Source organism: Microbacterium sp. ARD31, from assembly GCF_031844425.1.
Genome location: NZ_JAUZVE010000020.1, coordinates 1 through 113,051 on the forward strand (window position 1 = coordinate 1; position 113,051 = coordinate 113,051).

The 113,051-nt window shown below is 73.2% G+C and carries 105 protein-coding genes (1 of these 105 running past the window's edge); 44 read left to right on the forward strand and 61 right to left on the reverse strand.

All coding sequences use genetic code 11. The annotated features are described in order from the left end of the window. The 10 genes from Q9S36_RS31065 to Q9S36_RS31110 form a co-directional block, all read left to right on the forward strand. Window positions 1-130, forward strand: a 130-nt coding sequence (locus tag Q9S36_RS31065; RefSeq protein ID WP_311288830.1) for a fasciclin domain-containing protein, incomplete at its 5' end; no start/stop codon positions are given. 33 nt (window positions 131-163) lie between these two features. Next, window positions 164-787: an ECF RNA polymerase sigma factor SigK gene (gene sigK / locus Q9S36_RS31070; RefSeq protein ID WP_311288694.1), complete on the forward strand. Its 624-nt coding sequence runs from the start codon at window positions 164-166 to the stop codon at window positions 785-787. Then, window positions 784-1,542 (forward strand): anti-sigma factor, encoded by a 759-nt coding sequence (locus Q9S36_RS31075; RefSeq protein WP_311288695.1) that lies wholly within the window; start codon window positions 784-786, stop codon window positions 1,540-1,542. Before sigK ends, Q9S36_RS31075 begins: the two co-directional genes overlap by 4 nt. Further along, entirely contained in the window at window positions 1,539-3,551 is a 2,013-nt protein-coding gene (locus tag Q9S36_RS31080; RefSeq protein WP_311288696.1) for a DUF1365 family protein, read from the forward strand. The genes Q9S36_RS31075 and Q9S36_RS31080 overlap by 4 nt, the downstream gene beginning before the upstream one ends. Further along, window positions 3,548-4,888 (forward strand): cyclopropane-fatty-acyl-phospholipid synthase family protein, encoded by a 1,341-nt coding sequence (locus Q9S36_RS31085; RefSeq protein ID WP_311288697.1) that lies wholly within the window; start codon window positions 3,548-3,550, stop codon window positions 4,886-4,888. The genes Q9S36_RS31080 and Q9S36_RS31085 overlap by 4 nt, the downstream gene beginning before the upstream one ends. Next, entirely contained in the window at window positions 4,885-6,195 is a 1,311-nt protein-coding gene (locus Q9S36_RS31090; RefSeq protein WP_311288698.1) for a cyclopropane-fatty-acyl-phospholipid synthase family protein, read from the forward strand. Before Q9S36_RS31085 ends, Q9S36_RS31090 begins: the two co-directional genes overlap by 4 nt. Further along, complete coding sequence (locus Q9S36_RS31095) at window positions 6,192-6,974, forward strand: DUF1295 domain-containing protein (protein WP_311288699.1); 783 nt, start codon at window positions 6,192-6,194, stop codon at window positions 6,972-6,974. Before Q9S36_RS31090 ends, Q9S36_RS31095 begins: the two co-directional genes overlap by 4 nt. A 76-nt stretch (window positions 6,975-7,050) precedes the next feature. Next, window positions 7,051-7,602 carry an RNA polymerase sigma factor gene (locus tag Q9S36_RS31100; RefSeq protein ID WP_311288700.1) on the forward strand — a complete coding sequence of 184 codons (552 nt, stop codon included), beginning with the start codon at window positions 7,051-7,053 and terminating at the stop codon, window positions 7,600-7,602. A gap of 33 nt (window positions 7,603-7,635) precedes the next feature. Further along, window positions 7,636-8,265 carry a hypothetical protein gene (locus tag Q9S36_RS31105; protein WP_311288701.1) on the forward strand — a complete coding sequence of 210 codons (630 nt, stop codon included), beginning with the start codon at window positions 7,636-7,638 and terminating at the stop codon, window positions 8,263-8,265. 198 nt (window positions 8,266-8,463) lie between these two features. Next, window positions 8,464-9,015: a protein-L-isoaspartate carboxylmethyltransferase gene (locus tag Q9S36_RS31110; protein WP_311288702.1), complete on the forward strand. Its 552-nt coding sequence runs from the start codon at window positions 8,464-8,466 to the stop codon at window positions 9,013-9,015. Between the two features lie 3 nt (window positions 9,016-9,018). Here the strand turns inward: Q9S36_RS31110 and Q9S36_RS31115 are convergent, their stop codons facing one another. Next, window positions 9,019-9,396, reverse strand: coding sequence for an MmcQ/YjbR family DNA-binding protein (locus Q9S36_RS31115; protein WP_311288703.1), 378 nt, complete (start codon window positions 9,394-9,396; stop codon window positions 9,019-9,021). Window positions 9,397-9,442: 46 nt separating this feature from the next. Here Q9S36_RS31115 and Q9S36_RS31120 point away from each other — a divergent pair, with 46 nt between their 5' ends. The 3 genes from Q9S36_RS31120 to Q9S36_RS31130 are packed head-to-tail and all read left to right on the forward strand — an operon-like array spanning window position 9,443 to window position 10,843. After that, window positions 9,443-9,922: a cupin domain-containing protein gene (locus Q9S36_RS31120; protein WP_311288704.1), complete on the forward strand. Its 480-nt coding sequence runs from the start codon at window positions 9,443-9,445 to the stop codon at window positions 9,920-9,922. Then, window positions 9,919-10,371 carry an AraC family transcriptional regulator gene (locus tag Q9S36_RS31125; RefSeq protein WP_311288705.1) on the forward strand — a complete coding sequence of 151 codons (453 nt, stop codon included), beginning with the start codon at window positions 9,919-9,921 and terminating at the stop codon, window positions 10,369-10,371. Before Q9S36_RS31120 ends, Q9S36_RS31125 begins: the two co-directional genes overlap by 4 nt. A 10-nt stretch (window positions 10,372-10,381) precedes the next feature. Then, window positions 10,382-10,843 carry a VOC family protein gene (locus Q9S36_RS31130; protein ID WP_311288706.1) on the forward strand — a complete coding sequence of 154 codons (462 nt, stop codon included), beginning with the start codon at window positions 10,382-10,384 and terminating at the stop codon, window positions 10,841-10,843. A gap of 69 nt (window positions 10,844-10,912) precedes the next feature. Here Q9S36_RS31130 and Q9S36_RS31135 read toward each other — a convergent pair whose 3' ends face one another. From Q9S36_RS31135 to Q9S36_RS31205, 15 genes are all read right to left on the reverse strand, one after another. Next, entirely contained in the window at window positions 10,913-12,073 is a 1,161-nt protein-coding gene (locus tag Q9S36_RS31135) for an acyl-CoA dehydrogenase family protein (RefSeq protein ID WP_311288707.1), read from the reverse strand. 44 nt (window positions 12,074-12,117) lie between these two features. Then, complete coding sequence (locus Q9S36_RS31140; protein ID WP_311288708.1) at window positions 12,118-14,049, reverse strand: biotin carboxylase N-terminal domain-containing protein; 1,932 nt, start codon at window positions 14,047-14,049, stop codon at window positions 12,118-12,120. Further along, on the reverse strand, window positions 14,046-15,701 hold the full coding sequence (locus Q9S36_RS31145; RefSeq protein WP_311288709.1) for an acyl-CoA carboxylase subunit beta: 1,656 nt from the start codon (window positions 15,699-15,701) through the stop codon (window positions 14,046-14,048). Before Q9S36_RS31145 ends, Q9S36_RS31140 begins: the two co-directional genes overlap by 4 nt. Beyond that, window positions 15,698-16,168, reverse strand: coding sequence for an SRPBCC family protein (locus Q9S36_RS31150; RefSeq protein WP_311288710.1), 471 nt, complete (start codon window positions 16,166-16,168; stop codon window positions 15,698-15,700). The genes Q9S36_RS31145 and Q9S36_RS31150 overlap by 4 nt, the downstream gene beginning before the upstream one ends. Before the next feature lie 10 nt (window positions 16,169-16,178). Further along, complete coding sequence (locus tag Q9S36_RS31155; RefSeq protein ID WP_311288711.1) at window positions 16,179-17,321, reverse strand: acyl-CoA dehydrogenase family protein; 1,143 nt, start codon at window positions 17,319-17,321, stop codon at window positions 16,179-16,181. Beyond that, entirely contained in the window at window positions 17,318-19,042 is a 1,725-nt protein-coding gene (locus Q9S36_RS31160; protein WP_311288712.1) for an acyclic terpene utilization AtuA family protein, read from the reverse strand. The genes Q9S36_RS31155 and Q9S36_RS31160 overlap by 4 nt, the downstream gene beginning before the upstream one ends. Then, window positions 19,039-19,818, reverse strand: a complete 780-nt coding sequence (locus Q9S36_RS31165) for a TIGR03084 family metal-binding protein (protein WP_311288713.1) — start codon at window positions 19,816-19,818, stop codon at window positions 19,039-19,041. The genes Q9S36_RS31160 and Q9S36_RS31165 overlap by 4 nt, the downstream gene beginning before the upstream one ends. Next, a complete protein-coding gene (locus tag Q9S36_RS31170) occupies window positions 19,815-20,480 on the reverse strand; it encodes a TetR/AcrR family transcriptional regulator (protein ID WP_311288714.1) in 666 nt (221 codons plus the stop codon). The genes Q9S36_RS31165 and Q9S36_RS31170 overlap by 4 nt, the downstream gene beginning before the upstream one ends. 74 nt (window positions 20,481-20,554) lie before the next feature. Beyond that, complete coding sequence (locus Q9S36_RS31175) at window positions 20,555-23,191, reverse strand: ABC transporter permease (RefSeq protein WP_311288715.1); 2,637 nt, start codon at window positions 23,189-23,191, stop codon at window positions 20,555-20,557. After that, complete coding sequence (locus Q9S36_RS31180) at window positions 23,188-23,910, reverse strand: ABC transporter ATP-binding protein (RefSeq protein ID WP_396653879.1); 723 nt, start codon at window positions 23,908-23,910, stop codon at window positions 23,188-23,190. Before Q9S36_RS31180 ends, Q9S36_RS31175 begins: the two co-directional genes overlap by 4 nt. Then, window positions 23,907-24,524 (reverse strand): PadR family transcriptional regulator, encoded by a 618-nt coding sequence (locus Q9S36_RS31185; protein WP_311288716.1) that lies wholly within the window; start codon window positions 24,522-24,524, stop codon window positions 23,907-23,909. Before Q9S36_RS31185 ends, Q9S36_RS31180 begins: the two co-directional genes overlap by 4 nt. Window positions 24,525-24,707: 183 nt before the next feature. Beyond that, a complete protein-coding gene (locus Q9S36_RS31190) occupies window positions 24,708-26,243 on the reverse strand; it encodes a hypothetical protein (protein ID WP_311288717.1) in 1,536 nt (511 codons plus the stop codon). Next, window positions 26,227-26,925, reverse strand: coding sequence for an ABC transporter ATP-binding protein (locus tag Q9S36_RS31195; RefSeq protein ID WP_311288718.1), 699 nt, complete (start codon window positions 26,923-26,925; stop codon window positions 26,227-26,229). The genes Q9S36_RS31190 and Q9S36_RS31195 overlap by 17 nt, the downstream gene beginning before the upstream one ends. Window positions 26,926-27,107: 182 nt before the next feature. Beyond that, complete coding sequence (locus Q9S36_RS31200) at window positions 27,108-29,330, reverse strand: 3-hydroxyacyl-CoA dehydrogenase NAD-binding domain-containing protein (RefSeq protein ID WP_311288719.1); 2,223 nt, start codon at window positions 29,328-29,330, stop codon at window positions 27,108-27,110. Window positions 29,331-29,481: 151 nt separating this feature from the next. Beyond that, window positions 29,482-30,693 carry an acetyl-CoA C-acetyltransferase gene (locus Q9S36_RS31205; RefSeq protein ID WP_311288720.1) on the reverse strand — a complete coding sequence of 404 codons (1,212 nt, stop codon included), beginning with the start codon at window positions 30,691-30,693 and terminating at the stop codon, window positions 29,482-29,484. A gap of 91 nt (window positions 30,694-30,784) precedes the next feature. Between Q9S36_RS31205 and Q9S36_RS31210 the strand changes: the two genes are divergently transcribed. The 3 genes from Q9S36_RS31210 (at window position 30,785) to Q9S36_RS31220 (ending at window position 33,700) form a co-directional block, all read left to right on the forward strand. After that, complete coding sequence (locus Q9S36_RS31210; RefSeq protein ID WP_311288721.1) at window positions 30,785-31,360, forward strand: helix-turn-helix domain-containing protein; 576 nt, start codon at window positions 30,785-30,787, stop codon at window positions 31,358-31,360. Between the two features lie 76 nt (window positions 31,361-31,436). Then, window positions 31,437-32,759 carry a cation:proton antiporter gene (locus Q9S36_RS31215; protein ID WP_311288722.1) on the forward strand — a complete coding sequence of 441 codons (1,323 nt, stop codon included), beginning with the start codon at window positions 31,437-31,439 and terminating at the stop codon, window positions 32,757-32,759. Between the two features lie 35 nt (window positions 32,760-32,794). Further along, window positions 32,795-33,700: an NAD(P)H-binding protein gene (locus tag Q9S36_RS31220; RefSeq protein ID WP_311288723.1), complete on the forward strand. Its 906-nt coding sequence runs from the start codon at window positions 32,795-32,797 to the stop codon at window positions 33,698-33,700. On the opposite strand, the gene Q9S36_RS31225 is transcribed toward Q9S36_RS31220, so the two are convergent. The 3 genes from Q9S36_RS31225 to Q9S36_RS31235 all read right to left on the reverse strand — a co-directional run bounded on the left by Q9S36_RS31225 (window position 33,680) and on the right by Q9S36_RS31235 (window position 36,612). Continuing rightward, a complete protein-coding gene (locus Q9S36_RS31225) occupies window positions 33,680-34,369 on the reverse strand; it encodes a CPBP family intramembrane glutamic endopeptidase (protein ID WP_311288724.1) in 690 nt (229 codons plus the stop codon). The two genes, Q9S36_RS31220 and Q9S36_RS31225, sit on opposite strands and share 21 nt — an antisense overlap. A gap of 99 nt (window positions 34,370-34,468) precedes the next feature. Continuing rightward, window positions 34,469-35,965 carry a DEAD/DEAH box helicase gene (locus tag Q9S36_RS31230; protein WP_311288725.1) on the reverse strand — a complete coding sequence of 499 codons (1,497 nt, stop codon included), beginning with the start codon at window positions 35,963-35,965 and terminating at the stop codon, window positions 34,469-34,471. Window positions 35,966-36,180: 215 nt separating this feature from the next. After that, window positions 36,181-36,612, reverse strand: a complete 432-nt coding sequence (locus tag Q9S36_RS31235; RefSeq protein ID WP_311288726.1) for an ArsI/CadI family heavy metal resistance metalloenzyme — start codon at window positions 36,610-36,612, stop codon at window positions 36,181-36,183. A gap of 30 nt (window positions 36,613-36,642) precedes the next feature. On the opposite strand from Q9S36_RS31235, the gene Q9S36_RS31240 reads away from it, so the two are divergent. From Q9S36_RS31240 to Q9S36_RS31250, 3 genes are read left to right on the forward strand one after another with little or no spacing between them, the layout of a single operon-like run. Beyond that, window positions 36,643-37,044, forward strand: a complete 402-nt coding sequence (locus Q9S36_RS31240; RefSeq protein WP_311288727.1) for a metalloregulator ArsR/SmtB family transcription factor — start codon at window positions 36,643-36,645, stop codon at window positions 37,042-37,044. Beyond that, a complete protein-coding gene (gene arsB, locus Q9S36_RS31245; protein WP_311288728.1) occupies window positions 37,041-38,132 on the forward strand; it encodes an ACR3 family arsenite efflux transporter in 1,092 nt (363 codons plus the stop codon). The genes Q9S36_RS31240 and arsB overlap by 4 nt, the downstream gene beginning before the upstream one ends. Beyond that, the gene (locus tag Q9S36_RS31250; RefSeq protein ID WP_311288729.1) at window positions 38,129-38,524 is read left to right on the forward strand and encodes an arsenate reductase ArsC; all 396 of its coding nucleotides are present in this window, start codon (window positions 38,129-38,131) and stop codon (window positions 38,522-38,524) included. Before arsB ends, Q9S36_RS31250 begins: the two co-directional genes overlap by 4 nt. 13 nt (window positions 38,525-38,537) lie before the next feature. On the opposite strand, the gene Q9S36_RS31255 is transcribed toward Q9S36_RS31250, so the two are convergent. From Q9S36_RS31255 to Q9S36_RS31300, 10 genes are all read right to left on the reverse strand, one after another. Next, window positions 38,538-39,572 (reverse strand): LacI family DNA-binding transcriptional regulator, encoded by a 1,035-nt coding sequence (locus tag Q9S36_RS31255; protein ID WP_311288730.1) that lies wholly within the window; start codon window positions 39,570-39,572, stop codon window positions 38,538-38,540. A 10-nt stretch (window positions 39,573-39,582) separates the two neighbouring features. Beyond that, window positions 39,583-41,058, reverse strand: coding sequence for a GH1 family beta-glucosidase (locus tag Q9S36_RS31260; protein WP_311288731.1), 1,476 nt, complete (start codon window positions 41,056-41,058; stop codon window positions 39,583-39,585). Continuing rightward, a complete protein-coding gene (locus Q9S36_RS31265) occupies window positions 41,055-41,873 on the reverse strand; it encodes a carbohydrate ABC transporter permease (protein ID WP_311288732.1) in 819 nt (272 codons plus the stop codon). Before Q9S36_RS31265 ends, Q9S36_RS31260 begins: the two co-directional genes overlap by 4 nt. Beyond that, the gene (locus Q9S36_RS31270) at window positions 41,870-42,880 is read right to left on the reverse strand and encodes a sugar ABC transporter permease (RefSeq protein ID WP_311288733.1); all 1,011 of its coding nucleotides are present in this window, start codon (window positions 42,878-42,880) and stop codon (window positions 41,870-41,872) included. Before Q9S36_RS31270 ends, Q9S36_RS31265 begins: the two co-directional genes overlap by 4 nt. A gap of 8 nt (window positions 42,881-42,888) precedes the next feature. Further along, a complete protein-coding gene (locus tag Q9S36_RS31275) occupies window positions 42,889-44,172 on the reverse strand; it encodes an extracellular solute-binding protein (RefSeq protein ID WP_311288734.1) in 1,284 nt (427 codons plus the stop codon). Between the two features lie 199 nt (window positions 44,173-44,371). Continuing rightward, window positions 44,372-45,439: an LLM class flavin-dependent oxidoreductase gene (locus Q9S36_RS31280; protein WP_311288735.1), complete on the reverse strand. Its 1,068-nt coding sequence runs from the start codon at window positions 45,437-45,439 to the stop codon at window positions 44,372-44,374. Between the two features lie 52 nt (window positions 45,440-45,491). After that, window positions 45,492-46,934, reverse strand: a complete 1,443-nt coding sequence (locus Q9S36_RS31285; protein WP_311288736.1) for an NAD(P)/FAD-dependent oxidoreductase — start codon at window positions 46,932-46,934, stop codon at window positions 45,492-45,494. Window positions 46,935-46,981: 47 nt separating this feature from the next. After that, window positions 46,982-47,416, reverse strand: a complete 435-nt coding sequence (locus tag Q9S36_RS31290) for a pyridoxamine 5'-phosphate oxidase family protein (protein WP_311288737.1) — start codon at window positions 47,414-47,416, stop codon at window positions 46,982-46,984. A gap of 100 nt (window positions 47,417-47,516) precedes the next feature. Beyond that, window positions 47,517-48,251 (reverse strand): glutamine amidotransferase, encoded by a 735-nt coding sequence (locus Q9S36_RS31295; protein WP_311288738.1) that lies wholly within the window; start codon window positions 48,249-48,251, stop codon window positions 47,517-47,519. A gap of 4 nt (window positions 48,252-48,255) precedes the next feature. Then, complete coding sequence (locus Q9S36_RS31300) at window positions 48,256-49,404, reverse strand: CaiB/BaiF CoA-transferase family protein (protein WP_311288739.1); 1,149 nt, start codon at window positions 49,402-49,404, stop codon at window positions 48,256-48,258. Between the two features lie 86 nt (window positions 49,405-49,490). Here Q9S36_RS31300 and Q9S36_RS31305 point away from each other — a divergent pair, with 86 nt between their 5' ends. From Q9S36_RS31305 to Q9S36_RS31320, 4 genes are all read left to right on the forward strand, one after another. Continuing rightward, window positions 49,491-49,640: a hypothetical protein gene (locus Q9S36_RS31305; protein ID WP_311288740.1), complete on the forward strand. Its 150-nt coding sequence runs from the start codon at window positions 49,491-49,493 to the stop codon at window positions 49,638-49,640. Beyond that, complete coding sequence (locus tag Q9S36_RS31310) at window positions 49,633-49,893, forward strand: hypothetical protein (protein WP_311288741.1); 261 nt, start codon at window positions 49,633-49,635, stop codon at window positions 49,891-49,893. The genes Q9S36_RS31305 and Q9S36_RS31310 overlap by 8 nt, the downstream gene beginning before the upstream one ends. A gap of 204 nt (window positions 49,894-50,097) precedes the next feature. Beyond that, window positions 50,098-50,676: a PadR family transcriptional regulator gene (locus Q9S36_RS31315; RefSeq protein WP_311288742.1), complete on the forward strand. Its 579-nt coding sequence runs from the start codon at window positions 50,098-50,100 to the stop codon at window positions 50,674-50,676. After that, on the forward strand, window positions 50,673-52,685 hold the full coding sequence (locus Q9S36_RS31320; RefSeq protein ID WP_311288743.1) for an NADPH-dependent 2,4-dienoyl-CoA reductase: 2,013 nt from the start codon (window positions 50,673-50,675) through the stop codon (window positions 52,683-52,685). The genes Q9S36_RS31315 and Q9S36_RS31320 overlap by 4 nt, the downstream gene beginning before the upstream one ends. A 13-nt stretch (window positions 52,686-52,698) precedes the next feature. Here the strand turns inward: Q9S36_RS31320 and Q9S36_RS31325 are convergent, their stop codons facing one another. Then, entirely contained in the window at window positions 52,699-53,169 is a 471-nt protein-coding gene (locus tag Q9S36_RS31325; protein ID WP_311288744.1) for a CBS domain-containing protein, read from the reverse strand. 180 nt (window positions 53,170-53,349) lie between these two features. Here Q9S36_RS31325 and Q9S36_RS31330 point away from each other — a divergent pair, with 180 nt between their 5' ends. The 4 genes from Q9S36_RS31330 to Q9S36_RS31345 all read left to right on the forward strand — a co-directional run bounded on the left by Q9S36_RS31330 (window position 53,350) and on the right by Q9S36_RS31345 (window position 58,313). Beyond that, complete coding sequence (locus Q9S36_RS31330; protein WP_396653880.1) at window positions 53,350-55,035, forward strand: long-chain-fatty-acid--CoA ligase; 1,686 nt, start codon at window positions 53,350-53,352, stop codon at window positions 55,033-55,035. A gap of 39 nt (window positions 55,036-55,074) precedes the next feature. Next, window positions 55,075-55,845, forward strand: coding sequence for an alpha/beta hydrolase (locus Q9S36_RS31335; protein ID WP_311288746.1), 771 nt, complete (start codon window positions 55,075-55,077; stop codon window positions 55,843-55,845). A gap of 255 nt (window positions 55,846-56,100) precedes the next feature. Further along, window positions 56,101-56,541 carry a VOC family protein gene (locus tag Q9S36_RS31340; RefSeq protein WP_311288747.1) on the forward strand — a complete coding sequence of 147 codons (441 nt, stop codon included), beginning with the start codon at window positions 56,101-56,103 and terminating at the stop codon, window positions 56,539-56,541. Window positions 56,542-56,609: 68 nt separating this feature from the next. Then, a complete protein-coding gene (locus Q9S36_RS31345) occupies window positions 56,610-58,313 on the forward strand; it encodes a SulP family inorganic anion transporter (protein ID WP_311288748.1) in 1,704 nt (567 codons plus the stop codon). Between the two features lie 28 nt (window positions 58,314-58,341). Here Q9S36_RS31345 and Q9S36_RS31350 read toward each other — a convergent pair whose 3' ends face one another. After that, a complete protein-coding gene (locus Q9S36_RS31350) occupies window positions 58,342-58,860 on the reverse strand; it encodes a GNAT family N-acetyltransferase (protein WP_311288749.1) in 519 nt (172 codons plus the stop codon). Window positions 58,861-58,865: 5 nt separating this feature from the next. Further along, window positions 58,866-59,867: a beta-ketoacyl-ACP synthase III gene (locus Q9S36_RS31355; RefSeq protein ID WP_311288750.1), complete on the reverse strand. Its 1,002-nt coding sequence runs from the start codon at window positions 59,865-59,867 to the stop codon at window positions 58,866-58,868. 178 nt (window positions 59,868-60,045) lie between these two features. On the opposite strand from Q9S36_RS31355, the gene Q9S36_RS31360 reads away from it, so the two are divergent. Continuing rightward, on the forward strand, window positions 60,046-61,074 hold the full coding sequence (locus Q9S36_RS31360; RefSeq protein WP_311288751.1) for an RDD family protein: 1,029 nt from the start codon (window positions 60,046-60,048) through the stop codon (window positions 61,072-61,074). 209 nt (window positions 61,075-61,283) lie between these two features. On the opposite strand, the gene Q9S36_RS31365 is transcribed toward Q9S36_RS31360, so the two are convergent. After that, window positions 61,284-62,267 (reverse strand): hypothetical protein, encoded by a 984-nt coding sequence (locus tag Q9S36_RS31365; protein ID WP_311288752.1) that lies wholly within the window; start codon window positions 62,265-62,267, stop codon window positions 61,284-61,286. Window positions 62,268-62,354: 87 nt separating this feature from the next. Between Q9S36_RS31365 and Q9S36_RS31370 the strand changes: the two genes are divergently transcribed. Beyond that, a complete protein-coding gene (locus Q9S36_RS31370; RefSeq protein WP_311288753.1) occupies window positions 62,355-63,488 on the forward strand; it encodes a glycosyltransferase 87 family protein in 1,134 nt (377 codons plus the stop codon). On the opposite strand, the gene Q9S36_RS31375 is transcribed toward Q9S36_RS31370, so the two are convergent. From Q9S36_RS31375 to Q9S36_RS31385, 3 genes are all read right to left on the reverse strand, one after another. Further along, entirely contained in the window at window positions 63,482-63,613 is a 132-nt protein-coding gene (locus Q9S36_RS31375; protein ID WP_311288754.1) for a hypothetical protein, read from the reverse strand. The two genes, Q9S36_RS31370 and Q9S36_RS31375, sit on opposite strands and share 7 nt — an antisense overlap. Window positions 63,614-63,716: 103 nt before the next feature. Next, window positions 63,717-63,854 (reverse strand): hypothetical protein, encoded by a 138-nt coding sequence (locus Q9S36_RS31380; protein WP_311288755.1) that lies wholly within the window; start codon window positions 63,852-63,854, stop codon window positions 63,717-63,719. Window positions 63,855-63,901: 47 nt separating this feature from the next. Next, window positions 63,902-64,579 (reverse strand): hypothetical protein, encoded by a 678-nt coding sequence (locus Q9S36_RS31385; RefSeq protein ID WP_311288756.1) that lies wholly within the window; start codon window positions 64,577-64,579, stop codon window positions 63,902-63,904. A gap of 92 nt (window positions 64,580-64,671) precedes the next feature. Here Q9S36_RS31385 and Q9S36_RS31390 point away from each other — a divergent pair, with 92 nt between their 5' ends. After that, window positions 64,672-65,844, forward strand: a complete 1,173-nt coding sequence (locus tag Q9S36_RS31390) for a nucleotide sugar dehydrogenase (protein ID WP_311288757.1) — start codon at window positions 64,672-64,674, stop codon at window positions 65,842-65,844. Between the two features lie 204 nt (window positions 65,845-66,048). On the opposite strand, the gene Q9S36_RS31395 is transcribed toward Q9S36_RS31390, so the two are convergent. Genes Q9S36_RS31395 through Q9S36_RS31415 form a run of 5 tightly spaced genes read right to left on the reverse strand, consistent with a single transcriptional unit; the run spans window position 66,049 to window position 72,761 of the window. Further along, window positions 66,049-67,602, reverse strand: a complete 1,554-nt coding sequence (locus tag Q9S36_RS31395; RefSeq protein WP_311288758.1) for a glycosyltransferase — start codon at window positions 67,600-67,602, stop codon at window positions 66,049-66,051. Then, window positions 67,603-69,387, reverse strand: a complete 1,785-nt coding sequence (locus tag Q9S36_RS31400; RefSeq protein ID WP_311288759.1) for a glycosyltransferase — start codon at window positions 69,385-69,387, stop codon at window positions 67,603-67,605. After that, window positions 69,384-70,322 carry a hypothetical protein gene (locus tag Q9S36_RS31405; protein WP_311288760.1) on the reverse strand — a complete coding sequence of 313 codons (939 nt, stop codon included), beginning with the start codon at window positions 70,320-70,322 and terminating at the stop codon, window positions 69,384-69,386. The genes Q9S36_RS31400 and Q9S36_RS31405 overlap by 4 nt, the downstream gene beginning before the upstream one ends. Then, a complete protein-coding gene (locus Q9S36_RS31410) occupies window positions 70,322-71,377 on the reverse strand; it encodes a hypothetical protein (RefSeq protein WP_311288761.1) in 1,056 nt (351 codons plus the stop codon). Before Q9S36_RS31410 ends, Q9S36_RS31405 begins: the two co-directional genes overlap by 1 nt. 34 nt (window positions 71,378-71,411) lie before the next feature. Further along, window positions 71,412-72,761, reverse strand: coding sequence for a GH1 family beta-glucosidase (locus Q9S36_RS31415; RefSeq protein ID WP_311288762.1), 1,350 nt, complete (start codon window positions 72,759-72,761; stop codon window positions 71,412-71,414). Between the two features lie 18 nt (window positions 72,762-72,779). Here Q9S36_RS31415 and Q9S36_RS31420 point away from each other — a divergent pair, with 18 nt between their 5' ends. Then, window positions 72,780-73,484: a pirin family protein gene (locus Q9S36_RS31420; RefSeq protein WP_311288763.1), complete on the forward strand. Its 705-nt coding sequence runs from the start codon at window positions 72,780-72,782 to the stop codon at window positions 73,482-73,484. A gap of 50 nt (window positions 73,485-73,534) precedes the next feature. Here the strand turns inward: Q9S36_RS31420 and Q9S36_RS31425 are convergent, their stop codons facing one another. Next, window positions 73,535-73,837 (reverse strand): GIY-YIG nuclease family protein, encoded by a 303-nt coding sequence (locus Q9S36_RS31425; protein WP_311288764.1) that lies wholly within the window; start codon window positions 73,835-73,837, stop codon window positions 73,535-73,537. 167 nt (window positions 73,838-74,004) lie between these two features. Further along, window positions 74,005-75,588, reverse strand: coding sequence for an FAD-binding oxidoreductase (locus Q9S36_RS31430; RefSeq protein ID WP_311288765.1), 1,584 nt, complete (start codon window positions 75,586-75,588; stop codon window positions 74,005-74,007). A 17-nt stretch (window positions 75,589-75,605) separates the two neighbouring features. On the opposite strand from Q9S36_RS31430, the gene Q9S36_RS31435 reads away from it, so the two are divergent. Then, the gene (locus Q9S36_RS31435; RefSeq protein WP_311288766.1) at window positions 75,606-76,196 is read left to right on the forward strand and encodes a TetR/AcrR family transcriptional regulator; all 591 of its coding nucleotides are present in this window, start codon (window positions 75,606-75,608) and stop codon (window positions 76,194-76,196) included. Then, window positions 76,196-77,755, forward strand: coding sequence for a glycerol-3-phosphate dehydrogenase/oxidase (locus Q9S36_RS31440; protein WP_311288832.1), 1,560 nt, complete (start codon window positions 76,196-76,198; stop codon window positions 77,753-77,755). Before Q9S36_RS31435 ends, Q9S36_RS31440 begins: the two co-directional genes overlap by 1 nt. Window positions 77,756-78,234: 479 nt before the next feature. On the opposite strand, the gene glmS is transcribed toward Q9S36_RS31440, so the two are convergent. Further along, window positions 78,235-80,058 carry a glutamine--fructose-6-phosphate transaminase (isomerizing) gene (glmS, locus tag Q9S36_RS31445; protein ID WP_311288767.1) on the reverse strand — a complete coding sequence of 608 codons (1,824 nt, stop codon included), beginning with the start codon at window positions 80,056-80,058 and terminating at the stop codon, window positions 78,235-78,237. 28 nt (window positions 80,059-80,086) lie between these two features. Further along, window positions 80,087-80,347, reverse strand: a complete 261-nt coding sequence (locus Q9S36_RS31450; RefSeq protein WP_311288768.1) for a hypothetical protein — start codon at window positions 80,345-80,347, stop codon at window positions 80,087-80,089. Window positions 80,348-80,594: 247 nt separating this feature from the next. Between Q9S36_RS31450 and Q9S36_RS31455 the strand changes: the two genes are divergently transcribed. Continuing rightward, on the forward strand, window positions 80,595-80,720 hold the full coding sequence (locus Q9S36_RS31455; protein ID WP_311288769.1) for a hypothetical protein: 126 nt from the start codon (window positions 80,595-80,597) through the stop codon (window positions 80,718-80,720). Window positions 80,721-80,880: 160 nt separating this feature from the next. Then, window positions 80,881-81,450, forward strand: a complete 570-nt coding sequence (locus Q9S36_RS31460; protein WP_311288770.1) for a YceI family protein — start codon at window positions 80,881-80,883, stop codon at window positions 81,448-81,450. A 136-nt stretch (window positions 81,451-81,586) separates the two neighbouring features. Here the strand turns inward: Q9S36_RS31460 and Q9S36_RS31465 are convergent, their stop codons facing one another. Then, window positions 81,587-83,350, reverse strand: a complete 1,764-nt coding sequence (locus tag Q9S36_RS31465; protein WP_396653882.1) for a DEAD/DEAH box helicase — start codon at window positions 83,348-83,350, stop codon at window positions 81,587-81,589. Window positions 83,351-83,409: 59 nt separating this feature from the next. Between Q9S36_RS31465 and Q9S36_RS31470 the strand changes: the two genes are divergently transcribed. The 3 genes from Q9S36_RS31470 to Q9S36_RS31480 all read left to right on the forward strand — a co-directional run bounded on the left by Q9S36_RS31470 (window position 83,410) and on the right by Q9S36_RS31480 (window position 86,304). Continuing rightward, on the forward strand, window positions 83,410-84,357 hold the full coding sequence (locus Q9S36_RS31470; RefSeq protein ID WP_311288772.1) for a GNAT family N-acetyltransferase: 948 nt from the start codon (window positions 83,410-83,412) through the stop codon (window positions 84,355-84,357). A 164-nt stretch (window positions 84,358-84,521) separates the two neighbouring features. Next, complete coding sequence (locus tag Q9S36_RS31475) at window positions 84,522-85,355, forward strand: response regulator transcription factor (RefSeq protein WP_311288773.1); 834 nt, start codon at window positions 84,522-84,524, stop codon at window positions 85,353-85,355. A 181-nt stretch (window positions 85,356-85,536) separates the two neighbouring features. Then, on the forward strand, window positions 85,537-86,304 hold the full coding sequence (locus tag Q9S36_RS31480) for a response regulator transcription factor (protein WP_311288774.1): 768 nt from the start codon (window positions 85,537-85,539) through the stop codon (window positions 86,302-86,304). A 9-nt stretch (window positions 86,305-86,313) separates the two neighbouring features. On the opposite strand, the gene Q9S36_RS31485 is transcribed toward Q9S36_RS31480, so the two are convergent. The 4 genes from Q9S36_RS31485 to Q9S36_RS31500 all read right to left on the reverse strand — a co-directional run bounded on the left by Q9S36_RS31485 (window position 86,314) and on the right by Q9S36_RS31500 (window position 93,308). Continuing rightward, on the reverse strand, window positions 86,314-89,385 hold the full coding sequence (locus tag Q9S36_RS31485; protein ID WP_311288775.1) for an FtsX-like permease family protein: 3,072 nt from the start codon (window positions 89,383-89,385) through the stop codon (window positions 86,314-86,316). Continuing rightward, window positions 89,382-91,676, reverse strand: a complete 2,295-nt coding sequence (locus Q9S36_RS31490) for an FtsX-like permease family protein (protein ID WP_311288776.1) — start codon at window positions 91,674-91,676, stop codon at window positions 89,382-89,384. The genes Q9S36_RS31485 and Q9S36_RS31490 overlap by 4 nt, the downstream gene beginning before the upstream one ends. A gap of 100 nt (window positions 91,677-91,776) precedes the next feature. Next, window positions 91,777-92,424, reverse strand: a complete 648-nt coding sequence (locus Q9S36_RS31495) for an ABC transporter ATP-binding protein (protein ID WP_311288777.1) — start codon at window positions 92,422-92,424, stop codon at window positions 91,777-91,779. Next, the gene (locus tag Q9S36_RS31500) at window positions 92,421-93,308 is read right to left on the reverse strand and encodes an ABC transporter ATP-binding protein (protein ID WP_311288778.1); all 888 of its coding nucleotides are present in this window, start codon (window positions 93,306-93,308) and stop codon (window positions 92,421-92,423) included. The genes Q9S36_RS31495 and Q9S36_RS31500 overlap by 4 nt, the downstream gene beginning before the upstream one ends. A 61-nt stretch (window positions 93,309-93,369) precedes the next feature. On the opposite strand from Q9S36_RS31500, the gene Q9S36_RS31505 reads away from it, so the two are divergent. The 3 genes from Q9S36_RS31505 (at window position 93,370) to Q9S36_RS31515 (ending at window position 97,981) form a co-directional block, all read left to right on the forward strand. Further along, window positions 93,370-94,020, forward strand: coding sequence for a response regulator transcription factor (locus tag Q9S36_RS31505; RefSeq protein WP_311288779.1), 651 nt, complete (start codon window positions 93,370-93,372; stop codon window positions 94,018-94,020). A gap of 96 nt (window positions 94,021-94,116) precedes the next feature. After that, window positions 94,117-96,420 carry a DUF6351 family protein gene (locus Q9S36_RS31510; RefSeq protein ID WP_311288780.1) on the forward strand — a complete coding sequence of 768 codons (2,304 nt, stop codon included), beginning with the start codon at window positions 94,117-94,119 and terminating at the stop codon, window positions 96,418-96,420. 151 nt (window positions 96,421-96,571) lie between these two features. Then, window positions 96,572-97,981, forward strand: coding sequence for an SDR family NAD(P)-dependent oxidoreductase (locus Q9S36_RS31515; protein ID WP_311288833.1), 1,410 nt, complete (start codon window positions 96,572-96,574; stop codon window positions 97,979-97,981). 10 nt (window positions 97,982-97,991) lie between these two features. Here Q9S36_RS31515 and Q9S36_RS31520 read toward each other — a convergent pair whose 3' ends face one another. Both Q9S36_RS31520 and Q9S36_RS31525 read right to left on the reverse strand, forming a co-directional pair. Next, complete coding sequence (locus tag Q9S36_RS31520; protein WP_311288781.1) at window positions 97,992-98,633, reverse strand: response regulator transcription factor; 642 nt, start codon at window positions 98,631-98,633, stop codon at window positions 97,992-97,994. Beyond that, a complete protein-coding gene (locus tag Q9S36_RS31525; protein WP_311288782.1) occupies window positions 98,585-99,733 on the reverse strand; it encodes a sensor domain-containing protein in 1,149 nt (382 codons plus the stop codon). Before Q9S36_RS31525 ends, Q9S36_RS31520 begins: the two co-directional genes overlap by 49 nt. 142 nt (window positions 99,734-99,875) lie before the next feature. Between Q9S36_RS31525 and Q9S36_RS31530 the strand changes: the two genes are divergently transcribed. From Q9S36_RS31530 to Q9S36_RS31540, 3 genes are all read left to right on the forward strand, one after another. Further along, the gene (locus Q9S36_RS31530; RefSeq protein WP_311288783.1) at window positions 99,876-102,020 is read left to right on the forward strand and encodes an MMPL family transporter; all 2,145 of its coding nucleotides are present in this window, start codon (window positions 99,876-99,878) and stop codon (window positions 102,018-102,020) included. Between the two features lie 169 nt (window positions 102,021-102,189). After that, entirely contained in the window at window positions 102,190-103,062 is an 873-nt protein-coding gene (locus tag Q9S36_RS31535; protein ID WP_311288784.1) for a hypothetical protein, read from the forward strand. A gap of 32 nt (window positions 103,063-103,094) precedes the next feature. Further along, complete coding sequence (locus tag Q9S36_RS31540) at window positions 103,095-103,739, forward strand: hypothetical protein (protein ID WP_311288785.1); 645 nt, start codon at window positions 103,095-103,097, stop codon at window positions 103,737-103,739. A gap of 101 nt (window positions 103,740-103,840) precedes the next feature. On the opposite strand, the gene Q9S36_RS31545 is transcribed toward Q9S36_RS31540, so the two are convergent. From Q9S36_RS31545 to Q9S36_RS31585, 9 genes are all read right to left on the reverse strand, one after another. Next, window positions 103,841-104,155, reverse strand: coding sequence for a hypothetical protein (locus Q9S36_RS31545; RefSeq protein WP_311288786.1), 315 nt, complete (start codon window positions 104,153-104,155; stop codon window positions 103,841-103,843). 54 nt (window positions 104,156-104,209) lie between these two features. Then, window positions 104,210-105,400, reverse strand: coding sequence for a VWA domain-containing protein (locus Q9S36_RS31550; protein ID WP_311288787.1), 1,191 nt, complete (start codon window positions 105,398-105,400; stop codon window positions 104,210-104,212). Then, the gene (locus Q9S36_RS31555) at window positions 105,384-107,690 is read right to left on the reverse strand and encodes a DUF5682 family protein (RefSeq protein WP_311288788.1); all 2,307 of its coding nucleotides are present in this window, start codon (window positions 107,688-107,690) and stop codon (window positions 105,384-105,386) included. Before Q9S36_RS31555 ends, Q9S36_RS31550 begins: the two co-directional genes overlap by 17 nt. 10 nt (window positions 107,691-107,700) lie before the next feature. Beyond that, window positions 107,701-108,798, reverse strand: coding sequence for an AAA family ATPase (locus Q9S36_RS31560; protein ID WP_311288789.1), 1,098 nt, complete (start codon window positions 108,796-108,798; stop codon window positions 107,701-107,703). Beyond that, complete coding sequence (locus Q9S36_RS31565) at window positions 108,795-110,285, reverse strand: DUF5691 domain-containing protein (RefSeq protein WP_311288790.1); 1,491 nt, start codon at window positions 110,283-110,285, stop codon at window positions 108,795-108,797. The genes Q9S36_RS31560 and Q9S36_RS31565 overlap by 4 nt, the downstream gene beginning before the upstream one ends. After that, window positions 110,282-111,577 (reverse strand): SWIM zinc finger family protein, encoded by a 1,296-nt coding sequence (locus Q9S36_RS31570; protein WP_311288791.1) that lies wholly within the window; start codon window positions 111,575-111,577, stop codon window positions 110,282-110,284. The genes Q9S36_RS31565 and Q9S36_RS31570 overlap by 4 nt, the downstream gene beginning before the upstream one ends. A 182-nt stretch (window positions 111,578-111,759) precedes the next feature. Continuing rightward, window positions 111,760-112,116, reverse strand: coding sequence for a PRC-barrel domain-containing protein (locus tag Q9S36_RS31575; RefSeq protein ID WP_311288792.1), 357 nt, complete (start codon window positions 112,114-112,116; stop codon window positions 111,760-111,762). A gap of 81 nt (window positions 112,117-112,197) precedes the next feature. Continuing rightward, the gene (locus Q9S36_RS31580; protein ID WP_311288793.1) at window positions 112,198-112,860 is read right to left on the reverse strand and encodes an FMN reductase; all 663 of its coding nucleotides are present in this window, start codon (window positions 112,858-112,860) and stop codon (window positions 112,198-112,200) included. Next, window positions 112,857-113,051, reverse strand: partial view of an LLM class flavin-dependent oxidoreductase gene (locus Q9S36_RS31585; RefSeq protein ID WP_311288794.1) — the final stretch only. Its footprint extends 975 nt past the window's final position; 195 of the gene's 1,170 nt are visible here — the last part of the coding sequence; its start codon lies off the right edge, out of view; it ends in the stop codon at window positions 112,857-112,859. Before Q9S36_RS31585 ends, Q9S36_RS31580 begins: the two co-directional genes overlap by 4 nt.

Consider the following 113,051-nt stretch of genomic DNA (forward strand, 5'->3'; position numbering starts at 1 on the left):
CGACATGATCACCGTCGAGGGCTCGGGCGAGGACTTCACCGTCGACGGCGCCACGGTCGTGTGCGGCAACGTGCAGACCGCCAACGCCACGGTCTACCTGGTCGACCAGGTCCTGATGCCGCAGATGTGACCCGTCCCGACGACGCACGGCAAGGATGCTGACGTGGACCACGTGAGGCCCGTACCGGACGGGGCGCCCGTGGGCGTCCCGTCCGGGGGCTCGCCCCCCGGCGCCCCCGGCGCCACCGAGCTGGCCGAGCTGCTGCAGCGGTCCGCGCGAGGTGACGAGGCGGCGTTCGCCGCCTTCTACGACGCCACCTCGGCGCGGGCGTACGGCCTCGCGCTGCGGGTGGTGCGCAACCCCGCGCACGCCGAGGAGGTCGCCCAGGAGGCCTACCTGGACGCCTGGCGCTCGAGCGCCCGGTACGACGCCGCGCGCGGCAGCGCGGCCGGCTGGTTCCTCACCATCGTCCACCGCAAGGCCGTCGACCGGGTCCGCTCGGTCGAGGCGGCCACCACCCGAGACGAGACCTGGGACCGCGAGTCCGCACCGGTCGACCACGACCAGACCGCCGAGGCTGCCTACGCGTCGCTCGAAGCGGCCCGGGTGCGCGGCGCGGTCGCCACCCTGACCGACGTCCAGCGCCAGGCCGTCGAGCTGACCTACTTCGGCGGCTACACCCACACGGAGGTCGCCGCCCTGCTGGACGTGCCGCTCGGCACGGCCAAGACTCGGATCCGCGACGGGCTGATCCGACTGAGAGACCTGATGGGAGTGGCATCGTGAGCGACCGACTGAGCGACCTGCACAAGCTCACGGGTGCCTACGCCCTGGACGCGCTCGACGACCTCGAGCGCGCGCGCTTCGAGCGGCACCTGGCTGCGTGCGAGGACTGCCGCGCCGAGGTGGGCGAGCTCCGCGAGACCGCGGCCCTGCTGGCGGAGACCTCCGCCACCGTCCCGCCGCCGTCGCTGCGCGACTCCGTGCTGGCCGGCATCTCGCAGGTCCGCCCGCTTCCTCCCGAGGTGCCACGGCCGGAGGAGTCCGCCGGGGCAGACCGTCCCGCCCGGGCCTCCCGGCGCCGCGCCTGGCTGCCGCTCCTCGTCGCAGCCGCGCTGGCGGTCCTCGTCGGCACCGGCGCGATGATCGTCCAGCCGTGGGCCGACGACACCCCGGGTCGCGGCAGCCTCACCGCGGCCGAGCAAGTGCTCCGGGCCGACGACGCGCAGGAGGTCTTCGTCGACCTCGGCGCGGCCGGCCGGGCGACCGTCGTCCGGTCGAAGTCGGTCGATCGTGCCGTGATCGTCACCGAGGACATGGTGGCGGCTCCGGCGGGCAAGGCCTACGAGCTGTGGTTCCAGACGCCCACTCAGGACATGGTGCCGGCCGGGATGATGCCCGAGGGCCCCGACCAGACCATGGTGCTCGAGGGTCCGGCCGCCGAGGCGATCGCCGTCGGGATCACGGTCGAGCCCGAGGGAGGGTCCCCGGCACCGACCACGAAGCCGATCGCGCTGTTCGACCTCAGCGAGGCCACGTGACCACGGACGGCGACCGGGCGGGACAGCGCCGGGTCGCCGTCGTCGGATCGGGTGTCGCGGGGCTCACCGCCGCGTGGGTCGCCTCGCGCACCGCGCACGTCACGCTCTACGAGGCCGACGCGCGCCTCGGTGGCCACGCCGACACCCACCGCGTGGCGACCCCCGACGGCGAGCTGGCCATCGACACGGGGTTCATCGTGCACAACCGGCGCACCTACCCCACGCTGCTGCGGCTCTTCGCCGAGCTCGGGGTCGCGACGCAGCCCTCGGAGATGTCGCTGTCGGTCAGCGACGCCGGCACCGGGGTCGAGTACGCCGGCGCCCTCGGGCCGCGCGGGCTGTTCGCGCGGCCGTCGTCGCTGGCCTCGCGCGACCACTGGCGGATGCTGGTGGAGATCCCCCGCTTCCACCGCAGGGCGCGCGCGCTGCTCGCGTCGACCCCCGAAGCGGCCGACGACCGCACGTTGCGGGACTTCCTGGCCGAGGGCGGGTTCTCGGCGTTTTTCGTGCGGCACTTCATGGAGCCCCTGGTGGCGGCCGTGTGGTCCTGCGACCCGGACCACGCGCTGGACTACCCCGCGCGCTACCTGTTCACCTTCCTCGAGCACCACGGCATGCTCGGCGTCTTCGGCTCCCCGCAGTGGCGCACGGTGACCGGCGGCTCGGCGACCTACGTGGCCGCGGTGGCGGCCGGCCTCGACGACGTACGCCTCGAGACCAAGGTGACCACGCTGCGCGAGCTCGCGGACGGCGTCGAGGTCACCGACGGCAGCGGTGCCACGACCACCTTCGACGCCGTCGTGGTCGCGACCCACCCGGCGCAGGCGCTGGCCATGCTCGAGCAGCCGACCGGGCTCCAGCGGGAGGTCCTCGCCGCCCTGCCCTACAGCAGCAACCCGGCGCTCCTGCACACCGACACCTCCCTGCTGCCCCGGGCCCGCCACGCCCGCGCGTCGTGGAACTTCCGCCGGCAGCGGGATGACGCGGGCGGCGTCACCGTCACCTACGACCTCACCCGCCTCCAGCGGCTGCCCACCGACACCCACTACCTCGTCACCCTCGGCGGGGAGGACCTCGTCGACCCGGCGACCGTGATCGACCGGATGGAGTACGAGCACCCCCTCTACACCCCGGAGTCGGTCGCGGCTGCGCGCCGCCTGCCGGAGATCCACACCCCGCGGATCGCCTTCGCCGGGGCCTACCACGGCTGGGGGTTCCACGAGGACGGCGCGCGCTCAGGACTCGCCGCGGCCACCCACCTCGGACTGCCGTGGCCACGGCCCGCCCACGTCGTGCCACAGCCGGGACGCTTCGACACCACGATCCGGCACACCCGGCGCACGCCGTTCGCGCGCCGCTTCGAGCACGCCTCGACGTTCTGGCTGGTCGACCTCGACGACCTCCCCGACCACGGGGTGCTGGCGCGCTTCGAGGCCCGCGACCACCTCGGCTCACCGGACCTCACCCTGCGCGAGAACGTCGAGGGGTTCCTCGCCGACAACGGCGTCACGCTGGGCGAGGGCGGCGGAAGGATCCTGATGGCCGCCCACCCGCGGTCGTTGGGCCACTGCTTCAACCCGATCAGCGTGTTCTGGTGCTTCGATGACGCGGGCGCGCAGGCCGGGGTCGTGGTCGAGGTCCACAACACCTACGGCGACCGCCACGCCTACCTCGTCCACCCCGACGAGCAGGGCCGCGCGCAGACCCCCAAGGCGATGTACGTCTCCCCCTTCCACGGCGTCGACGGCACGTACGACGTCGCGGTCCCGGTCCCGACCGACCGCCTGCACGTCGCGGTCACCCTGCGCGACCACTCGCAGCCGGGGACGGCCTCGCCGGCACCCTTCAGCGCCAGCCTCACCGGCACCCGCAGCGACGTCCCGCTGCGCCGGACGCTCGGCGCGACGCTGCGCGGGAGCGCACTGATCCGGGCGCACGGCACCTGGCTCTGGGCGCGCCGGCTCCCCGTCCGCCCCCGTCCCAGCCACCGCCAGGAGGGCGTCCGATGACCCTGGAGAAGACTCCCGGCACGGAGCAGGGGCTGCCCGCGCTCGAGCCCCTCACCCGCACCCCGCGCACCGCCGTGTCCGCCGCGGTGGCGCGACGGCTGTTCCGCAGCGCGGTGTCCCGGCTGGCCGTGACGGTGGTGGAGGAGCCCACCGGTCGACGGCTCGGCCGGGGCGGCCCGACGATGCGCGTGCACCGGCCCGACGAGTTCTACGCACGGGTGGGCCGCGACGGCCTGATCGGCTTCGGCGAGGCCTACCTGACGGGCGCGTGGGACGCCGAGGACCTCGCCGGCTTCCTGACGGTCCCGGCGGCGCGGATGGCCTCGCTCGTCCCCGAGTCGCTGCAGCGCCTGCGCGCCCTCGTCACGCACCGGACGCCCCGGCACCAGCGGAGCACCGAGGCCAACAGCCGGGCCAACATCGCCCACCACTACGACCTCTCCAACGACCTCTTCGCGCTCTTCCTCGACGAGACGCTGAGCTACTCCTCCGCCCTCTTCGACACCTCCACCACCCGCACGGCCAGGGGCCCGGGATCCGTCGGCGACCACCTCGTCGCCACGCCGCCCGAGCCCGTGGACGGCCCGGACGCGCGCGCCCACGCCCCCGACCTCGCCGAGGCCCAGGCGCGCAAGATCGAGCGGCTGCTCGACGCCGCCGGGGTCACCGCCGGCAGCCGTGTCCTGGAGATCGGCACCGGGTGGGGCGAGCTCGCGATCCGCGCCGCGCGCCGCGGGGCGAGCGTGCACACGATCACGCTGTCGGTCGAGCAGCTCGAGCTGGCCGAGCAGCGGATCGCAGCCGCCGGGCTGGCCGGGCGGGTGCGGGTCGAGCTGATGGACTACCGCTCGCTGGCCTCAGGCGGGGCGACGTACGACGCCGTGCTCTCCGTGGAGATGATCGAGGCCGTCGGCCACGAGTTCTGGGGCACCTACTTCGCGACCATCGACGGGGTGCTCGCGCCCGGCGGCCGGGTCGCGATCCAGGCCATCACCATGCCGCACGACCGGATGCTCGCCACCCGCGGCGGCCACACGTGGATCAACAAGTACGTCTTCCCGGGCGGCTTCCTGCCCAGCGTCGAGGTGATCGACGAGATCACGCGCGAGGAGACGAGCCTGCGCCTCGTCGACCAGCTCGAGCTGGGCAGCCACTACGCCGAGACGCTGCGGCGCTGGGACCGCCGCTTCCTCGCGCAGCGCGACGTCGTCCTCGACCTCGGGTTCGACGAGGTGTTCATGCGGATGTGGCACTTCTACCTGGCCTACTCGCAGGCCGGCTTCGCCAGCGGCTACATCAACGTCTCCCAGCTCACCTTCACCCGGGAGGACCGGTGACGAGCACCGCGCAGCGACGGGTCACCGACGCCGGGATCGCGCACCGCCTCGCCGCGGCCGTGCGCCCGTTCATCGGTGGCGACCTGCCCGTGCGCCTCCAGGCGTGGGACGGCTCGGTGGCCGGACCGGACGGTGCGCCGCTGGTGGTGCTGCGGTCGCCCGACGCGCTGCGGCGGCTGCTCTGGCACCCCGGCGAGCTCGGGGCCGCGCAGGCCTACGTCACCGGCGAGCTCGACGTGCCGGAGCAGGACGGCTGGGACCTGCAGTCCGCCCTGGCGCACGTCTTCGCGGTGGGCGCCGAGCGCGGCCTGTCCGGCGTACGGCTCTCGCCGCGCGCGCTGGTCGACGCGGTCCGCACCGCCGCCGGCCTCGGTGCGCTGGGCCGGCCGCCGGCCGCACCCCGGTCGCAGGCGCGGGTCAGGGGGCGGCTGCACAGCCTGGCGCGCGACCGGTCGTCGATCAGCCACCACTACGACCTCTCCAACGAGTTCTACGCAGCTGTCCTCGAGCCGCAGATGGCCTACAGCTGCGGCTACCACGCGACGCCCGACGTGCCGCTCGAGGAGGCGCAGCGCGCCAAGCTCGACCTGGTCTGCACCAAGCTCGGCCTGGAGCCCGGGATGCGGATGCTCGACGTCGGCTGCGGCTGGGGCTCCCTGTCGCTGCACGCGGCCCAGCACTTCGGCGCCCACGTCGTCGGCGTCACCATCTCGCAGGAGCAGAAGGCCTTCGTCGACGCCCGCATCGCCGAGCGCGGACTCCAGGACCGCGTCGAGATCCGGCTCCAGGACTACCGCGAGGTCCCCGAGCGCGACCACTTCGACGCCGTCGGCTCGCTGGAGATGGGCGAGCACGTCGGCGCCCGCAACTACCCGACGTACGTCGAGGTGCTGCGACGCTCGGTGAAGCCCGGCGGCCGCGTGCTGGTCCAGCAGATGTCGCGGCAGGGCGCCGGTGGCGGGAAGCACCCCGGCGGCGGTCCGTTCATCGAGTCCTTCATCGCACCCGACATGACGATGCGCCCGGTCGGCGAGACCGTCGCGCTGATCGAGGCCGGGGGGCTGGAGGTGCGCGACGTGCACGCCCTGCGCGAGCACTACGTGCTGACCGTGGCCGGCTGGATGCAGAACTTCGAGGCGCACCTCCCCCGCCTGCGGGAGCTCGTCGGCGAGGAGGTCGTCCGCGTGTGGCGGCTCTACCTCGTCGGCGGCGCGCTCGCCTTCCGCGACGGCCGGATGGGCGTCGACCAGGTGCTGGCGGTCCGCCCGGGCGCCCCGCACACGCTGCCACCCGTCCGGGACTGGTGAGCGCCGTGGCGCAGGTGCTGGTCGCGCTGCTCACCGCCGCTGTCGTCATGGGGTCGACAGCGGCGGTGAGCCGGCGCCTCGACCGGGTCGCGGTCGTCGACGTCGCGTGGGGGCTGTCGTTCGTCGCGATGTCCGTGGTCCTGGCCCTGGTCTGGCCGGACGCCCACTCGTGGCTCCTCGCCGTGCTCGTCACCGCATGGGGCGGCCGGCTGGCGTGGCACATCGGCCGGCGCTCGCGCGGCCACGGCGAGGACCCGCGCTACGAGGAGATGCTCGGCGGGCCGGGCTGGTCGTCCGGGGCCAGGCGGGTCCTCGGGAAGGTGTTCCTGACCCAGGCGGTCGTCTCGTGGCTGGTCGCCGCGCCGGTCCAGGCGGCGGCGATCGGAGACGTCCGCTGGTGGCCCGTGGTGTGGGTCGGCGTGGCGGTGTGGGCGGTCGGCGTGTTCTTCGAGGTCGTCGGCGACGCCCAGCTCGAGGCCTACAAGGCGCAACCGCGCGAGTCGCGCCCGCGCATCCTCGACACCGGGCTGTGGGGCTGGAGCCGGCACCCGAACTACTTCGGCGACGCCTGCGTGTGGTGGGGCCTGTGGCTCGCCGGGGGGCTCGCGCTCGGCTGGCTGCCCGGCCTGCTCACCGTGTGGGCGCCGGCCGCGATGACGTACTTCGTGCGCAACGTCACCGGCGCCAGGCTGCTGGAGCGGACGATGTCGCAGCGCCCGGGGTGGGAGGAGTACGCCGCCCGGGTGCCGCTGTTCGTCCCCCGCCCGCCCCGCGCCTGACCCACCGTTGGGGGATCCTCGCGCGCCGTGACGTTCGGCCCTGTCAGGGGTCGACCGGCTTCGGCACACTCGGTCCGTGGCGAGGGAGGACGGGCTCGACCCTGCCGTCGCGGCCATGCGGGATGGTGACGAGGCGGCGTTCCGGCGCGTCTACCGTGCGGTGCAGCCGCCGCTGCTGCGCTACCTGACGGTGCTCGTCGGCGCCGCCGACGCCGAGGACGTGGCCAGCGAGGCCTGGGCGCAGGCCTTCCGCGACCTCGACCGGTTCGACGGAGACGCGGACGGGTTCCGGGGCTGGATCACCACGATCGCGCGGCACCGCGCCCTGGACCACCTGCGGCGCGCACGCCGGCGGCCGACGTCGGCGCGGCCCGTCGAGGGGATGGTCGAGCTTCCCGACCCGGCCGACGTGGAGGGCGACACCCTCGGCCGGGTGCAGTCGGAGGCCGCCCTCGCCCTCATCGCCTCGCTGCCGCGTGACCAGGCCGAGGCCGTCATGCTGCGCACGGTGCTCGGCTTCGACGCGCCCACGGCTGCGCGGATCCTGGGCAAGAGCCCGGGGGCGGTCCGGGCCGCCACCCTGCGTGGCCTGCGGCAGCTGGCCAGGCGGATCTCCGAGGAGGAGTAACACTTCCCGGCTCCGCGGCGCTGAAGGTGTGAGATGACCAGCGGGGGCCCACACCTGTCCCGCCGTGACGCCGAGCGGCTGCTCGAGGACCCGGCGGCGCACGGCAGCGCCCTCGGCACCGTCCTGGCCGCGGCCGCCGCACCGCCGCGGCCCGCCGAGCTGCGGCGCGAGCCGGCGGCCGTCGCCGCGTTCCACACCGCCCGCCTCGCCCCTGCCCCGGCCGTGCGGCACCACGTCGTCCCGCCCGAGAGGCTGGGCGGGCGTGGCGCCAGCCGTCTCGTCGTCGCCTCCGCGACCGTGCTCGCGCTCGCCGCGGGAGGGTTGCTGGTCGCCGACACCCAGTGGCTCGGCGACCTGTCCGGCGCGGTGTCCGGCGGGACGTCCCAGTCCGTCGCGGACGCGTCCGACGGCTCCTCGCCCACCGAGCCCTCGCCCGCCGACCCGCGCAGCACCAAGCCCCCGACCGCGGACAACCGCTCGCCCCGGTCGGCGGACCCGGCGCCCGGCTCCGGGCGGCTGCTCGACCGGGCCTGCCGGGACGTCCTGGCCGGGCGTGCGCCCGATCCAGCGGCCGTCCGCACCGTCCGCCGGCTGACCGGCGTCTCCTCCGGTCGGGCCGAGGTCGTCGCGCTCTGCCGCGACCTGCGCGAGGAGGACCGATGACTCCCGGGTGACACCTGGAGGCGGCTGCGTTCCGCGGACGACCCCCTCCCGCTCCCGTACGACCGACCTCCCCCGTCGGGAGTACGGACAACCCCCCGCATGCGGCGGGAGCACGGGCCTCCACAACGCACACCGGCAGCGGCACGGCCCACCCCACCCACCCGGGGCCGTGCCGCTGTTGCGCGTAGCCTCGGCGGTGTGGACGCCGTCGACCGGGCCTTCGCGGCCCACCCGCGTCAGGGCTTCCTGCCGCGGGCGGTCCGTCGCCGCGCGTCCTACGACGGCCCGCTCCCGATCGCGGCCGGCCAGACCAGCTCCCAGCCGCGCACGGTCGCCGACATGCTGCGGCTCCTCGACGTGCGCACCGGCCAGCGGGTGCTCGACGTCGGATCCGGCTCCGGGTGGACCACGGCACTGCTCGCCCACCTGGTGGGTCCGACCGGCGAGGTGCGCGGCGTCGAGCTGGAGCCGGAGCTCGTGCGCTTCGGGGGTGACAACCTCGCCGCGACCGACCAGCCGTGGGCCACGATCACGCGCGCCGCACCGGGCGTGCTCGGCGACCCCGGCGGGGCGCCGTACGACCGGATCCTGGTCTCCGCCGAGCCAGCGGAGCTCCCGCAGGAGCTCGTCGAGCAGCTCGCCGAGGACGGGCGGATGGTGATCCCGGTGGCCGGGACGATGCTGCTGGTCACCAACCCCGGTGCCCACGTGAGCGAGCACGGGTACTACCGGTTCGTGCCCCTGCGATGAGCCTCAGCGCGCCGGGCGCGCCACCTGCTCGGCGAGGGTCGCCGGCGCCTGGATGCAGTAGGAGTCGGTGAGCAGCTCGGCCAGCTCCTCCCAGTCGGTGTCGTCGTCGAGCAGCATGCCGATGGCGTTGCCGCCCCAGCCGGACCGGAAGTAGGGGGCACCCATGTGCTCGAAGGCGGCCACCTCGTCGGGCTCGCCGCGGAAGGTGATGCGGAAGAGCTGGTCCTCACCGCCGAAGACGTGCGCCACCGTGGCGCCGCCGACGCGCCATCGGGTGCCGGTCCACGCCGGCTCCATGCGGCACCGAGGCAGCGCCGAGAGCACGCGGTCGATGCGCTGCACCCACTCCTCCGGGACGAGCGGTCGGTCGGCGAGGGCCACGGCGCACAGCCTGCCACTCGCCGCCGACACCGGTTAGGTTCGTCGCATGAGCTACCCACCGGCGATCTACCACGGGGAGTCGGGCGAGGTGTCGGCCCGCCTGGTGCGGGGCGACGGCGAGCCCGCGCTGGTCTACCCCAACGGCAACAAGGTCTTCCACCTCGCCCTCGGATCAGGGACCGGGGGGACCTACGGCCTCTACCGCTGGGAGTTCGGCGGTCCGTCGAGCGGCCCGGGCGCGCACTTCCACCGCACGATCACCGAGTCGTTCTACGTCCTCGAGGGCACGGTGACCATCTACGACGGCCGCGAGTGGGTGAAGTGCCGCTCGGGCGACTTCGTCCACGTGCCGGCCGGCGGGCTGCACGGCTTCCGCAACGAGGACGGCGCGGCCAAGATGCTGCTGCACTTCGCGCCGGGTGCCCCGCGCGAGCGCTACTTCGAGCAGCTCGCCGAGGGCACGGCCGACATGACGCCCGAGGAGTACGACGCGTTCATGCGCGAGCACGACAACATCTGGGTGTGACGGTGGACCTGTCCGCGCAGGAGGACACCAACCGCCGGATGCTCCGGGCGCGCGACGAGATGGACCGGCGCTACGCCGAGCCGCTCGACGTGCCCCACCTGGCGGCGATCGCGCACCTGTCGCCCTCGCAGTTCGGCCGGGTCTTCCGGTCGGTCTACGGCGAGACCCCGCACCGCTACCTGCAGCGCCGACGCGTCGAGCGCGCGATGACGCTGCTGCGCCAGACCGACCGGGCGGTCACGGACGTCGCCTGGGACGTGGGCTTCGCCAGTCTCGGGACCTTCAGCCGGACCTTCAGCGCGATCGTGGGCTGCTCGCCCACCGAGTTCCGTGCCCAACACGAGCCGGTGCACGTGCCGAGCTGCTTCATCGCCGCGTGGACGCGCCCCCGCACCGGTGCCCCCACGACAGCGGTTTCGGAGAAGCGGCGGGGGTCGGACGCTGACTAGCGTCCTCGTCATGACCACCCACCACATCACCAGCCTCCACATCCGCAGCGTCCCCGTCCTCGACCAGGACGAGGCGCTCGACTTCTACACCTCGAACCTCGGCTTCGAGGTCCGCGACGACATCGACCTCGGCTTCATGCGCTGGCTCACCGTCGGCGTGCCCGGCCAGGACACCTCGCTCCTCCTCGAGCTCGTCGGCGGCCCCCAGCACGACGACGCCACCGCCGCCCAGGTCCGCGAGCTCGTCACCAAGGGCGCGCTCGGCGGGCTGTTCCTGCAGACCAGCGACGTGCACGCGACGTACGCCGCCCTCGTCGAGGCCGGCGTCGAGGTCACCCAGGAGCCGGTGGAGCAGCCCTACGGCACCGACTTCGGCATCCGCGACCCGTTCGGCAACCACATCCGGATCAGCCAGCCCAACGGTGCCTCCCCGCAGGACGTCCAGGAGCGTTACGAGTCCGCGGGCGCCTGAACCTCGCGTCCTCTGATCCGTCATACGTTCCCGAGCCGATGCGTTCGGGAACGTATGACGATGACCGCGTCAGTAGGACTTCGGCAGCCCCAGGCTGTGCATGGCGACGAAGTTGAGGATCATCTCCCGACTGACGGGGGCGATGCGGGTCGTGCGGGACGCCACGATCAGCCCGGCGACGCCGTACTCCTGCGTGATGCCGTTGCCGCCGTGGGTCTGCACGGCCGCGTCGACGGCGTGGACGCAGGCCTCGCCGGCGGCGTACTTCGCCATGTTGGCGGCCTCACCGGCACCCATGTCGTCACCGGCGTCGCACAGCGCGGCCGCCTTCTGCGTCATCAGCCTGGCCAGCTCCACCTCGATGTGGGCCTGAGCCAGCGGGTGGGCGATCGCCTGGTGCGAGCCGATCGGCGCCCGCCACACCGTGCGCTCCTTGGCGTACGCCGTCGCCCGGTCGAGGGCGTGCCGGCCGAGGCCGGTGGCGAACGAGGCGGCCATGATCCGCTCGGGGTTGAGGCCGGCGAAGAGCTGCACCAGCCCGCCGTCCTCGTCGCCGACGAGCGCGTCGCCCGGGAGGCGCACGTCGTCCATGAACACCTGGAACTGCTTCTCCGGGCTGACGATCTCCATCGCGATCGCGGTGTGCTCGAAGCCGACCGCGTCGGTCGGCACGACGAACAGGCAGGGCTTGAGCTTGCCCGTGCGCGCGTCCTCGGCACGGGCGACCACGAGGACGTGGGCGGCCTCGTCGACGCCCGAGATGTAGATCTTCTGGCCCTTGAGCACCCACTCGTCGCCGTCGCGGCGGGCGGTGGTGGTGATGTTGTGCGAGTTGGTGCCGGCGTCGGGCTCGGTGATCGCGAAGGCCATCGTGGCGGTGCCGTCGCAGATGCCCGGCAGCCACCGCTGCTTCTGCTCCTCGGTGCCGTAGCGCGCGATCACCGTGCCGCAGATCGCCGGGCTGACGACCATCATCAGCAGCGGGCACCCCTGCGCGGCGAGCTCCTCGCACACCGCGGCGACGTCGGCGATGCCGCCGCCCCCGCCGCCGTACTCCTCGGGGACGTTGATGCCGAGGTAGCCCGCCTTGGCGATCTCGAGCCACAGCTCGGTGGTCTTCTCGCCGGTGCGCGCCTTCTCGGCGAACCAGTCGCGGCCGTAGCGGCTGGCCAGCCGGGCGACCTGGCGCCGCAGCTCCTGGCGCTCCTCGGGCTCGGTGAAGGTGGTCATCTCATTCCTTTCGACGTGGTTTCGAGGCTCGCTGCGCTCGCACCTCAACCACCGGGTGACTGATCGACGACGGCCAGGACCTCCCCGGACGCGACCTGCGCGCCGGGCTCGACGTTGATCTTCGTGACCGTGCCGTCGTGCGGCGCCGTCACGGTGTGCTGCATCTTCATCGCCTCGAGCACGAGGACGACGTCGCCGGCCGCCACCTCGCGGCCGGCCTCGACCTTGACCGCCACGACCGTGCCGGGCATGGGTGCGAGCAGCGAGCCGCTCGCGACGGCGTCGGCCGGGTCGGTGAACCGCGGGACCTCGCGCAGGCGAACGGACCGAACGGGCCCGTCGACGTACACCTCCCGCGTGCCGGAGGTCCGCGGGGTGTCGATCAGTCCGTCGTACCGCACGGTCACCCCGTCGACCTCGAGCCGGGCGTGGACCGGTGACGCCTCCAGGACGATCGCTCCGTCGACGACGAACCCGTCGCGCGTGCCCCACCACTCGACCGGCTCGTGCCCCTCGAAGGTGGTGCGTTGCGGCTGGCTGGGGACGTTGCGCCAGGCCGCCGGGACGCCCTGCTGGACCGTACGACGTGCCGCGTCGTCCGCAGCCAGCATCAGCGCACCGGCGACGAGCGTCCTGCGGTCGATCGTCGTGGACCCGGGTGACGGACGCGACTCCAGCCACGTCGTGGTCATCTCGCCGCCCACGAAGACCGGGTCGGTGAGGATCTCGACCAGCTGGTCGCGGTTGGTGGTCACGCCGTGGATCCGGGCCCTGCGCAAGGCGGCGACGAGCATCCGGACCGCCTGCTCGCGGGTCGGCGCCCAGGCCATCACCTTGGCCAGCATCGCGTCGTAGAAGGTCGACACCTCGTCGCCGCTCGCGAAGCCGCTGTCCACGCGGACACCCGACGAGGGCAGGAGGCCGAACCGGCCGTCGGCGGGCAGGTCGAAGGTGACCAGCCGTCCGCTCTGCGGGGTGTACGACGCGTCCTCGGCGTAGAGGCGTACCTCGATCGCGTGACCGCCACGCAGCGGCAGGTCGCCGGGCAGCCCGGCACCCTCGGCCACGCCTAGCTGGAGCTCGACCAGGTCGAGGCCGCGGACCAGCTCGGTCACCGGATGCTCGACCTGGAGACGGGTGTTCATCTCCAGGAAGAAGAACCGGTCGGTGGCCGGGTCGTAGAGGAACTCGACCGTGCCCGCACCCCGGTAGCCGATGCCGCGCGCGAGCCGCTCGGCCGCCTCGCACATCGCCCGCTCGGTCTCCGCAGGGAGCCCCGGCGCGGGCGCCTCCTCGACGACCTTCTGGTGGCGGCGCTGCACCGAGCAGTCGCGGGTGCCGAGCGCGACAGCGGTGTCGGCGTCGGCGAAGACCTGCACCTCGACGTGGCGGCCGGCCTCGACGTACGGCTCGACGAAGACGGTTCCGTCACCGAAGGCGGACGCCGCCTCGGCGCGTGCGGCCTCGATCTCGGCGTCCAGCCGGTCGAGCGAGCGGACGACGCGCATGCCCCGGCCGCCGCCGCCGGCCGACGCCTTGACGAGCAGGGGGAAGTCGGCGTCCGTCGGGCTGTCGGGAGCCGAGAGCACGGGCACGCCGGCCGTCTCGGCGACCTCCTTGGCGCGGACCTTGTCGCCCATCGTCTCGATGGCCTCCGGCGGTGGCCCGACCCAGGTCAGGCCCGCGTCGACCACCGCCCGCGCGAAGTCGGCGTTCTCGGACAGGAAGCCGTAGCCGGGATGGATCGCGTCGGCGCCGGCCCTGCGTGCCGCGTCGATCAGGAGGTCGATGCGCAGGTACGTGTCGGCGGGCGCGTTGCCGGCCAGGCGCACGGCGTGGTCGGCCTCGGCGACGAACGGCAGACCTGCGTCCGCGTCCGAGTGGACCGCGACGGTCTCGATGCCGAGACGCCGGCAGGTCGTGAAGACCCGGCGGGCGATCTCGCCCCGGTTGGCGACGAGCAGTCGGCTGATCATGTACGGAACACCCCGAATCCCTGGGCGCCCTCGAAGGGCGCGTTCTCGATGACGCTGAGGCAGATGGCCAGCACGGTGCGGGTGTCGCGGGGGTCGATGACCCCGTCGTCGTAGAGCATCCCGGACAGCGCGTAGGGCAGGGACTGCTCCTCGACCATCGCCTCGACCATGGCGCGCATGCCGGCGTCGCCCTCCTCGTCGTACGCCTGGCCCTTCGCCTCGGCGGCCGCACGGGCCACGATCGACAGCACGCCAGCCAGCTGCGCCGGGCCCATCACGGCGGACTTCGCGCTCGGCCAGGTGAAGAGGAAGCGAGGGTCGTAGGCGCGGCCGTTCATGCCGTAGTTGCCGGCGCCGTAGGAGGCTCCCATGATCACGCTGAGGTGCGGCACCGAGCTGTTGGAGACGGCGTTGATCATCTGGGCGCCGTGCTTGATGATCCCGCCCTGCTCGTACTCCTTGCCGACCATGTAGCCGGTGGTGTTGTGCAGGAAGAGCAGGGGCGTGTCCGACTGATTGGCCAGCTGGATGAACTGCGTCGCCTTCTGCGCCTCCTCCGAGAACAGCACGCCCTGGGCGTTGGCGAGGATGCCGATCGGGCGCCCGTGCAGCTCGGCCCACCCGGTGACGAGCGAGGTGCCGTAGAGGGGCTTGAACTCGTCGAACGGCCTGCCGTTGCGCTCGCTGGTGCCGTCGACGATCCGCACGATCACCTCGCGCGGGTCGAACGGCTCCTTGAGGTCGGTCGGGATGAGGTCCAGCAGGCCCTCGGGGTCCGCGTCGGGCTCGGCGAAGGCCGGACCCGCCGGTTGAGCAGGGCCCCCCGGGCCCGTGTCGAAACCCACGGGTCCTTGGTTTCGACACGCTCGCTGCGCTCGCTGCTCAACCGGCGGCGCGGGCTTGCGGCGGTTCAGCCGCGCCACGATCCGGCGGCCGATGCGGATCGCGTCGTGCTCGTCCTCGGCGAGGTAGTCGGCGAGGCCGGAGACGCGGGCATGCATCTCCGCGCCGCCGAGCGACTCGTCGTCGGACTCCTCGCCGGTCGCCATCTTCACCAGCGGCGGGCCGCCGAGGAACACCTTCGCGCCGCCGCGGACGAAGACGGTGTAGTCGCTCATGCCGGGGACGTACGCGCCGCCGGCGGTGGAGTTGCCGAAGACCAGCGCGATCGTGGGCTGCTTGCGCGCCGAGGACCGGGTGAGGTCGCGGAACAGCCGGCCGCCGGGGATGAAGATCTCCTTCTGCGTGGGCAGGTCCGCGCCACCGGACTCGACGAGCGAGATCGTCGGGAGGTCGTTCTCCTCGGCGATCTGGGAGGCGCGGAAGATCTTCTTCACCGTCCACGGGTTCGACGCGCCGCCCTTGACGGTGGGGTCGTTGGCGCTGATCAGGCACTCCACGCCCTCGACGACGCCGATGCCCGTCACCACGGACGCACCCACGGTGAAGTCCGAGCCCCAGCCGGCCAGCGGCGACAGCTCGAGGAAGGCCGAGCCCGGGTCGAGGAGCAGCTCGATCCGCTCGCGCGCGGTCAGCTTGCCGCGCGCGTGGTGGCGGTCGACGTACTTCTCACCGCCGCCGGCGACCGCGGCCGCGTGCTGGGCGTCGAGGTCGGCGAGCTTCTCGAGCATCGCCTCGCGGTTGGTGGTCATGCCTCGAGCACCGCCTTCATCCGCTCGAGGGTGGTGCGCATCCCGCGCTGGTTCGTCCGACGGCGCAGCGGGCCGAGGACGAGCCAGTACAGCCGGGTCGGCAGGTTCGTGCCGAGCCGGAAGTACTCGGTCACCAGGGTCCCGCCGTCCCGGGGCTCGAGGCGGTAGCCCCAGTTGTTGACGTTGAGCTCGTCGGTGCCGACCGCGAACTCGAAGACCTCCTCGGGCTCGCACCTCGTCACCCGGCACAGGCTCCAGTAGGTCGGGCCGACGCCGTTGCGCTTCACGTGCCCCTTGAAGTACGCCCCCACCTCGGGGCCGGTCGAGCCGCGCGTCCAGCGCGCCTCGAAGGTCTCGGGGCTGAACTCCCCGATCCGGGTGACGTCGCTGACGAGGTCCCAGATCTCGGCGGGGGGCGCGTCCATCCACACCGACACCTCGTCGCCGAGGGAGGGCAGCTTGATCATCGGATCTCCTTCATGAGGCGTAACCCATCAACTTGGCGGTCAGGTCGCGCAGCACCTCGTCGGTCCCGCCCCCGATCGGCAGGAGCCGGGCGTCGCGGTAGTGCCGCTCCACCTCGGTGCCGTGCATGTAGCCGGTGCCGCCGAAGAGCTGGACGGCCCGGTCGCAGACGAAGGCGGCGCAGTCCACCGCGGTCTGCTTGGCCAGGCACGCCTCGGCGACGACCCACTCGCCGGCGGCGTGCCGGGCCGCGACCGCGCGCGTGTAGGTGCGCGCGACCTCGACCTGGCGGCGCATCTCCACCAGCGTGTGCTGGACGGCCTGGTTGTCGATCACCGGTCGGCCGAAGGTCGTGCGCTCGCGACAGTACGCCGCGGCCAGGTCGAGCGAGCGTGCCGCGATGCCGTAGCCGTGCACCGCCAGCGCGATCCGCTCGACGACGAACTGGTCCGCGATCTGGCCGAAGCCGGAGCCCTCCGCGCCGACGAGGTTGGCGGCCGGCACCCGCGCGTCGACGAACGACAGCTCGGCGGTGTCGGAGCAGTGCCAGCCCATCTTCCGCAGGCTCCGGTCGACGGTGAAGCCGGGCGTCCCCTTCTCGACCACCAGCAGCGAGATGCCGCCATGGCCCGGCCCGCCGGTGCGGACCGCGGTCGTGACGAAGTCGGCGCGGACGCCGGAGGTGATGAAGGTCTTGGCACCGTTGACGACGTAGTGGTCGCCCTCGCGCTCGGCGCGGGTGGTGATCCGGGCGACGTCGGAGCCACCGCCGGGCTCGGTGATCGCGAGCGAGCCGATCGTCTCGCCGGCCAGGGTCGGCCGGACGAACCGCTCGACGAGGTCGGCGTCGCCGCTCGCGGCGATGTGCGGCAGCGCGATGCCGGCGGTGAAGAGCCCGGCCATCAGTCCGCTCGACGCACCCGCCTCGAACATCGCCTCCTGCACCACGATCGAGTCGACGATGTCGCCCCCACCGCCGCCGACCTCCTCGGGGAAGGCCACCCCGATCAGGCCGAGGTCCCCGGCCGTGCGGTGGAGCGCCCGCGGGATCTCGCCGGCGTCCTCCCACTCCTGGAGGTGCGGGACGACCTCGCGGCGCACGAACTCCGCCGCGGTCGCGCGCAGCGCCTCGTGCTCCTGTCCGTCGGTGGTCACAGCAGGCTCTCCTCGATCGAGACGGTGCGCGAGCGCAGCCACTCGCCGAGGCCCTTGGCCTGCGGGTCGAAGCGCGTGGAGGCGGCGACACCCTGCCCGAGCAGCCCGTGCACGACGAGGTTGACCGCACCGAGGTGGGGCAGCAGCCAGACCTCGACGTCGAGGTCGGCGGCCTCGGGGAGCAGCGCCCCGATCCCGCGCGGCGACATCATCTTGAACAGCCACTGCACGCGGGCGTCGTACAGGTCGCGGTCGGCGTCGTCGTGGGCGACCCAGAGGCCGATGTTGGCGTCGCCGCCCTTGTCGCCGGAGCGGGCGTGGACGAAGGTGCCGAGCGGCAGCCGGCGGGTGAGCACGTCGGGGCGCCCTGGGTACGGCGACGGGCGCGCGCCCGGCGCCTCGCCGGCCGGCGAGTACTCCCTGGCGTCAGCGACCACCTCGCGGCGCCCGTCGGCGTGGACGACGATGTGTGTCACCCGGGCGCGGTCGACGTGCTCGGCGCGGTAGACGCCGTAGGGGGTCGCCGGCGCGGGCGGCGCGGTCATCGTGAAGCCGGGGTAGGACGCGAGCGCGAGCTCGACGGCCGCGGAGGTGAACGCGCGGCCGACCGGGTCGGGCGAGGGGTCCTTGACCGTGCAGCGCAGCAGGGTCGACGCGGCCTCCTCGGTCGCCGCGTCGGCCGGTGGCGGCGTGACGTCGGACCAGGTGACCTCCGCCGCGGTGAGCCGCGAGCCGAGCTGGTCGCGCACCCACTCCGCCTTGGCCTCGACGTCGAGGCCGGTGAGCACGAACTCGGCGCTGTTGCGCCAGCCGCCGAGCTCGTTGACACCGACCTTGAGCCGCTCGGGCGGTGCCTCGCCGACGACGCCGGAGATCGCGACGCGGTCCGGCCCCTGCTGCTCGAGACGGATCGACTCGAGGTGCACGGTGACGTCGGGGCCGAGGTAGCGCGTGGACTGGATCTCGTAGACCAGCTGGGCGGTGACCGTGTCCACGGTGACGGCGCCGCCGGTGCCGGCGTGCTTGGTCATCACGCTCGACCCGTCGGCCGCCACCTCGGCGACCGGGAAGCCGAGCGGCCGGTCGCGGTGGGGCAGGTCCAGGAAGCCGCTGAAGTTGCCGCCGGTGGCCTGCGCGCCGCACTCGATGACGTGGCCGGCGACGACCGCGCCCGCCAGCTCGTCGTACGACGTCGGGGTCCAGCCGTGGTGCCACACCGCCGGGCCGACGACGAGGGAGGCGTCGGTGACCCGCCCGGTGACGACGACGTCGGCGCCACCGCGCAGCGCGGCGGCGATGCCGAAGCCGCCGAGGTAGGCGTTGGCGGTCAGGGCGTCGGCGAAGGCGAGGTGGCGCACGTCGTCGCCCTCGACGTGGGCGATCGCCGGGTCCAGCCCGAGCCCGGTCGCGACCTCGCGCAGCCTGTCGGCGAGGCCCGCCGGGTTGAGCCCGCCGGCGTTGGCGACGATCTTCACGCCGCGCTCGAGGGCGAGGCCGAGGCAGTCCTCGACCTGGCGGACGAAGGTCCGGGCGTAGCCGAGGGAGGCGTCCTTGAGCTGGTCCTTGCCGAGGATCAGCATGGTGAGCTCGGCGAGGTAGTCGCCGGTGAGGACGTCCAGGCTCTGCCCATCCTCCGTGGCTCCCTCCAGCATCTCCCGCATCGCGCTGAGCCGGTCGCCGTAGAAGCCGGAGCAGTTGCCGATCCGCACGACCCCGCTCATCGCGGCGCCCTCCCGCCACCCGGCTGGCCGGCGAAGGCCTGCGCGATGTCGAGCCACCGGTCCACGTCGGGCCCGGTCGCGACGAGGTCGGTGTCGGCGCGGTGGACGCGCTGCGTGACGAGGCGGCAGAAGTCACCCGCGCTCCCGGTCAGCGTCTGGGCGGCGCCCTCCGGACCCCAGGCCCACACCTCGCCCGACGGCGCGACGAGGTCGATGCGGAACTCCTCGGCCGGCGCATCGAGGCCGTGCACAGCGAAGGCAAAGTTTCGGGTGCGGACGCCGAGGTGGGCGACGTGGCGGATGCGGTCGGTGTCCTCGACCAGGGCGCCGAGCGCCTCGTGCACGTCGAGGCTGTGGGCCCAGGTCTCCATCAGGCGGGCGGTGGCCATCGAGGTCGCCGACATCGGCGGCCCGAACCACGGCATCTTCGCCCCGCTCGGGTACGACGCCAGCGCGGCGTGCAGGTCGCGCCGTGCCGAGCGCCAGCGCGCCAGCAGGTCGGGCTCGGCCGCGACGGCGTGGGCCTGCGCGTCGACGAAGCCCTCGGGGTCGGCGATGGCGCCGAGCACCACCTCGTCCCAGGCCTCCTTGTCGGTCGCGGCCTTGAGGGCCACGCCGTCGGTCCACGCGAGGTGGGCGACCTGGTCGGCGACGTCCCAGCCGGCCGCGGGCGTGGGGGTGTGCCAGCCCGCGTCGTCGAGGTCCGCGACGAGCGCGTCGAGCCGCTCCCCCTCGGCGGCGAGGTCGGCCAGCACCTGGGTCAGTACGTCGCTCACTCCTGCTCCTTCTTCTCGCGGTCCAGCTCCCGGTCCAGCACGTCGGCCCACTCGCGCAGGATCCGACGGCGACGGGCCGAGTCGTCGGAGATCGTGGACGCCAGGCCCAGGCCGCGGACCAGGTCGAGGGTCGCCTGCACCAGCTCGCGCACGCCCGGCTGCGACTCGTCGGCACCGAGGGCGGTGGCGGTGAGGCGGTGGGCCTCGCGCCCGACCCGCTGCTCCAGCGGCGCGACCGCGGCCAGGAGCGCCTCGTCGGTGCGCGCCGCGACCCACAGCTCGAGCGCCGCCGCGAAGACGGGCGAGGCGAAGTGGTCGCCGAGCATCTCGAGCATCGTGCGGAGTCGCGTGCGCCGGTCCGTGGCGGTGGCGACCGGCTGAGCACTCAACCGGTCGAAGGCGTCGGCCAGCTCGGCGCCGCGGCGCTCGGTGAGGTGCTCGACGGCGGCGACGACCAGGTCGTTCTTGGTCGGGAAGTGGTGCAGCTGCGCTCCCCTGCTGACGCCCGCACGCTCGGAGACCAGGGTGGTCGAGGTGCCGGCGAAGCCGCGCTCGACCAGCAGCTCCACCGTGGCCTCGAGGAGACGGGCGCGCATCGCCCGGCTGCGGTCGGCCTGCGGCACGCGGACCGGGGAGCCGAGCGACGACGACGGGGACGACATGCGCACAGCCTGCCGTCGTACAAACAAACAGTCAAGCCTGACTTTTTTGTCGACGACCGACCGCTCGGCGCTGCTCAGTCCAGCCGAGCCACCAGGGGCAGCCGCGAGCGGGCGGTCACCCCGACCACCGCGGCGGTCAGCAGGGGTAGCGCGACGACGATCACCACGATCAGCGGCCACGGGACGGCGAGGTAGGGCCCGGTCTCGCTGAGCGAGGTCAGCGGCCGCGAGATCGCGACACCGGGGATGAACCCGACGGCCGCCCCGAGGACGGCACCGACCGAGCCCACCACGAGGGCGTACGACGCCGCCACCCGCCGCCGGGCACGCGGCGCGGCGCCGACCGCGGACAGCGTGGCCAGGTCGGGCCGCGCGTCGGAGAGCGCGAGGAAGGTGGCGGTCAGCGTGCCGCCGAGCATCAGCACCCCGCCCAGGGCCCCCAGTACCAGCAGCACGATCACGGCCTCCGGAGGTCGCTGGTATCCCCGCTCGACGTAGAGCGAGGCGTCGGCCACGACCCCGTCGACCGTCTCCTGGATCCGCGTCTCGGTCTCCTCGTCGAGGTCGCCGGTGAGCCGCAGACCGGTCGTCACGACCTCCATGCCGGTGTCGCGGGCGACCTGCGGGGGCACGACGGCCATGGCCGGAGCCGGTCCGAGCCGCGCCGAGTCCCACGCGACCAGCAAGGCGGGCACCCGCGCCGACGACCGCGACTCCGGCTGCTGGGCCGACTGGCCGCGCCAGGTCTCGGTGCGGATGGTCGCCTCGTCCACGGCGTCGGTCCGGAGCGTGAAGAGGACGACCTGTCCCGCGGAGAGCCCCGCGTCCACCCGGCGCTCCTGCTCGCCGTCCAGCCCGAGCTCGGCGGCCCGGTCGGCGACGACGGTCGACGACATCCCGTAGAAGTCGAGGCAGCACTCGTCCGGCTCGACGTCACGGGGCCCCTCCACCCAGGTGCTCGTGTAGCCGTTGGGGTCGTAGGCCTGGCTCGGCCCGCGCGTCGTGTCGAGCCGCACCTCGGGAGCCGCCTGATGGACCGCGCGCTCGATGCGGTCCCACGACGCTGCGAGGTCGGGCGACTGCTCACCCTCCAGCACCTCGGGCGCCCAGACCAGGCTGCCGGTGCCCATCGGGGCCTGCGGCTGGTAGGTCTCCTGGTTCTCGAGCTCGTCGCTCGCGTTCGCGATGCCCAGCGCGACCACCCCCGCCACCGTCGCTGCGACGGCGGCGACGGCCGGCACGGTCCGGGTGCGGTGGCGCGCGGCGTCGCGAGCGGCGTACCGCGCGGTGAGGGGCAGGCGGCCGGCGAGCCTCGAGACGGCCGAGACGACGACCGGGACGACGAGGATCATGCCGAGCACGGAGACGATCGCCGCGCCGGCGATCCAGTAGGCGCCGCTGGCGTTGTCGGACGTGAACGCGCCGTAGGTCGAGGCCGCGATGCCCACGCCGAGCAGGACCAGCCCGACGACCGGGGTCGACGCGCGCGGGCGCCGGTCGCCGCGCCGTCCCGCGAGGACGGCCACGACGTCCTGCCGGCTGGCCAGCCAGGCCGGCACGACCGAGGCCAGCACGGCCGAGACCAGGCCGAAGGCGGAGATCGCGGCGAGGTAGGGCAAGGGCAGCTCGAACGGGCCGAACCACTCGCCGTTGAACCTTTGGACCAGCGGCAGCAGCGCCCAACCGGTGGCGACACCGAGGACCAGGCCGAGGACCGCGGCGACCAGTCCGAGGACCAGCCCGCTGCCCAGGATCACCCGGCGCGACTGCCGCGGCGTGCCGCCCGAGGCGGCGATCAGCGCGAGCGTGCGGGCGTGGCGGCGGGCGCCGACCGCGAAGGCCGGACCGGCCAGCAGGACGACCTCGATGAGCGCCATCACCACGATCAGCACGGCCACGGCGACCATCTCGCTGCTGCCGGTGTCGTAGCCCATCTGCTCCGCGGTCGCGGTGAAGTCGGGCGGGTCGGCGAGGACGGCGCGCGAGGTGACCAGCCCGCCGATCTCGTTGAGCTCGCGGACCGTCGACCACGGGACGGGCCCGGCGTCGACCAGCCACTCGCGCACGTTGGTGGAGTCGCCCGGCAGGTCCGCGACCGACCCGAGCATCACCGGCTGGTCGCGTGCGGTCGCGTCGCGTCCGGCGCCGACGATCGTCAGCGTCGCCCCACCGACGCGCACCTCGTCGCCGAGGGCGAAGCCCCTGTCGAGCATCGCGTCGTTGACGACGACCTCGCCGGGGCCGTCGGGGAGGTGACCGGACCCCAGCTCGAAGAGCCCGCGGGTGATCGGGTCGGACAGGTCGACGCCGGTGGTGGTGAAGCTGACCACGCGCTCCCCCAGCCGCGCCCGCTGCCAGCCGGTGGCCATCGGCACGAGCCGGGCGTCGTCGCCCAGGACGCCGAGCACGTCGGCGGCCTCGAGTGGGTCCTCGTAGTCGAAGTCGCCCACCTGCATCCACCCGCCGCCCCGGATCGGGTCGGCCAGCTGGACCACCGGGCCCCGCCCCTCGGTGCGCACGCGCGCGTCGGCGGCGCCGAGGACGCGGTCGGCCGCCTCGGCGCCGGAGACCTCGGAGGTCTTGATGACCACCGCGGCGGCGCTCACCGCGAGGACGGGCAGGGTGATCATCACCAGCACGAGCACGCTGCGGCCACGGTGGCGCAGCGCGTCGCGCCAGGCGATCAGCAGCGCGGGGCGCCAACCGGTCATCGAGCCGTCTCCTCGGCGAGCAGCTGCTCGGGCTCGTCGGAGCCGGTCTCGTCGACGACGACACCGTCGCGCAGGAAGACCACGCGGTCGGCCCACGCGGCGTGCCTGGCCTCGTGGGTCACCATCACGCCGGCAGCACCGGCGTCGCAGCGCGCCCGGAGCAGGCGCAGGATCTCCTCGCCGGTGTCCGTGTCGAGGGCCCCGGTCGGCTCGTCGGCGAGGATCAGGCGCCGGTCGCCGACGATCGCGCGGGCGATCGCCACGCGCTGCTGCTGGCCGCCGGACATCTCGTCGGGGAAGCGGTCGGCGAGGTCGGCGATGCCGACCTCCTCCAGCGCGGTCAGCGCCAGCCGCCGGGCGATGCGCCCCTTCTCCCCGTCGAGCTCGCGCGGCAGGGCGACGTTCTCGGCGGCGGTGAGGGCGGGGATCAGGTTGAAGTCCTGGAAGACGTAGCCCACCGACGTGCGCCTCATCCGGGCGCGCCCCGCGTTGTCGAGCGAGGCGAGGTCGGTGCCCTCGATCCAGACCGAGCCGGAGGTCGGGGCGTCCAGGCCGCCGGCCAGGGTGAGCAGGGTCGACTTGCCGGAGCCCGAGGGCCCCATGACGGCGACCAGCTCGCCGGGGTGCGCGCGGAAGGTGACGCCGCGCAGCGCGTGCACCTCCGTGGCGCCCTCGCCGTGGACCCGGCTGACGGCGGCGAGGTGGAGCACGGCGTTCACCGGGCGACCCCCTCGGTGGACGTCGCGGCGGGTGCGTCGCGTCGTACGTCGGCGCGGTCGAGGGCGGCGCGGCGCAGCCGGGCCTCGCAGTGGTCGAGCCACCGCACCTCCGCCTCGGCGTCGAAGACGAGGGAGTCGAGGACCAGGCTCCAGGCGAGGTCCTCCGGCTCCTCCGGCGCCGCGGCGCGGCCGGTGCGCTTGAGGCGGGTGTAGTCCTGCAGCGCCGCGACGGTCGCGCTCCGCTGGCGCTGGATGATCGTGCCCACGTCGACCCCGGGGAGGGTGACCGCGATGGCGAGCTTGATGGCCAGCTCGTCGCGCGGGGGTTGGGAGCGAGGCACCGGCGTGGCGAACCACTCCGACACCTCGCTCCGCCCCGCCTCGGTGGCGCGGTAGCTGACGTGCCGCTCGGTCCCGGAGTGGTGGTCGTCGGCTCCCCCGAGCTCCACGACCTCGACCAGTCCGTCACGCTCGAGTCGCGTGAGGGTGGTGTACACCTGCCCAATGTTGAGCGGCCACGTCTCGCCCGTGCGCTGCTCGAACTCCGCCCGCAGCTGGTAGCCGTACATCGGCCCCTGCTCCAGGATCGCCAGCATCGCCTGTCGGATCGACATCCGCGCCTCCGTGGTCCGTCCACCGCCCCCCGTGAGCGATGGATACCGGGTATGTATACCACGTATGCATGGTGCTCCGCACCTTCGTGATCCCCGGTCAGCCGGGGATTCCTGAACTTGTCGGCCCGTGCACGGCCTGACATGTTCAGTGATCCCCGGTCAGCCGGGGATCACGAGCGGGGGTCAGACGGCGGCGACGGTCAGCACGACCCGGGCCCGCTCGGCGGGGCCGATCCAGCGACGGCGGGCGCGGCGCAGGCGGTACGACGACCACGCCAGGAAGGGCACGGCGACGGCGACCGGGAGCCAGGCCCACGGCAGGGCGGCGAAGGCGGTGAAGAGCATGGCGGTGAGGGTCGTGACCAGCGACAGCCGGCCGGCGTACCCGGCCATGGCGGCGTGCGGCGCCGGTGTCGCCCGCGGCGAGGACAGGTCGACGGAGTAGGGCGACCGGACCGACCAGGTCATCACGACCGCGAGAACCTGCACGACCACGACGAGCCAGCACGCTGCGACCGACAGGCCGGTGACCAGCGGCGGCAGGCCGTTGCGCAGCAGGGCGAGGACGACGGTCACGCCCGACACCATCACCATGCACTCGGCGACGACCAGGGCGCGGACGTCGAACACGTCCCGCGCGGAGACCGGCAGGGTCTCGCGCCAGACCATCCCCTTGCCGTCGAGGCACCAGGCGTTGACCCCGAACAGCAAGGCCGCACCGCTCGCGGTGAGCCCCGGCAGCAGCATGACCGAGCTCCACTGGAGGCCGGTGACCAGCGCGATCAGGCCCGGGCCGAAGCCGAGGACCAGCAGGCCGCGGCGCATGCCCACCGAGCGCCAGACCGACCCGCGGTCGAGCCGCCTCAGCAGGGCGCGCTCGGGCGAGCCCCAGCGCGGCTCGGGCACGTGCCGCGCCTCGTGCACGCCCGATTGGACGCGCAGCTCCTCGCGGGGCGGCAGCCCGAGCGCCCAGGCGGCGGGTCGGGCACCGGCGACGACCGCGGCGGCGGCGACCACGAGCAGCACGAGGACCGCCACCGGCCACCGTGCGGTCGGTGCCGCCTCGGCCAGCCAGGTGGTGGGCAGGGCGCGGACGAGCGGGCCGAGGGCCCCGGCCAGGTGCAGTCCGGCGAGGGCCAGCACGACGAGCCCACCGGCCACGCGGACCACGACGACGCCGTGCGCGGTGCGGCGTACGCCCTCGACGGCCCAGCCGATCGCCTGCCCGGCCGCCGACGCGGCGAGCACCCAGGCGAGCACCACGAGCTGGGCGCCGAGCAGGTGGGCCGGCTCCGCCACCAGGGCCGAGACGGCCAGCAGGCCCCACATCTGCACCAGCCACGCGAGGTTCACCGGCGCGAGGAGCAGCGCGCCGAGGTGCTCGGTGACGGGGCTGATGGGGTGGATGGCCGCCTCGCTGCGCGAGAGCAGCTCGCGGCCGCCACCGCTGCTCATCGCGGAGCTGACGGAGAGCGCCAGGAAGCCGAGGAAGGCCGCGCCGAGGTTGGCCTGCAGGGCCGTGACCGCCTTCTGCACGGTCTCGCTGCGGACGGCCTCGAGGTCGAAGTACGCCGGCGCGACGGCGAAGCCGACGGTGAGCGCCACGACGACCAGTGCCCCACCCACCGCCGCGGCGGGACGGCGTACGGTCCGGGCGCGGAACGCGACGAGGTGCCGGGTGTCGCGCGCGGACCCGACCCAGTCAGTCGAGGAGGTCACGGTAGGCCTCGCCGGTGAGCTCGGCGGCCTGCATCGCCGCGACCCGGTTGCCCCCGCGCAGCACGACCGCGGTGCCGCAGGCCTCGAGGGCCAGGTCGCGCAGGTGGGTGGAGAGCAGCACGCAGGCACCGCGCGCCCGGGCGTCGGCGACCACCTCGAGGGTGGCCTCGACGCCGAGCGGGTCGACGCCGTCGAAGGGCTCGTCGAGCAGCAGCACGGCCGGCTCGTGCAGCGCCGCGAGCACGACGCTCAGCCGCCGGCTCATGCCGTGGCTGAACCCGCCGACGACGCGGTGCGCGACGTCGCCGAGCTCGAAGCGCTCGAGCAGGTCGCGGCCGCGCCCCTCCCAGTCGTCCATGCGCCGCAGGCGGGCACTGAGCTGGAGGTGCTCCCACGGCGTGGCCCGCGGGACCAGGCCGCCGACGTCGGGGCAGTAGCCCACCACGCGCTTGACGCCGAGGGCGTCGGTCGAGGCGTCGTGGCCGGCCACGGTCACCTCGCCGGCCGTCGGCGGGACCACCCCGGCCAGCACCTTCATCGTCGTCGACTTGCCCGCGCCGTTGCGCCCGAGAACGGCGGTCGCCTGCCCGCTGTCCGCCACGAGGTCGACTCCCGACACCGCCTCGACGTCACCGAAGCGCACGTGCAGGCCGCGGACGACGACGGCGGGGGTCTGGCTCACCACCCGATTCTCGCCGACCGGGCACTTCCTCGCGGAGAAATGCGCTGACCGGGCACTTCCTCGCGGTGGCAGCGCGAGGAAGTGCCCGGTCGGCGGCGTGCAGCGCGAGGAAGTGCCCGGTCGGCGGCGTGCAGCGCGAGGAAGTGCCCGGTCGGCGGTGTGCAGCGCGAGGAAGTGCCCGGTCAGGCGGGGAAGGTCTCGCCCTTCGCCGCGAGGTCGCGGAGGTACGCCGTGGGGCGGAAGCGCTCGCCGTACGTGTCGGCGAGCTCGTCGGCTCGCGCCAGGAAGGCCTCCAGCCCGACCGGACCGACGCCCTTGCCGGTCTCGTCGAGCGCCTGCCAGCCGGTCATGAACTGGGCCGCACCGCCGGTCAGCGCCGGGAAGCCGATGCCCATGATCGAGCCGATGTTGGCGGCCGCCGCCGAGGTGATGACGCCCTCCTCGAAGCACTTCGCGGTCTCGAGCGCCTCGATGAACAGCATCCGGTCGCGGACGTCGCGGATCGGGACCTGCTGCTCGGCGACCGCGAAGTGCTCCGCGAGCCCCGCCCACAGCGTCGTACGCCGACCGTTGTCGTCGTAGTCGTAGAACCCGGCGCCCGCGAGCCGCGAGGGCCGCCCGAGCTCCAGCATGGTGTCGACGACCGTCGACGACGGGTCCGCGGCGACGTCCTTGCCCGCCGCCCTCCAGGCCGCCTCGTTGGCGACGCGGATCTTCTTCATCAGCTCCATGTTGAGCTCGTCGCTGATCTGCAGCGGGCCGACCGGGAACCCGGCCGACGTCGCCGCCCGCTCGAGCGAGACCGGGTTCACGCCCTCGGCGAGCATCGTCAGGCCCTCGTTGATCTGGGTGCCGATGACGCGAGAGGTGTAGAAGCCGCGCGAGTCGTTGACGACGATCGGCGTCTTGCGGATCTGCTGGACCACGTCGTACGCCTTGGCCAGCGCCACGTCGGAGGTCTCCGCGCCGCGGATGATCTCGACCAGCGGCATCTTGTCGACGGGGCTGAAGAAGTGCAGCCCGATGAAGTCGGCGGGGCGGTCGACGCCCTCGGCGAGCTCGGTGATCGGCAGGGTCGAGGTGTTCGAGCACAGCAGCGCGTCGTCGTCGACGTGGGGCGCCACCTCGGCGAAGACCTTGGCCTTGAGGGACGGGTCCTCGAAGACCGCCTCGATGACGAGGTCGCATCCGGCCAGGTCCTCGGCGGACGCGGTCGGGGTGATCCGGCCGAGCAGCTCGTCGGCCTTCTCCTGGGTGATCTTGCCGCGCTCGACGCCCTTGGCGTTCAGCTTGGCGGTGTAGGACTTGCCGCGCTCGGCCGCCTCGAGCGTGACGTCCTTGAGCACGACCTGCATGCCGGCGCGGGCGCAGGAGTAGGCGATGCCCGCGCCCATCATCCCGGCGCCCAGGACGGCGACCTTCGTCGCCTGCCAGCGCTCGATGCCCTGCGGGCGCAGCGAGCCGGAGCCGATCGCCTGGAGGTCGAAGAAGAAGGCCTGGATCATGTTCTTGGCCTGCTGGCTGACGACCAGGTTGGTGAAGTAGCGGGTCTCGATGCGCGAGGCGGTGTCGAAGTCGACCTGCGCGCCCTCGACCGCGGCGCTCATGATCGCGCGCGGCGCCGGGTAGACAGCGCCCTTGGTCTGCTTGCGCAGCAGGGCCGGGAAGGCCGGCAGGAACTGCGCGAGCGCGGGGGTCTTCGGGGTGCCGCCGGGCATCTTGTAGCCGGCCCGGTCCCACGGGTTCTTCGCTGCGTCCTCGTCGTCCTGGTGCGCGAGGATCCACGCCTTCGCCGCCGGCACGAGCTCCTCCCGCGTCGCGACGAGCTCGTCGACGAGGCCCTTGGCCAGCGCGCCCTGCGGGTCGAACTGGGTGCCGGGCATGAGCACATCCATCAGCGCGGACTGCAGCCCCAGCATGCGTACGACGCGGGTGACCCCGCCGCCGCCGGGCAGCAGGCCGAGCGTCGACTCGGGCAGGCCGATCTTGACCGAGCGGTCGTCGACGGCGATGCGGTGGTTGGCCGCCAGCGCGATCTCGAGGCCGCCGCCGAGCGCGGCGCCGTTGATCGCGGCCACGACGGGGCGGGGGAAAGTCTCGAGCCGGCGGAGGCTGGCCTTGATCGCCTCGGCCGTGGCGAAGATGGCCGGGGCGTCCTCGGGGGTCGCGGTCACCATGCTCTTGAGGTCGCCGCCGGCGAAGAAGGTCTTCTTGGCGCTCGCGACCACGACGCCGGTGACGCCGTCCTGCTCGTCGTGCAGCCGCTGCACGGCGGCCTCCATGGACGAGAGGTAGAGCTCGTTCATGGTGTTGGCGCTCGAGGTCGGGTCGTCGAGCGTGAGGGTGACGATGCCGTCGGCGTCCTGGTCGTAGCGGACGGCGGTCTGGGTGTCAGTGGAGGTCATGGGATTCCAATCGGTTCACGAGAGGCTCGGCGCGCGGCCGCGTCTGGACTGACGAGCGAGCCAGCGCGACGAGCGCAGCGAGGCAGCTGGGGAGCGAGGAGGGAAGACGGGGCTCACGAGCGCGCCGAGCACGGCGAGCGGAGCGAGCCCATCAGCACAGCTCGACGATGGTGGCGATCCCCATGCCGCCGCCGACGCAGAGCGTGGCGAGGCCGCGCTTCTGGTCGCGACGGGCGAGCTCGTCGACGAGGGTGCCGAGGATCATCGCGCCGGTGGCACCGAGCGGGTGGCCCATGGCGATGGCACCGCCGTTGACGTTGGTGACGTCGTGGCTGATGCCCATGTCGCGCATGAAGCGCATCGCCACGGCGGCGAAGGCCTCGTTGATCTCCCACAGGTCGATGTCGTCGACCTCGAGGCCGGCACGCGCCAGCGCCTTGCGCGCGGCGGGGGCCGGTCCGGTGAGCATGATCGTCGGGTCGGCGCCGGAGACGGCGGTCGCGACGATGCGGGCGCGCGGCGCCAGGCCGAGCGCCGTACCGACTTCCTCGGTGCCGATCGCCATCAGCGCGGCGCCGTCGACGATGCCCGAGGAGTTGCCGGCGTGGTGGACGTGGTCGATCGCGGGGACCCAGTGGTACTTCTCCAGCGCCACGTCGTCGAAGCCGGCGTCGCGGCCGATCTGGGCGAAGGACGGCTTGAGACCGGCGAGCCCCTCGACCGAGGTGTCGGGGCGGACGGTCTCGTCACGGTCGAGGACCGTGACGCCGCTGAGGTCGCGCACCGGGATGACGGCGTCGTCGAAGTAGCCGTTGGCCCAGGCCTTCGCGGCGCGGTGGTGCGACTCGGCGGCGTACGCGTCGACGTCGGCGCGGCTCCAGCCCTCGATCGTGGCGATCAGGTCGGCGCCGATGCCCTGCGGCACGAAGCCGGTCTGCAGCGCGGTGGCGGGGTCCATGGCCCAGGCGCCGCCGTCGCTGCCCATCGGCACGCGGCTCATCGACTCGACGCCGCCGGCGATGATCAGGTCCTCGAAGCCCGACCGCACGCGCTGCGCGGCCTGGTTGACGGCCTCGAGCCCGGAGGCGCAGAAGCGGTTGAGCTGCACGCCCGCCACGGTCTCGGGGTAGCCGGCCTTGAGGGCGGCAGTCTTGGCGATGTCGCCGCCCTGGTCGCCGATGGGGGTCACGACACCGAGAACCACGTCGTCGACGCGGGCCGGGTCCAGGGTGGGGTTTCGGGTCTTGAGCTCGTCGAGGAGTCCGACGACCAGGTCCACCGGCTTCACCTCGTGCAGCGAACCGACGGCCTTGCCGCGGCCGCGAGGTGTGCGGATGTGGTCGTAGACGAATGCTTCTGCCATGTGGGCGATTGTGACACCATTACTGTCACAGTCCAACAGGTGTGGGCCGCGTCACGTCGGACCCGCGGATCGACGACGAGAGGATGGGTGCGTGGAGACCGAGCTGCTGACGCTGGACGAGCTGACCGAGCGCACCGGGGTGAGCGCGCGCAACGTGCGCTTCTACGCCTCCCGCGGCCTGGTCCCCTCGCCGATCCGGCGCGGGCGCTCCGGCTACTACGGCCCCGACCACGTCGCCCGCCTCGAGCTGGTCCGCGAGCTCCAGGGGCACGGCTTCACCCTCGCCGCCATCGAGAGGTACGTCGAGCAGATCCCCGACAGCGCGACGCCGTCCGACATCGCGCGCCACCTCTCGCTGCTGGCGCCGGTCACCGGCGACCGTGACGTCGACGTGCCCGGCGGCCTGTCGGGAATGGGCATCTCCCCCGAGGCGGCGGCCGCCGTCGCCGAGGTCTACGCCGAGCACGGTCGACAGGTCGCCGAGGAGCTGTCGGAGATCGTGCGGACCATGGTGTGGCCGCAGTTCCGCGAGCACGGCTACACCGCCGAGCAGCTGCGCGAGTTCATCCACCGGCTCAAGCCGCTCACCATCGCCGGGCTGGTCACGGCCTACGAGCAGGCGATCGACGAGAGCCAGGCGTCGTACGACGCGAGGCGGGCGCGCTGACCGCCCATCGGGGTGTTCGCCGCACGGGTCGCGCTTGGGAGGCTGGGACCGTGACCCTCGACGTGCAGCGGACCCGATGACCGCAGCCGCGGTCTACTTCCTCCTCGGGGTGTCGCTCCTGCTCGCGACGGTGCTCCCCCAGGTGACGCGTCGCATCGCGGTGTCGCCGCCGATGGCGCTGGTCGCGCTGGGCATGCTGTTCGGCCTGCTCCCCATGGTGGACAGCGCGGACCTCGAGCCCCAGGCCCACCACGCGCTGATCACGCACGTCACCGAGTTCACCGTGCTCGTCGCGCTGATGGGCGTCGGGCTGGCGATCGACCGCGTCCTCGACGTCCGCTCGTGGCGGTCGTGGCGCACCTGGTCGCCGGTCTGGCGGCTGCTGCTGGTGGCCATGCCCCTGACCATCGGCGGCGTCGCGGTCCTCGGCTGGTGGGTCGCCGGCCTCGCGCCCGCGGTGGCGCTGCTGCTCGGCGCGGTGCTCGCGCCGACCGACCCGGTGCTGGCCTCGGACGTCCAGGTCGGCGAGCCGCTCACCGACGACATCGACGACCCCGACGACGAGGAGGGGCACGACGAGGACGACGACATCCGCTTCGCCCTGACCGCGGAGGCGGGGCTCAACGACGGCCTCGCCTTCCCGTTCGTCCACCTCGCGCTCCTGCTGCTGGCGGGCGGCTTCACGCTGGTCGACGCGTCCGCCTGGGTCGGCTGGTACGTCCTCGGCAAGATCGCCCTCGGCGTGGCGGTCGGCCTCACCCTCGGCTGGCTGCTCGGGCGCCAGGCCTTCCACGCCAAGAGCGACAACCTGCGGCTGGCCGACGTGGGCGAGCCCCTGCTGGCGCTCGCCGCGCTGCTGGCGGCGTACGGCGCTGCGGAGCTCGTCGGCGGCTACGGCTTCCTGGCGGTCTTCACCTGCGCGATGACCCTGCGTGCCTCGCACCACGGGCACTCCTACCAGCGCGCGATGCACGCCGTCGTCGAGCGACTCGAGCGGTTGATGACCCTGCTCGTGCTGCTGGTCCTCGGCATGGCGATGACCCAGGGGCTGCTGGAGCACCTCGACTGGCGGGGCGTCGTCGTCTCGGTGGGGCTGGTCCTGGTGGTCCGGCCGGTGGCGGGCTGGGTCGCGCTGGCGGTGCTCTCGCGCGAGGAGCGGCTCGACGGCGGGCTCGACCGCGGGGAGATGGCGGCGGTGGCCTTCTTCGGGGTCCGGGGCGTCGGGTCGCTGTACTACCTGGCGTACGCCGCCTCGCACGAGCACCTGCCCGACGAGCCGTGGCTGTGGTCGACCGTCGCGTTCACCGTCATCATCTCGGTGCTCCTGCACGGGGTCACCGCGACTCCCGCGATGGCCCGCCTCGACGCGCGCCGCGGCCGCGCCGGCACGCGCGGGTGAGGCAGCCCCTTCCCCCGGGCTGACAGCATGGGTGCATGGCGACTGTTCTCGTGACCGGCGCGACCGGCTTCATCGGCCGCCGCCTCGTCCCCGTCCTGCTCGACGCGGGGCACGACGTGCGGGCGATGACCCGGCACCCGGACACCTACGACGGCCCGGGTGAGCCGGTCGGCGCGGACGTGATGGACGCCGACTCGCTCCGGCCCGCGCTCGAGGGCGTCGACGTCGCGATCTACCTCGTCCACTCCCTCGACGACCCCGACTTCGAGCGCAAGGACGCCGAGGCGGCCCGGAACTTCAGCAGCGCCGCCGCGGCGGCGGGCGTGAGCCAGATCGTCTACATGGGCGGCCTCGGCGACGACGAGCAGGACCTGTCCGCCCACCTGCGCTCACGCCGCGAGGTCGAGGGCCTGCTCGGCGCGGACGGCGTGCCGGTCACCGTGCTGCGCGCCGCGATCGTCGTCGGCCACGGCGGCATCTCCTGGGAGATCACCCGGCAGCTGGTCAAGAACCTGCCGGCGATGGTCGTGCCGAAGTGGGTCGCCACCCGCACCCAGCCGATCGCGATCGACGACGTGGTGCGCTACCTCGCCGGCGTCGTGGCCCACCCCGACGCGATCGGGCGGACCTTCGAGATCGGCGGGACCGAGCAGCTCACCTACAAGGAGATGCTCGAGATCGCCAACGAGGTCGCCGGCAGCCGCCCGCTCCCGATCGTGGTGGTCCCGATGCTGACGCCGCGGCTGTCGTCGTACTGGCTGGCGCTGGTCACCGACGTCGACGTGACCACGGGCCGCAACCTGATCGACTCGATGTCGACCGAGGTCGTCGTCACCGACACCTCGATCCGCGACGTGGTGCCGGGCGAGCCGCTGTCCTACCGCGAGTCCGTGCGCCGCGCGCTCGCCGAGCGCGACGGCTCAGGCGAACAGCAGGGGTAGCAGGAAGAGCATCGAGAGCGACCACGTGATGTGGGTCAGGATCGGGGCGAGGATCCCGCCGCTCGCACGTCGCTCGAGGCCGCACACCGTGCCGAGCAGGACCGCGGCGAAGCCGAGCATCACGTTGCCGGTGGCGAGGGTCGCCACGACGTAGGCGATCGTCGTCCAGAGGACCGGGTGGCGTGGGATCGCGGCATACATCGCGCCGCGGAAGAAGAGCTCCTCGGCGATGCCGTTGAAGAAGGTGATGATCGCGAGGATCGTCAGCGACCCCTGGTCGGCGTACTCCAGCACGGAGGAGACGTACGTCGCCAGCGGGTCGATCTCGCGCACCACCAGCGCGCCGAGGACGAACACGCCGACCATCAGCAGGCCCAGCAGGATCGGCGCCAGGATCGGTCGGACGAACAGCTCGCCCTCGCCCGCGATCCGGCCGAGGTGGAGCCGGCCGGACAGGAACGCGCCCGCCGCCCACACCCCGGCGAGCACGATCGCCGCGACGTAGAACGTCGAGCCGCCCGGCTCGAGCCGCAGCGACCAACCGAGCACGGCCGCACCGACGAGCACGACGATCGCCGCCACGACCTGCCGGCGGCGGAAGGCGGCGGCGGTGTCGCGCTGGTCGCGGGGCACGACGTCCCACAGCGACCGGCGGATGAAGGTGCGCATGACGACCAGCCTAGGTAACGGCCCACAGCCGGGACCGCCCGGTCGCACCACACCCCGTCGACGGCATACGTCAGCCGTCGTCGGGGTGCCGGGGCGAGGTCAGCGACCGCGGCTGAACGACGCCGCGCTGTGGCCGCCGGCGCGCTGGCCGGACTGGCCGGCCTGGCCGCCCGAGCCGCCGCGGCGACGCTGGCCGCCACGCGACTGACCGCCCGTGGCCGCCTGGGAGCCTTGCGACCGCTGCCCGCCCTGCGAGCCGCCGGACGCCTTCGCGCCCTGGCCCGACCGCTGGCGGGAGCCCTGCTTGGCCTGGCCGCCCTGGCCGCCACCGCCGTTGCCGCGGCGACGCGACCGGTTGCGGCCGCCACCCTGGGCGCGCGCACCCTGGGCGCCCGCGCCGGTCGGGGTCTCGACGACGAGGCCGCCGGGCACGAGCGAGCGCTCGCCGGGCGCGAGCTGGACCAGGACCGGGTGGTCGGGACCGTTGACCTTGGTCGTCACCGGCTTGATGCCGGCCAGGCGGGTCAGGTCGCGCACGTCCTTGACCTGCTCGTCGGTCATCAGGGTGATGACGGTGCCCTCGTTGCCGGCGCGTGCGGTGCGACCGGAGCGGTGGAGGTAGGCCTTGTGCTCGACCGGCGGGTCGGCGTGGACCACGAGCGACACGTCGTCGACGTGGATGCCGCGGGCAGCGATGTCGGTCGCGACCAGCGTCGTCGCGGTGCCGGAGTGGAACGCCTCCATGTTGCGGGTCCGCGCGTTCTGCGACAGGTTGCCGTGCAGCTCCACGCTCGGCACGCCCGACTTGTTGAGCTGGCGGGCCAGCGCCTTGGCGCCGTACTTGGTGCGGGTGAACACGACGGTGCGGCCCGGGGCGCTGGTGAGGTCGACCAGCACCGGCACCCGCTGCTCGCGGGTCAGGTGCAGCACGTGGTGGTGCATGGTGGCGACCGGCGACTGCGCCGAGTCGGCCTCGTGGGTCACCGGCTGGCTGAGGAAGCGCTTGACCAGGACGTCGATCGCCTTGTCCAGGGTGGCCGAGAACAGCAGGCGCTGGCCCGACTGGGGCGTCTTGTCCATGATCCGGCGCACGCCCGGCAGGAAGCCGAGGTCGGCCATGTGGTCGGCCTCGTCGAGGACGGTGACCTCGACGGCGGAGAGGTCGGCGTAGCCCTGGCCCATGAGGTCCTCGAGGCGGCCCGGGCAGGCGATGACGATGTCGACGCCCTTCTTGAGCGCGGTGACCTGCGGGTTCTGGCCCACGCCGCCGAAGATCGTGCGGGTCGTGAGGCCGGTGGCCCTGGCCAGCGGCGCGAGCGAGGCCTCGATCTGGCCCACGAGCTCACGGGTGGGCGCGAGGATCAGCGCACGGGGCTTGCGGGGCATCGCGGGCAGCTTGCTCGCGTCGAGCCGCGCGACCATCGGGAGCAGGAAGGCGTACGTCTTGCCCGAGCCGGTGCGACCGCGGCCCAGGACGTCACGGCCGGCGAGGCTGTCGGGCAGCGTCGCGGCCTGGATGGGGGTGGGGGTGGTGATGCCCTGCTGGTCCAGGACCTGGACGAGCGAGGAGGGCACGCCGAGCTCGGCGAAGTTCATGTGAGTTGCTTTCGGTTGGCGTCTCGCCACCGTGAGCCGCGGCCCGCGTGCGGGTCGTGCGGCGTACGTGCCTCAGAGTGAGGGAAGGTCCCCAGCGGGGAGCCTGCGCCCGGGGCAAGACCGGCCGGGCGTCTGAGGTGTCAACGCTAGTGGGACGGGTGGTGTTCCCGTGAATCCCCGGCGACGTGACGTGCCCCCCAGACGCCCGGCGGCGCTCAGGCGCAGCAGGCGTCGGCGCGGGCCGCGGACTCCGGCGCGTCGCCGGTGGTGTTCGTGGCCGGGGCGTCGTCGGTCACCGTGTAGACCTCCCAGCGCTCGCCGTTGGGCGTGCCCTGCACCCAGAACTTGTCCTGCTTGGCGTAGCAGCAGACGGTGTCGCGCTCCTCGGTCGTGGCGAAGCCGGCCGCCGCGAGTCGGGTCAGCTCGGCGTCGACGGTGTCGACGTCCGCGACCTCCACGCCGAGGTGGTTCACGCTGCCGCCCTGGCCGGGGCTCTCGATGAGCACGAGCTTCAGGGGCGGCTCCGCCACGGCGAAGTTGGCGTAGCCCGCGCGCACCTTGTGGGGCTCGGTGCCGAAGAGCGTGGAGTAGAACGCGATCGAGGACTCGAGGTCGTCGACGTTGAGGGCGAGCTGCAGTCGGGACATGTCCGGACTCCTTCATATAGATGGTTGTCGATGTCTGAGATTGCACCGTACATCGACATCTGTCAATATTCACGTGTGTCGAAGTCTCAGCTGACCCTCACCCCCGTCGAGACCGCCGCGTGCTGCTCGCCGCTGCTGCGCGAGCCGCTGTCGCTGGAGCAGGCCGAGCGGCTGACCCCGCTGCTCAAGGCGCTCGCCGACCCGGTGCGGCTCCGGCTGGTGTCGATCGTCGCGGCGAGCGAGGGCGGCGAGGCCTGCGTCTGCGACCTCAACGACGCCTTCGACCTGTCGCAGCCGACGATCAGCCACCACCTCAAGGTGCTGCACGACGCCGGCCTCCTCGACCGCACCAAGCGAGGGGTGTGGGTCTACTACGCCGTACGCCGCGAGGTGCTCGCCGACGTCGCCGCGCTCATCGGCGGGAGCGCATGAGCCCCCACGACGGCACCGAGGTCGTCGACCGGCTCTCCGTCCTCGACCGGTTCCTCCCGCTGTGGATCGGGCTGGCGATGGTGGCGGGGCTGCTGCTCGGCCGGTCGGTGCCCGGCCTCGACGAGACGCTGTCGGCGGTCGAGGTCGACGGGATCTCGTTGCCGATCGCGATCGGGTTGCTCGTGATGATGTACCCCGTCCTCGCCAAGGTGCGCTACGACCGGCTCGACAGCGTCACCGCGGACCGCCCGATGCTGGTCGCGTCGCTGGCGCTCAACTGGCTCGTGGGTCCGGCCCTCATGTTCGCGCTGGCGTGGCTGATGCTCCCCGACCTGCCGGAGTACCGCACCGGCCTCATCATCGTCGGTCTCGCCCGGTGCATCGCGATGGTCATCATCTGGAACGACCTCGCCTGCGGCGACCGCGAGGCGGCCGCGGTCCTGGTCGCCCTCAACTCGGTCTTCCAGGTCATCGCGTTCGCCGGCCTGGGCTGGTTCTACCTCGAGGTCCTCCCCTCGTGGCTGGGGCTCGACAGCGCGACGCTCGACGTCTCGGCCTGGCAGATCGCCAAGTCCGTGCTGATCTTCCTCGGCATCCCGCTGCTGCTGGGCTGGCTGTCGCGGACGTACGGCGAGCGCCTGCGCGGGCGCGACTGGTACGAGTCGACGTTCCTCCCGCGCGTGGGCCCGTGGGCCCTGATCGGCCTGCTCTTCACGATCGTGGTGCTGTTCGCGCTGCAGGGCGAGCAGGTCACCAGCCGTCCGCTCGACGTCGCCCGCATCGCGCTCCCCCTGCTGGCGTACTTCGCCCTGATGTGGGGTGGCGGGTTCCTGCTCGGACACGCCCTCGGCATGACCTACGAGCGCACCACCACGCTGGCCTTCACCGCGGCCGGCAACAACTTCGAGCTGGCGATCGCGGTCGCGATCGCGACCTTCGGGGTGACGTCCGGCCAGGCGCTGGCGGGCGTCGTCGGCCCGTTGATCGAGGTGCCCGTCCTGGTGGGCCTGGTCTACGTCAGCCTCGCCCTGCGCCCGCGCTTTACGCGATCGAGCCCCGTCCCGTCCGTCGAGGAGAACGCACGATGACCACTCCCACCGTCCTGTTCGTCTGCGTCCACAACGCGGGCCGCTCGCAGATGGCAGCAGGCTGGCTCCAGCACCTCGCCGGCGACCGTGTCGAGGTGCTCTCGGCCGGATCGGCCCCCGCCGACTCGATCAACCCCGTCGCGGTCGAGGCGATGGCGGAGGTCGGCGTCGACATCACCGCGGCCGCGCCGAAGGTCCTCACCGACGACGCGGTCCGCGAGTCCGACGTGGTCATCACGATGGGCTGCGGCGACGCCTGCCCCTTCTACCCCGGCAAGCGCTACGAGGACTGGAAGCTCGACGACCCGGCCGGCCAGGGGATCGAGGCGGTCCGCCCGATCCGCGACGAGATCCGCCGCCGGGTCGAGGAGCTCATCGTCTCGCTCGCGTGACGGCAGGAGCCGCTCAGGCGCTGGCGCGCCGCACCAGCGTCGGCGGGATGATCAGCCGCACCGGGTGGCTGCCGTCGACGCCGTCGACGCGCTCGAGCAGCAGCCGGGTGGCGCGCTCGGCCATCTCGTCGACCGGCTGGCGCACCGTGGTCAGCGGTGGGGCGGTGCGCTCGGCGACGCCGAGGTCGTCGTAGCCCACCACGGCGATGTCGTCGGGGATCCGACGACCCATCTCGGCGAGGACCCGCAGCGCGCCGACCGCCATCAGGTCGGAGGCGACCACGAGGCCGTCGAGGTCGGGGTGGCGCTCCATCAGCGCGCGGGCGGCGGCCTCGCCGCTGCGCTCGGTGAAGTCGCCGTGCTCGACGGCGTCGGCCGGCAGTCCGGCCGCCGCCATCGCCTGGCGCCACCCGGCGAGCCGGTCCTCGGCGGCCGTCATGTCGGCCGGCCCGGCGATCGTGCCGATGCGTGCGCAGCCGCGCCCGATCAGCAGCTCGGTCGCCTCGCGCTCGCCGGCGGTGTTGTCGACGTCGACGTAGGCCACCCGGTCGCCGCCGGTCCACGGCCGGCCGCCGAAGACACAGGGCAGGCCGAGGTCGGCGAGGTGCTCGGCGAGGCGGTCGTCGCGGTGGTGGGAGACGACGAGCGCGCCGTCGACGTGGCGGTTGGTGAGGTAGCGCAGGGTGCGCGCGGTCGAGGCGCCAGGCCGCGCCAGCAGCAGCACCAGCTGGATGTCGCGCTCGCCCAGCACCCGGGTGACGCCGCGGAGCGTGCCCGCGAAGAAGGGGTCGGAGAACACCCGGTCGTCGGGCTCGGGCACCACCACGGCGATCGAGTCCGTGCGCCGGGTGACCAGGCTGCGGGCCGCGGGGTTCGGGACGTAGCCCAGCTCGCGGACCGCGAGGTCGACCGCCGACTGGGCGCGGGCGCTGACCCGCTGGCCGCCGTTGATCGCGCGGGAGGCCGTGGCGCGCGAGACACCCGCGACGCGGGCCACCTCGTCCAGGGTGGGGGTCCCGGAGCCGTGAGGGGTCCGCGGGGTGTTCACGCGCGCCACGCTAGTCGCCCGTGGGGTCGGGCGACGGCAGGACGCCGGTGCGCGCCACGTCGGCGTACCAGCGGGCGCTCGACTTCGGGATCCGCTCCTGGGTCTCGTAGTCGACGTAGACGAGTCCGAACCGCTTGGCGTAGCCGAAGGCCCACTCGAAGTTGTCGCAGAACGACCACTGGAAGAAGCCCCGCACGTCGACCCCCTCCTCCACCGCGCGGTGCACGGCACGGAGGTAGGAGTCGAGGAAGGCGATCCGGTCGGGGTCGTGGACCACGCCGTCGGCGTCCGGGCGGTCGGCGAAGGCCGCGCCGGTCTCGGTGAGGTAGATCGGCAGGTGCGGGTAGTCGTCGTGCAGCCGGCGCAGCAGGCGGTGGAGGCCCTCGGGCTGGATCTCCCAGCCCATGTCGGTGACGGGCAGTCCGCGGCTGGGGAAGGTGACGTGCTCGGAGCCCACGAACGGCGACAGCGCGACCCGGTCCGGGTGGTCGGCACCGATCCCGACGACGTCGGTGCGCGGGTGCCCCGAGACCTCGTTGCCGTGGTAGTAGTTCACGCCCAGCACGTCGATCGGCGTGGAGATGGTGGCCAGGTCGCCGTCGCGGACGACGTCGTACCAGGACTGGCCCTGCCACTGCAGGTGCGCGGTGTCCTCGAGCAGGTCGGCGGGGTAGGAGCCCCGGAAGACCGGGTCGAGGAAGAGCCGGTTGTGCAGCGCGTCGATGCGGCGCGCGGCGTCCACGTCGACCGGGTCGCTCGGGTCGCTGGGGTCGGGCACGGTGAGGTTGAGGCTGAGCCCGAAGCGCACGTCGTCGCCCCGGCTGCGCAGCGCCTCGGTCGCCATGCCGTGGGCGAGCAGCAGGTGGTGGGCGGCGACGAGGCCGGCGGGGCCCTCCTGCCGGCCCGGCGCGTGGTGGCCCGCGGCGTATCCGATCAGCGAGGAGCAGAACGGCTCGTTGAGCGTCGTCCAGGTCGGCACGCGGTCGCCCAGCACGTCGTAGACCGAGGCGGCGTAGTCGACGAAGCGGTGCGCGGTGTCCCGGTTGGTCCAGCCGCCGGCGTCCTCGAGGGTCTGCGGGAGGTCCCAGTGGTAGAGCGTCAGCCACGGCGCGATGCCGTGCGACAGCAGCTCGTCGACCAGCCGGTCGTAGAACGCGAGGCCGGCCGGGTTGACCGGCCCCGCGTCGGGACGCACCCGCGGCCACGCCACCGAGAAGCGGTACGACGTGGCGCCGAGGTCGGCGAGGAGGCCCACGTCGGCCGGCATCCGGTGGTAGTGGTCGCAGGCGACCTCGCCGGTGTCCCCGCCCAGGACGGCTCCGGGGACCCGGGAGAACGTGTCCCAGATGGAGGGGGTGCGCCCGTCCTCGGCGACGGCGCCCTCGATCTGGTAGGACGCGGTCGCCATGCCCCACACGAAGTCGCGCGGGAACCGCGCCTCGGCGTGGGTCACTGCGGCCGTCTCCGGCCTGCTCTGCACACTCATCCCTTGACTGCTCCTTGCATGATGCCGGCGACCATCTGGCGGCCGGTGAGGACGAAGAGGACCAGCAGCGGGACCGTCGAGAGCGTGGCGCCGGCGAGCACCAGGCTGTAGTCGACGTAGTAGCCGCTCTGCAGCTGCTGGAGGGCGATCTGGATGGTCGGGTTGCTCGCGGGCAGCACGACCAGCGGCCAGAAGAAGTCGGTCCAGGTGGCCATGAAGGTGAACAGCCACAGGATCCCGGCGGCCGGCCGGGCGGCGGGGACGGCGACGTTCCAGAAGGTCCGGAACAGCGAGCAGCCGTCGACGCGGGCGGCGTCGATGAGCTCGTCGGGGATCGCGTCCACGAGGTACTGGCGCATGAAGAAGACACCGAACGCGGTGACCATGCCGGGCACGATCAGCGCCCACAGCGACCCGACCCAGCCGAGCTTGGCCATCACGATGAACAGCGGGATGATCCCCAGCTGCGTCGGCACCGCCAGCGTCGCCACGACGAAGACCAGCAGCGGGGTGCGTCCCTTGAAGGCCAGCTTGGCGAAGGCGAAGCCGGCGAGGGTGGAGAAGAAGACGACCGAGGTGGCGACCGTGCCGGAGACGATGAGGCTGTTGCCCATCGCCTTCCAGAACGGTACGGCGTCGAAGGCGCGCTGGGCGTTCTCCCAGAAGTGGCCGCCGGGGATCAGCGGCGGCACCCGCTTGGTGAGCACGTCGCGGCTGTGCGAGCCGACGAGGAAGGACCAGTAGAGCGGGGCGCACGAGCCGAGCAGGAACGCGGTCAGGAGCCCGTAGACGAGGAGGCCGGGGCGGCGGTTCATCGGCGCAGTCCCTTCAACGCGCCGGAGTGCCGGCTGGCGAACAGGTTGAACAGCGCGAAGACGATGATGATCAGGAACAGCAGCCAGGCCACCGCCGAGGCCATGCCGAGGTCGCGCACCCGCCAGCCGAGCTCCCAGAGGTACATCGTCAGCGTCTGGTACTGGCGGTCCGAGCCGCCGAGGCCCTGGGTGTCGAAGAGCCGCGGCTCGGCGAAGATCTGGAGGCCGCCGATCGTGGAGGTGATGACCACGAAGATCACCGTCGGGCGGATCAGCGGCACCGTGATCGAGACGAACTGGCGCACCTTGCCGGCTCCGTCGAGCGCGGCGGACTCGTACACGTCGCGCGGCACCGCCTGCATGGCGGCGAGGAAGATCAGCGCGTTGTAGCCGGTCCAGCGCCAGTTGACCATCGATGCGATCGCGAGGTGGCTGGACAGGCGGTCGACGTGCCACCGGACCGGCTCGAGGCCGATGCCCTGCAGCGCCTCGTTGACGAGGCCGTAGCGGTCACCGAAGACGTTGCCGAAGATCAGCGCGACCGCCGCGGGCGCCACCACGAACGGCAGCAGCACGCTCATCCGCCACAGGGTGCGCGCGCGGAGCTGGGTGTCGAGCAGGCCGGCCAGCGCCAACGCGATGAGCACCTGCGGCACCGAGGAGAGCAGGAAGATGCTGATGGTGTTGCGCAGCGCGTTCCAGAAGTAGCGGTCCTCCAGGACACGGCGGTAGTTGTCGAGCCCGGAGAAGTCCCCCTGGCCCGAGAGCAGGCCCCACTGGTGCACCGAGACCCACGCCGTGTAGCCGAGCGGGAACATCCCGACCAGCAGGAACAGCAGGAAGAACGGCGAGATGAAGACGTACGGCGTGACCTTGACGTCGAGCCGCGACAGACGTTGCCGCCACTGCGAGCGCGGTCCGCGCCGTCCGTCGGGCCGGGCCCCGGCCGGGGACGCCAGGTGAGTGGCGTCCCCGACCGGCTGCACGGCAGTGGAACCTGCATCCATGGGTGGGATCAGCCCAGTCGCTCGACGTCGGCCAGGAAGGACTCCCAGGCTTCGTCGGGCGTCTCCTGCCCCTCGTCGACCCGCTGGATCGCCTGCTGGAAGGCGGTGTTGATGTCGGCGAACTTCGGGCCCTTGTGCGGGATGAACGGCACGGCCTCGGCCCGCTCGGCCAGGATCTTGCCGGTCGGGGCGTCGTTGAAGAACGCGTTGGTGGCGCCGGTCAGGGCCGGGTCGTCGAGCGCGTCGACCTGGCTCGGGAAGGTGCCCTTGGCCTCGAACGCCTTGATCTGCTGCTCGGGCGCGGTGAGCCACTTGGCGAGCTCCTTGGCCTCCTCCTGGTGCTCACCCTGGGCGGGCACCGTCAGGTAGGAGCCGCCCCAGTTGCCGCCGCCGCCGGGGAACACGTTGGCGATGTCCCAGCCCTCGACGCCGTCGGCGTTGCCCTCGATGACGCCGAGCATCCAGCCCGGGCACGCCATCGTCGCGAAGCCGTCGTTCTGGAACGCCGCGGTCCAGTCCTCGCTCCACTGGGTCAGCCCGGTGGTGAGTCCGTCGGCGACGTTGGCAGTGACCGTGTCGAAGACCGCCTTCACGTCCGGGTTGTCGGCGGCGATGACGTTGTTGTCCTCGTCCTCGAAGGAGTACTCGGTCTGGTTGATCATCGCCTGCGCGGTGCCGCCGGAGCTGTCGTACCAGGCGGTGTCGGGCACCTTCTTCACGAACTCGCGACCGGTCTCGAAGTAGGTGTCCCAGTCCTCGAAGAGGGACGCGACCTTCTCGCGGTCGGTGGGCAGCCCGGCCTTCTTGAACAGGTCGGCGCGGTAGCAGATGCCCTCGGGGCCGATGTCGGTGCCGTAGCCGATGAGCTTGCCGTCGGGGGTGGTGGCCGCCTCGGTCTTCCAGTCCAGCCAACGGCCCTCGACCTCGGGGTCGGTCAGGTCGACGAAGGCGTCGGACTGCTCCATCAGCGCCGACCACCAGTCGACCTCGATCGCCTCGATGTCGGACAGCCCCGAGCCGGCCGCCAGCTTGGTGTAGAGGTTGTCCTGGTGCTCGTTGGCCGTGCCGGCCTTCTTCTGCTCGACGACGACGTCGTCCTGCATCGCGTTGTATTCCTTGATGAGCTCTTCGTAGCCGAACTCGTTGAAGGTCGCGACCGTGAGCTTGATCTTGCCGTCCGCGGTCGTGCCATCCTCGCTGTCACCGCCGCACGCGGCCGCCGTCGAGGCGAGGGTGAGCGCCAAGAGCGCGCTCGTGGCGAGTCGCACCCGCCGGGTCTTCCGTGTCTGCACCACTGCACTCCTGCCGTCCTGCGAAGCGCCGGACAGGGTGTCCGGCCTGGAGGTGGACGGTGAGCGTGAGGTGTGAGAGCGCTTCCACTTCCGTCCGGGCATCACTATGACCGCGGTCACATGGAGTGTCAATGGGGCGCGTGATTGTCACGTTCCAGTCACTGGGAGCGCTTCCATGAACGCGGCAGTGGTCTGGACCTCAGCCCTCCGCGAGGAGGGCCCGCACCCGCGGCACGACCTCCTCGCCGTAGAGCCGGACCGACTCCATCCGCTGCTCGTGGGGCAGCGCGCCGACCGAGTACTTCAGCTGGAAGCGCGAGAGCCCGAGCGTACGCACCGCCCATGCGATCTTGGCGGCGACTGTGTCGGGCGAGCCGACGAACAGCGCCCCCTTCGGCGAGGCACCCTGCTCGAACGCCACCCGGCTGTAGGGGCCCCAGCCGCGCTCGCGCCCGATCCGGGTGAAGAGCTCGGCCTGGTGGGGGTAGAGCTGCTCGCGGGCCTCCTCGTCGCTCGCCGCGACGTGCCCCGGGGAATGCATGCCGACGGGTAGCTCGGGGTGGCCGAGCTCCGCCAGGGCGCGGCGGTAGAGGTCGGCCAGCTGGACGAACCCCTCCGGGGAACCACCGATCACGGCGAGCACCAGCGGCATGGCGTACCTCGCGGCGCGCACCACCGACTCCGGGGTGCCGCCGACGGCGATCCAGGCCGGGAGTCGACCCGCGGCGGTCGGCGGGTACACCTGCTTGCCCTCCAGCGGCGGGCGGATCGAGCCCTCCCAGCTCACGGGCCCCTCGGACTGCAGGGCCGCGAACAGGTCGAGCTTCTCGGCGAAGAGCCGGTCGTAGTCCTGCAGGTCGAGGCCGAAGAGGGAGAACGACTCGATGAACGAGCCGCGACCCAGCTGCACCTCGGCACGGCCGCCGGAGACGGCGTCGAGGGTCGCGAAGCGCTGGTAGACCCGGATCGGGTCGTCGCTGGACAGCACCGTGACGCCGGTGCCGAGCCGGATCCGCTGGGTGCGGCCGGCGATCGCGGCCAGCACCACGTCGGGCGCGGTGATCGCGTAGTCGGGGCGGTGGTGCTCGCCGAGCCCGATGTAGTCGATGCCGACGCGGTCGGCCAGCACCGCCTCCTCGACGACCTCGCGGATCGTCTCGGGATGGTTCGCGGGAGCGGCACCCACCGGCGCGTCGCCGAAGGTGTCGAGGCCGAGCGAGGGGTGCTCGCGCGTGCCGAGGACGTCGTAGCTCTCGTCGCGGGACATGTCGCGATCCTCCCTCATGCCCCGGCGGGGACGAGGACCCGGCGGGCGCGCCTCACTGGAACGACAGGACCCCGTCGTCGATGCGCCCACGCCGGAGCGTGCGGGCGTCGTGGAGGTAGTTCTGCTTGAGCTGCCACGGGGCCACGGCGCCCTGCCGGGGCAGCGTGTGGACCACCCGCTGGACGTAGCCGGCGTCGAAGTCCATCAGCGGCACCTCCGCCACCGACGGGTCCCGGACCGGCACGACCGACCGGGCGCCGGTCTCGCGCAGGTGGCGCAGCAGCCGGACGACGTACTCCGCGACGAGGTCGGCCTTCAGCGTCCACGACGCGTTGGTGTAGCCGATCGTGAAGGCGAAGTTCGGGACGCCGCTGAGCATCATCGCGCGGTAGGCCATCGTCTCGTGCGGCTTGACGGTGGCCCCGTCGACCACGAGCTCGGCGCCGCCGAAGACCCGCACGTTGAGGCCGGTGGCCGTGACCACGACGTCCGCCTCGAGGTGCTCGCCGGACTCCAGCTCGATGCCGGTCTCGGTGAAGGTCCGGATCCGCCCGGTGACCACGTCGGCCCGCCCGGAGCCGATGGCGTGGAAGAGGTCGCCGTCGGGCACCAGGCACAGCCGCTGGTCCCAGGGGTCGTAGGCCGGCTTGAAGTGGGTGTCGACCTCGAAGCCCTCGGGGAGCAGCCTGACGTTGGCGGCCCGGATCAGCCGACGCACGAGTCGCGGCCGGCGCCGGCTGAGCTGGTAGAGCGCGGTGGCCACGCCGATGTTCTTGGCGCGCACGAGCGGGTACGACAGCCGGTCGCCGAGCAGCCGGCGGGCCCGGCGGGCGAAGCCGTCCTGCGCGGGCAGCGGGAGGACGTACGTCGGGGAGCGCTGCAGCATCGTCACCCGGTCCGCCCCGCTTGCGGCCAGGGCGGGGACCAGCGTCACCGCGGTCGCCCCCGAGCCGATCACCACGACCCGCTTGCCCTCGTGGTCGAGGTCCTCGGGCCAGTGCTGCGGGTGCACGACCCGGCCGGCGAAGCGCTCCTGCCCCTCGAAGTGCGGGGTGTAGCCCTGGTCGTAGTCGTAGTAGCCGCTGCAGGCCCAGAGGAAGTCGGCGGTCACCTGCCGCGGCTCGCCGTCGACCTCCGCCGTCACCGTCCAGCGCGCGGTGTCGCTGTCCCAGGCCGCGGAGGTGACGTGGTGGCCGTAGCGGATGTGCCGGTCGACGCCGTAGGCCCGCGCGGTGTCGCGGACGTAGCGCAGGATCGAGGCGCCGTCCGCGAGCGCGGTGGTGCCGCGCCAGGGCCGGAAGCGGTAGCCGAGGGTGAACATGTCGGAGTCGGAGCGGACGCCGGGGTAGCGGAAGAGGTCCCACGTGCCGCCGCTCGCCGCGCGCCGTTCCAGGACGGCGTACGACGTCCCCGGCAGGTCCTTGGCCAGGTGCGCCGCGGCGCCGATGCCGGAGAGCCCGGCACCGATGATCAGCACGTCGACGTGGTCGCTCACGCTCCCGAGACTAGGCGATGCGGCCCCATTTGTAACTACGAGTTACATCACTCGGGGATCATGTGCTCCCACGGCTTGGTCAGCTGGAAGCGACGTCCACTGATCTCGGTGATCTCGACCTCGACGACGTTGTACTTCGGGGTCGCGACCCACGGCCGGAGCGGGACGTTTTCCGCGCGGTGCTCCTCGACCTCGTCCAGCACCCGCGCGCGACCGCGCGCGATCACGCTGGCCGCCGCTTCCTCGTCCATGTGGTCGGCCTCGAAGGCGACGTCGGCGTTCATCACCACGCCGATGAGCTTCGACCCCTCGGCCGTGCGGAACAGCAGCGTGCGGCGCCCGGAGTGGTCGCGGTCCACGGCGTAGTTGACCGGGACGATGTGCACCTCCTCGAGGAGGTGGTAGGCCAGGCGCCCGAGCTCCTGGCGGTCGAGGAAGTCCCAGCACTCCTCGGTGCTCATCCGGGTGATCGGCTCGTCCATGACACGACGCTAGGCGGGTCCCGGCTGCCACCGTAGGGCCGAACGTCCCGACCTCCGCCACCCGTCGATCAGGTGCGAGCCGAGCGAGCCTCGAGACCCGTCAGCCGCGCGCGTGGAGCTCGACGAACCTCGCGAGCAGCCGGACCGGCTCGGTGACCATCGCCTCGCGGGCCGCAGCCTTGAGCGCCTCGCGCTCGTGCGGCTGGTAGTAGCCGTGCGCGCTGTAGGCGTCGATGCGGTCGCAGATCGCGACCGCGTCGAGCTCGGGGTGGAACTGCGTGGCGTAGACGTTGCGCCCGAGCCGGAACGCGTGCACCGGGCAGGTGGCGGTCGAGGCCAGCAGGACCGCGCCGTCGGGCAGGCGCGAGACCGCCTCCTTGTGGCCGAGGTAGGCCGCGAACTCGGCGGGCAGGACGCCGAAGAGCGGGTCGGCCCGCCCCTCGTCGGTCAGCCGGACGGGCAGCGCGCCGATCGGCTCGCCGTAGGTGCGGTCGACGACCCCGCCGCCCAGCCCGCCCAGGACGCCGATGCCGTAGCAGGCGCCGAGGAAGGGGAAGTCGGCCGCGACGACCTGCCGCGCGAGGCCGCGCAGGTCCGCCTCGGCGCTGCGCTGCGCCTCCGACTTCGCCTCCTCGGGGTCGGAGGCGTTGAAAGGCCCGCCGCCCAGGACGATGCCCGACCAGTCGGCGAGGTCGACCGGGCCGAGCGGACCCTGCTCGAGGCGGACGCGCACCAGCTCGTCGGGGCGCAGGCCGCAGCCGGCCAGCACGGCGTCGTACTCCTGCTGGGCGACGTCGTCCTCGGCCCGGGTGCCGAGGAACAGGAAGGGGCGCATGCCGCTAAGTCTGGACTGCGGCGCCCGAGTCGATGAGGGCGTCCACGTCGGCGACGCCCCACGCGGCCAGCGCCTCGCGGGTGTGCTCGCCCGGCAGTGGCGGGGCGCTGCGGATGGACGAGGTCGTCCGGGAGAACCGCGGCGCCGGGGCGGGCTGGGTCACGCCGTCGAGGGCGACGAAGGTGCCGCGGGCGGCAAGGTGGGGATGGTCCGGAGCGTCGGCGAGCGGCACCACGGGGGCCACGCACGCGTCGGTGCCGTCGAAGACCTCGCACCACTCGGCCTGCGTGAGCTCCCTGAACCGGGCGGTGAGCGCGTCGCGGATGGCGCGCAGGTTGGCCGGGTCGTCGCGGTCGGGCAGGTCGACCCCGATGCGCGCGACCAGCTCGGCCCAGAACTGCGGCTCGAGCGCGCCGACGCTCATGTGCCGCCCGTCGGCCGTCTCGTAGAGGTCGTACCAGGGGGTGCCGCCGTCGAGCAGGCCGGACCGGCGGCGACCCGGGTCGAGGCCGAGGGCGGCGAAGGTCGAGGCCATCGCGTTCAGGTGGGCGGTGCCGTCGACGATCGCCGCGTCGACCACCTGCCCCTGCCCGCTCGCCCGCGCCTCGAGGAGGGCGGCGAGGACGCCGATGACGAGGTACGTCGACCCGCCCCCGAAGTCGCCGAGCAGGTTGCTCGGGAAGTGCGGGCGGGAGCGGTCCTGGCCGAGGCCGTGGAGCGCGCCGCTGATGCCGATGTAGTTCATGTCGTGACCGGCGACCTCGGCCCACGGCCCCTCCTGGCCCCAGCCGGTCATCCGGCCGAAGACCAGGCGCGGGTTGCGCGCCCAGCAGTCCTCCGGGCCGAGGCCGAGCCGCTCGACGGCGCCCGGGCGCATCCCCTCGACGAGCACGTCAGCCTGCTCGACCAGGTCGAGCACCGCCGCGACCGCCTCGGGCCGCTTGAGGTCGAGCGCGACGCTCGGCCGGCCGCGGTTGAGCAGGTCCTTGTCGCCGGCGGACAGCGGGTTGCCCCCGGGCCGGTCGACGCGGATCACGTCGGCACCGAGGTCGGCGAGGATCATGCACGCGTGCGGGCCGGGCCCGATCCCGGCGATCTCGACGACCTTCACGCCTCGCAGCGGCCCGGTCCCCTGCCCCAGCTCGTACGTCATGCGGTCGATCATGACAGCACCACTGTCATCGGGCGCCGGACCGCGAGCGGGGGTTTCGGTGGCACGCGTCGGGGCATCAGGAGCACATGGGGCAGGACAACGTCACGCACGCCGCGTTCACCGGGGCGATCCGCGACGTGCGGGACGCAGCCTCGCGGCTCCGTCGCGACCGCGACCGGATCGACGATCGGGTCTCGGGCTACTCCTTCGTCGAGGCGTGGGCCGACGATGGGTGACCTCCACAACTGCCGCGTGTGCGGCTACCGCTGGCCGACACCGCCATGGGGCGACGACGGCGAGAGCCCGGACTTCGACATCTGCCCGTGCTGCGAGGTCGAGGCCGGTTACGAGGACGCATCCCCCGAGGGGGCCCGTCGCTACCGAGCCGAGTGGCTCGCCAACGGGGCACCTTGGGCGGACGAGTCCACCCCGCACGACGGCCTCACCACCGAGGAGCGGCTGACCCACGTTCCCCCCGGTTTCGAGTGAGAGATGCGAGCGGCTGTCAGTAGGCCCCGTCGACGACCGTTTCAGGGTGGACCATGCCGGAGCGTCTGTCGGGTCAGGTAGTCCAGTGGCGAACGGTCCTCCTATCGGCTTTCGGGCAGCCATTGCTCACTGGACTACCCGGGCAGGACCCGAGTGACGCACCGCACCTTGCAACTCGTTGCATAGGTCGGGCACCATGACGCCATGGCCCTCGAGCACGCCCTCCTCGTCGCGCTCAGCGAGCGCCCGGCGAGCGGGCTCGAGCTGACCCGGCGCTTCGAGCGGTCGCTCGGCTTCTTCTGGCAGGCCACCCACCAGCAGATCTACCGCGTGCTCGCGCGGATGGAGGCCGACGGCTGGGTCACCGTCGAGGTGGTCGAGCAGGAGGGCCGCCCCGACAAGCGCGTCCACACCCCGTCGCCCCGAGGTCGCGAGGTGCTGGCCGACTGGCTGGCCACGCCGATGCCCGCCGAGGCGTTCCGCAGCGAGGTGGCCGTCAAGCTGCGCGGGGCGTCGTACGGCGACCGCGCGACGCTGCTGCGCCACGTCGCCGACGCCCGGGCCGACCACGCGGTGCGGCTCGCGGCCTACGAGCAGATGGAGCGCGAGCAGTTCCCCGACCCGGGCGCGCTCGAGCCGGGCGTCCGCGACCGCTGGCTGGTGCTGCGCGGCGGCATCCGGCTGGAGCAGTTCTGGATCGACTGGCTCAGCGAGTACCTCGACGCCCACGGCTTCGAGGCCCGCGCCGCTGGCACCTCAACCACCGAGAGAGACACCGCATGACGCACCCCACCTACCCCCACCTCCTCGAGCCGCTCACGCTCGGCGCCGGCGAGGACGCGCTCACCCTCCGCAACCGCGTGGTGATGGGCTCGATGCACACCGGCCTCGAGGACCACCCGTGGGACATCGACAAGCTCGGCGCCTTCTTCGCCGAGCGCGCGCGGGGTGGCGTCGGCCTGATCATCACCGGCGGCTACGCGCCGACCAAGCGCGGCTGGCTCAAGCCGTTCGCCTCCGAGATGACCAACCGCCTCCACGCGATGCGCCACGAGCGGATCACCGGCGCGGTGCACGACGCGGGCGGCGCCGTCGCGCTGCAGGTCCTGCACGCCGGCCGCTACGGCTACCACCCGCTCTCGCAGAGCGCGTCGGACAAGAAGTCGCCGATCACGCCCTTCAAGCCGAGCGCGATGTCGAGCAAGGAGGTCGACCACACCGCGACGGCGTTCGCGAAGAGCGTCGCCCTGGCCCGCAAGGCCGGCTACGACGCGGTCGAGATCATGGGGTCCGAGGGCTACCTCATCAACCAGTTCCTGGCCGCCCGCACCAACGATCGCGACGACCAGTGGGGCGGCTCGGCGGCCCGCCGCATGCACTTCGCCGTCGAGGTCGTACGCCGCTCGCGCGAGCTGGTCGGGCCCGACTTCCCCATCGTCTACCGGATTTCCCTGCTCGACCTCGTCGAGGGCGGGCAGACCTGGGAGGAGACCGCCGAGCTGGCGCTGCACCTGCAGGCCGCCGGCGTGACCGTCTTCAACACCGGCATCGGCTGGCACGAGGCGCGGGTGCCCACGATCATCACGCAGGTCCCCCGCGGCGCCTGGCGCTCGCACACCGCGCGGCTCAAGCAGGTCGTCGACGTGCCGGTGTGCGCGTCGAACCGGATCAACACCCCCGAGCTGGCCGAGGACATCCTCGCCGCCGGCGAGGCCGACCTCGTCTCGATGGCGCGACCGCTGCTCGCCGACCCGGCGTTCGTCGCCAAGGCGATGGACGAGCGGGCCGACGAGATCAACACCTGCATCGCCTGCAACCAAGCCTGCCTCGACCACGTGTTCTCCAACGAGCGCGCGTCCTGCCTGGTGAACCCCCGCGCCTGCCACGAGACCGAGCTCGTGCTGATGCCGACCCTGCGCAAGCAGACCGTCGCCGTCGTGGGCGCCGGGCCGGCGGGCCTCGCGGCGGCGACGTCCGCCGCCGAGCGCGGGTTCGCGGTCACCCTCTTCGAGAGGTCGCCGTCGATCGGCGGCCAGTTCCGCCTCGCGATGCAGGTGCCCGGCAAGGAGGACTTCGCCGAGACGCTGCGCTACTTCACCCGCCGGCTCGACGTCCTCGGCGTCGACGTGCGCCTCTCCACCGAGGCGTCGGCCGCCGACCTCGCCGGCTTCGACCAGGTCGTCGTCGCGACGGGGGTCGAGCCCCGCATCCCGGAGATCCCGGGCATCGACCACCCGAGCGTGGCGTCGTACGCCGAGGTGCTGAGCGGCGCCGTCGTCCCCGGCCAGCGGGTCGCGGTGATCGGCGCGGGCGGGATCGGCGTCGACGTCAGCGTCTTCCTCACCCACGAGGAGGAGGACCTCGACGACTGGATGGCCCACTGGGGCGTCGGCGACCCCGCGCTGCACGAGGGCGGGCTCACCGAGGCCAAGCCGCGCACGCCCACGCGCGAGGTGACCCTCGTCCAGCGCAAGACGACGCCGATCGGCATCGGGCTGGGCAAGACGTCGGGCTGGGCGCACCGCGCGGTGCTGAAGCAGTCGAGGGTCACGATGGTGAGCGGCGCGACCTACGACCGCATCGACGACGCCGGCCTGCACGTCACCGTGGACGGCGTCGCGCGGGTGATCGAGGCCGACACGATCGTCGTGTGCGCCGGGCAGGACTCGGTGCGCGACCTCTACGACGGCCTCGGCCGCGAGGCGCACCTCATCGGCGGGGCCGACGTGGCCGCCGAGCTCGACGCGAAGCGCGCGATCAAGCAGGGCACCGAGGTCGTCGCGGCCCTCTGACGGGCCGGGCGCCTCAGTCCTGCCGGACGACCACGCGGGTGCCGCTCGGCACCACCACGACGTCCTCGTCGTGCCCGGCGTCGTAGACGAGCACCTCGAAGAGGTCGCGCATCGAGACGAAGCCGGCGATGAGGTCACCGTCGATCACCGGGAGGTGGCGCACCTGCGCCTCGACCATCCGGCGGGCGGTGTCGAGGACCGTGTCCTTCGGGCGGGCGGTGACGAGGTCGGTGGTCATCACGTCCGCCGCCGTCACGTGCTCCGGGTTCGACCCCTGGGCGAGGTGGTGCACGATGTCGCGCTCGGACAGGACGCCCGCCAGGTGGCCGTTCTCCACGACGCACACCGCGCCGATGCCGTCGGCCGCGAGGGCCTCGGCGACCTCCAGCAGCGTCGCCTCGCCGGGCACGATGGCCACCGGCCACACCATGACCCGGGAGATCGCGTCGGTGGGGTGGGTGCCGGGTCTGCTCGCGGTGTGCATGGTCGCCTCCAGTGTTCGCGGCTGGTCGCCGTCGTCTGCTGACCCCAGCCTCGGCCGTCGGGGACCGCGTCGTCAGGGGCGTAGGTCCCCTGCGACGGGACCGAACTGCTCCTGCCTCGTCCGGACCGTCTCGATACGTTGGGGCCACACCCCCCTGCCCGATCGAAAGCGAGACCTGGCGTGTCCGACCGACAGCCTCCCTGGGCCGCCTCCTACCCGCCGGGCGTGCCCCTGCACCTGGAGTACGGCGACACGACCGTGCTCGACCTCTGGGAGGACGCCGTCCGGCTGCACGCCGACCGGCCGGCGCTCGACTTCCTCGGCCGGGTCTCGACCTACGCCGAGGTCGACGCGGACGTACGACGCGTGGCGGGCGGCCTGCACGCCCTCGGCGTACGGCCCGGGGACAACGTGGCCCTGGTGATGCCCAACTGCCCGCAGAACGTGATCGCGTTCCTCGCGGTCCTGCGCCTCGGTGCCGCCGTCGTGGAGCACAACCCGCTCTACACCGCCGCCGAGCTGCGCGGCCCGTTCGCCGACCACGGCGCCCGCGTCGCGATCGTGTGGGACAAGGTCGTGCCGGTCGTGGAGGAGCTCGTCGCCGGCTCCGCCCTCGAGCACGTCGTCGCCGTCGACATGACGACCCGGCTGCCCTGGCGCACGCGCCTCGCGCTGCGCCTGCCGGTCCCGCGGGCGCGGGCCGCCCGGGAGCAGCTCACCGCTCCGGCGCCCGGCGCGATGCGGTGGGACGACCTCGCCTCCTCCGCGCCGCTGGACGACGCGCACCCGCGCCCTGCGAAGGACGACGTCGCGCTGCTGCTCTACACCTCCGGCACGACCGGCGTGCCGAAGGGCGTCCCCCTCCTGCACCGCAACCTCGTGGCCAACGTGCTCCAGGGGCGCGCCTGGGTGCCGGGCCTCCAGGCGGGCCGGGAGTCCTTCCTCGTCGCGCTGCCGCTGTTCCACGCCTACGGCGTGACCGTCAGCGTGCTGCTCGGCCTGACGCTGGCGGCCAAGCTGGTGCTGCTGCCCAAGCCCGAGATCGGCCTGATCATGGACGCGGTGGCGCGGGAGGTGCCGAGCTTCGTGCCGGCCGTCCCACCGCTCTACCAGCGCATCGTCGACGAGGCGGAGCGTCGCGGCGTCTCCATCCGCGGCATCCGCTACGCGCTGTCGGGTGCGATGCCGCTGCCCGCTGCGCTCGTCGAGCGGTGGGAGCGGGCCACGGGCGGGCTGCTCGTCGAGGGCTACGGCCTCACCGAGACCTCGCCGGTGGTCGTCGGGAACCCGATGACGAGCGCGCGGCGGCCGGGCGCGATCGGCGTGCCCTTCCCGGACGTCGACGTACGCATCGCCGACCCCGACGACCTCGACCGCGACGTCCCGATGGGCGAGCGCGGCGAGCTGCTCGTGAAGGGTCCGCAGGTCTTCTCCGGCTACCGCAACCTGCCCGAGGAGACGGCGGCCGCCTTCCACGACGGGTGGTTCCGCACCGGTGACGTGGTGACCATGTCGCCCGACGGGTTCCTGACGGTCGTCGACCGCATCAAGGAGGTCATCATCACCGGCGGGTTCAACGTCTACCCGTCGGAGGTGGAGGCCGTGATCCGCACGCACGCCGGGGTCGTGGACGTCGCCGTGGTCGGGCTGCCGCACGAGGAGGGCGGCGAGGAGGTCGTCGCCGCCGTGGTGCTGGTCGAGGGGGTCCCGGTGCAGCCCGACGAGCTGCGAGCGCACTCGCGCGAGGCGCTGACGCCCTACAAGGTGCCGCGCCGCGTGGTCTTCGTCGATGAGCTGCCCACCAACCCGATGGGCAAGGTGCTGCGCCGCGAGGTCGTCTCGCGGCTGCACCGCACGCGCCCCTGACCACCGCCGGCCCTCCACCCAGGGTCGTACAGTCGCGGCATGCCAGCCCTCCCCCTGCGCGACCCGCTGGCCGCGGCCGGACTGCGCTCCCAGGCGCGGCACCGCGCTGACGTGGGACGGCTCGGGCTCCCCAGCGGGCCGCCCGCCAACGCCACGGCCCTGGGCGAGCTCGCCTCGCTCCTCGACGGCGTGCGCCTGCTCGGCGCGATGCCGCGCCTGTCCTCGGCGCCCCGCGGCGACGGCCACCTCGTGGTCGACGTCCCGGGCTGGCGCGCGCCCGAGCTGTCCGGCCTGCCGCTGCGCCGCTACCTCCTCCGGCTCGGGTACGACGCCCGCGGCTGGGGCTTCGGCACCAACACCGGCGACCCGCGGCGCGACGTCGAGCGGCTCTCGGGCCGGGTCCTCGAGCTGGTGGCGGAGACCGGCCGGCCCGCCTCCCTCGTCGGATGGAGCCTGGGCGGCGTCATCGCCCGTGACGTCGCCCGGCGCCACCCCGACGCCGTACGGCGCGTGATCACCTACGGCACGCCGGTCACCGGCGGGCCGCGGCACACCACGGTCGCGCGCGCCTACCAGCGCGGCCCGCGGCCCGACGCCCGACGCGTCGCCGAGCGGCTCGACCCGACGGCCCCCGTCCCGGTGCCGCTGACGATCATCTTCTCCCGGCGCGACGGGATCGTCGCCTGGCAGGCGTGCCTCGACCACACGTCCCCCGAGGCCGAGCACGTCGAGGTCGCCTCGACCCACATCGGCATGGGCATCGACCCGGACGTCTGGGCGGTCGTCGCCGACCGGCTCGCCCGCCCCTGAGGACCTCGGCGGGCCGGACCTGAGGACCGGCCCGCCGGGCAACCCCTGCCGATGTGGTCGGACCACTGTTCACGGATCCCGGTCGCCGCGCAGGACGCGCCTGCGGAGCCCGGCCGCCCCAGGGGTGAGGCGAGGCCACGACCGTAGGCCACCCCTGGCCACGGCGCGACCGGTATTCAGGCGCGATGTCGAGGACGCTCCGGCCGCTCCGTCCCGGGTGTGTACGACGACCACGACACGCAGGAGGATGGATCCATGGGACACGTCACGCGCTTCGACCACGTCGGCGTCACGGTCCGCGACCTCGACCGGGCGACCGACTTCTTCGTCACGCTCGGCCTGGAGGTGCAGGGCCGGCAGCCGGTCGAGGGCGACTTCCTCGACACGGTGATCGGCATCCCGGACTCGCGCACGGAGATCGTGATGCTCGCCTGCTCCGGTGGCGGCAGCCCGGTCGAGCTGTCGAGCTTCGTGCGGCCCGACCCGGTCGAGGGCTCGCCCGACGCGATGGCCAACGAGCTCGGCCTGCGCAGCCTCGCCTTCGAGGTCGACGACCTCGACGCGGCCGTCGCCGCCGTGGCCGCGGACGGCTACGGCCTCGTCGGTGCGATCGGGCAGTACGAGGACGTCTGGCGCATGGCGTACGTCCGGGGCCCGGAGGGCATCATCGTGGCCCTCGCCCAGCGGATCGGCTGACGCGCGCGACCCCTCGGTGCTGTCGCCGGCTCAGCAAGGGCATGCACTGGTGCACTAGCGTGCGGATGGTGTCCCCGCGCAGGCAACGGCCCCGGCTGCGGGGCCTGGTCCCCGGGCTCGCCGTGCTGCGCGGCTACCAGCGGAGCTGGTTGCGCCCCGACCTCGTGGCCGGCGCCACCGTCGGGGCGATGCTGATCCCGCAGTCGATGGCCTACGCCGAGCTCGCCGGCATGCCTCCGGAGTACGGCTTCTACGCCGTCTTGGGCCCGCTCGTCGTCTACGCCCTGGTGGGCACCAGCAGGCACCTCGGTGTCGGGCCCGAGCCGGGCACCGCGATCCTGGCCGCCGCCGGCGTGGGTGCGATCGCCGCCGGGGACCCGGGCCGCTACGTCGCGCTGATGGCCGCGCTCGCGCTGGCGGTCGGCGCGATCGCGATCCTGGGCGCGGCGGCTCGGCTGGGCTTCATCGCGTCGGTGCTCTCCAAGCCCGTGCTGGTCGGATACATCACCGGGGTCGGCCTCACCCTGCTCAGCAGCCAGATCGCGGCCTTCGCAGGGGTCCCCATCGAGGCGGACCGCTTCTTCCCGCGGGTCGTCGAGCTGGTCCAGGAGCTGGGCGACGGCGACCCGGCCACGTCGGCCCTGGGCACCGCCACCCTCGCGCTCGTGCTGGCCCTGCGACGCTGGGCCCCCACCTGGCCCGGGGCCCTGATCGCGGTTGCACTGGCGACCACCCTCGTCTGGCTCATCTCGGACGCAGAACCGATCGTGCCCGTGGTGGGCGTCATCCCGGAGGGCTTGCCCACCCCCGGGGTGCCCGACGTCGGTTGGGCAGACCTGGTGAGCCTCCTCCCGGTGGCGGTCGGGATCGTGCTGGTCGGGTTCACCGACAACGTCCTCACCGCCCGGTCCATCGCCGATCGTCTCGGCTACCGCGTCGAGCCCAACCAGGAGCTGTTCGCCCTGGGGCTGACCAACCTGACCTCCGGCCTCTCCCAGGGCTTCCCCGTGTCCTCGTCCGCCAGCCGCACTGCAGTGCCCGCCTCCCTGGGCAGCCGCACCCAGCTGGTCTCGCTGGTCGCCGCCGGGCTCGTGGTCGCCACGCTGGTGCTGCTCAGCCCGGTGCTGGGGGAGATCCCGCGCACCGCGCTCGCCGCGGTGATCGTCGCGGCGGCGATCGCGATCCTGGACGTCCCGGGCTACCGGGCCCTGTGGCGCGCCAGCAGGCAGGAGGCCCTGCTGGCCGTGGTCGCCACCTTGGGCGTCATCGTCTTCGACGTGCTGGTCGGCGTCATCGTCGCGGTCAGCCTCTCCATCGTGGTCGCCCTGAGCCGGATCGCCCGGCCGCACGACGCGATCCTCGGTGACGCTCCGGACCTGGACGGTTGGGTGGAGGTCGACGCGCACCCCGAGGCCACCCCTGAGCCCGGCCTCCTCGTCTACCGGTTCGACGCCCCGTTGTTCTTCCTCAACGCCGAGCGCTTCGCGGCTCGGGTCGTGGACGTGCTGGAGACCAACCCCGGCGCCGAGGAGTGGCTGGTGCTGGACTTCGAGGGCGTCGGGGCCCTGGACGCCACCGCCCTGGACATGCTCGACGGCCTGCTCGAGCGACTGGACGGGCTGGGCATCGAGGTGGTCGCCGTGGCCCGGGCCAACGACGACGTCGTACGACGCCTGCGGCGGGTCGACCTGCTGGAGCCGGAGGGGCCGGTGCGCGACTTCGCCACCATCAATGCCGCCGTCCGGGCGTTCCGCCAGCGTCAGCGGGAGTAGGGGCGACCGGCTTCTCGACCCTCGGGGCTCAGTCCCCCGGCGCAAGCTCGAGGTGTCCGACCACCCGGCCGTCCTCCTCCGTCTCGTCCGTCATCCCTGCCGCGCGCAGGAGACGCAGGATCGCCTCGTTCTCCGGCATCATCTCGGCGCGCAGCCTGCGCACTCCGACCTCGCGTGCCCGCTCGCACAGCCGGCGGAGCAGCACGGTGCCGAGCCCGCGGCCGTGCCAGGAGTCGGCGACGGTCACCGCCAGCTCGGCCTCGTCCGGGTCGGTCTCGTAGCGGATGAAGCGGGCCACCCCGATGATGTAGCTCGCGTCCTCGGTGGAGTGGGCGACGAACGCCTCGTGGTGGACGTGGTCCACGGAGGTGAAGTAGGTCGCCTGGCTGTCGGTCAGGCGCGGCGTGCCGGTGAGGAATCGCTGGTACTGCGACTCCTCGCTCATCGGGGCGAAGGCGCGCTGCAGCTCGGTGGCGTCCGTGCGGCGGACAGGACGGATCCGCACGGCGTCACCGGTGCGCAGGCGTACCGCGTCCTCGTCGCCCACCGGCGCTACTGGCCGAGCGGGGGCAGCGTCACGACCTGCCCGGCGTACGAGAGCCCGGCGCCGAAGGCGATCAGCAGGGCCGTGTCGCCGGCGGCGGCCTCGTCCTTGCGCAGCATTGCCTCCATCGCGAGCGGCACCGAGGCGGCCGAGGTGTTCCCGGCGTCGACGACGTCGGTGGCGATGGCGACCGACTCGGGCAGCTGGATGTTCTTGGCGAGGGTCTGGGTGATGCGCAGGTTGGCCTGGTGGGGGATGAAGGCGTCGAGCTCGTCGACGCCGACGCCGGCCAGGTCGAGCGCCTCGTGGGCCACCTTGGCCATCGCGAACGGCGCCCAGCGGAAGACCGCGGTGCCCTCCATCTGGACGACCGGGTGCTCCCGCTCGGAGTGGCCGCCGAGGCAGCTCGGCGTCTGGGTGATCACGTGGGCCTGGGAGCCGTCGGAGCCCCAGGCGGTCGGGCCGATCCCCGGTACGTCGGACGGGCCGACCACGACGGCCCCGGCCCCGTCGGCGAAGATGAACGCGGTGCCCCGGTCGGTCGGGTCCATGAAGCGGCTCAGCTGCTCCACGCCGATGACGAGGACGTGCGACTCGGCGCCCGAGCGCACCATCGACGCGGCGAGGTTGAGCGCGTGGCAGAAGCCCGCGCACCCGGCCGAGATGTCGAAGGCCGCGGCCGTGAGTCCCAGCGCGGTCGCGACCTGCGGGGCGGAGGCGGGCGTGTGCTCCGGGTGGGTCGACGTCGCGACGATGACGCACCCGACCTGCGCCGCGGCCACCCCGGCGGCGGCCAGCGCCCGCTCGGCCGCGGACACCGACATGCCGATCAGCGTCTCGTCCTCACCTGCGAAGCGGCGGGTCCGGATGCCCGACCGCGTCTGGATCCACTCGTCGGAGGAGTCCAGGACCTCGCAGATCTCGTCGTTGGTGACGACGCGCTCGGGCCGGTGGACGCCGAGCCCCAGCATCGCGGCGTGGGTGAGGTCGGTGGACTGCTGGATCGTCATCCCCCGAGCATAGGCACGGCCGCGAACACGCGCCCCTCACTGTGCCGGGCACTAGGCAGGGGCTGCGGAGGGGAGCAGACTGGAGGACCTTGAGCGCCGGACTGATGACCGAGGTGTTGCCATGGGCAGACACCAATCGAACAGGATCGATGCAGCTCTGTCATCCCCGCCTCATGGCGTGCGCCTGCTCTCCTTCCTGGTCGACGCAGCCATTGTGGCGATTATCGCGTTTGTGGCCGGCGGCGGATGGTCTCTCCTGATTGGCACCTTCGTGCTTTACCACTCGGCGTCGCTCTGGCTCACTGGCCAGACTGTGGGCAAGGCGATCGGGAATCTCGAGCTGCGATCCGCAGACGGAAGTCGACTTCCGCGCACACCGAGGTCGGTCGCCCTTCTCATCGGACGGTCGAGCGTCGGATACGCGATCGTGGACGCATGCGGACTGGGCGTCCTACTCGCACTACCGCAAGCCAACAGAGCGCGCCGCTGCCTACACGATTGGGTCTTCGGAACACGCGTCGTCATGCGGGACGACTTCTCCTGGGCATTGCCCCGCCTCCGGCAACGACTCCTGGACTTCGCCAACAACCGCAGAGCCGCATCGGCCGCTGTCCAACGCGAGCAGGAGGAAACGCGGCGCGTCGCAGGCCTGTGGCACTGGTTGGTGACGGGCGCGCTCGCGCTCGAGCAGGTCCTGGATGCCATACAACGCGCCGTCGGTCATATCGCAGGATGGTTCGGCGGGCCTTCACCCGCCACCGGTTCGTCCGTTCTGTCGACCAAGGCAGCGGCCTCGGTGGCGATAGCGTCATCCGCGGTCACCGCTGGCGCGATTACAGGGCTCGCGACGTGGGCGGACGCCGAGGACGCGTCGTTCGAGGGTCGCTGGGGGCTGATCGAGGTGAAGGAGGTCGGGTCGAACACGTTCGAAGGCCGGATGTCCGAGGACACGAGGAGTGCCGACGGCTGCCTGTTCGAGTCGGGACAGCTCGTGTGGCGGTTCGCGGGCACAGAGCAGCTCCTGAACGGCGCCGTCATATGGGCTCGGCTGAGCGATGGGGAGTGCACCGGCTTTGAATGGGGACCAGCCACGTTCGAACTACGTGACAGAGGAACCGAGGCGAACCCCGGCGATGACGTGCTGCGTCAGTGCTCGATCAATCCGAGGACCGACGTGCGGGCATGTCACCGTTTGAAGAGGAACTAGCAACTCATCAAAGTCAGGCGACGGGTGTGAGTCCGGTGCGTCGAGCGCTGGGCCCCCAGCAGGTGCGTGGCTGCGTAGCGCGCGGGGCGTACTCGCGGCACGTTCGCTCCCCTGACGAGCGGGTACGACGCACGTGCGGCGGTTGTGGCCCTCCCGCAGCGTGTCGAGGGGCAACAACCGCCGCACCTGCGGCAGACGAGCTCGCGCGGTCAGGCCGTCGCGGGGACCACGACCCTGCGCCGGCCGAGGCTGGGCAGCCAGCGCACGTCGCCCGCGGTGGTCGCCGACGAGCCGTAGGCCAGCAGCGCGAGGAAGACGCCGTACACCGGGAGGTGGCCGACCATCTCGGTCTGGCCGAAGAGCAGGAGCGTGGCGTTGAACGGCACCATCGCGACCAGGACCGCGACCTGCGGGAAGGCACCCGAGATGACGAGCAGGCCGAACAGCAGCTCGGTGGCGCCGGCGATGGCCACGAAGGTCTCGGGCGAGACGTGGATGCCGACGAGGGCGAACACGTCGAGCGCCGGGTAGTGCTCGAGGGTGTCGATGGCCATCCCCGGGTTGGTCAGTTTCTCCGAGAAGGCGAGCACGATCAGGGCGACGCCGACGCCGAGCCGCAGCCACAGCAGGGCCCAGCGGAGCTGGGCGCGGGGCGGGTGTGCCGCTCCGTTCGCATCGGGTCCCGGAGGTACGACGACGAGGAAGGCCGCGACGGCCGCGAGGTTCGCGCACTCGCCGAGCGCCGTGGGTCCGGCGACCAGGGCGAGCGCCGGGCCGAGGCCGAGCACGAGCGCGGCGGCCGGGCGCAGGTTGATGCCGGTCACCAGCCAGATCCCCAGCGTGGCTTCGACGAGGAGGAGGGCGTTGCCGCCGACGCCGTCGAGGTGGTCGTTGGACGGCGTGATGAACGCCCCCGTCGCGGCGAGCGCGAGGAGCGCGACGCCGAGGTGGATGCCGAGGAGGCGCGGCACCCACGGCACGAGGCGGCCGACGGGCGCCAGGAACGGCAGCTCGGGCCGGTGGATCCGGAGGGCGACGAGGCGCCACGCGACGGTCACGGCCACCACCGCGGCGGTCAGCACCAGCGGCAGCGGCGAGAGGAAGAAGGACCAGTCGCCCGCCTGCTGCGACTCGACGAACCAGCGTTCGTGCGTCGGCAAGGCAGGGACGAGCGCGGCGAGGGGGAGGGTCATGTCACCACCATCGGCTGCGCGCCCGGTCCGGATGAGCGGCGGAAGGTCCGGATCCCGGGGGACCTTGGTCCCGAATACGCTGCACGGGTGAAGGCCCCGCGCTGGCTCCCGGGCCCGGCGACCGCCGCGCTCGTGGCCGCCGGCGGGGTCGCCGGCGCGGTCGCGGTCGCCGCTGGCCACCCGTTCGTGGACCTCCTCGCCTACCGGCACGGCGGTGACTCCGTCCTCGCCGGGTCGTCGCCCTACGCGAGCGACGATCCCGTGACCGGGCTGCCGTTCACCTACCCGCCCTTCGCCGCCGTGCTGATGGCGCCGCTGGCGCTCCTGCCGCACTGGCTCGCCGCCGCCGTGTGGACGGCCGCCTCGGCCGCGGCGCTCGGCGGCTCGGTCGTGCTCGTGCGCCACGCCCTCGGGCGTACGACGTCGGCCTGGGCCGCGGTCGCGCTGTCCGTCGCCGCGCTGGCGCTGGAGCCGGTGTGGCAGAACCTCGCCTTCGGTCAGGTCAACCTGCTGGTCCTGCTCGTCGTGCTCGCCGACGTGCTCCGCTCCGACCGTCGCCTGGCGGGCGTCGCGCTGGGCGTGGTGGCGGGGGTGAAGCTGACCCCGCTCGTCTTCGTCGCGCTGCTCGTCCTCGTCGGCCGGCGCGCTGCCGCCGCCCGCGCGGTGCTGGCGTTCGCCGCCACGGTGGCGATCGGGTACGTCGCGGTGCCCGGCGCGACGTCGTACTGGACCGAGCGGCTGCTGGACCCGCGCCGCGTCGGCCCGCCGGCGCTGGCCCACAACCAGTCGGTCTCCGGGGCGCTGACCCGGCTGCTGGACGGGGTGCCCCCGACGGCGGTCTGGGCGGCCGTCGCCGGGACCCTCGCGCTGGGCGTCCTGGCGGGCGCCGCGGCACGGTGGCGCGGCGGCGACCCGGTGCTCGCCACGTGCCTGGCCTCCGTGGCGATGCTGCTCGCCTCGCCCGTGTCGTGGTCGCACCACTGGGTCTGGGCGGTGCCCGTCGCCCTGGTGCTCTGGGAGCGCAGCCGCTGGGCCGCCGTGGCGTGGGCAGCGGTGTTCGTGACCCGGCCGATCCTGTGGCCGCCGTGGGGCGGAGGACGCGAGCTGGGGTGGAGCGCGCCCGAGCACGTCGTCGGCAACGCCTACCTGCTCGCGGCGCTCGCCCTGGCGGCCTGGGCCGTCAGGGCGGGGCGCCGGGCACCGACGTCGGTGCCCTACTGACGGTCGGGGTCCGCCTCGGGGATCGGGGCGCCGGGGTCCTCACCCGGTGCGACGGGGTTGACCGCCGGGTCCCCGGACGGGACGACCTGCGGATCGGACTCGGGCTCCATCGGTGTCGTGGTCATCCAACCTTCGTACGCCGCCCGCGCCGGGGCCGCAACGTCCGCCCCACCCCCTGAGGTGGGGTCCGCGACGGCCACCTGACACCGGCCGCCGGCCGGGGCAGGCTCAGGGGCGGCGGCCGCCGCGGCGCTGCTGCACCTTGCGCACGGCTTCCTTGATCCTGGCCTGGTTCTGCGGCTTGCGGGCCTCGTCGTAGACCTTCTTGGCGATGCCGGCAGCGGCGAGCTTCTTCGCGATACCCATGCGTCCACCCTGCCAGCGGGCACCAAGGCCCCTGCGGAGGACTGGCGTCAGGCCCCGCCGACCGCCCGCTCGTGGGCGGTCCACGCCGCGCCGTTGTGCCACCGCTCACGGCTGCCGTCGGCAGTCGGGTACCACCCCTCGCCGATCGCACCGGGCGGCGTGGCTTCGTCGCGCGTGAGCACGTCGGGGGCGAGCACGCCGACGTGGGTGTCCGGCAGCACCGGAGGGCCCTCGGGTACGACGACGTCGGGCTCGCCGGCGGGGATCGTCCACGACGTCGGGCGCCTGGTCTCGCCGGGGGCCGGCTCCGGTGCCGGGAAGCCGGCGAGCCTCGCCATGGTGTGGCCGAGCGGCCCGCTGACCTCGACGTGGACCCCCGGTTCCGTCGGCCGCCGCTCCTCCAGCTCGGCGCGGAGCTCCGGCGGCAGCTGACCGTAGAGCGTCGCGGCCTCACGCATGAGCTCGTCGTTGCTCCGCCCACCGGGCGTCATCATCTCGACGGCGAGGCCGCCCATCCGCTCAGCGGCGTCCGACGGGGTGCCCACGGCCTCGAGCTGGGCACGCGTGGCGGCCCGCAGCCGTGCCGGGACACGGACGACCGCCAGCACGAATGCCCCCAGCAGGAGGGGGAACGCGAGACCGTCGTGCCCCGTCAGCACCGCGACCATGGCAGCGAAGCCACACACCATCGGGCCGAGGCCCAGCCCCGTTCCTCGCTTCGCCATCGACGACCTCCCGCTGTCCGCGACCCCGGCGGTCGCCGGTCAAGGGTGCAGGAGGTCGGCCGCTGTTGTCCGGCGTACGGCACAATCACCGGGTGACCACTCGGATCTCTGTGGCGGGCCTCGGCTACGTCGGCCTCTCGATGGCGGTGCTGCTGGCGCGGCACAACACGGTCGTGGGACTCGACCTCGATGCCGAGCGGGTCGAGCGGCTCAGGCGCGGCGAGAGCCCGATCCACGACGACGACATCTCCCGCTTCCTCGCCGAGGAGGAGCTCGACCTCGCCTTCACGACCGACCCGGAGGAGGCGCACAGGGGCGCCGACTTCGTGATCATCGCGACGCCGACCAACTACGACCCGGTGACGAACTACTTCGACACCGGCTCGATCGAGGCGGTGATGCGCGACGTCCAGCGGATCAACCCCGACGCGACCATGGTCGTGAAGTCCACGGTCCCGGTGGGCTACATCGAGGACGTACGCGCCCGGCTCGGCACCACGGACGTCATCTTCTCCCCCGAGTTCCTGCGAGAGGGGCGGGCGCTGCACGACAACCTCCACCCCGCGCGCATCGTCGTGGGCGAGGACTCCGCACGCGCCCGGGCCTTCGCCGAGCTCCTGGTCAAGGGCGCGGACGCCGACGACGTACCCGTCCTGTTCACCGCGCCCACCGAGGCCGAGGCGATCAAGCTGTTCGCCAACACCTACCTCGCCATGCGGGTCGCCTACTTCAACGAGCTCGACTCGTTCGCGCTCTCGCGCGGCCTGGACTCGCGCTCGATCATCGACGGGGTGGGGCTCGACCCGCGGATCGGCACCCACTACAACAACCCGTCGTTCGGCTACGGCGGCTACTGCCTGCCCAAGGACACCAAGCAGCTGCTCGCCAACTACTCCGACGTGCCGCAGACGCTGATCTCCGCGATCGTCGAGGCCAACACGACCCGCAAGGACTTCATCGCCTTCGACATCATCGACCGCGGGCCGGAGGTCGTGGGGATCCACCGGCTGATCATGAAGGCCGGCTCGGACAACTTCCGGGAGTCCTCGGTGCAGGGCATCATGAAGCGGCTCAAGGCCAAGGGCATCGAGGTCGTGGTCTACGAGCCCGAGCTCGGCGAGGACCACTGGTTCGGCTCCGAGGTCACCGACGACCTCGCCTCCTTCAAGGAGCGCGCCGACCTCATCGTCGCCAACCGGATGGTCGAGGAGCTCGACGACGTGGCCGACAAGGTCTACACCCGCGACCTCTTCGGCGCGGACTGACCGCTCTGCCGCCGGACCTCCGTCGGTTTCGAGGCTCGTCGCTGGCGCTCCTCACACCTCAACCAGCGAACGTCGGTTGAGGTGCGAGCGCAGCCACCGGACCCTAGTCGGTTGAGGTGCGAGCGCAGCGAGCCTCGAAACCACGACGACCAAGGGGTTTCGAGGCTCGTCGCTGGCGCTCCTCGCACCTCAACCAGCGATCGGCTAGCGGCGGCGGCCGAAGATGCCCTTCTTCTCGACCTCCGGCTCGCGGGGCGTGACGGCGGCCGGTCCGTCCTGCCCGAGTGCCTTCATCAGGCGGTCCTCCGACTTCGCCGGGTCGACCGCGGGGCGGGCGGGGAGCAGGAAGCGCTCGACCTCACGCTCGGGGGTGGGCACCCAGCCGACGGCGGTGGCGTCGTACGCCTTGACCCCGAATGACTCGTCCATCAGGGCCTCGCGGTCGTCGCCCGGCGCGGCGAGGCGGGCCACGCGGGCCAGGGCGGCGGTGCGCTCGAGGCGCGCGGCGCCGCCGGTGGGGTACGTCAGCGCGCGGGCGCCGTGGTGGGTGCGCTCGAGGTCGCCGAGCATCGCCGACACCGCGACCGGGAGCGGGGCGAGCGAGACGTCGGGCAGGGTCAGCACGAACTCCGCGTCGGACGAGGCGGGCGCGGTCTCGAGCAGGCGCACCCGCGGCTCGTGGAGGTAGGAGCGGTGGACCAGCCGGGTCTCCAGGACCGGGTCCTCGACGGGCTGCACCCGGTCGTCGTGGACCGAGCTCCACGGACCGACGACCGTGACCCGCAGGTCGGGGACGTCGCCGTCGAGCAGCGAGTCGACGACGCGGATGGTGTCGTCGGCGGGACCCGCCGGGACGACGACCTCGAGGTACGGGACCTGGTAGGCGCGTCCGCGCTTGTTGCGCTTGGGCCGCATCGTCGGCACGAGGTCGGCGAGGTAGGGGTCGTTGAAGCGGTTGACCTGCTCGGCCCGGCGCAGCACCTGCGAGCGGCCGAGGTGCCAGCTGCGCGCCTCGCGGTCGACGACGAAGACGCCGCCGGCCTGGGCCAGGGAGTGGCCGAGGTGCATGTCCTCGCCGAGCTTCAACGACGGGTCGAAGCCGGCGGAGTCGAGGTAGAGCGCCTTGGTGACCGAGCCGGTCATCCCGATGTGGAAGCGCTGCGCCCGCGGCCCGGCGGTGCGCAGGTCGTCGGTCTTCGCCCAGTAGTCCTCGACCCACTGGTGCGCCTCGTGCTCCTGACCGGGGAAGAGGTCGGCCGCCTCGCCGGCCGCGATCCGGTCGCGCACGACGGCCGGGTCGACCTCGAACAACGACGCCGGGTCGACGAACAGCTTGTGCCCGCCGGGGACGGCGTAGTCGACGAGGTGGTGCCAGCGGGCGTGCGCCTCGACCTCCTCGCGGTGGGCGAGCATGTCGGCGTCGTACCAGTGCAGGACGTCACCGTCCGCGAGCCGCGCGCCGAGCTGGCACGCGTTGGCCCGTCCCCAGCCGTGCTCCACGCGGACCAGGCGGGTGTTGTCCGGCCTGACCTCCGGCAGCTCCTGCGGCGGCGAGCTCTGGTCGTCGACGACGAGCACCTCGAGCAGGTGGGCGGGGTAGGACTGCGCGGCGAGCCCGGCGAGGACGTAGGGCAGCTTCTGCTGGTAGTTGAACGTCGGGACGACGACGGTCACCGACAGGGTCGGCTCCCACGCGCCGAGGGCCGGCGGCGTAAGGGTCCCCCAGTCGTTGTGGCGCACCACGGTCTGCCGGGCCATCTACTGCGTACCCCCGTCCGGACGGTCGGCCTCGTCGACCTCCAGCGCCAGGCTCGGCTGGAAGCCGCTCCACTCGGAGGCCACGATGTCAGGTCGGCGGAACTCCTCGTCGTCGCGCACCCAGGTGTGTCCGTCGCCCGTGCGGCGCAGGACGTAGCCCAGCCCGTGGGTGCGGTAGATCCGGCCACCGGCCGCCTCGACCCCGGCCAGCAGCTGGGCGTCGACGTACTTGCGCACGCGCCGGAAGTCGCCGAGCGAGCGCAGCAGGCCGCGCTCCATCAGCAGCGTGCCGCCGGCGACGAAGCGGGCGAAGATCTCCGAGGGGTGGTTGCGGCGCACGGTGACGTCGCCGCGGCTGTCGTTGGCGTGGAGGTAGACGAACTCCGAGGGCATGCCGACCACGTCGGCGCCGGAGAAGCGGCGGGCCATCAGCAGGTCGTGCACGGCGTCGGGTGAGTACCAGTCGTCGTCGTCGACCTTGAGCAGCACCTCGCTCGACGCCGCCCGCGCCGCGGCGCTGAGCACGTCGCCGAAGAACGTCGACTCGTCGAAGGAGAGGACCTGGTGCGGGCGGTCGCCGAGCGCACGGCGTACGGCGTCGCGGTCGGGCTCCCAGCCGTGCGCGGCCAGCACCAGCTCGACGTCGGCGCCCCGCTGGCGGGCGACCTGCCGCAGGGCGAAGTCGAGCATGTCGGGACGCTTGGTCGACAGCAGCGCGCTGACCGGAGGCAGCCCGACGTGGCGGACGCCGGCGCGGGTGGCGAGGGCGGACCGCCAGGCGAGCGTGGAGTGGTGGTCGAAGGCGGCGCGCCGCACGGCGAGGCTGTGCTCCTCGCGGCGCAACGGGTCGTCGAGGTCGACCGCTGCGTCGAGCGCGGTGGCCAGCGGCGGCGCGACGTCGAGCACGCCCTCGGTCACCAGCGGCACGCCGGAGATCGCCAGCGCGAGGAGGTCCGCGGTGCGGGTGTCGGCCGGCAGGCGGACGCCCTGGAAGGCACGTGCGGCCGCGACGACGTCCTCGGTGACCGGGCCGGTGGTGATCCGGGAGAGGTCGACGACGCCGTGGTCCCAGTCCTTGCGGAAGCCGGTGGGGTTGAAGACCCGCTCGTCGACGGGCTCCGGGCCGGGGTCGGTGACGACCGTGGGTGCGCGGTCGATGACGTGGTGCTCGGCCACGCTCTGCTGGCTGGTGGCCCCGCGGCGCGCGACCACGACGTCGGGCGGCACGTCGCGCTCGGGGTCGCCGGCGCCGGCCACGTCGGGCAGCAGCACGGACCGGGCGTCGAGACCCGGGGCCGCGGGCCGGCCGGCGTACGCCACGACGAGGCCGCCGTGGGTGGTGTCGCCGGGGCCGGCCGCCTGCCGCGCCATCTCCATGACGACCAGCTGGGCGCGGGCGCCGGAGGCGAAGCGGGCGACGGTGAGCACGCCGCGGTCGCCGGCCTCGCGCGCCGCGAGGTGGACCAGCGGCGGCCACTCCGGGCGTGGCACCAGGACCCACGGGGTCGGGGCGTCGGTGAGCCAGCAGGCGATGGCCTTGGCCTGCCCGAGGAGGGGTACGGCGCTCGCCATCCGCCGCAGCCGGGCACGGTCGGCTGCAACGACGAGGACCGAGCCCCATCCCTTCCGCGGACCGTCGAGGGACGACAGCGTGACGACCTGCGGCGTCAGCCCGGGCACGTCCTCGATCCCGTGGAGGGCGTCGAGGGCCAGCCCACCGTCGGAGTCGTCGACCAGGACCAGCGTGGGTCCGGGCAGGCGGAGGTCGTGGAGAGGATGGGTCACGGTCGGACGCGCTCCTTCAGGGAGGCAGGCAACGAGTGCTTGACCAGCGGCCGGGGCTGGCGCCAGAGCCAGTCACGGCTCACGTGGTCGATGATGTGGACCCCCTCGGGCGCGGTCACCTTCACCAGCCCGCCCAGCGCCTCGGGGTCGCCGTTGCGGATGGCCTCGTCGACCTCGAACTCGCGGAGCTTGCGGTAGAGCCGGGTGTTGGTGAAGTCGACGCCGTCGCGGCGCCAGTGGGCGTACTCGTCGGCGTCGAGCCACTTCACCTCGAGCACCAGGCCCTGCTGGAGCACGATGCGTTCGACGCCGGGCGGGAACTCGCGCAGCTCCCAGTCGAAGGCCTTGACGAAGGTGAAGTCGGGGCCCATCGGGTAGACCCACGGCTCGAGGAAGCGCAGGGACAGGTCGAGCCAGCCGGTGGACTCGTCGACGACGGTCAGCGGGTGGCGGGGCATCGCGACGATCGCGCGGGTCGACTGGAGCTGCCACGACAGGTCGCGCAGGATGCCCGCGCCCTCGGGCGTGAGCACCATGTCGCCGTCCCACTTCATCGAGTAGGTCGTGCGGACGTGCGAGAAGCACCAGTTGTAGAAGTGGGTCAGCGAGTGGACGCTCGTCGCCGGTGTCGCGAGGTGCTCGCCGCCCGCGCGGGCGACCCGGTGCGGGTAGTCGAGCACGGTGAGCCGGTCGGCCGCGCCGCACTCCTCGGCGACCGTGCGCGCCACCTCGGCGGTGCCGTCGTCGGACCCGTTGTCGACGAGCAGCACGTGGTCGACCGCCGAGAAGATCGGCGGCAGCACCCACGGCAGGTTGCGTGCCTCGTTGCGCACCCGGAAGACGCACGTCAGCCCGGGCACCAGCGGCTCGCCCGCCGTCCACGGCCAGGTGACGTCGTACGCCGGGTCCTGCTCGAGGGAGGCGATGTCGGGCATCAGGCTCCTCGGCCCCGCTCGCGGCCCATCGCCTGGCGCAGCTTCCGGCGGGCGGCCGGCGGGACCATCGCCCGCACGGCGTGCGGCACGCGGTCGGCGCCGCTGCGCCGGGGGGCCTGCTCGGCCGCCTCGCGCCGCGCCTCCGCGGCCGCCGTACGCCGCTGGGCGACGACGGTGGAGTGCGCGAACGCCTCGGCCTCGGCGTACTGCTCGGCGTAGGCCGTGCGCAGCTGGTCGCAGGTCTGGTGGAGCTCGGCGGAGTCGTCGTCGGCGAGCGCGTCGAGCGCCTGCCAGGTCTCGTCGGCGAGCTCGCGCAGCCGGGCAGGCACGCCGATGTCGTCCCACGTCATCGTGACGCGACGCAGCGAGGGGTCGATGAAGCGGTGCACCTCGGCGATGTCGACGGCCATCGCGGTCTTCACCCCGGCGAGGTCGAACGCCTCGCCCAGCGCGAAGACCGGCTGCGTCCAGTCGTCGAGCAGGTCGCCGTAGCGGACGAACGCGCGCTGCTGGCCGCGGGTCGCGCGCTCGGTGTGCAGCATCATGTTGACCCACGCCGCGGTGCGGGTGATGGCGCCCTGGTCGGAGCCCGCGCCCATCCTGCCGTAGTAGGTCTGCTTGGAGCCGACGACCTCGGTCACCGGCCGCAGCATCGTGACGTACGACGACGTGGCGTCGCAGCGGTCGGCCGCTGCCCGCCACAGCCCGAGGAACCAGGCGGCGCGCGGGTCCTTGATGACGAGCTCGTCGGCGACGCCGAGCTGCTCCTCGAGCCACGTCGTGACCCGCTGTCGCAGGGCGTGGTCGCCGCTCGTGGTGCCGGTGTCGAGCCACGCCCGCGGACGCGCGTCGGAGACCTGCACGTTGCTGCGCTGCAGCAGCTCGTGGTGCAGGTCGACGACCCAGCGCGGCTCGCCGAAGCCCTTGGGGTTGGTCGCGTCGGCGACGACCTCCGGCTGGGGCACGTGGAGGCCGAGCGTGCGCAGCGTGCCGGCCATGGTGCTCGTGCCGCTGCGGCCCGAGCCCACGACGAAGACGACGCGGCGGTTGGTCATGTCGCGAGCCTATCGACCCCGGTCCCCGGCGCCGCTACAGGTGCTGGGGCTGCGCGGCGATCATGTCGGCGTACCAGTGGAAGGAGTTCTTCCGGGTGCGCTTCAACGTCTCGTAGTCGATGTGCACCAGCCCGAAGCGCTGGGTGTAGCCCTCGGCCCACTCGAAGTTGTCCATCAGCGACCACGTGTAGTAGCCCCGGACGTCGACGCCGCGGGTGATGGCCTCCGAGACGGCGTTGAGGTGGGCCCGCAGGTAGTCGATGCGCGCCTGGTCGTCGACGACGCCGTCCTCGTCGGGCCCGACGTTGTAGCTGCACCCGGACTCGGTGATCATGATCGGCGGCAGCGCGGCGCGGAACCGGGCGCGGAACATGACCAGCCACTCCCGCAGGGCGTCGGGCACGATCGGCCAGCCGAAGTCGGTCGTCGGGTAGCCGACCACCTCACGGAAGTCGAAGGGGATCTCGGAGTCCTCGTCGGCGGCCGCGATCTTCATCGGGTTGTAGTAGTTGACGCCGTAGAAGTCGAGCGGCTGGCGGATGGTCGCGAGGTCACCGTCGACCATCACCTCGTCGAACAGCGGCATCAGGTCGGCGGGGTAGCGACCGAGCAGCATCGGCTCGAGGAACGTGCCGTTCCACAGCGCGTCGAAGAGCTTGCTCATCCCCACGTCGGCGTCGTCGTCGCTGGCCGGCCAGATCGGCGCGTGATTGTTGGCGCAGCCGATCGACGTCGCGCCCGCCCGGCGCAGCTCGATCGCCGCCCGCCCGTGCGCGAGCAGCAGGTGGTGGACCGCCGGCAGGCAGTCGAAGAGCATCGACTTGCCCGGGGCGTGCGTGCCGAGGCCGTAGCCCAGGATCGAGGCGACGTTGGGCTCGTTGACGGGGATCCAGTGCTCGACCCGGTCGGCGAACCGCTCGCCCAGGATGGCGGCGTACTCCGCGAAGCGGTCGACGGTGGAGCGGTTGAGCCAGCCGCCGTCGTCCTCGAGGGCCTGCGGCAGGTCCCAGTGGTAGAGCGTGACCATGGGCTGCTGGTCGTTCTCGAGCAGGGTGTCGATGAGCCGGTCGTAGAACGCCAGCCCCTTCGCGTTGGCCGGTCCGCGGCCGGTCGGCTGGATCCGCGGCCAGCTGACGGAGAACCGGTAGCCGCCGGTCCCCAGCTCCTTCATCAGCGCGACGTCCTCCGCGTAGCGGTGGTAGTGGTCGCAGGCGACCTCACCGGTGCTGCCGTCGGCGATGCGTCCGGGCTCGGCGCTGAAGGTGTCCCAGATGCTCGGGCCCTTGCCGTCCTCGTGAGCCGCACCCTCGATCTGGTAGCTGGCCGTGCTCGTGCCGAACCGGAAACCGGGTGGGAGCAGGGGGAACTGATGCGGGGGAGGCACATCCGCGAAGATATCGGCATGTCAGGGACCCTGTACGCCGGATCCACGAGGTCGCAGGAGTCCGTGCCAGGGCGGACCACCCGGCACTCGTTCTCGTTCGGTCCACACTACGCCCCGACGAACCTCGGCTTCGGGCCGCTGGTGTGCCACAACGACGACGTGCTGGACCCGGCTCCCGCGATCGTCGCCGGCTACTCCGAGCACCCGCACACGGAGCTGGAGATCGTCACGTGGGTGCTCGAGGGCGCCCTCGTGCACACCGACTCCACGGGCGCGTCCCACGTCGTCGAGGCGGGCCGGGCGCAGGTCCTCTCGGCCGGCACCGGCATCCGCCACAGCGAGGTCGCCGACCCCGCCTCCGGCCGCTGCCGCTTCGTCCAGGCGTGGCTGCTGCCCTCGGCCCCCGGCGCCGAGCCGTCGTACGTCCTGGGCGAGGCGCCGCCGCCTCGATCCCACCTGGTCGAGGTGGCCGGCGGCTCCGGGCTGCCGATCGGCACGACCGGCGCCCGGCTGCTCGTCGCCCGCCTCTCCCCCGGCTCCTCCGTCGTGCTCCCCGACGACCCGCGCCAGCACGTCTTCGCCGCCACGGGCGCCGTCGCGGTCGGGGACGTCGCGCTGGGCGCGGGCGACGCCCTCCGGATCACCGACGAGCCGGGCCGGTCGGTCACCGCCACCGAGGCGACCGAGCTCCTCGTCTGGACCTTCGCCGACCCCGCCGGATGAGCAGGCCGCCGGTTGAGCAGCGAGCGCAGCGAGCGTGTCGAAACCAAGGCTCAACCGGCCGTCTCGGGCCGGCGACGCCAGTAGCCGGCGGCGAGCTCGGGTAGGTCCGCCCACCGGCCTTCGATGAGGGCGAGCCGTTTGTCGCGGCGCCACCCTTGCACCTGCTTCTCGAATGCGAACGCCTCGTCGACACGTTCGAACTCGCCCGCCCAGGCCAGGCGCACTGGCCGCCGCCTCTTCGTGTACTCGGCTCCCAATCCCTCGTTGTGCTCCCAGATCCGCCTCTCGATGTTCCAGGTGCTGCCGACGTAGAAACTGCCGTCGGAGCACTCGAGGATGTAGGTCCAGGGCATCCGACCAGTCGATCCGATCGGGGTGGGAACCCGACAGGGGTGCTCGTGGATCTGTGGATGGAGCCTTGGTTTCGACACGGGCCCTGGGGGCCCTGCTCAACCGGCGGCCCTGCCCCCACCACGCCGCCGCCGGTTGAGGTGCGAGCGAAGCGAGCCTCGAAACCCGTCTACGGGATGAGGACGCCCGGGTTCAGGATCCCCGAGGGGTCGAGCTCGGCCTTGACGGCGCGGAGGATGCGGACCCCGACCTCACCGATCTCCTGGGCGAACCAGGGCTTGTGGTCGGTGCCCACCGCGTGGTGGTGGGTGATGGTCGCACCGGCGGCGATCATCGCGTCGCTGGCGGCGGCCTTGGCGACCTGCCACTGCGCGACCGGGTCCTCGCCCTGGCGGGCGGCGACGGTGAAGTAGAGCGAGCAGCCCGTCTCGTAGACGTGCGAGACGTGGCAGAGCACGAGTGCGCCCTCGCCGAGCGCGGACTGCAGCGCGGCCCTGACGTCGTCGTACAGCCGGCCGCGGTTCGACCAGAAGGTCGCGGTCTCGAGCGTCTCGACGAGCACCCCGTGGTCGAGCAGGGAGTCACGGAGGTACGGCGCGTGGTACCGGCCCTGCACCCACCTCTCCCCCGGCTCGGTGCCGAGCGGCGTGCCGCCGAGGTCGGTGAGGACGGCGGTGACGGCGGCCTGCCGCGAGGCGACCTGGGAGGGGGTGCCGTCGTAGCCGGTGATCATCAGGCAGCCCGGGTCGTCGGCGCCGCCGATGGACGAGGGGTCGGCGAGGTTGATCGCGGTCTCGGACTCGTCGGAGAGGCGGATCACGGTGGGCAGGAGCCCGGACTGCGCCAGGGTGCGCATGGCGTCGGCACCGGCGTCGAAGGACGGCCACCGCCAGCCCTCGTACGTCGTCACCTCGGGGAGGCGGCGTACGCGCACGGTGACGGAGGTGATGACCGCGAAGGCGCCCTCCGAGCCGAGGAGCAGCTGGCGCAGGTCGGGCCCGGCGGCGTTCGCCGGAGACGACCCGAGGTCGAGCGACCCGGTCGGCGTCGCGGCGGTGAGGCCGACCACCATGGCGTCGAAGCGGCCGTAGCCGGCGCTCGACTGGCCGCTGGAACGGGTGGCGGCGAAACCCCCGACCGAGGCGTGCTCGAACGACTGCGGGTGGTGGCCGAGCACCAGGCCGTGCTCGGCGAGCAGCGCCTCGGCCTCGGGCCCACGGAGGCCGGGCTCGAGTGTGGCGGTCATCGAGACCTCGTCGACGGCGAGCAGCCGCTTCATCCGCACCAGGTCGAGGCTGACCAGGCCGGCGAAGCCGTCGCGGCGCGCGGCGAGGCCGCCCGTCACGCAGGTGCCGCCACCGAACGGCACGACCGCCACGCGGTGCCGGTCCGCCCAGGCCAGCACGGCGCCCACCTCGGCGTGGCCCCTCGGCCGCACCACCGCGTCGGGTGCGTCGCGCAGGTCACCCGCCCGCGCCCGGAGCAGGTCGGGGGTCGACTTGCCGCGGGTGCGGAGGACGCGGGCCTCGTCGTCGGTGCGCACGTGCTCCAAGCCGACCACGACCCGCAGCTCGTCGAGCAGCGCGTCGTCGAGGGTGGGCGCGGGGGGCACCGCCCCGGCGACGGCGGGGCGGTCCTGCAGCCCGAAGGCCAGCTCGACCAGGCCGCGTGCGGAGTCGGGCAGGTCGGCGGCAGCCGCGGGGTCGCCCCAGCGCTGGGGGTGCATCTCGACGGAGGGCTCGAACGACGTCATGCGTTACAGTGTGACACATGTCGTCACTTCGTCACATCCCTGACTCGCGGCTCGACGGTTACCTCGACGCCGCGCGCGACTGCATCCTCGACGTCGGCTGGCGGCGTACGACGCTGACCGAGGTGGCCAGGCGCGCCTCGGTGTCACGGATGACGATCTACCGCGCGTGGTCCGACATGGGCTCGCTGCTCGGCGACCTGATGACGCGGGAGTGGGTCGGCATCGCCGCCGCCACCCGGGTCGCCGCCGCCGACACCACCACGCCGGCCGGCATCGCCGCCGCCGCGCTCAGCACCGTGCGCGCGCTGCGCGACAACGAGCTGTTCGTCCGGATCGTCGAGCTCGACCCCGACCTGATGCTGCCCTACCTGCTCGCGCGGCGCGGGCGCTCGCAGGAGGCGCTCATCGAGATCCTCGCCGCCGAGATCGAGAGCGGGCAGGCGTCCGGCGCCATCCGGTCCGGGGACCCCACCGCGATGGCGCGCGCACTGACGCTCGCCGGCCACGGCTTCGTCTTCTCCGCGCTGACGATGGTCGACGCCGACGTCTCCCTGGAGGACCTCGACGCGGAGTACGTCCGGCTCGTCACCCGGACCCTGGAGCCGTGATGGGGCCCGGGCGCCGGATCACCGCGGGCCTCGCCGACGTCCCCGCGGAGGTCGACGTGGTGGTCGTCGGCCTCGGCATCACCGGCGCCGGAGTGGCCCTCGACGCGGTGACGCGCGGGCTCGCGGTGCTCGCGGTCGACGCGCACGACCTCGCCTTCGGCACCTCGCGCTGGTCCTCCAAGCTCGTGCACGGCGGCCTGCGCTACCTCGCCCAGGGCCAGCTCGCGATCGCCCACGAGAGCGCCGTGGAGCGCGGCATCCTGATGGACGTCACCGCCCCGCACCTCGTGCGGCCCCTCCCGATGCTGACGCCGGTGAACGACGCCATGCCCCGCAGCCGTACGACGCTCACCTGGGCCGGCCTGCACGGTGGCGACCTGCTGCGCCGGGCGGCGCGCACGCCCGCGCGCACCCTTCCCCGACCCCGGCGGCTCAACGCGACCGAGGCGCTCGACTTCGCCCCCGCGCTGAGGGCGGAGACCCTCCGCGGCGGATACCTCTCGTGGGACGGCCAGCTCGAGGACGACGCCCGGCTCGTGACGACCGTGGCCCGCACCGCGGCGTCGTACGGCGCCGAGGTCCGCACGCGCGCCCGCGTCACGTCGGCGACCGGCACCGTGGTGGACCTCCGCGACGAGCTCACCGGCCAGTCGTGCCGGGTCCGGGCCAAGGCGGTGGTCAACGCCACCGGGGTGTGGGCCGGCGACCTCGACGACCGGGTGCGGCTGCGCCCGAGCCGGGGCACGCACCTCGTCCTGCGCAGCTCGTCCCTGTCCGCCACCCGCGTCGCGGTGATGGTGCCGATCCCGGGATCGCGGGCGCGCTTCGCGATGGTGCTGCCGCAGCCCGACGGCACCCACTACGTCGGCCTCACCGACGAGCCGGTGACCGGACCCGTCCCGGACGTGCCGACGCCGAGCGAGTCGGAGATCGACTTCCTGCTCGGGGTCGTCGCGTCGGCCTTCGGCGTCCCGCCGACCCGCGCCGACGTGGTCGGGGCCTTCGCCGGGCTGCGCCCGCTCCTGGAGGTCGCCGGCACCGACGCGACCTCCGACCTGTCGCGCCGCCACGTCGTCCTGACGTCGCGCACGGGAGTGACGACGGTCGTGGGCGGCAAGCTCACGACCTACCGTCGGATGGCCGAGGACACCCTCGACGCCGTGGTCGCGACGACCGGCCTCCCGGCGGGGCCGTGCCGCACCTCGGGCCTGCCGCTGCTGGGTGCCGCACCGCGCGAGGAGCTGCGCCGCAGCACCGCGCCCGCCCGGCTCGTACGCCGCTTCGGCACCGACGCCGACCTGGTCATGACCACGGCCCGCGACGTCACCGGCCTGTCCGACGACCAGCTGCTCGCACCCGCCTCGCCCACCGTCCCGGTGACCCTCGCCGAGCTGGTCTTCGCGGTCACCCACGAGGGCGCGCACGACGTCGACGACCTGCTCGACCGTCGTACCCGCGTGGGCCTCGTGCCGGCCGACCGCGCGGTCGCCGAACCCCTCGCGCGACGCGCCCTCGAGCTCGCCGACGGCGCCCTCGCGGGCCGTCCGACCGGGCAGTGACGGAGCCGACAGCAAAATCCCCGGGGACTTCGGACGAACCCCGGACAGGACGTCGGACAGGTGGGAAGGTTCTCCACGGCGCGCCCCTTGCTGACCCCATGCAGCAAGGGGCGCCCAGTCCATTTCTGATGGGCTCGCTCCGCTTCGCCGGTGTCCGCGGCGCTTGGAGGCAGCGCCTTCGTCGTCGTTGCCCGACCCTCCTCCGCTTCGCTCCCCCGGCTCGACCCCTCCTCCTGCAGGCGCCGCCGCGCCGCGGACGGCACCCCCTGCCGTGAATCCCCGGGCCTCTGGAAGCGACTGACCTGATCTCAAGGCAATCCCGGATCGCCCCAGCCTCCCCAGCCCGCGCGCTCGGCGCCCGACGTCGTCTGGACTGAGGAGCGAGCGAGCGCGACGAGCGCAGCGAGGCAGCTCGGGAGCGACGAGGGAAGACGACGTCTTCAGGGGCGCCGAGCACGCGCGAGCGGAGCGAGCGCCAATTACTCGACCGTGACCGACTTCGCCAGGTTGCGGGGCTTGTCGATGTCGTGGCCGAGGTGGAGCGCGGCGTGGTACGCCAGGAGCTGGAGGGGGATGGTCAGCAGGATCGGGTCGAGCTCCGGCTCGTTGCGGGGGACGACGATGCGGCGGGCGCCGACCTCGCCGAGGCCTACCTCCTCGTGGGTGACGACCACCAGCGGGCCCCGGCGGGCGTCGATCTCGTGGAGTGCGCCGACGTTGCGCTCGGTGAGCTCGTCGTGCGGCACCAGCGCGACCGTCGGGACCTCGGGGTCGATGAGGGCGAGCGGGCCGTGCTTGAGCTCGGAGGTCTGGTAGGCCTCGGCGTGCCGGTAGCTGATCTCCTTGAACTTCTGCGCCCCCTCGCGGGCGACCGGGAAGCCGCGGACCCGACCGATGAAGAACAGGCTCCGTGCCTCCGCCAGCACCTTCGCGACGTCGACCAGCTCCTCCTCGCCGGCGAGGACCTCCTCGATCTGGCCGGGCAGCCGCTCGAGCCCGGCGACCAGTCGCTTGCCGTCGGCGATGGACAGGTCGCGCACGCGACCGAGCTGGAGCGCGAGGAGCGCGAACCCCAGGAACATGTTGGTCAGCGCCTTGGTGCTGGCCACGGCGACCTCGGGGCCGGCGTGAAGGTAGATGCCGCCGTCGCACTCGCGCGCGATGGCGGAGCCGACGACGTTGACCAGGCCGACGCAGCGCCCGCCCTTGCGGCGCACCTCCTGCACGGCGAGCAGCGTGTCGATGGTCTCCCCGGACTGGCTGACCGCCACGTAGAGCGTGTCGGGCTCGATCACCGGGTTGCGGTAGCGGAACTCGCTGGCCGCCTCCGCGTCGGCGGGGATGCGCGCCAGCTCCTCGATCAGCCCCGCCCCCATCTGCCCGACGTAGTAGGCCGAGCCGCAGCCGAGGATCTTGACCCGCCGCACGGCGCGCAGGTCCCGGGCGTCCATGTCGAGGCCGCCGAGGTGGGCGGTGCCGAAGCGCTCGTCGAGCCGCCCGCGGAGCACCGCCTGGGCCGTCGTCGGCTGCTCGAGGATCTCCTTGCGCATGTACGACGCGTGGTCGCCGGCCTCGTAGGCCTCGGCGTCGATGTCGACCTCGGACGCGGTCTTGCCGGTGGCTGCGAGGTCGTGGTGGCGCATCGTGCTGAAGCCCGCCGCGGTGACGGTCGCCATCTCGCCGTCGTCGAGCATCGCGACCGTCGTGGTGTGGCGCACGATCGCGGCGAGGTCCGAGGCGACGTACATCTCCTTGTCCCCCACCCCGACGACCAGCGGGCTGCCGTTGCGCGCCACCACGATCCGGTCGGGGAAGTCGGCGTGCACGACGGCGAGGCCGTAGGTGCCGACCACGGAGCGCAGGGCGTCGCGCACCTTGCCCTCGAGGGTGTCGGCGTCGCTGCGCGCGACGAGGTGGGCGACCACCTCGGTGTCGGTGTCGCTCGCGAGCGTCACGCCGGCATCGGTGAGCTCGGCGCGCAGCGCGGCCGAGTTGTCGATGATGCCGTTGTGCACCACCGCGACGCGGCCGAGCTCGTCGGTGTGCGGGTGGGCGTTGACGTCCGTCGCGGGGCCGTGGGTCGCCCACCGGGTGTGCCCGATCCCGGTCGAGCCGGCGAAGCGCTTGGGCAACGAGTCCTCGAGGTCGCGCACGCGTCCGGCCTGCTTGGCCACCCGGACGCCGCGATTCCCGATCACGGCGACGCCGGCCGAGTCGTAGCCGCGGTGCTCGAGCCGGGTGAGGCCCTCGAGGACCACCGGCGCGGCGTCCTGACGGCCGATGTAGCCGACGATTCCACACATGGGTGCTGGGTTCCTGTTCTCTCGTGGTCTATCCGTAGACGATCCGGCGCAGCTGGCGCTCGGAGAGCTCCGGAGGCGCGACGACGCGCGTCCGCAGCTCCTCGGCGATGCGCGCGAAGATCTCGGGGTTCTTGGCGCCGTACGTCTTGAGGCTGGCGTGCCGCGACCGGACGTACTCCTCCACGGGTTGCGCATGGAAGGCGATCACGTCGTCGATCACCCGGGCCGCCTCACCGGGCGTCAGCGACGTGGTGGCGACGACGTGGGACACGAGCGCGGGGTCGGGCACCGGACGATCGTGCGGCCAGACCGCTCCTGAAGGCAACTTCCTGCCCGAATTCGGGCAGGAAGTACACGATCACGAGAGAACGCATCTTTCGCGGTTGACCTCAGCAGTCCCATGGGGAGGGCGATGCGCGCTCCGAAGCGCTTCGCCGCGTCCCAGTGGGGAATCACCACCCATCTTCAGCGAAAAGGTGGTGCGCAGGTGGGGACGTGCTATCTTTGGTGAACAAAAGGTGAACGGGAGGTGTCACATGAGCAAGCAGACGATGACCGGAGCCCCGGTCTGCACCTGGGTGGCCGTGACGGATGCATCCGGCCGCACCCACATGGAGGCGCGCTGGTCGGTCGCGTCGACGGTCCGTTCCGAGGCCGCCTGAGCCCAGGCCACCACGTCCCCGAGCCGCGCCCCCACCGGGGCGCGGCTCGCTGCATGTCGGGCGCCAGGCAAAATCTCGCACCCCACGGGAATGAACCCAGGACGGCGCTCGTTAGGATGGTTGAAAGTTCTACCAACCACCACCTCCAGGAGCTCTCCCCATGTCCACTGGTTTCGACGCCCCCACCACCGCCATCGACGACATCTCCGGCGACTACACCCTCGACGTCAGCCACAGCCGCCTCGGCTTCGTGGCCCGCCACGCCATGGTGACCAAGGTCCGCGGCCAGTTCGGCGCCTTCACCGGCACCGCCACCATCGACGAGGCCACCCCCAGCAGCTCGAAGGTCGAGCTCAGCATCGACGTGGCGTCCATCGAGACCGGCAGCGCCGACCGCGACGGCCACCTCAAGTCCGCCGACTTCTTCGACGCCGAGACCTACCCCACCATCACCTTCCGCTCCACCGACGTGCAGCGCGACGGCAGCGGCTGGGCCGTCACCGGCGACCTGACCATCAAGGACGTCACCAAGCCGGTGACCGTCGAGTTCGAGCACACCGGCTCGGCCCGCGACCCGTTCGGCAACCTCCGCGTCGGCTTCGAGGGCGAGACCACCATCAACCGCAAGGACTGGGGCCTGACCTGGAACGCCGCGCTCGAGACCGGCGGCGTCCTCGTCTCCGAGAAGATCAAGCTCGAGTTCGACGTCTCGGCGATCCAGAACGCCTGACCCACCGGGCACTTCCTCGCCCACGCACGACTGACCGGGCACTTCCTCGCGGTTCATCGCGAGGAAGTGCCCGGTCAGCGCATTTCAGCGCGAGGAAGTGCCCGGTTGGCGCGTCTCAGCGCGAGGAGGTGCCCGGTCAGCGGGGGTTCTTGCCCTTGTAGCCGCCGCCCTTGCGGTGGCCGCCGCCGGGACGGCCGCGGAAGGGGCCGTTGTCGGGCTTGATCTCGATGAGCTTGCCGGAGATGCGGGTGTCGGCGAGGCGCTCGAGCGTGCCCCGGGGCAGGTCGGCCGGCAGCTCGACGACCGAGAAGTCCGGCTTGATGGAGATGTAGCCGAAGTCGCCGCGCGACAGCCCGCCCTCGTTGGCGAGCGCGCCCACGATCTGGCGCGGCTCGACCTTGTGCCGCTTGCCCACCTCGATGCGGTACGCCGCCATCGGCACGCCGCTGCGCGACTCGCGGGGCCCGCGGTCGGCCTTGCCGCCGTGGCTGGGGCGCTCCTCGAAGGAGCGCTGGCGCGGCTCGGGCTCCGGCTCGAGCAGCAGCGGCTGCTCGCCGTGCATCACCGCGGCCAGGGCGGCGGCGACGTCGACCTCCGACACGTCGTGCTCGCTGACGTAGTGGGAGACCACGTCGCGGAAGAAGTCGATGCGCTCGGGCTCGGTGAGGGCCTGGGTGATCTGGTCGTCGAAGCGGCTCAGCCGGGTGGCGTTGACGTCGTCGACCGTCGGCAGCTGCATCTGGGTCAGCGGCTGGCGGGTGGCCTTCTCGATGGCGCGGAGCAGGTGGCGCTCGCGCGGGGTGACGAAGGCGATCGAGTCGCCGCTGCGCCCGGCGCGGCCGGTGCGGCCGATGCGGTGGACGTAGGACTCGGTGTCGGTCGGGATGTCGTAGTTCACGACGTGGCTGATCCGCTCCACGTCGAGGCCGCGGGCCGCCACGTCGGTGGCCACGAGGATGTCGAGCTTGCCGGCCTTGAGCTGGTTGACCGTGCGCTCGCGGACCTGCTGCGGCACGTCACCGTTGATCGCCATCGCGGAGTAGCCGCGCGCCCGCAGCTTCTCGGCCAGCGTCTCGGTCTCGTTCTTCGTGCGGACGAAGACGATCATGCCCTCGAAGTTCTCCACCTCGAGGATCCGGGTGAGGGCGTCGACCTTCTGCGGGTAGGACACGATCAGGTAGCGCTGGGTGATGTTGGCCGAGGTGGTGGTCTTGTTCTTGACCGTGATCTCGACGGGGTCCTCGAGGTACTTCTTCGAGATGCGCCGGATCTGCGCGGGCATCGTGGCGGAGAAGAGCGCGACCTGCTTGTCGTCGGGGGTGTCGGCGAGGATCGTCTCGACGTCCTCGGCGAAGCCCATCTTGAGCATCTCGTCGGCCTCGTCGAGGACGAGGAAGCGCAGCTCGCTCAGGTCGAGGGTGCCCTTCTCGAGGTGGTCCATGATGCGACCCGGCGTGCCGACGACGACGTGCACGCCGCGCCGCAGCGCCGAGAGCTGGACGCCGTAGCCCTGGCCGCCGTAGATCGGGAGCACGCGCACGCCCTTGACGTGGGCGGCGTACTTCTCGAAGGCCTCCGAGACCTGGAGCGCGAGCTCGCGGGTCGGGGCGAGGACGAGCGCCTGCGGGGTCTTCTGGTCGCGGTCGAGCTGGGACAGGATCGGCAGTGCGAAGGCCGCCGTCTTGCCGGTGCCGGTCTGCGCCAGGCCGACGACGTGGCGCCCCTCGAGCAGCGGCGGGATGGTCAGGGCCTGGATCTGCGACGGGGTCTCGTAACCCACGTCCGCCAGTGCCTTGAGGACCTCGGGCGCGAGGCCGAGGTCGGCGAAGGTCTGCTCGGGTGCTACGGGCTGCTCGTCACTCACCCGACAACGGTAGGGCCTCGCGGAGCAAACAGTCATTCCGCGGGGCGCGGATAACCCCGCGACAGCGTGGGACGTGAGGCAGCACACTCCTGCCCATGCCCGCACGCGTCCCGACCCTCCCCGAGGGCCTCACCACCCGACCGCTCGAGAAGACCGACGCGCACGCCGTGTTCGTGCTCATGGCCGCCCAGGAGCAGGAGGACATCGGCGAGGTCGCCATCGAGGAGGCAGACATCGTCAGTGACTGGGCCAAGCCCAGCCACGACCTCGGCACGCGCTCGGTCGGCGTGCTCGACGGCGACACCCTCGTGGCGTACGCCGAGCTGATGGGCGCCGACCGCGCCGACACCGCCGTGCTCCCGGCCTACCGCGGCCGCGGGATCGGCACCTGGCTGGCCCACTGGCTGCAGGACCTCGGCCGGCGGGTGGGCTCGTCGGTGATCGGCATGCCGGTCCCGCAGGGCTCGCCCGGCGACCGGCTGCTCGAGGCCCTCGGCTACCACGTCCGCTGGACCAGCTGGGTGCTCAAGCTCCCCGAGGGCGCGACGATCCCGCACCGCGAGCTGCCCGAGGGGTACGTCGTCCGCGCGGCCGAGCCGGACGAGCTGCGCGCCGCGCACGACGTGCTCGAGGACGCGTTCCTCGAGTGGTCGAGGCGCGACCGCGAGCCGTTCGAGGACTTCGTCGCCGCCACGTCGGGACGCCCCGGGTTCGAGCCGTGGAACCTCCGGGTCGCCGTCGACCCGGCCGGCGAGGTCGTCGGCGTCTCCCTCGTGCTGGTGTCCGACACCGGCACCACCGGGTACGTCGACCGGCTCGCAGTCCGGCGTGACCAGCGCCACCGCGGACTGGCCCAGGCCCTGCTCGTGGACTCCTTCGCCCGGGCCCGCGAGCACGGCACGTCGACCTCCGAGCTCAGCACCGACTCACGCACCGGAGCCCTGACGCTCTACGAACGGGTCGGGATGGTGCCCACCAGCACGTGGGTCAACCGCGGCATCGACCTGGTCATCACCGAGGAAAGCGTCGTCGCTCGCCGCTGATTCGAGGGATTCCGAGGCATCAACGGGTGGTCTAGACCCCGCACCCGACCACAAGATTGAGGCTCCCACAAACGGGGTAGGCCACTTACCATCGATCGACGCCGTTCGGGCGGTGCCACGGCGGGGGCGTGGGGCTCCGGTCTGGAAACTGTGGGGGGTAGGACGTGCAAGATCTTCATGCGCTGGTCGTCGAGGACGATCCAGACATCTCGTCGGCGTTGGTGGAGACCCTCGAGGGGGCGGGTTTCCGGGTGACGTCGGCTCGTGACGGGCGGGCAGCGGTCGACGTGGCGACCGCCGACCCGCCGGACCTGGTGACGCTCGACCTGACGTTGCCGCACATGGACGGCATCGAGGTGTGCCGTCGGATCCGCGAGAACAGCGACTGCTACATCGTGATCGTCTCGGCGCGCTCCGACGAGGTCGACAAGCTGATCGGCCTCGAGGTGGGTGCCGACGACTTCGTGCTCAAGCCGTTCTCGCCGCGCGAGCTGCGGGCCCGGGTGGCGGCGCTGTTCCGTCGCCCCCGCTCCGCGACGCTCGTCGACGACCTGCCTGCGGCCTCCGCACCGCACGTGCCGAGCCCGTCGCAGCCGGCCGACGAGCCGAGCGTGATCTCGTGCGGCGCCGGTCTGGTCATCAACTCCGCGCGCCGCGAGGTCAAGGTCGACGGCACCATCGTCGACCTGACCCGCATCGAGTACGACGTGCTCGAGTACCTCGCCACCCACCTCTCGCGGGTGTGCACGCGCGAGGAGATGGTGCTGGCGATCTGGAGCAGCGCGCTCACCCACGACCACCACCTCGTCGACGTCCACGTGGCGAACCTCCGCGGCAAGCTGCGGCGCCACTCCGACGCGACCTGGATCCACACCATCCGCGGCATCGGCTACCGGATGGACAAGGAAGGTCAGCAGCACGGGCGCCGGGCGGGCGGGGGGCCCTACCTGGTGGCCCGCTTCGACTCCGAGGACTGGGCGCGCGGCCTGGACTTCTGAGGCGCTCCGCGGACCGAGCACCGACACGGGTCCCACCGCGGACCGGGGCATGCGGCTGCGTGCCCACCCGCAGGGGCGAGGCGACGGTAACGCCTGATCCACAGCACCACACAGCAGTGGTCGGCGCCCTGAGACGGCCACTAGGATCACCAAGCGGGGGGATAGGCGGGGCAAGAAAAATATGATCAACCAACGCACGGCCGTTGTCGTCGAGGACGACAGCGACGTGGGTGAGCTCATCTCGGGGCTGCTGGACCAGGCGGGATTCGCGGTGACCGTCGCGCAGACCGGCGCGGAGGCGCTGACCGTCATCCGCGAGCAGCTGCCCGACCTGGTGACCCTCGACATGTCGTTGCCCGACATCGACGGCGTCGAGGTGTGCCGGCAGGTGCGGCTCGTCACCGACTGCTACGTCATCGTCATCAGCGGCCGCACCAGCGAGATCGACCGGCTCGTCGGCCTCGAGGTCGGTGCCGACGACTACCTCGTCAAGCCGTTCTCGATGCGCGAGCTGCAGGCCCGGGTCGCGGCCCTGTTCCGTCGCCCCCGCGCCACCGACCAGGCCCCGGAGCCCCGGCGCCCGACCGCGCCCGCGCCCGTCGCCAACGGTCAGCGCCCGAGCGGCTCCGCACAGATCGGCTGCGACCACCTGAACCTCAACACCGGCGCCCGCGAGGTGCGCGTCTCCGGCCGCGAGGTCGACCTGACCCGCACCGAGTTCGACCTGCTCGCCCACCTCGTCAGCCACCCCGGCGTGGTCGTCCCCCGCGAGGACCTCCTCCGGGCGGTGTGGGCGACCGACTTCGTCCCGGAGAGCACCCACGTCGTCGACGTCCACCTCGCCAACCTCCGGCGCAAGCTGCGCACCGACCCGGCGAGGGCCAACGACCACGAGTGGATCCGGACCATCCGGGGCGTCGGCTTCCGGTTCGACCCCTGCTGCCCCTGACCGGACGGGTCAGCGCGCCGACTCCCGCAGGGTCGCGCCGCGGGCCCCGCGGACCGTCATCGACGCGCTGACGAGCGCGACCGTGCCGAAGACGGCGGCGGCGAGCAGCGCCAGCACCACCAGTCGGACAGGGGAGATCGCCGCCACCAGCGCAGGTGTCGTGGCGTCGTCGGCGTAGCCGAGCGTGATCGTGCGCAGCACCACCCACTGGGCGAGCGACCCGGCCAGGATGCCCGCGAGCGCGGCGCTGCCGAGGACCACCGCGAGCTCACGCACCACGGCCACCATCACCGACCCACGGGGCACCCCGACCACGCGGAGCGCCGCCGCGTCGCGGCGACGGGCGGGCAGCTGGACCGCGGCGCTGACGAACAGGCCGGCCAGGGCCATCACCAGCACGAGCGCGGCGACGACGCCGTACAGGCGCAGGGCGAGGGCGTACGCACTCTGGTCGAGGACGTGGCGCTCCTGCGCGAGCGTCGTGGAGACGGTGAGCCCGGCCTCCGAGAGTGCCTCGGTCACCGAGGCGGGCGTCCCGTCGCGCGCGAGGACGCGCACGGTGACCAGGTTGTCGTAGACGGGACGGTCGGTGATGAAGGAGGAGTAGTCCACGAGCAGGCCGGACGGCCCGGTGAAGGGCATGCCCTCGATCTCGCCGACGCGATCGACGGGGATCAGGCCGTAGCCCTCGTCGAGCTTGGCGATGGCGCGGTCCTGCACGCCCGGGCCGGCCAGCGCCGGCCGGTCACGGGTGAGGCCGCCCGCGGTCAGGCGTGCCATGCCGACCGACTCACCGGTGTCGACCGTCAGGTCGAGCTCCCCGCCGGACTCTTGCAGGTCGGTGATGGAGGTGCGCACCGCCGGGTCCGGCGTCGGCGTCCAGGCGGCGCCGTCGATCCCGCCCTCGACGGGTGCACCGTCGACCGAGATGTCGACGACCCGGAGGGTGCCCGACATCCGGGTGTTGGTGCCGGCCCCACCGCCGAGCGTCATGCCCTCCAGGGGGCAGCCGGCCTTGCAGAACCCGATCCTGGTCGAGCGGGTGTGCTCGCCCTCGGGGTAGGGGCCGAGGTAGGCCTTGAGCGGCACGCCGCCCCGGCTGCCGAAGCGCACCTCGACGGCGAGGTCGCGGTCCATGTCGGCCCGGTTGTCGATGGTGATCGACAGCCGTCTGCCCCGCACCGTCGGCACCGTGCCGCCGGGGGCGATCTCCTCGGCGACCTGCTCGACGTCGAGGCCCGGGCTCCACGTGGGCGGCCAGGTCGCGACCCGCGCCAGCCGGCTGCTGTCGACGATGGAGAAGTTCGCGCCGGGGTTCGTGGCGCTCGCGGCCGCCATGATCCACTCGCCCTCGGGGTCGATGCGACGGGTCAGGTCGACGGTCTCCGACAGGGTGAGCGTGGTCGACCAGGTGCTCTGCGCGGGCGAGGCGGTCGCCGCGACGCTGGTGCGCCAGGTGGCGGCGGAGTCGTAGACGCCCGCGCCGAAGACCGCGACCGCGATCGCTGCGGTGATCGGCAGGATCACCAGGGTGCCCTCCTGGCGGCGCGAGATCGCGCGCGAGGAGACGAAGCCGCTGAGCGAGCGGCCGCGGGAGCGACCGGTCCACCAGGTCGCGAGCACGGCCGTCAGCCGGGTGGCGCCGAGCCCCGCGACCACGGCGAGCAGGACCGGCAGCACCAGGTCGGTGGCGTCCGGCTCACCGGGCCCGCCCGCCGACAGCTTGCTGGCCAGCACGGCCACGGCGAGCGCGACGAGGGTGAGCTGCGCGACGACCGACCAGCGGCGCGCGGCGACCGGGCGGCGTACGCCGGAGAGCTGGGACGCGAGCGACTCCCGGACCACCAGGCCGATCGCCACGCACGCCACGGTGAAGGCGGCGGCGAGCACGAGCCCGGCCGCGATCCAGCTCGCGGCCGGCAGCGGGAGCGGGAGTCCGGGCACGAGCCAGCTGCGCACGAGGAGCACCGAGAGGCCGAGTCCGAAGCCCAGGCCGACCGGGATGGCGATCAGCAGCAGCGCGAGCGGCTCGGCCAGGCCGAGGCCCCACAGCCGGCGTGCGGTGACGCCGCGCAGGGACGCCAGCGCGAGCTCCGGGACGCGCAGCTCGCTCGCGGCGTTGAGCAGCCGCATCAGCAGCGCGAGCGCGACGAGGACCAGCGACAGCACGGCCGGCGCGATCGAGCTGCGGGCGGTGGACTGCTGGAACCGGACCTCCTCGACCACGTCGCCGAGGGAGTTGGTGTCGTCCTTGCGGATCGTGCCGCCCTCGACCTCCACCTCGGTGTCGCTGGGCAGGGCCGTCGCGGCGGTGGCCGCCTCGTCGAGCTGGGCCGGGGTCAGGTCGGGCGGCACGTCGAGAGGAGTGTCGACCCGGACCGTCCAGCCGCCCATCGCGGTGAGGGTGTCGTCGGTCGTGATGAGCGGGGCCGGCTGGTACGGCGTGTACCCGCCGTTGATGGTGGTCTGCTCGTTCGTGCGGGTCAGCCGGCTCGGGATCAGCCACCCCTCCCCGGGTCCCGGAGTGTCGTAGGTGCCGACCACGGTGACCTCGGAGAGGGCCGGTCGCGGCAGGTCGAGCTCCTGGACCCCGGGCGTCTCGAAGATCGGCAGCTCCAGAGGCTCGCCGAGCTCGGCGCCGTTGGCCTCGGCGTCGGCGGCGAGCATGAGCACCTCGCCCCGCGCCTCCGGGCACCGTCCGTCGATCTCGAGGTGCTCGCAGGCGTCGGCGCGCGACCAGAAGGTCACCACGCCGCGCAGAGCACTGAACCTCTCCGACTGGGCGATGACCACGGGCTCCTGCCACCGGCCCGGGGTCAGCCGCTCGGAGGCGGCGACCGCGTCCCGCTCGGCCTCCTCGAGCGCCGTGCCGGAGTCCGGGGTGAAGACGCGGCTCAGGCCCGTCAGGCCCGCCGGGGTCTCCTGCAGCCGGGTGACGACGTAGGAGTTGGTGACCGCCTCGGAGAACACCGGCCCCAGCACCGCGGACCCGATGGCGAGCGCCGTGAGCAGGACCGACCCGGCCGAGAGCAGGGCCCGCGCCCGCAGGCCGCGCAGGATGGCGCCGAGCAGCTGCATCATGCTCCCTCCTCCTCGCGCAGGAGGCTGGGCCTGGTGGTGGCGGCGCGCACCGCGCGGGCCCGGCCGCCGACGAGGACGACTGCCACGGCGGCCACCACCGCCGGCACGGCGAGGGGCCACACCTGCGGGGTCGTGTCGAGCGGCATCCCGGCGGGCGGTGAGGAGAGCAGCGGGATCCCGGAGAGCAGCAGCGTCACAGCGAGCCAGCCGCCGGCCACGACGACGGCGAGGACGAGCAGGGTGAGGCTGGCCAGCTCGGCGCGGCCAGCCCGTCGCGCCGTCGACACCGAGATGCCCAGGACGCGCAGCGAGGCCACGTCGCGGCGGTAGTCGCGCAGGTGCCGCGCGACGCCGGCGCCCAGGGCGAGCAGCGCGACCAGCGCGCAGGCGAGGGCGGTGAGGGCGTACGCCGCGGACTGGGCGCCGCCGTGGCGCTCGCCCAGCGCCTCGCGCACGGAGCCGAACGTGCGCCAGGACGACCCCGTCGCCTCGGCGACCTCGTCGAGCATGTCCTGGGGGGTGCCGTCCGCCGCGACGACCTGGACCTCGGCGGACGGGACGGTCGGACCGGAGCCGACGGCCGAGGTGCGGATGTCGGTGAGCAGGCCGATGCTGCCCAGCAGTGGGAGGGTGCGGGCGACACCGATGACGTCGGTCGCGCGGTCGTCGCCGCCGAGGTCGAGCGCCTGCGGCTCCGCCTCGTCGGCGACCAGCGCCGGCACGGCGGCGCCCACGTCGAGGTGCAGCTCCATCGTGACGCTCGGCAGGAGGGCCACCTGCAGCCCGTCGGGCCGGTTGACCACGAGGTTGCGCGGCGGCTCGTAGTTCGGGAAGAAGTTGTTGTTGAGCACGGTCTCGATGGCCGACGGGTCCGGGGTCCAGGCCTGGTCGGTCAGCTCGGTGTCGCCGAGCCGCACCCGCTCGAGGAGGAACGTGAAGTCCTGGTTGTCGAACACCGACTCGGAGCTGCGCCCGACGTCGATGCTCGTGATCGTGCAGCCGTCGGCGCAGTCACGGACCCGCACGGTCCGCGTCACCAGCGTGCCGTCGGCCGGCACGGCGAAGGGCACCGCCACCGAGCCCGTCGCGTTGGAAGAGGTGACGTAGCGCAGCGTGACCTCGGCGTTGCCGCCGCCGAACGGCTCCCGCTCGCCGTCGGGACCGATGAAGTAGCGAACCCGCGGCACGTCGATGCCCGAGGCGGTGATCCGGAGCCGGTCGCCCGTGGCCCGGAACGGGTCCACGTCGCCCCCCAGCCGGTCGACCGCGTCGGAGGCGGCGCGGGCCGGTGTGCCGTCGTAGAAGTCGCCGACAACGGCGTCCCAGCGGTCGGCGTCGACGTAGGCCCGTCGCTCGGCCAGCCGGTCCTCGTTGCGCACGATGGCTGTGGCGATCAGGTGGGTGGCGTCGGGGTCGACCCGCTCGGTCAGCTCGACGGCGCCCATGGCGCCGGTGTCGGCCGAGATCACCCGGGCGCCGGGCACCTCCACCCGGGCCTGGTCGTCGGTCCACCCGCTGACGCTCACCGCGCCGCTCAGGGCCAGCGACCCGACGACCGCGGCCGCGACCACGAGGCGGATCGGGGTCACCAGGTCGTCGGCGCGGGCCAGCCGGCGCGCGGCCAGGAACGCGCCCAGGCCTCGCTTCTCGGTGGCCGGGGTGAGGCCGCGGGCCGCGATGCGGACGACCCAGATCGCCAGCTGGCCCAGGGCGAGGCCGACGAGCGCGGGACCCACCAGCACGACCAGGTCGGGGTCGCCTGCGGCGCTGCGGCTGCGGTAGGCCGCGACCCCGGCGCCGACGAAGACGAGGAGGCTCAGGAAGACGGCCAGCGTCGTGGCCCGGCGCGGACGGCGACGGGTGGACACCTGCGCGGCGAGCGGCTCACGGAGCGCGGCGGCGGCCGACAACCCGACGATGAGCAGGCCGGCGCCGGCGATCGCGGCGGTGACCAGGAGGGCCGGCCGGCTCCACGGGTCGGCCGCCTCGTCGAGCCACGTCCGGATGGTCAGGACGGTGCCGACCGCGCCGAGCGCGAGGCCGACGAGGGCGCCGAGGAGGATCGCGAGCAGCGGCTCGAGCAGCAGGAACCGCCACAGGCGCAGCCCGTGGATGCCTCGCAGCCGGGCCAGCCCGATCTCCTCACGACGCGCCACGGCGAGCTCGGCGCCGATGCTCGGCACGGCGACCGCGCCGAGCAGGAGCAGCGGCGCGGTGAGCCACGGCGATAGCTCGGCGGCGCGCGCGAACTGCAGGACCGTCACCGCCCCGGTGACCACGACCACCGTCATCAGCACCAAGGTGGTCAGGGCTCCCCGACGGCTCCAGGCGCCACGAAGCACGCGGCTCAAGGGCGGGACCTCTCCACCTGGGCCTCGCCTCGGGTGGTGGTCACCGGACCACCCGGCCCTCGTCGAGCGCGATGTGGAGGTCGCAGGCCTCGACGACGGCGGGGTCGTGGGTCGCGACGACGACGACCGCCCCGCGGGCGGCCTCCTCGCGCAGCTCCTGGAGGACCACGCCGCGGTTTCCCTCGTCGAGCTCGGAGGTCGGCTCGTCGGCGAGCAGGACGTCGGCGCCGACCACGAAGCCGCGGGCACAGGCCACGCGCTGCATCTGGCCGCCGGAGAGCTCCTCGACCTGGCGCTCGCCGAGGTCGGCGATGCCGAAGCGCGCGAGCGCGGCCTCGGCCGCCTCGTCGGCGTCGGCGGGCGCGACGCCGCGGGCGCGCAGGGCGATCGAGACGTTCTCCCGCGCGGAGAGGATCGGCACGAGGCCGTAGACCTGCAGGACGAACGCCACCTCGGGCAGCGGGTCGCCGCTGCCGGTCCACATCTCCCGGCCGTCGAGCAGCGCGGTGCCCGACGTCGCCTGGAGCAGCCCGCCCGCGATCGACAGCAGCGTGGTCTTGCCCGACCCGCTCGGCCCCGACAGTGCGGTGACCTTGCCGGCCGGGAAGGCGACGCTGACATCGTCGAGGAGCGTCCGGCCGGCGACGTACGTGATGGAGTCGAGGCGCAGCTCGCTGGGCTGGTTCACGCCGGGGCTCCTTCGCCGCTGGCACGCGTGACGATGATCCGGCCCTGCTCGTCGTCCTCGAACCGGACGAGCGTGCCGGGCGGCCACTCCGCGGCGATGTGCCCGGGCAGGTGGAGCACGCCGTCCTCGCCCACCACGGCGTACTCGGACCCGCCGTGGCCCTCCGCACCGACCCGACCGCCCTTCATGGTCACCGTGCGCGGGAAGGTCGCGGCCACCTCGGGCTGGTGGGTGACGACGACGATCGTGGTGCCGAAGTCGTCGCCGAGGGAGTGGACCAGGTGCAGGACGTGGTCGCGGTCGGCGTGGCTGAGCTGGCTGGTCGGCTCGTCGGCGAGGAGCAGGCGCGGCGACGTGGAGACCGCGCAGGCGAGGGCCAAGCGTTGCCGCTGCCCGCCCGACATGGTGGAGACCACCTGGTCGGCCTGGTCGAGCAGCCCGACGCGGTCGAGCAGCTCGGTGTCGGCCAGCGCGTCCTCGCGCTCGGACCCCGACAGCGAGAGGCGCGCGAAGGCGATGTTCTGGCGGGCCGTGGCGTAGGGCAGCAGGTTGCGCGTCGAGCCCTGGAGCATGGTGGAGACCTGGCGCGAGCGGATCCGGGCGAGGTAGCGCTCGCCCATCCGGGAGATCTCCTCCTCGCCGAGGAAGATCTTGCCGGCGCTCGGGCGCTGGATGCCGCCCAGCAGCGCGAGGAGGGTCGACTTGCCCGAGCCGCTGGGCCCGAGGAACGCGACCCGCTCGCCGGGCCGGATGGTCAGGTCGACGCCGCGCAGGGCGACCACGTCGTGGCCGCCGAAGGTCTTGTAGAGGTGGACGACGCCCTCGCACCGGATGCCGAGACCACCCGTGCGGGACTCCTCGACCGTGGCCGCGCTCTCCCGCACGTCTCCCCCATCTCTGCCGAACAACCGGCTCAACATACACAAACTGACGTACCTTGAGCGCATGGTGATTCGAGTCGCGCTCGTCAATGACGACGAGGTCGTCGTGCGGGGCCTCGACGCGATGATGCGCAGCTACACGCACCGGGTCGAGGTGGTCGAGCTCGTCGCCGGGAAGCCGGTCGTCGCGCCTGTCGACGTGGCGCTCTACGACACCTTCGGGATGGGCCAGGGCAACGGCGAGGCGGTCAAGCGGCTCGTGGAGAGCCCGCAGGTCCGCACGGTGGCCGTCTACACCTGGAACTTCCAGCCCTGGCTGACCCGCGACACCCTCAACCAGGGCGTGCGCGGCTACCTCTCCAAGAGCCTGCCGGCCGCTCGCCTCGTCGACGCGCTCGGCGCGATCGCCGCCGGCCAGGTCGTGGTCTCCCCCTCGCGCGGGCGCTCCGCGCTCGTCGGCGGCGACTGGCCCGGCCGCGAGGAGGGGCTCACCGCCCGCGAGGCCGAGGTGCTCTCCCTCATCACGATGGGCCTGAGCAACCAGGACATCGCCGACCGCACGCTCCTCTCGCTCAACTCGATCAAGTCCTACATCCGCTCGGCCTACCGCAAGATCGACGTGGACTCCCGCTCGAAGGCGGTGCTCTGGGGCGTCGAGCACGGCATGCGCGCCGACCGGGTCCGGATCAACGGGTCGCCCGCGCGCGAGGCCTGACGCCTCTTCCTCCCGCGGTGGGCGCGGGAGTGACCGGCGAGTAACCACCTCGGTGTGAGGGTCGTTGCACCTCCTGAGCCCTCCAGGAGGTACGCCGTGCAGCCCATCGCCCGTCCCACCCGACCGACCGCCGCCTTCCTCGCGGTCGGCCTCGCCCTCGCGCTGCTGGCCGCGCTGCTCGTGGCCGCGGCGGAGCCCGGTTCCGCCGCGCCTGACAAGCCCGGCAAGGCCGGCAAGGCCGGCGCCGTACGCATCGAGGTGCTCTCCAACCGAGCCGACCTCGTTTCCGGCGGCGACGTGCTCGTGCGGATCACCGCACCGCGCAGGGCCGGGGCGCTGCGGGTGACGCTCGGGGGCAGGGACGTCTCCAGGACGTTCCGGAAGCGCTCGACCGCTCTGCTCACCGGGCTCCGCGAGGGGCGCAACGTCCTGGTCGCGACGGCGGCGGGGGCGAGGCGCGACCGCGTGGTGGTCACCAACCACCCGAACGGCGGGCCGGTGTTCAGCGGCCCCGTCGCGGCGGCGTACGACTGCCAGGACACGGCGACCGACGCGCTCTGCAACGAACCGGCCCGCTACTCCTTCCTCTACAAGCCCTCCGGGCAGAAGGCGCTGAAGCCCTACGACCCGGCGCAGCCTGCGTCCGACGTGGACACCGCCACCACCGACCAGGGCAAGAAGGTCCCGTTCATCGTGCGGCGCGAGGACGGCTACCAGGACCGCGACCGCTACGCCATCCTGACGCTGTTCACCCCCGGCACGCGGTGGAAGGCCTGGGACCCGCAGCGGCAGTGGAACCACAAGGTGCTCGTCACCCACGGCGGCGGGTGCGGGGCGAGCTACGCGCCGGCCGAGCCGCCGCTGGAGGACGCCTCCGGCACCCTCGACGCCATCCCCGTCCCGCTCGTCGACAGCTCGTACGTCGAGGCGCTCGGCCGCGGCTTCGCGGTGATGTCGACCGCGCTGGCGAACACCGGCCACAACTGCAACGTCGCCCACAACGCCGAGTCCCTGATGATGGCCAAGGAGCGGCTCGTCGAGCAGTACGGCACGATCCGCTACACGATCGGCACCGGCTGCAGCGGCGGGTCGGTCGCGCAGCACACCGTCGCGAACGCGTACCCGGGCATCTACCAAGGGCTCGTGACGACCTGCTCCTACCCGGACGTGATGAGCCCGGGCTCGCAGTTCGCCGACTACCACCTCATGCGCGCCTACTTCGAGGACCCGTCGGCGTGGGGGCCGGGCGTGGTCTGGTCGCCGACCCAGATGGCCGACGTCGAGGGCCACCTGACCCCGGTCAACGCGGTCACCGCCGACGAGGGGTTGTTCAGGAGCGCGATCAACCCGGAGCACGCGTGCCCGGGCGTGCCCGACCCGGTCCCCGGCGACCGGACGACCCGCTTCGACTCCGACAGCAACCCGGCCGGCGTGCGCTGCGACATCCTCACCCTGATGCGCAACCAGCTCGGTCCGCGCCCGGAGTCGGTGTGGAGCGCGCAGGAGAAGGCCGTCGGGGCCGGCTTCGCCGGGATGCCGTTCGGCAACACCGGCGTGCAGTACGGCCTCCACGCGCTGCTCGGCGGTCGGATCACGCCGGAGCAGTTCGTCGACCTCAACGAGAAGGTCGGCGGGCTCGACGTGAACGCCGACCCGGTCGCCGCGCGCACCGCGGGCGACCCGGCGTCCATCGCGAACGCCTACCGGACCGGGCTGCTCAACGAGTTCAGCAACACCAGCGAGGTCGCCATGATCAACCACGGCGGCCCCGACCCGGGCCTCGCGCACGACTACGCCCACTCGGTCTGGAGCCACCTCCGGCTGCAACGCTCGCAGGGGCACACCGACAACCGCGTCGAGTGGTTCGGCCCGACCCCGCTGCTCGGCGACGTGCGCTGGCCCGTCGAGGCGTTCGTCGCGATGGACCGCTGGCTGGCGGCGGTGGAGGAGGACGACCGACCCGTCCCGCTGGCGACGAAGATCGTGGAGGACAGGCCGGCGTCCCTGCAGGACCGCTGCCTGGCCGACGGCGTACCGGGTGTGGTGTGCCGCTCCGACATCGCGCGCACCAACCTGTCGACCCCGCGCCAGGAGGCCGGCGGCCCGGCGGCCAACGACGTGCTGGCCTGCCGGACCCAGCCGCTCGACCGCTCGTCGTACCGCCTCCCCGGCGGCCTGCCGGTGCTCTTCACCGACGCCCAGTGGGCGCGCCTGCAGGCGGTCTTCCCGACCGGCGTGTGCGACTGGGCGCTCCCCGGCATCGGCCAGGGGCCGGCGCAGACGTGGCTCGGCTACGGCACCGCGACCCGGGCGACGTACGGCGGCGCGGCGCTCGGCGCCGTGCCCCGCGGGTCGGGGCTGGGGTGGTTCGGGCGCTCGTTCCGCCCGATCTGGCGCTGATGGAGTTGGGGGTTCGAGCCCGTACCCTTCTCCGGTGAGTCAGCAGCACCAGCAGGTCCAGCAGGGCATCGACCCCGACAAGCTCGCCGTGGCCCTCGAGGTGCTGCGGGACGTGGCGACGCTCCCGCCGGACCACGACGACGTGCGCACGATGAAGCGGGCCGCGTCGTACATGTACAAGCTGATCAAGAAGCAGCGTCGCGCCGAGATCCGCCAGGAGCGGCACCAGCACGACCTCGACATCATCGCGAGGACCGCCACCGGCTCGCCGATGCGCATCGACGACGAGACCGCCGGCATCCCGCTCGTGTCGACCACCGTCGGCGCCTTCGCCGGCGAGCTGATCACCGCGCGGGGCTGCTACATCTGCAAGCAGGACTTCACCCTCGTCGACGCGTTCTACCACTGGCTGTGCCCGAGCTGCGCGGCGATGAGCCACGCCAAGCGCGACCAGCGCACCGACCTCACCGGCAAGCGCGCGCTGCTCACCGGCGGCCGCGCCAAGATCGGCATGTACATCGCGCTGCGGCTGCTGCGTGACGGTGCCCACACCACCATCACGACGCGCTTCCCCAAGGACGCCGTGCGCCGCTTCGCCGCGATGGAGGACGCGGGCGACTGGCTGCACCGGCTCAAGGTCGTCGGGATCGACCTGCGCGACCCGACCCAGGTCATCTCCCTGACCGACGACGTGGCCGCGGGCGGGCCGCTCGACATCATCATCAACAACGCGTGCCAGACCGTACGTCGCCTGCCGGGCGCGTACTCGCACCTCATCGACGGCGAGAACGCACCGCTGCCGACCGCGGAGTCGCTCGGCGTCCGGGCGCTCCCGGAGATGGTCACCTTCGACCGGATCTCCGAGGCGCACCCCGCGGCGATCGCGGGCGCGCTCTCCGACACCGCGGTCGCCCACCACGAGGGTGAGTCGGCCGAGCACGCGCTCGCCGCGCACAACGCGGCCTCGCTGACCGCCCTCGCCCTCAAGGCGGGCGGTGCCTCGCTCGACGCGCACCTGGCCGGTACGGCGATCGACGCCGGCGGCCTGATCCCCGACATCCAGGACAACAACTCCTGGACGCAGGTGCTCGACGAGGTCGACCCGCTGGAGCTCCTCGAGGTGCAGTTCTGCAACTCGATCGCACCGTTCCTCATCAACTCGCGGCTGCGGCCCGCGCTGCGCGCGGCCGTGGAGAACGGCGCGCGCCGCGCCTACATCGTCAACGTCTCCGCGATGGAGGGCCAGTTCGGGGGAAGGCGCTACAAGGGCGCCGGGCACCCGCACACCAACATGGCCAAGGCCGCGCTCAACATGATGACCCGGACCTCGTCCGGCGAGCTCTTCGAGACCGACCAGATCCTGATGACCGCGGTCGACACCGGCTGGATCACCGACGAGCGCCCCCACCACGAGAAGCTCCGGATCGCCGCCGAGGGCTGGCACGCGCCGCTCGACCTGGTGGACGGCGCGGCGCGGGTCTACGACCCGATCGTGCTCGGCGAGCAGGGCCAGGACCTCTACGGCTGCTTCCTGAAGGACTACCAGCCGGCGCCCTGGTGACGGGCGGGGCTCAGACCTCGAGCCAGGCGAGCACCGCCAGCACCCGGCGGTTGTCGTCGGGCGCGACGGGCAGGTCGAGCTTGGTGAAGATGCTGTTGGCGTGCTTGTCGACGGCCTTCGGGGTGATGAACAGGCGTGCCGCGATGGCGGCGTTGGACCGGCCCTCGGCCATCAGCGCGAGCACCTCGCGCTCACGCTCGGAGAGCCGGTCGACCGCGCGTGCCCGGGGGCGCGCCATGATCGTGGAGACCACCTCGGCGTCCAGCACGGTGCCGCCGCCTGCCACGCGTCGTACGGCGTCGACGAACTCGCGGATGTCGCCGACCCGGTCCTTGAGCAGGTAGCCGACGGCGCCGCCGCCGTCGGCGAGCAGCTCGCGGGCGTAGAGGTGCTCGACCCACTGCGAGAGCACCACCACCGGGAAACCGGGGCGTGCGGCGCGACAGGCGATCGCGGCCCGCAGCCCCTCGTCAGTGAGGGTGGGCGGGAGGCGTACGTCGAGGATGGCCGCCTCGGCGTCCGGGTCGGCCAGCGCGGCCTCGAGGTCGGGCGCGTTGTCGACGGCGTGGAGGATCGTGAAGTCGTGGGCCAGGAGGATCCGGGTCAGCCCGTCGCGGAGGAGGGCGTTGTCCTCGGCGAGGACGACTCGCACGGCACCTCCAGCGTGACCAGGGTGGGACCACCCGCGGGGCTCGAGACTCTCACGCTGCCGTCGAGCGCCGCCAGCCGCCGCGCCACCCCGCGCAGGCCGGTGCCGCCGGAGGGGTCGGCGCCGCCGCGACCGTCGTCGCCGACCACGACGACCAGCAGGTCGTCGTGCTGGCCGAGCTCGACCCACGCGTGCTCGGCCCCCGCGTGCTTGGCCACGTTGGCCAGGCACTCCAGCACCGCGAAGTAGACCGCGGTCTCGACCGGGGCCGACGGACGCTCGGGCAGCTCGCCGGTCACCGTGACCGGCACCGAGAGGTCGAGGGCGAGCGCCTGCACCGCGCCCGCCAGGCCGCGGTCGGCCAGCACAGGGGGGTGGATGCCGCGGACCACGTCGCGGATGTCGCCGAGGGCGGCACCGGTGGTCGTCGACGCCTCGGCGAGCAGCTCGCGCGCGGCTCCCGGGTCGCTCTCCATCAGCTCGCGCGCCAGACCGAGGTTCATCTGGAGGGCGACCAGCCGCGCCTGCGCGCCGTCGTGCAGGTCGCGCTCGATGCGGCGCAGCTCGGCCGCGGAGTCCTCGACCGTCTCGGCGCGGGTCTCGGTGAGCACCTGGACCCGCTCCTCGAGGAGCTCGTGGCTGCCGCGGCTCAGCAGGCGGGCATCGGCCACCGAGCGCAGCCGCATCAGCTGGGGGGTGGCGTACCACCAGAGCACCAGGGTGACGATGCCGACCATCAGCAGCACCACGACCAGTGACACCGCGAGCCCGACGCTGGCCGACACGAACGCCCAGGCCAGCTCGCGCCAGCTCATCGGGTCGCGGCCCCAGGTGGCCAGCCGCGCCAGCAGCGGCAGGTCGTCGTCCGGCAGGCGGTCGGCCGGCACGGGGTGGCCGAGGGTCGCGGCCGCCATGGCCCGGTGGCGGTCGGCGATCCAGCGCAGCAGGGGCAGCCCCACCAGCAGGACCGGGATGCCGATGACGAGCAGTGCGGTGCCTCCCCCGACGGCGACGAGCGTGGCCGCGAGGATCGTCGGCACGGCCAGCGCCACCTGGGCAAGGGCATGGCCGGTCAGCCGGAGGGTGCTCGGTCGCGGGGCCATGGCTCCATCCTGACCGATCGCCACCCCACCGGTCGGTGGGGTTTTCCCCACCTCCGACCGGGAGGTGCCACCCCTGCCGTGGGCGCCCGTCGCCGCAACCGTGGAGCCCGTACCGAGAACCCACACCGAACGGAGCACGGCCATGGCTGCCGACCTGATCACCCGGATCCCCCAGCGGGCGGCGCGCTGGAGCGCCGAGCACCCCTGGCGCGCGATCCTCACCTGGCTCGTCCTGGTCGTGGCGGCGACCAGCCTGGCCTTCCTGGTCCCCACGCACGAGGCGGAGCCCGCCGACTACCGCATCGGCCAGTCCGGTCGCGCGGAGGCGATGGCGGAGCGCGCCGGGCTCGACGCCCCCGACACCGAGCTCGTCCTGCTCAGCGGCGACCGGGCCGCGGTGCCCGGCGCCGCGCGCGAGGTCGCCCGCCGGATGGCCGACGTCGAGGGGGTCGGCGGGGTGTCGCCACCGGTGTGGAACGACGACCGCACCGCGATGCTGGTCTCGGTGGCGCTGACCGAGGGGGCCGACGACGTCGCCCCGCTGACGGAGGTGACCGACGCCGTCGCCGCCGAGCACCCGGGGCTCACGGTGCGCCAGACGGGCGGGCTCAGCCTGGACGAGGCGATCAACGACCGGGTCGCCGACGACCTGGCCTCGGCCGAGGTGATCAGCCTGCCGGTGACGCTGGTGCTGATGCTGCTGGCGTTCGGGGCGCTGATCGCCGCCGGCCTCCCGGTGCTGCTGGCCATGGGCAGCGTCGCGGCCACGATGGGCATCTCCGCGGCCGTCTCCCACGTCGTACCGGCGGAGCCGACGGTCGGCTCGATGATCGTGCTGATCGGCATGGCGGTGGGCGTGGACTACTCGCTGTTCTACCTCAAGCGCGAGCGCGAGGAGCGCGCCCGCGGGCGGAGCACGCTCGACGCGGTCGAGATCGCCGCCCAGACGTCCGGGCACTCCATCCTGGTCTCGGGCTTCGCCGTGGCGGCGGCCATGTCCGGGCTCTTCCTGGTCGACTTCGTCACCTTCACCTCGCTGGCCGTGGGCGCGATCATCGTGGTCGCGGTCGCGGTCGTCGGCTCGATCACCGTGCTGCCCGCCCTCCTGGTCAGGCTCGGCCGGTGGGTCGACCGGCCTCGGGTGCCGCTGCTGTGGCGCCTCAACCGCCGCATCGGCGCGGGCGGGATCAGCCGACGCATCCTCGCCCCGGTCGTACGACGTCCCGGGCTGGCGCTGGCCGGCTCGGTCGCCGCGGCGACGGCACTGGCCGTGCCGGCGCTCGGCATGACGATGCACGCCGCCAACCTCGAGACCCTGCCCACCGGCATCCCGGCGGTGCAGACGATGCGGGACGTCGCGGACGCCTTCCCCGGCGAGGGCACCACCGTCACGGTGCTCGCGGAGGGGACGGGATCGGCCGCGGCCCTGCGCGACCTGGCCTCGGACGCCACCGGCGACGGTGCGTTCACAGCCGTGCCGGAGGGACTCGCCACCTCCGAGGACGGCGGCACCTCGTCCCTCACCCTCGCACTGCCCTGGCCCGACTCCGACGACCGGACGGTCGAGGCGATCACCGACCTGCGCGAGTCGACCGCGCCGGCAGCGCTGGACGGCCTGGAGTGGGCCGTCGGCGGGGACGCCGCGTCCAACCTTGACTTCGACCAGCACCTGTCGGACTGGATGCCGGCGGTGATCGGGTTCGTCCTGCTGCTGACGCTGGTCATGATGGGCGTGGCCTTCCGCAGCGTGCCGCTGGCGCTGGTGTCGACCGCGCTCAACCTGGTGTCGGTCGGCGTGGCCTTCGGCGTGCTCACGCTCGTCTTCCAGCACGGCTGGCTCGAGGGCGCGCTCGGCTTCACCAGCCCGGGGTTCGTGATCGACTGGATCCCGCTCTTCGTGCTCGTGGTGCTCGTCGGGCTGTCGATGGACTACCACGTCTTCGTGACGGGACGGATCCGCGAGCTGGTCGGGCGCGGGCTGCCGACGCGGCTCGCGGTCGAGCGCGGCATCCGCGACAGCGCCTCGGTCGTCACCAGTGCCGCGGCGGTGATGGTCTCGGTGTTCGCGATCTTCGCGACGCTCAGCATGCTGGAGATGAAGATGATGGGCGTCGCGCTGTCGGTGGCGATCCTGCTCGACGCGACGATCATCCGGCTGGTCATGCTGCCCGCCGCGCTCGTGCTGCTCGGCGACCGGGTCTGGTGGCCGCGCCGCCCCGTCCACCCGACGGGTGAGGTCGTCGACGCCGGCACCGACCGGGAGCCGGAGCTCACCCCCGTCGCCTAGGCGCCGCTGGTTCACCACGGTATGTCGGCGAACCCGCACTTCCCTCGATCAGCTGACGCAGGGAAGTGCGGGTTCGACTGCATACCGTGATGAACCGTCAGTGCTGCGGGCTGACGCCTGCCCGCCTGTTCCACACCACCGCGGCTGGTGTCCGCCTATAGTCCGCGCTGTGCGCACCCTGACGCTCGCGGCCCTCGCCGCCGCCGCCGTCCTGTTCCCGGTCGCGGCTCCGGCCGCCGAGCCGAGCGAGGACTGGCGGGCCACCGCCTGCACCACGCTGCCCGACATGGGACCGTCGGGGCCGCCAGAGGCGGCCCAGGCGTCGGGACCTCCGGTCCTGCTGGCCAGCGACCGGGTCCCCGTCGACGGCCTGCCCGGCGTCATGGTCGGCGTCGACCGGCTCGACTTCTCGGGCGTCACCTGCGAGGTGCTCTACGTCGACGGGCCACTCCCGCGCGACGCCGTGCTGCACGTGGCGAGCAATCGCTGGTGCGCGGCGTTCGACCGGGCCCTGGACGGCGTGCCGCAAGCCGGGAGCAGGCTGTGCTCGGAGCTCGGGAGCCCGACGCGGCTCTACCGTCGCACGTGGCCCGGGACCCCGCGCGACACGCTGCCGGTGAGCGTCACCACGTTCCGGCCCCACGGGTCGGAGGTGCTCACGGCGCGCGACGACGTGCCGCGGAGCTGGGTCGGCAAGACCTTCACCACCGACCACACGGGTTCGACGTGGAAGGTGTCGATCGCCGGGACGGTCGGCGAGCGCCACGAGTTCGACCGCTCGCGTGCGACCGACCGCGCGGCGCAGGCGACGTACGAGCGGAGGGTCGCGCGGGCGGCGCGGACCTTCGAGCAGCGCACGGCACGGATCGCGGCCTCACACCGCTCGCTCGCCTGGAAGGCGTGGCAGCTCCAGGAAGCCCGCAAGGAGCGACGGTCGGCGTTGGCCGAGGCCCGTCAGGTGCGGCGCCTGGCCCTGCATGGGGTTCGGCTCGTGGTCCGCGACTTCTACGACTCGGCAGAGGGCACGCTGCCGGCAGCCTGACGGCACCTGCCGTTCGCTGGTTGACTGCCCGCATGAGCCTCGAGACCGCCGAAGAGTTCCACGCCCGGGTGGCTGCCGCGACCGACGCCGAGGGCCGGCTGCCGGTTGCGATCGAGGCGATGCCGGGGTGGGACATCTTCCCCTTCGAGCTCGAGGGCCTGCGGATCAAGCCCCTCGAGCCGCTGCTCGACGAGGAGCCGGCCCGACGCGGCGAGGACCCGGCCGACTGCCCGTGCGCGTCGCCCGCGACACCCGAGCAGGAGGCCCGCGTGGTGTGGAGCAACGAGCGCTGGGTGCTCGCCGACGCGGGGATGAAGCTGCCGGTGACCCTGATCCTCAAGCCGCGCGACCACCACGACCTCGCCGACCTGCCCGACGACCTCGCCTCGGAGATGGGCCGCCTGATGGTGGCCGTCACGGCTGCGGTCGAGAGCCTGCCGAGCGTCGGGCGCTGCCACGTCGGCCGCTACGGCGACGGCGGTGCCCACCTGCACCCCTTCTTCTTCGGCCGCCCGGCCCGGATGGCGCAGCTGCGCGGGTCGTGCGTGCTCGACTGGGAGGAGAACCTGCCCGACATCCCCGACGACGTACGCCGTGCCAACGCCGCGCACGTCGGCCACCGGCTCGTCGAGCGGCTCGGCGGCAGCGGTCCCGCCTGGGAGCTGCAGCCCGTCTGAGGCCGGGGGTGGCGGCACACCGCACGCCAAGGACCCCCAAGCGCGCAATCTGCCGCCACCCACCGACGGGCGTACGGCAGGGTCAGCCGGGGAGCGTCGGCTCAGTCGCAGGAGCCCCCGCCGTCACCGCCCCCGCCGTGACCACCGTCCGTGCCGAGGGCGCCGCTCCACCCGGCCGCGTGCACGGGCCGACGGCGTACGTCGGGGTTGCCCGGCACCAGGACCGCGTCGAGGCAGGCGGCCAGGACGACGACCAGCACGAACCAGGTGGCGGCGGTCGCGACGACGGCCGTGCGGCCACCGCCGGTGAGCAGCACCAGCGCCACGGCGAGCGTCACCACCACGGCCGACGCCGCGACGAACGTGAGCCAGGCCGTGCGGGCGTGGGGGGCGAGGCGACGCGTCAGGGTGCGCATGGCGTCAGTGTGCTCCTGCGCCGCCGCCACCGCCAGCACTCACCGGCAGGGGAGCTAGACGGGTCTCGTCGTCTCGTGGGTGGTGACCACGTCGTGGGCCGCCGCCCAATCGCCGATGTCGCGCTTCTCGATCGCGGCGGCCATCAGGTCGGGGAACAGGTCGGGGGTGCAGGCGAAGGACGGGACGCCGACCCCGGCGAGCGCGGCGGCGTGGTCGGCGTCGAACGACGGCTGGCCGGAGTCGCTCAGCGCGAGGAGGGCGATCATCGTCGCCCCGGACCCGACGACTGCGCGCGCCCGGCTGATCATCTCCTCGGCGATCCCGCCCTCGTAGAGGTCGCTGATGAGGACCAGCACGGTGTCCTCGGGCTGGGTGATCCTTCCCTGGCAATAAGCCAGCGCGCGGTTGATGTCGGTGCCGCCGCCGAGCTGGACGCCGAAGAGCACGTCGACCGGGTCGTCGATCTCGTCGGTGAGGTCGACCACCTCGGTGTCGAAGACCACCATGCGGGTGCTGACCGACCGGATCGAGGCGAGCACCGCGCCGAACACGGAGCTGTGGACGATCGACTCCGCCATCGACCCGGACTGGTCGATGCAGAGGATGATCTCGCGCTCGACCTGGGTGGATCGCCGCGCGTAGCCGACCAGCCGCTCGGGCACCACGGTGCGGTGCTCGGGCAGGTAGTGCTTGAGGTTCGCGGCGACCGTCCGTCGCCAGTCGACGTCGCGCATCCGCGGCCGGCGGGTGCGTGCCGACCGGTCCAGCGCGCCGGTCACCGCCTGCACGGTGCGCTGCCGGAGCCGCTCCTCGAGCTCGTCGGTGACCTGCCGCACGACGGCGCGGGCGGTCTCGCGCGAGTGCTCCGGGATCACCCGGCCCAACCCGATGAGCGTGCTGACCAGCCCGACGTCGGGCTGGACGGCGCGCATCATCTCCGGCTCGAGCAGCATCTGGCGCAGCCCCAGCCGCTGCATCGCGTCGCCCTGCATCACCTGCACGACCGAGGACGGGAAGTAGGTGCGGATGTCGCCGAGCCAGCGGGCGACGCGCGGCGAGGACCCGCCGAGGCCGGCCCTGCGCTCGCCGTCGTACAGCGCGGCGAGGGCGTCGTCGCGACGCGCGTCGGCCTCGGTCAGGGCGATGCCCTGCCCGTCGGCACCGGTGAGGCCGTCGGCCTCCTCGCCGCCGAGGACCAACCGCCAGCGGGTCAGCCGGTCGCGGCCCTCAGGCTGCTCCGTCACGGGACACCTCCTTCCAGCCGACGAGCCGCGCCACGGCCAGGACGGCGGGTCGCGCCTGCTCGAGGTCGATGCCCGTGGCTGCCACCGCCGCCTCGGCGCCGGTCCGGCCCAGTCGGGACACCTGCTCGCCGATGGTGCGCCGCTCGGCGGCGCTGAACTCGGCGAACGTACGCCGCACGAGTGGCAGCAGGTCCTCGAACTCATCCTCGCCCAGCCCGGCGACCCACGTGTCGACCAGCCCGAGGAGCGTCGCGTCGTGGACCAACAGCACCGCGTCGCCGGCGAGGAACCCGGCCAGCCACGCAGCGGCCTGGGGAGCGGAGGAGGCCAGGGACAGCCGGCGCCCCATCCGGTGGGCGGCGGTGTCGGGGTCGATCCGGCCGGCGTCCAGCAGGATCCGGGTCGCCCGGCCGGCCACCCCGCCGGCCACGTGGTCGGGGGCGGACACGGCCTCCAGGGCCTCGGCCCAGGCGCCGTCGAGCTCGGGGTCGGCGAGCAGCGCCAGCCCGCGCTGCGCCCCGGCGATCGCCGTGACCATCTCCGCGGCCGCCTCCTCGTCCAGGCTCGCGCAGGCCATGGGCAGGCCCACGCAGGCGCGGACGACCGTGGCCCCGAGCACGGTGCGCACCCGGGCGGTGTCGACGCCGCGCACGTCGCCGTAGCGGCAGGTGCGCGCGAGCGGTTCGACCGTGGCGAGCAGGGCAGGTACGTCGTGCTGGACCGCGGCGCGCGCGTCGAGGGCGTCGAGCACCGCCTCGACGCCGTCCGGCAGGTCGGCGGTGAGGCAGGTGGCGACCAGGTCGGCGAGCTCGGTCAGGTCGGCGGACCGCGCGGCCCGGTCGGCGGCCCGGACGGCCGCCGCAGCGGCGATCGTCGTGCCCCAGATGCCCGCCTCGACGAGGTCGACCGCGAGCTCGGGTCGCCACTCGAGGGTCCAGCTCTCCTTGAACGTGCCGGTGGTGCGGCCGGTGTCGGCGACCTCGCCCCAGGGCACGCCGAGGAGCTGGAGGCGGTGCAGCAGCACCGACCGTGCCAGCTGGCTCTCGCGCCGCAGGTCGAGGTCGACCTGCTGGACGGACGCGGTCGGCTTGAGGCGCAGCGACCGCTGCTGGCGGCTGAGGTCGGCCGCCAGCGGCACGACGGGGGCCGCCTCGGGCACCGTCCCGAGCTCCTCGCCCACCACCAGGCGCTGGTGGACGAGGTCGAGCGGCAGGCGCGACCCCTCGCAGAGCACCGTCTCGGCGGCGTCGTCGAGCTCGCTCAGCCCGACCGAGGGCCGCCCCCGCACGGTGGCCAGGGCCTCGGCGAGCCGCGCGGCCTCCACCACCGACGCCGTGGAGGCGTCCAGCCGCTCCTCGCGCAGCGTGCGCGCGACGCGGACCAGCCACGACGTGGCCAGGTCGCGCGGGTCGGGGTCGGGCCGGCTCAGGTGGTCGAAGAGGTGCTGGTACCACCCCGGTGCGCTCACCCCGGCGCCGTAGCCCGAGGCGTAGCTGAGCCGGGCGGCCGTCCACGGCGTCCAGGCGGCGGCCACCTTGGTCTTCGGCAGCCTGGTGATCAGGTCGCCGTCACGGCTGGCCGGCGGGAAGTCGGCGGGCACGAGCGCCGGGGCGTGCCAGGCCCCGCAGACCACCGCGATCCTCGCCTCCGGGGCGGCCTTGACCTCGGCCCGGAGCACCCGTCGCATCCACTGCTCGCGGCGTGCGTTGCTGCGCACCTCCGGGTCGTCGGCGGGACGGGTGTCGGCCGACCGGACCGCGCCCATCGCCTCACGGATCGCCGCGAAGCGCTCGGCCGGGGAACCGTGCCGCTGCTCGACGGCGTCCTCCCACCAGCGCTCGGCGTCGTCGTACCCGGCGGTCGCGGCGAGCGTGCCGATCGGGTCGAGGCGCTCGGCCGGGACCGGCTCGGCGACCGGCACGCCCTCCGCGTCCGGCTCGCCGGAGCCGGGCTCCGGCCCGTCCTGCTGCGCCAGCGCGAACGCGTGCGTCGCCGGCAGGTCGAGGAACCGCACGGGTACGTCGTGGGCGAGGGCCCAGCGGGCGGCGACCCACTCGGGCGAGAAGTGGGCGAGGGGGTAGAAGGTCGCCCGGCGCGGCTCCTCGACGGCGTACACGAGACCGGCGACCGGTGGCACCATGTCGGCCTCGCCCAGCAGGTCGACGATGGCGTCGAGCTCCGGGCAGCCCTCGATCAGGACGAGGTCCGGGGGCTGCTCCTCGAGCGCGGCCCGCACGGCCCGGGCGGAGCCGGGGCCGTGGTGGCGTACGCCGTAGACGTCGACAGGCATGGTGCGCGGCTCAGCCGAGGTCCCGGCAGGCGCGGTAGAGGTCGCTCCACTCCTTGCGGTTGCGCATCACCGTCTCGAGGTACTCCTGCCACACGAGCCGGTCCTGCACCGGGTCCTTGACGACCGCGCCGACGAGGCCGCCGGCGACGTCCTCGGCCCGCACCGTGCCGTCGCCGAAGTGGGCGGCGAGCGCGAGCCCGTTGGTCATCACCGAGATCGCCTCGGCGGTGGACAGCGTCGCGCTGGGCGACTTGATGGTCGTGCGCTGGTCGCTGGTCACGCCGCTGCGCAGCTCGCGCATCACCGTGACGACCCGCTCGATCTCCGAGAGCGAGGCGAGGTCGGCCGGGAGCTCGAGGGACGCACCGAGGGCGGTGACGCGGGTGCGGACGATCTCCACCTCCTGGTCGAGGGAGTCGGGCAGGGGCAGCACCAGGGTGTTGAAGCGGCGGCGCAGCGCGGACGACAGGTCGTTGACGCCCTTGTCGCGGTTGTTGGCGGTGGCGATGAGGTTGAAGCCCGGCTTCGCCTGCACCTCCTCGTCGAGCTCGGGCACGGGCAGCGTCTTCTCCGACAGGATGCTGATGAGCGAGTCCTGCACGTCGGACGGGATGCGGGTCAGCTCCTCGACGCGGGCGATCGCGCCGGTCTCCATGGCCCGCATCACCGGACCGGCGACGAGGGCCTCGCGGGACGGCCCCTCGGCGAGCAGCCGCGCGTAGTTCCAGCCGTAGCGCAGCGCCTCCTCCTGGGTGCCCGCCGTGCCCTGCACGACGAGCGTGGAGCGGCCGCTGATCGCGGCCGCGAGGTGCTCGCCGAGCCACGACTTGGCCGTGCCGGGGACGCCGAGCAGCAGCAGCGCCCGGTCGGTGGCCAGCGACGAGATCGCCACCTCGACCAGCCGGCGCTGGCCGAGGTACTTCGGGGTGATCCGGGTGCCGTCGGGCAGCTCCCCGCCGAGGACGTAGGTGGCCACGGCCCACGGCGAGAGGTGCCACGACGGCGGCCGCGGCCGGTCGTCGACGGCGGCCAGCGCGGCCAGCTCGTCGGCGTACGCGTCCTCGGCGTGCTGGCGGAGCACGTCGGGCGTGGGCTGCGTGGTCGTCATCTGAAGGCCTCCGTGAGGGATGTGCGGAACGCGTGGAGCTGCAGGGTCTCGGTGAGGGCACGGCGCAGGTGGCTCGCGTCCTCGGGCAGGCGCGTGAGGGCTCGCTCGACCTCGGGAGCGAGGCCGGGGCCGAGCGCGACGGGCAGGAGCGGGGCCACGGCGTAGCCGAACGACGGGTCGGTCCGGTCGCCCTGGATCCGTCCGAGGACGGCGCGGCCGAGGTCGTCGGGCCAGGGCCGGGGCGCGTCGCCGAGCAGGCCACGCAGGTCGCGGCCGCGGGCGGGGCGCTCGACCCAGTCGGCCAGGAGCCTCGCCCGGCGCTCCTCGGGGAGCAGCCACAACAGGCGCGGGTCCGGTGCGCCGTGGTCGACGAGCGCCACGGCCCAGTCGGTGTCGCTGCGGTCGAGGACAGCCTCCGTGATCCACGCGAGCACGTCGGCGTCGCGCACCATCGTGAGCGTGGCCGCGGGGTCGCGACCCGTGATGTCGGTCCAGGTCGCCAGCGGCGCGCCGCGCACGACCTGCGACAGCCACACCGTCGGCGCCGGGCTGACGCCCTTGGCGGGCGCCGTCAGCCCGTCGCGCACCGCCGCCTCGTCCGGCGCGTCGGGCACGTCCACCTCGAGGTGCCGGACGAGCAGGCCCTTGACGTGGACCAGCCGGCGCAGGCGCCCGGCCATCCGGGCGGCCCGCGCGCTGTCGGGGAGCCGGTCGAGCATCGCGGCGGCCGCCTCGCGGACCGACTTCGCCCGGTCGTCGAGCGCCCGCTCCAGCAAGGGCTCGTCGGCCGTCGACAGGCCGGGGGCGAGGGCGCGGAGCGCGTCGGCGCGCACCTTCGCCGACGCCGTCGACCACTGCGCCTCGAGCAGCTCGCGGGCCACCGCGGGGTCGGCCCGCCGGCCGAGCGCGAACGCGGCGGCCGCCTCGGCGCTCGACATCGTCGGCCACGCCTCGACCCAGTCGACCTCGACGGCGGGACGCGGCTCGTCGGCGTCGACGAGGAGGGCGGACCAGGCCTCGTTGAGCCCGGCCAGCCAGCGGCCGCGCGCACCGAGCGTGCCGCCCAGCGCCGTGGCGACGCGGCCCCGGCCGGCCGCGAAGTCCAGCAGGACGGGCAACAGCGGCCACGGCACGCGCTGGTCGGCGGCGTCGGCCAGTCGCAGCCACTCCACGACGAGCTCGTCGCGCGCGGCCTTGGACACCGGCGGCTGCGTCAGCAGCAGGGTGAGCAGCTGGGCGGCGCGGTCGGAGGCGGCCGTGCGGACCTCGGCGGCCGCGCCCAGCGCCGCGTCGCTCGGCGGCGGCAGCGGCGCGCCACCGCGGGACAGGGCGTCCGCGACCGCGGCCGCGGCGAGCAGCCGGTGCTCCGCGGACTGGTCGCCCGCCTCCAGCTGGAGCTCGGGCGGGGCGCTCGGGGGCTCACGCCGCGCGCTGCCCACGAGGGCGGACGTCGCGACGTCGCCCAGCCACCGGTCGACGGCGCTCACAGGGCCAGCACCCCGTCGTCCAGCCAGGCGGCGAGCGGCCGGAACGCTCCGGACTCGACCTCGCCGAAGACGTCCACCGGCTCACCACCACTCACGGCCAGCAGGGTCCACACGGTCGACGCATCGGCCACCGGGAGCGACCCGGTCGCGTCGCTGACCCGCCACTGACCGTCCTCGCGCACGAGGCGTACGCCGGCGAGCGGGGCCGGGTGGAGGTCGCGCCACGGCGCCCGGGCGAGTCCTGCGGCGGCGGCTGCGTGCACGCCGGCCAGGGTGGTGCGACCCGGCAGCCCGGTCACCGGCACGGCCCCCGTCGGCGGGTCGCGGAACAGCGCCCGGCGTGGCGCCGAGCCGGGGTAGCGCGAGACGTCGACGTCGAGCCGGGCGCCACTCAGCTGCGGCACGGCCAGGGCCTGGCCGTAGCCGGCGAAGTCGAGGACAGCCACCACCTCGCCGTCGTCGTGCGCCAGCCAGGTCCGCTGCTGCTGGAGCCGGCCGTCGTCGGTGCGCACCGCGCCGAGGACGGTCCACGGCCCCGGGCGCACGTCGGCGTCGCGCACGTCCTCGCTCGACTGCGCCCACCCGACGGCGACCCGCACGTCGGCCATCCCCTCATCGTCGAGGGCCGCCCGGGCCTGCCACGCGCAGGTGATGGTCCACCAGCGCCCGACCTCCGCGAGGAGGTACGTCGACCACTCGCGCCGGGCGTGCACCTGCGACCCCGCCTCGCGGACCCGCTCGGCCAGTGCCGGCAGCTGCGCGTCGACGAGCCGCGCGGCGGCGGTGTCCCAGTAGGAGTAGGGCTGGGTGCGAGCGGCGGCGAGGCCACTGCGCACGAGGTCGGCCAGCCAGAGCCGGAAGTCCTCGACGCCGGCATCCATCCGCGCGAGCCGCTGCTCGAGGCGCCTGGCCTGCGCTGCCGGGTCGGACGTGCTCTCGGCGGTGCGCGCCGGCCTAGCCGCGCGCTCGGCCCGTTGGGCGGCCCACTCGTCGGCGAAGTCCGCGATCTGGCCCGACTCGTCGATGACGCCCTCGGACCACAGCATGAGCAGGGCGAGCGCGTGCTTGCAGGGGAACTTCCGGCTCGGGCACGAGCAGCGGTAGGCAGGGCCGACGAGGTCGACGCTCACCTGGTAGGGCGTCTTGCCGCTCCCCTGGCACCGCCCCCAGACCAGTACGTCGCTGCACCCGGTCTCCCGCCACGGACCCGGCACCGCGAGCTTGCGCGCGGCCGCCAGCGAGGACGCGTCAGGCGCGACCTCGGTCACCTGGCTGGCGGTCCATCGGGTCATGGCGCGGCCATCAAACCACCCACCGACGACATGCGCGGCCGTTGCGGCACAGCCCGATGGTCCGGGCTCAGCGACCGAGGTTCAGGAGCACCGTGAGCAGCACCGAGAGCACGACGGACACCGCGATCATGACGAGGCAGCCCAGGCCGCCGCCGAGGGGGCGCACGCGGATCGGCGACACGTCAGTCGCGGTCCTGCCCGGCGTAGGGCTCGTAGTAGGCGGCGTGCTTGAGCCGCGCGTCCTCACTGGCCCAGTCGGCGTCGTCGTAGTCGGGGGCGGCCTTCACCTGGTCCTTGCTCATGCTGATGATCACCCGCCGCGCGTCGTGGTCCATGCCGACCACCACGCCCGCCGGGATCACCCGCTTCTTTCCGAAGATCCAGAAGCCGGTGTCCACCACGAGCCACTGGGCCGCGGTGTCGGTGCTGGCCTCGTCGACCTTGCCGATGCTGCCGCCGTCGGCCTCGACCTCGTAGCCGACGAGGTCGTTGTCCTCGCTCCACGTGCTGTCGCGGTAGCTCCACACGATGTCGTTCACGGTTGCCACGCAACCACGCCCGCCGCGGCGCCAGCACACCCGCCGGGGCGGGCCGGCGAGCCTGTCGTGCCGGTCAGGTCGTCAGTCGGAGCCGGAGTGCCCGCGCAGCAGGTCGCCGAACGGCGTCACGTCGGCCTCGACCTGCGTGCCGGACGTGCGGCGCGGGCGAGCGGCCAGGTCGGGCGCGAAGCCGCCGACGGCGTACGCGCCCTGGCTGAGCACCGCGGCCGCGAGCTCGGCCGCTGCGCGCGTGATGCGGTCGGCGAGACCGTGGCTGCCGAAGTCCTCCGTGGCCGCGAACACGCCGGTGGGCACCACGACCGAGCGGAGGTAGGTGAAGAGCGGCCGCATCGCGTGGTCGAGCACCAGGGAGTGGCGGGCGGTGCCGGCAGTGGCTGCGATGAGCACCGGGGTCCCGGTGAGCGAGTCCTTGTCGACGGCGTCGAAGAACATCTTGAACAGCCCGCTGTAGCTGCCGTTGAAGACCGGGGTGACCGCGATCAGCCCGTCGGCGGTCGCGACCTGCTCGCGCAGCTCGGTCAGGCGGGGCGTGGGCACGCCGCCGGTCACCATGAAGGTGGCGAGCTCGCCGGCGACCTCGCGGAGCTCGACGTGCTCGACGTCGACCGACTCCCCCCGCGCCGACACCTGCGCGGAGGTGGCCTCGGCGATCTGGTCGGCGAGCAGCCGGGTGGAGGACGGGACGGTCAGCCCCGCCGTCACCACCACGATGCGTCGGGTCATGCGTCGACCTGCGCGGACTCGCGCTCGGCGGCCTCGGCCTGCATCTCCTCGACCCGGGCCCGAGCGGGCTCGACGAGGTGGTGCGGGGCGTCGGGGCCCGCGGCCACGAGCGAGGCGTGGGTGGGCGGGTCGCTGGGCACGTGGGCCGGGCGACGGCGCTCGAACTCCTTGCGGAGGACGGGCACCACCTC

Coding starts and splice junctions, on each gene's coding strand:
- Q9S36_RS31295 (WP_311288738.1), bottom strand. CDS start 48,251: ATGCGCCCCTTCCTGTTCCTCGGCACCCGGGCCGAGGACGACGTCGCC.
- Q9S36_RS31305 (WP_311288740.1), top strand. CDS start 49,491: ATGGGGCAGGACAACGTCACGCACGCCGCGTTCACCGGGGCGATCCGC.
- Q9S36_RS31250 (WP_311288729.1), top strand. CDS start 38,129: ATGACCACTCCCACCGTCCTGTTCGTCTGCGTCCACAACGCGGGCCGC.
- Q9S36_RS31465 (WP_396653882.1), bottom strand. CDS start 83,350: ATGACTGTTTGCTCCGCGAGGCCCTACCGTTGTCGGGTGAGTGACGAG.
- Q9S36_RS31215 (WP_311288722.1), top strand. CDS start 31,437: ATGACCGCAGCCGCGGTCTACTTCCTCCTCGGGGTGTCGCTCCTGCTC.
- Q9S36_RS31470 (WP_311288772.1), top strand. CDS start 83,410: ATGCCCGCACGCGTCCCGACCCTCCCCGAGGGCCTCACCACCCGACCG.
- Q9S36_RS31480 (WP_311288774.1), top strand. CDS start 85,537: ATGATCAACCAACGCACGGCCGTTGTCGTCGAGGACGACAGCGACGTG.
- Q9S36_RS31085 (WP_311288697.1), top strand. CDS start 3,548: ATGACCCTGGAGAAGACTCCCGGCACGGAGCAGGGGCTGCCCGCGCTC.
- Q9S36_RS31225 (WP_311288724.1), bottom strand. CDS start 34,369: ATGCGCACCTTCATCCGCCGGTCGCTGTGGGACGTCGTGCCCCGCGAC.
- Q9S36_RS31570 (WP_311288791.1), bottom strand. CDS start 111,577: ATGACCCGATGGACCGCCAGCCAGGTGACCGAGGTCGCGCCTGACGCG.
- Q9S36_RS31120 (WP_311288704.1), top strand. CDS start 9,443: ATGAGCTACCCACCGGCGATCTACCACGGGGAGTCGGGCGAGGTGTCG.
- Q9S36_RS31170 (WP_311288714.1), bottom strand. CDS start 20,480: ATGTCGTCCCCGTCGTCGTCGCTCGGCTCCCCGGTCCGCGTGCCGCAG.
- Q9S36_RS31320 (WP_311288743.1), top strand. CDS start 50,673: ATGACGCACCCCACCTACCCCCACCTCCTCGAGCCGCTCACGCTCGGC.
- Q9S36_RS31555 (WP_311288788.1), bottom strand. CDS start 107,690: ATGCCTGTCGACGTCTACGGCGTACGCCACCACGGCCCCGGCTCCGCC.
- Q9S36_RS31205 (WP_311288720.1), bottom strand. CDS start 30,693: ATGGCAGAAGCATTCGTCTACGACCACATCCGCACACCTCGCGGCCGC.
- Q9S36_RS31410 (WP_311288761.1), bottom strand. CDS start 71,377: ATGACCAACCGCCGCGTCGTCTTCGTCGTGGGCTCGGGCCGCAGCGGC.
- Q9S36_RS31315 (WP_311288742.1), top strand. CDS start 50,098: ATGGCCCTCGAGCACGCCCTCCTCGTCGCGCTCAGCGAGCGCCCGGCG.
- Q9S36_RS31380 (WP_311288755.1), bottom strand. CDS start 63,854: ATGGGTATCGCGAAGAAGCTCGCCGCTGCCGGCATCGCCAAGAAGGTC.
- Q9S36_RS31140 (WP_311288708.1), bottom strand. CDS start 14,049: ATGATCAGCCGACTGCTCGTCGCCAACCGGGGCGAGATCGCCCGCCGG.
- Q9S36_RS31355 (WP_311288750.1), bottom strand. CDS start 59,867: ATGACGATCCAGCAGTCCACCGACCTCACCCACGCCGCGATGCTGGGG.
- Q9S36_RS31515 (WP_311288833.1), top strand. CDS start 96,572: ATGAAGCGGGCCGCGTCGTACATGTACAAGCTGATCAAGAAGCAGCGT.
- Q9S36_RS31130 (WP_311288706.1), top strand. CDS start 10,382: ATGACCACCCACCACATCACCAGCCTCCACATCCGCAGCGTCCCCGTC.
- glmS (WP_311288767.1), bottom strand. CDS start 80,058: ATGTGTGGAATCGTCGGCTACATCGGCCGTCAGGACGCCGCGCCGGTG.
- Q9S36_RS31455 (WP_311288769.1), top strand. CDS start 80,595: ATGAGCAAGCAGACGATGACCGGAGCCCCGGTCTGCACCTGGGTGGCC.
- Q9S36_RS31530 (WP_311288783.1), top strand. CDS start 99,876: ATGGCTGCCGACCTGATCACCCGGATCCCCCAGCGGGCGGCGCGCTGG.
- Q9S36_RS31240 (WP_311288727.1), top strand. CDS start 36,643: ATGTCTGAGATTGCACCGTACATCGACATCTGTCAATATTCACGTGTG.
- Q9S36_RS31290 (WP_311288737.1), bottom strand. CDS start 47,416: ATGGACGAGCCGATCACCCGGATGAGCACCGAGGAGTGCTGGGACTTC.
- Q9S36_RS31200 (WP_311288719.1), bottom strand. CDS start 29,330: ATGACCTCCACTGACACCCAGACCGCCGTCCGCTACGACCAGGACGCC.
- Q9S36_RS31325 (WP_311288744.1), bottom strand. CDS start 53,169: ATGCACACCGCGAGCAGACCCGGCACCCACCCCACCGACGCGATCTCC.
- Q9S36_RS31405 (WP_311288760.1), bottom strand. CDS start 70,322: ATGCCCGACATCGCCTCCCTCGAGCAGGACCCGGCGTACGACGTCACC.
- Q9S36_RS31185 (WP_311288716.1), bottom strand. CDS start 24,524: ATGTCGATCCGACAGGCGATGCTGGCGATCCTGGAGCAGGGGCCGATG.
- Q9S36_RS31540 (WP_311288785.1), top strand. CDS start 103,095: ATGAGCCTCGAGACCGCCGAAGAGTTCCACGCCCGGGTGGCTGCCGCG.
- Q9S36_RS31430 (WP_311288765.1), bottom strand. CDS start 75,588: ATGACGTCGTTCGAGCCCTCCGTCGAGATGCACCCCCAGCGCTGGGGC.
- Q9S36_RS31235 (WP_311288726.1), bottom strand. CDS start 36,612: ATGTCCCGACTGCAGCTCGCCCTCAACGTCGACGACCTCGAGTCCTCG.
- Q9S36_RS31340 (WP_311288747.1), top strand. CDS start 56,101: ATGGGACACGTCACGCGCTTCGACCACGTCGGCGTCACGGTCCGCGAC.
- Q9S36_RS31485 (WP_311288775.1), bottom strand. CDS start 89,385: ATGATGCAGCTGCTCGGCGCCATCCTGCGCGGCCTGCGGGCGCGGGCC.
- Q9S36_RS31300 (WP_311288739.1), bottom strand. CDS start 49,404: ATGACGTACGAGCTGGGGCAGGGGACCGGGCCGCTGCGAGGCGTGAAG.
- Q9S36_RS31145 (WP_311288709.1), bottom strand. CDS start 15,701: ATGACCACCAACCGCGAGGCGATGCTCGAGAAGCTCGCCGACCTCGAC.
- Q9S36_RS31560 (WP_311288789.1), bottom strand. CDS start 108,798: ATGACGACCACGCAGCCCACGCCCGACGTGCTCCGCCAGCACGCCGAG.
- Q9S36_RS31580 (WP_311288793.1), bottom strand. CDS start 112,860: ATGACCCGACGCATCGTGGTGGTGACGGCGGGGCTGACCGTCCCGTCC.
- Q9S36_RS31310 (WP_311288741.1), top strand. CDS start 49,633: ATGGGTGACCTCCACAACTGCCGCGTGTGCGGCTACCGCTGGCCGACA.
- arsB (WP_311288728.1), top strand. CDS start 37,041: ATGAGCCCCCACGACGGCACCGAGGTCGTCGACCGGCTCTCCGTCCTC.
- Q9S36_RS31375 (WP_311288754.1), bottom strand. CDS start 63,613: ATGACCACGACACCGATGGAGCCCGAGTCCGATCCGCAGGTCGTCCCG.
- Q9S36_RS31150 (WP_311288710.1), bottom strand. CDS start 16,168: ATGATCAAGCTGCCCTCCCTCGGCGACGAGGTGTCGGTGTGGATGGAC.
- Q9S36_RS31420 (WP_311288763.1), top strand. CDS start 72,780: ATGTCAGGGACCCTGTACGCCGGATCCACGAGGTCGCAGGAGTCCGTG.
- Q9S36_RS31220 (WP_311288723.1), top strand. CDS start 32,795: ATGGCGACTGTTCTCGTGACCGGCGCGACCGGCTTCATCGGCCGCCGC.
- Q9S36_RS31105 (WP_311288701.1), top strand. CDS start 7,636: ATGACCAGCGGGGGCCCACACCTGTCCCGCCGTGACGCCGAGCGGCTG.
- Q9S36_RS31385 (WP_311288756.1), bottom strand. CDS start 64,579: ATGGCGAAGCGAGGAACGGGGCTGGGCCTCGGCCCGATGGTGTGTGGC.
- Q9S36_RS31505 (WP_311288779.1), top strand. CDS start 93,370: ATGGTGATTCGAGTCGCGCTCGTCAATGACGACGAGGTCGTCGTGCGG.
- Q9S36_RS31460 (WP_311288770.1), top strand. CDS start 80,881: ATGTCCACTGGTTTCGACGCCCCCACCACCGCCATCGACGACATCTCC.
- Q9S36_RS31135 (WP_311288707.1), bottom strand. CDS start 12,073: ATGACCACCTTCACCGAGCCCGAGGAGCGCCAGGAGCTGCGGCGCCAG.
- Q9S36_RS31525 (WP_311288782.1), bottom strand. CDS start 99,733: ATGGCCCCGCGACCGAGCACCCTCCGGCTGACCGGCCATGCCCTTGCC.
- Q9S36_RS31160 (WP_311288712.1), bottom strand. CDS start 19,042: ATGAGCGGGGTCGTGCGGATCGGCAACTGCTCCGGCTTCTACGGCGAC.
- Q9S36_RS31260 (WP_311288731.1), bottom strand. CDS start 41,058: ATGAGTGTGCAGAGCAGGCCGGAGACGGCCGCAGTGACCCACGCCGAG.
- Q9S36_RS31175 (WP_311288715.1), bottom strand. CDS start 23,191: ATGACCGGTTGGCGCCCCGCGCTGCTGATCGCCTGGCGCGACGCGCTG.
- Q9S36_RS31440 (WP_311288832.1), top strand. CDS start 76,196: ATGGGGCCCGGGCGCCGGATCACCGCGGGCCTCGCCGACGTCCCCGCG.
- Q9S36_RS31545 (WP_311288786.1), bottom strand. CDS start 104,155: ATGCGCACCCTGACGCGTCGCCTCGCCCCCCACGCCCGCACGGCCTGG.
- Q9S36_RS31435 (WP_311288766.1), top strand. CDS start 75,606: ATGTCGTCACTTCGTCACATCCCTGACTCGCGGCTCGACGGTTACCTC.
- Q9S36_RS31395 (WP_311288758.1), bottom strand. CDS start 67,602: ATGGCCCGGCAGACCGTGGTGCGCCACAACGACTGGGGGACCCTTACG.
- Q9S36_RS31270 (WP_311288733.1), bottom strand. CDS start 42,880: ATGGATGCAGGTTCCACTGCCGTGCAGCCGGTCGGGGACGCCACTCAC.
- Q9S36_RS31280 (WP_311288735.1), bottom strand. CDS start 45,439: ATGTCCCGCGACGAGAGCTACGACGTCCTCGGCACGCGCGAGCACCCC.
- Q9S36_RS31365 (WP_311288752.1), bottom strand. CDS start 62,267: ATGACCCTCCCCCTCGCCGCGCTCGTCCCTGCCTTGCCGACGCACGAA.
- Q9S36_RS31265 (WP_311288732.1), bottom strand. CDS start 41,873: ATGAACCGCCGCCCCGGCCTCCTCGTCTACGGGCTCCTGACCGCGTTC.
- Q9S36_RS31425 (WP_311288764.1), bottom strand. CDS start 73,837: ATGCCCTGGACCTACATCCTCGAGTGCTCCGACGGCAGTTTCTACGTC.
- Q9S36_RS31230 (WP_311288725.1), bottom strand. CDS start 35,965: ATGAACTTCGCCGAGCTCGGCGTGCCCTCCTCGCTCGTCCAGGTCCTG.
- Q9S36_RS31490 (WP_311288776.1), bottom strand. CDS start 91,676: ATGACGGTGGTCGTGGTCACCGGGGCGGTGACGGTCCTGCAGTTCGCG.
- Q9S36_RS31335 (WP_311288746.1), top strand. CDS start 55,075: ATGCCAGCCCTCCCCCTGCGCGACCCGCTGGCCGCGGCCGGACTGCGC.